The organism is Pseudomonas sp. W2Aug9 (assembly GCF_023127755.1).
GTDB lineage: Bacteria > Pseudomonadota > Gammaproteobacteria > Pseudomonadales > Pseudomonadaceae > Aquipseudomonas > Aquipseudomonas synxantha_A.
In genome coordinates this window covers 57,672-170,949 of sequence record NZ_SPKL01000037.1, presented here as the reverse complement: position 1 = coordinate 170,949, position 113,278 = coordinate 57,672, and the positions used below count along the sequence as shown (strand labels likewise).

Below are 113,278 nucleotides of genomic sequence, written 5' to 3'. Positions count from 1 at the left end.
ACGCTCACGTTCGCAGATGGCCTGGAAGCGTGCGAAGTCTTCAGGACCGACCGCCAACACGTAGCGTTCCTGGGATTCGTTGCTCCAGATTTCGTGCGGGGCCATGCCCGGCTCGTCGTTTGGAATGTTGCGCAGTTCGAAACGGCCACCGCGGTCGCCATCGTTGACCAGTTCCGGGAAGGCGTTGGACAAACCGCCGGCGCCGACGTCGTGGATGAAGCTGATCGGGTTCTTGTCGCCCAATTGCCAGCAACGGTCGATGACTTCCTGGCAGCGGCGTTCCATCTCAGGGTTTTCGCGCTGTACGGAAGCAAAATCCAGGTCTGCCGAGCTGGTGCCGGTGGCCATGGAGGAAGCCGCGCCGCCGCCCAGGCCGATCAACATCGCCGGGCCGCCGAGCACGATCAGCTTGGAGCCGACCAGGATCTCGCCTTTCTTGACGTGTTCTTCACGGATGTTGCCCATGCCGCCGGCCAACATGATCGGCTTGTGGTAACCGCGCACTTCATCGCCACGCGGGGTGGTGATGGATTGTTCGAAGGTACGGAAGTAACCGGTCAGCGCCGGACGCCCGAATTCGTTGTTGAACGCGGCGCCGCCCAGGGGGCCTTCGATCATGATGTCCAGCGCGGTGACGATGCGCTCAGGCTTGCCGTACGGCACTTCCCACGGCTGTTCGAAGCCCGGAATCTGCAGGTTGGACACGGTAAAACCGGTGAGGCCCGCCTTGGGCTTGGCGCCACGGCCGGTGGCGCCTTCGTCACGGATTTCGCCGCCGGAACCGGTGGCTGCGCCCGGGAACGGGGCAATCGCGGTCGGGTGGTTGTGGGTTTCAACCTTCATCAGGATGTGCACCGGCTCCTGCACCGCGCCGTACTGGCGGGTTTCCGGGTCCGGGAAGAAGCGACCGGCGACGGAGCCGACGATGACCGAGGCGTTGTCCTTGTAAGCCGACAGAACGCCTTCGCTGTGCATCACGTAGGTGTTCTTGATCATGCCGAAGAGGCTTTTTTCCTGGCTTTGGCCGTCGATATCCCAACTGGCGTTGAAGATCTTGTGACGGCAGTGCTCGGAGTTGGCCTGGGCGAACATCATCAGTTCGATGTCGTGGGGGTTGCGCTTCAAGCCGGTGAAGGCGTTGACCAGGTAGTCGATCTCGTCTTCGGCCAGGGCCAGGCCCAGCTCGGTGTTGGCCTTCTCGAGGGCGGCGCGGCCGCCGCCGAGCACGTCAATCGCGGTCAGCGGCTTGGGCTCAGCGTGGCTGAACAGGCCGGCAGCCTGCTCCAGCTGGCTGACGATGATCTGGGTCATGCGGTCATGCAGGCTGCTGGCGATCAGCTCGGCTTCGGCATCGCTGAACTGGCCAGCGACGTAAAAGGCGATCCCACGCTCCAGGCGCTGGATTTTATCCAGGCCGCAGTTGCGGGCGATGTCACTGGCCTTGCTCGACCAGGGCGAGATGGTGCCGAACCGCGGCAGAACCAGGAACAAGCGGCCAGTCGGCTCTTGAACGGGAACGCTTGGGCCGTACTTCAGAAGGCGTGCCAGCACTTGCTGTTCGTCGGCGGTCAAGACGCCGGTAACGTCGGCGAAGTGAGCAAATTCAGCGTACAGGCCTGTAACAGCTGGAACCTTCTGGCTCAGTTGCTCAAGGAGTTTGCTGTGGCGAAAGGCAGAAAGGGCAGGAGCGCCGCGCAGGATCAACATCTTCGGGACAGCCTCGGGAAGGGGTGTGCTTTGAGGCCGTGCATTCTAGCGTAAACCTTCGCCAACGGCACCCGAAACGGCACCGGTGGCCGCTGCCGAACGTCAGTTGGCAGGGTTTGCACGGCATCGGCAGGAAATCCGCGGTGTCGAGGGCAGTTATTTTAACCGTCACAATGGCGCTCCAGGCCGCGTTTCTGCGGGCTGCAGCACAGTTTTAACCGCGCTAGCAGACAAGTGCAGCGCTGTCGAGATATGGCGCCACGGGCCGTTTGCGTATACTGCGCAGATGTTCTCCCCAACTGTTTTGCGCCCGCGATGGGTCAAATGGCTCATCGCCACCCTGCTCTTCCTGACGCTCAGTGCCTGTGTTGATAAGCCCAGCACGCTTGAGCGAATCAAGGAGGATGGCGTATTGCGGGTGGTCACCCGGAACAGTCCGGCCACGTATTTCCAGGACCGTAACGGTGAGACCGGGTTCGAATATGAACTGGTCAAGCGTTTTGCCGACGAGTTGGGCGTGAAGCTGGAAATCGAGACCGCCGACAACCTCGATGACCTGTTCGGTCAGCTGGGCAAACCCAACGGCCCGGTTCTGGCCGCCGCCGGCCTGGTCAGCAGCGAACAGCGCCAGCAGCAGGTGCGTTTTTCCCACCCGTACCTGGAAGTGACCCCGCAGATCATCTATCGCAACGGCCAATCACGCCCCACCAATGCAGCCGATCTGGCGGGCAAGAAGATCATGGTGCTCAAGGGCAGCACCCACGCCGAACAGCTTGCGGCGCTGAAGAAACAGAATCCTGCAATCGAATACGAAGAGTCCGACGCCGTTGAAGTAGTCGACCTGCTGCGCATGGTCGACGAGGGGCAGATCGACCTGACCCTGGTGGACTCCAACGAAGTCGCCATGAACCAGGTGTACTTTCCCAATGTGCGCGTGGCGTTCGACCTCGGCAATGCCAGCAACCAAAGCTGGGCCGTGGCGGCAGGCGACGACAACAGCCTGCTCAACGAAATCAACAGCTACCTGGACAAGGTCGAGAAGAACGGCACGTTGCAGCGTCTGAAAGACCGCTATTACGGACATGTCGACGTACTCGGCTATGTGGGCGCCTATACCTTTGCCCAGCATCTGCAACAACGCCTGCCCAAGTACGAGAAGCACTTTCGTGCCTATGCCAAGGCAGAGAAAGTCGATTGGCGGCTGCTGGCAGCCATCGGCTACCAGGAATCGCTGTGGCAACCGACGGTCACCTCCAAGACCGGCGTGCGCGGCCTGATGATGCTGACCCAGAACACCGCCCAAGCCATGGGCGTGTCCAACCGCCTGGACCCCAAGCAGAGCATCATGGGCGGCGCCAAGTACCTGGCCAGGATCAAGGATGAGCTGGACGACAAGATCGCCGAGCCCGACCGCACCTGGTTTGCCCTCGCCGCCTATAACGTCGGCACCGGTCATCTGGACGATGCACGTATCCTGGCCAAGAAAGAAGGCCTGAACCCGAACAAGTGGCTGGACGTGAAGAAGATGCTGCCGCGCTTGTCGCAGAAGCAGTGGTACAGCAAGACCCGCTATGGTTATGCGCGTGGCGGGGAGCCGGTGCATTTTGTGGCGAACATCCGGCGTTACTACGACATTCTTACCTGGGTGACCCAGCCGCAGCTGGAAGGCAACCAGGTGGTGGAAGGCAACCTGCATGTGCCGGGTGTGGACAAGACCAAGCCGTCGCAGGACAGCCCTCAACTCTGATCACGACAGCCCGCACACTGCAAATCCCTGTGGGAGCCGGGCTTGCCCGCGATGGCGGCCTGACAGTCAAGGTATTCGGCGCCTGACACACTGCTATCGCGGGCAAGCCCGGCTCCCACATTTGATCATCGTAGCCTTTATAGGCCGGTGAGCAGATGGACCACGCCGCCCGCCAGTACCATCACTGCGGGTACACCGGCAGCCTTCAACGCCGACTCATCCAACCCACCCACCTCCTTCAATTGCACCCTCACACGCGTCAGCGCCACGCGCTTCTGTGAAGTAACGTTCCCCTCCCCGCCCAATGCACTCAGCACCTCGGCCGACAACAGGCTCGGTGTCGGTGCGGCAACCGTCTCCGCCACCAAATCAGGCGTCAGGGCTTTCCAGAACGCCCGCTGCAATTTCTCGAACATGCTCAGTGCTCCACGACAGATGAGGTTTCAACGGTAGCCGCGTGGTACAGCCGCAGGGCCTCACGCACTTGATTGGCTTCTTCCAGGCCCAGCACCTGGCGGGCGATGATCTGGCAGTCGTGCAGGTCCAGCTCACGCACGGTGGCCTTGATGGTCGGGATCAGCGGCACGCTCACCGACAGCTCATCCACACCGAGCCCGATCAATACCGGCACTGCCACTGTTTCGGAGGCCAGCGCACCACATACCCCCACCCACTTGCCGTGGGCATGGGCCGCTTTGACCGTGATGTCGATCAGGCGCAGTACCGCCGGGTGGAAACTGTCGGCCTGGCTGGCCAGACGCGGGTGGTCGCGGTCCATGGCGAGGGTGTATTGGGTCAGGTCGTTGGTGCCGATGGAGAAGAAATCCACATGGGGCGCAAACACATCCGCCATCAGCGCTGCGCTGGGGACTTCGATCATGATGCCCAGCTTCGGTAACTCGGTCAGCCCAAGCGCCAATGCCTCTTCTTCGAGCATCTTGCGCGCCAGGTGCAGCTCCGACAGCAGGCTGACCATCGGCAACATGATATGCAGTCGCGCCAAGCCTGCACTGGCAAGGATCGAGCGCAGCTGTTCACGCAGCAGTTCGGGGCGCTCCAGGCACAGGCGAATACCGCGCAGGCCAAGGAACGGGTTGGTCTCGCTCTCCATCGGCACATAGGCCAAGGGTTTGTCGCCGCCCACATCCAGGGTGCGCACCACCAGATTGCGCTCGGTGCCCAGGGCGCGAGCGATGGCGCTGTAAGTGCCAGCCTGTTCTTCGGCGCTCGGGGCGCGGTTACGGTCCAGGTAGAGGAACTCCGAACGCAGCAGGCCCACGCCTTCCCCGCCCAGGGTCAGGGACTGCTCCACTTCCTGCAACGAGGCGACATTGGCGGTGACTTCAACGTGATGCCCATCGCGGGTGACCGCCGCCCGTGAGGCCTGTGCCACCTCACGTTGCAGTCGCAGCTTTTGCTGTTGGCGAACCGCCTGCAATTGTTCGATTTCAGCCAGGTCCGGCTCCAGATGCAGCTCGCCTTTGTCGGCATTGAGCAGTACCCGTTTGCCGTTGGCCAGGGCCAATACCTGGCTCGGCACCCCGCAAACAGAGGGCAGGCCCAGCGCGCGGGCAAGGATTGCCACATGACTGGTAGCGCCACCGGCGACCGTGACGAAGCCCAGGACTTTACCGGTATCCAGGCCGGCGGTTTGTGAGGGTGTCAGTTGCTCGGCGACCAGGATGGCGCACTCCGGCAGCTCCATGGATCGCTCGGGCACGCCCAGGATCAACTTGAGCACGCGCCGACCAACGTCGGCCAAGTCCGCTGCACGTTCAGCGAGCAGTGCCTTACCCAAGCCCTCGAAGAGTCGGGCGGTCGCCACTGTGGCGCGGTTCCAGGCAAAGGCGGCACTCTTGCCCTCGGCCAGCAGGCTATAGGCTTGTTCAAGCAGGGTTGGATCTTCGAGCAATTCCTGATGAGCGCGGAAAATTTCGGCTTGGGCACTGCCGGCCGCCTTGGCTTGCAAGTCTTGCAGCGCCTCGCTTGCCGCCCGTAGGCCACGCGCCAATGCGGCCCGCTCAAAGGTTTCTCCGGCGCCAGCTTCGGGAATATCGAGCGCCGTCTCAGCCACTTGGACGACCTGGCCGAACGCCGAGCCCGGCGATGCGCAGACACCTCGCAACACGGTGGCCGAAGATGCCGGCGCGGCGGGCGTGTTGATTTTCTCGACCGCTACCGGCAAGGTCTCGCCACAGCCGTCGAGCAATAACGCCACCAGGGCCTGGATCGCCGCCTCGGCATCTCCGCCCGCCGCGCTCACCTGCACGCTGTCGCCCTGGCAGGTCTGCAACGCCATGATCGCCACCAGGGACTTGGCATTCGCACTCTGGGTTTGCTTGTGCAGGTAAATGCTCGAGTTGAACCCTTTCGCCGCCTGGGCAAGCACCGCCGCAGGCCGGGCGTGCAAGCCATGAGCGTTGGGCACAGTCAGTGGCTTGGAGAACAGCGCGTTACCCTCCTCCTCATCCAACTCGGCAGATACCTGCCCGGGCGATACTCGCAACAGTGGCTGGCCGGCCTCGACCAACGCCCGGTCTGCCACCAACAGCTCAAACGGCTCGCCGCTCACCACCAGCATCAAGGTCAGCAGACTGCGTGCATGGAGCGCCACATAGTCGGCATCGAACTCTATCAGCGGCTGCCCAGCCTCCACCCGCTGGCCTTCCTCGACCAGACGGGTGAAACCCTGGCCAGCCAGGTTCACGGTGTCCAGACCGATATGCAGCAACACCTGCACGCCGTTGTCGTCGGTGACACTGACCGCATGACCGCTGTCCTGAATGTTGCTGATCACCCCGGCCAACGGCGCGCAGAGCGTCTGCGAGGTCGGGTCGATGCACAGCCCGTCGCCGATCACGCGACCGGAAAATACCGGGTCGGGTACCTGATCCAGCGCCAGCAGGACCCCGGACAGGGGCGCCAGCAGTGTCAGGGGTTTAGATGGGGTCATGACTTCACCTGTTGTTGTGTTTTTTAAAGATCATTGGGAGCTACCGAATTACTTCCACCAGTACTCGACTTGTACACCCATGTTCGAGCCATGCCGCGCAGTGCCATAGGCACCGGTATCAGATAATGCCGAACCCGCCGCCAGCTCATTGGCCGCACGCTTGGCCGCCTGGTTCCAGGACGCATAGGTGTAATACAACCGCACTTCCGGCCGAGCCCAGAATTCAGGACCTTTGGGCGACCAGGTCGGAGCGAACGTGAATTTGCTCAACTTGCGCGTGCCCCCCGTGGCGTCAACCTGATCGTGACCCAGCTCAGCGACCAGTTTGAATTGCTCGCTGATGGCATATGCCGGTCGCACGCCGAGGGAGATCCAATTCTGGTCCTGGCGCCCTGGGCGCACGTCTTTCTGGTACACCGCTTCAACTTGCCCGCCGAAACGCGGGGTCACCTGCCAGTCGAAGAACTCCACTACCCGGTAGCTTTTGCTGCTCCTGTCCAACGCGGTATTGCCGGTATAGCCCAGGCCGGTACCTGGGCCTTCGCCGTACTGGAGGGCAAACTTGTTCTTGCCCCCCAGGAATGCAGCTTGTACATGCTGCGCGGTCAGCGCCCATCCGCTGTTGGCGTCACGCCCGCCAGCCTTGGCGATGTAGCTCAAGCCAAGCTCCAGCTCGCCGCCAGGGTTGGTATTGAAACCTGCGACGTTGAAGTCGTGACGGGTGGCGTATTCCTTCTGGTACAGGTTGTCCTTGCGTGACAGCGCGTAGCTGTATTTCAAGCCGCCGATCAGCACGTCCTCGATTCCGCCTCCGGTGGCGCTCTGGTTCCAGTAGTAGAAGTCGGAAATATGGATGTCGTTACGCTTGTAGTAACGCCGCCCGGCCCACAGCGAACCGCCATTGAGGCTGGGCAGGTTGGACCATTGCGCGTACATCTGCGGCATACGCGCCGAACCGTTGTTTTCGCCCTGGAATTTCAGGGCACGGTCGTACTGGTTGTAGAGGGAAGCCATGGCATCGACGCTGAACACCGACCCGTCATCGAGGGTCAGCAGGTCCTGGCGTAATTCCAGCTCAGCGTATTGCTCGCATTCGTTGCCCAAGCGGTACTTGGTTTGCGCCCCCGGTAGTTGGAAGCATTGCTGCTTGCCACTGCCCGTCGATGTGCCTGCGCCGCTGCGCAAGTAACCGGCGAATTCCAGAGCCTGGGCGCCAAACGGCGCAGCGAGGCAAGAGGCGATAAGACCCAGCTTTATTTTTGTTTTCATGAAGCGCTCCTTTTATTTTTATTGTTATTTCTTACTGTCTTGCGTGACGCGATCGCCCGTAGGGCGGCTTAGCCCTTGAGGTGCAGCACAAACGATTCGTAAGGGCGCAACACCACCGTGCTCGTGCGCACCGGGCAGTCGGGGTAGTTGCTGATCAGCAAACGTTGTTCGCACGCCGCGTTGATCACCTGATCGGGCAATTGGATTTCGCACGGCGTGCCGTAGAAGTTGTTGAGCACCAGCAGGCGCTCGCCCTGGCCTTCACGCAGGTAGGCCCAAACCTTGGAATGGTCTTGCAGCAGCGGGCGATAAACGCCTTGCTGGATCAGAGGTTCGCGGCGCCGCAGGGCGATCAATGCTCGGTAGTGATGCAGCACCGAGTCCGGGTCATCCAGCTGACTTTCGACATTGATGCGCGCGGCGTTGTCCGGGATGCCAATCCAGGGCTCGCCACGACTGAAACCGGCATTGGCCTGGCTGTTCCACTGCATCGGCGTACGCCCGTTGTCGCGGGACTTCTGCATGATCGCCGCCATGCTCGATGCTTCGGACTCTCCCGCATCGCGCTTGAGTCGGAAGATATTCAGGGTTTCTACATCGCGGTATTGTTCGATCCTGTCAAAGCCCGGGTTGGTCATCCCCAGTTCTTCGCCCTGGTACACATAGGGTGTGCCCTGGAGGAAGTGCAGCGCGGTGGCAAGCATCTTGGCCGAGACCACGCGATATTCGCCGTTATCACCAAATCGCGAAACCACCCGTGGCTGGTCGTGGTTACACCAGAACAGCGCGTTCCAACCGCCACCGGCCTGCATGCCTGTCTGCCAATCAGAGAGAATCTGCTTGAGTTGCAGGAAATCGAAATCGGCCTTTACCCACTTTTGCAGGTTGGGGTAATCGACTTTCAGGTGATGGAAGTTGAAGGTCATCGACAGCTCTTTCGAGGCCGGATTCGAGTAGCGAATGCAGTGTTCCAGGCGGGTGGACGACATCTCGCCCACGTTGATCAGGTCATGGCCGTCGAAGACTTCACGGTGCATTTGCTGCAGGTACTCGTGCACATGCGGGCCGTCGGTGTAGAAGCGGCGGCCGTCGCTGGTGTCTTCGGGGAAATCGGCGGGCTTGGAGATCAGGTTGATCACGTCCAGGCGGAACCCACCCACGCCTTTGTCACGCCAGAAGCGCATCATCTTGAACACTTCGGCGCGCACCTTGGGGTTGTCCCAATTGAGGTCGGCCTGGGTGTGGTCGAACAGATGCAGGTAGTACTGGCCAGTCTGCGCTTCGTATTCCCAGGCCGAGCCGCCGAACTTGGACTCCCAGTTGTTCGGCTGGTCGCGCCAGATGTAGAAGTCGCGGTAAGGGTTGTCGAGGCTGCTGCGTGCCTGCTGGAACCACTCGTGCTCGACGGAGGTGTGGTTGACCACGATGTCGAGCATCAGCCTGATGCCGCGCTTGGCCGCTTCGCTGATCAGCAAGTCGCAGTCGGCCATGGTCCCGTAGCTGGGGTCGATGGCGTAGTAATCGCTGATGTCGTAGCCGTTGTCGCGCTGGGGTGAGCGCAAAAACGGGGTGACCCACAGGCAATCCACGCCCAGCCAGTGCAAGTAGTCGAGCTTGTCGACGATGCCCAGCAGGTCACCGGTAGCGTTACCCGCGTGGCTGTGGAAGCTTTTGGGGTAGATCTGGTAGATCACCGAGTGTTGCCAGGTTTGCATGGTGGGTTCCTTCAGTAGAGTTGGGTGCTGGCCCTTCTGGCCTCATCGCAGGCAAGCCAGCTCCCACAGTTGAAATGCGTTCAACCTGTGGGAGCTGGCTTGCCCCCGGTGGCGATTGATCAGGCGACCCGGTAGCCAGGCCGAATGATCTTCATGCTCAACAGGCAAGTCAGCGCAAACGGCACGACCATCGCCACGATCATGCCGATCACAAACATCGGAATCGCACTCGGCACAATCGAGATAAACCCGGGCAAGCCACCGACGCCGATGGCCGAAGCCGTTACCTTGTTCAGCGACAGGAAAATGCTGCCCAGCGCCGAGCCCAGCAGAGCGGCGTAGAACGGGAACTTGAAGCGCAGATTCACCCCGAACATCGCCGGCTCGGTGATGCCGAAATAAGCCGAAATTGCCGAGGTGGACGCCATGCTTTTGTCCCGCGCATTGCGGGTCATGTAGAACACGCCCAATGCGGCGCTGCCCTGGGCCAGGTTGGACATGACGATCATTGGCCAGATAAAGGTGCCGCCCTGGGTCGAAATAAGCTGCAGGTCGACGGCCAGGAACATGTGGTGCATACCGGTGATCACCAATGGCGCATACAGCAGGCCGAAAATCGCCCCGCCAATCATGGGTGCAATCTCAAACAGGGTGACCAGGCCTTCGGTAATCAGGATGCCGAGGTGGCGGGTGACCGGGCCGATGATCGCCAGGGCCAGCACGCCGGTAACAACGATGGTGGTGATCGGCACGACCAGCAATTGAATCGCATTCGGTACCCGCGCCCTTAGCCACTTCTCGATCACGCTCATGACGAAGGCGGCCATCAGGATCGGCAGGATCTGCCCCTGGTAACCCACCTTCTCGATCTGGAACCAGCCGAAGATATCGAAGTACGGCAGGCTCTGGCCGTCGAGGCCGGCGACCGCCTTGCCGTAGTTCCAGGCGTTGAGCAGGTCGGGGTGCACCAGCATCAGGCCCAGCACAATGCCGAGGATTTCACTGCCGCCAAAACGCTTGGCTGCCGACCAGCCCACCAACGCCGGCAGGAACACGAACGAGGTGTTTGCCATCAGGTTGATCAGGCTCCACAGGCCATCCAGGTTCGGGTAGGCCTCCAGCAGGGTCTTGCCTTCGATGAACATGCCCTTGGCGCCCATCAGGTTGTTCACGCCCATCAACAGGCCGGCGATGATCAGCGCGGGCAGGATCGGCATGAACACATCGGAAAACACCCGCACCAGACGCTGCATGGGGTTGGTCTTGTCGCCGCCGGCTTTCTTCACGTCGGCAATGGTTGAGGCGGCCAGGCCGGTCAGTTCGCGCAGGGCGGCATAGACCTTCTCCACTTCGCCGGGGCCGATCACCACCTGGAACAGGCCGCCGGTAAAGAACGAGCCCTTGACCAGATCGACCTGGTTCAACGCATTGCCGTTGACCAGGCTTGGGTCCTTGAGCGCCAGGCGCAGGCGGGTCACGCAATGGGCAGCTTGCTCAAGGTTATCGCGGCCCCCGAGGTGCTCGAGAATCTCGCGGGCAGTAGACGAATAGTCGTGGCTCATGCTCGTTTTCCACTGTGATTGTTTTTATGGGTGGCAGTCATTGGCAGCACGCCGAGGAGGGAAAAGTACTCGTCTGTACGAGTTAAATCAACAACTCGTCTGTACGAGTTACACTTTTGTTTATATGTGGGAGCTTACTGTCAGATTTTTCCCTCACCTGCACGGCTATCCAATGGACAAACCCCACCTCTGCCACTAAGGTTCCTGCCTTGAATGCAAGCCAGGCACAGAGCCATCTCATGAGCAAATACAACCAGATCTATACGGATCTGCTTGCCAGCATCACCACCGAACGCCTGCAACGCGGTACGCGCCTTCCCTCCGAAACCGAACTGATGGACGCCTACCAGGCCAGCCGTGGCACCGTGCGACGCGCCATCGAGCAGTTGCAGGAGCGTGGCTTTGCGCAAAAAATCCATGGCAAGGGCACCTTTGTGTTGTCGCCCAACCCGATCGAGTTCCAGTTGGGCGGCATCGTCAGCTTTCACGAGACCCACGCCGACCTGGGCGATGACGTACGCACTGACGTCGTCGAGTTCACCCAAATCCCGCTGGAAGGTTCTTTGCTGCAACACATCGAAGCCGAGCCCGGCACGCTGATCACCCGCGTCAAACGCGTACGACGTATCGGTGGCAAGCGCGTGATCCTGGACATCAACCACTTCGTTGCCGACCTGATCCCCGGCCTGGACCACTCGATTGCCGAGCAGTCGATCTACGCGTTTATCGAGCAAACGCTGGGGCTGCAGATCAGCTATGCACAGCGCACCATCGAAGCCCTGCCGCGCAGCAAGGACGACCAGGCGCATCTGGATCTCGATGGGCAAAGCCATGTGATCGTGGTGAGTAACCAGACGTTTTTGCAGGACGGGAGGCAGTTCGAGTACACCGAGTCGCGGCATACGCTGGATAAGTTTTACTTTTCGGATATTGCGCGGCGCTGAGCGTAATCCGGGAAGATCATCTTCTCCCCTACCGCCTCGAACTCTGGGTGAGTGCCTCGGTATTCGGAAAGCTCCGACATCGCGCGAGTCATGCCTCGCGTGCATCCTGGCCAACCATAGGCTGCTTGATCAGGCACTGACATCCCCAAAAACACAAAACCCCGGCACCAGGCCGGGGTTCTGTTATTCAGCACTCACCTGCTATTGCAGGATCATTCCCACTCTATTATCAATCGACCGTATTAACCCATTAAAATATGGGTATAAATGCCATTCCTCCTGCTCAATACCATGATAAGTGCCATGCTTCGATTTCCATCGACTTGCCGGTAAGTGGAGCAAGAGAAAGTGCTAGCCACCTGCCCGCGACTGACTGCGCAAAGACTCGACTGCAGCCTCAAGTAGCTTTTCGTCGGGCATAAGCGTACCCCACTCCCTCCAGAAGTCTCGCGTCGCGCTATCAGGCTTCACTTGAGGTTGATCCAGTTTGATCCGCGTCGGGAGAAGTACAGCATCACCCAGCAGGAGGGCTTCGCCCGTGTCGAGCAGGGGAAGCATAGCCGTTAAGCCGACTAAAGAATCAGGCATAAGCCTCTTGATGACATTCTGATCGCTGTCGTTCGTCAACCTGAGAGCTAGAAAATTATTGCACTGAGACAGAATCGTGCGGCTGACATCAGATGGTCTCTGGCTCACTACAAGTAAAGAGAAGCCATACTTCCGACCTTCCTTAGCGATGCGTTCAAATGACCACAGAGCCTGTCGTTGAACGGCGTCAGCGTCATCCTTAACTGGCAGATAGAGGTGCGCCTCATCACAAAGCAACGTGATCGGTGTGCGGGCATCCGCGCTCATCCAAAACTGGACGTCATAAAGCAGACGGGCCAGTGTTCCGGTAACGACCGGAAGCACATCAGCCGGTACCTCGGAGAAATCAATGATCTTAATGCCGTTATTTGAGTCGGCGCGAAGCAGTTTCACGATCTGCTTGGCGAGCCATCCGTAATCCAACGACTCCGGTGGTGGCGAGAACATAAAACCGTATCGGCGATCGTCAAGCTTTGCCTCGAGCCGGGAGATGAAACGCGTCAGTTTATCTTCCCATTCGCCTTTTACAGCGGCGCCTTTAGCCCCAACCCCTTTCGTCGTATTGTCGACTTTCAAACGAGCGACTAAGTCCGCTACGGCATAAGGGATCGGCGAATCGACTGTAAAGGTCTCTTTAACCTTGGCCTTACCCGAATCATCGAGGGTGATTCCCTTTAGTTCACGCACGTGGCGGGTAAAGCGAGAGGCTTGGTTGGGTGCGTTCTGATCACTTCGGTCCAAGACCATCGACAGCATTTCGTCGCGGTTTAGCAACCAGTATGGGAGGAACAACGCATCATCCTTTGGCGCGGCTAAATCGCTAGGTCCGGCGATGCGAAACCGCTGTGCAAATCCGCCTTTGCTTTTATCCGCAAGTGGTTGATATTCGCCATGCATGTCGAAAACCACTATGTTGGGAAACTTGAGTTTGGCTGCCCTTTCAAGAATAAGCGCAACCGCCCAGCTCTTTCCTGACCCGGTACTGCCGAGGATCGCAGCATGCCGTTGAAAAAATTTGTCGCCGCTTGCTATAGCTTCCGCGCTCCGGTCGGCGACGAACGTGCCGAGCTTTAAGCGCTCATTCTCCGAAAGGCCTGCACCCAGGATGCCCATAAACCGTTGCAGATTGGCTGCTTCGATGACGAAGCACTCCCGATCAATTTGAGGGAAGCTATCTGCCCCTCGCTTAAAAGTGTCGGGTTTGTCGCCATCAACCGTTCGATATGTGCCAATGACAAAAGCTTGCATATGATCAGAAGGCGAAACTGTCAGCGTTCCGAACTCACCATCTGCGGGGTCAGGAAGCTCCTCACGGAGTGAGCGGGTAACCCGATCAGCCATCGCAATCAGGAACTCAGCCTGCGTTACACCCCTAATCGCAATGAGCTGCCCGATACCAACGCGGGTCAGCATTTCGGAGTTAGTGACGTCAATGGCTACGCGGCTGGTGTCGACACCGGCGACGCGTCCAATTTGGTCATTATCTGTAAAGTCGAGCGCTGCACCAGTCATACGGATAGAACTCCTTTCACAAACCCGTCTAGATCCCAAAAATTGATATTGGGATAAAATTTTTCCGTTCCATCGATGATGAAGCGGGTACCGACAGTGTCACCCTCTTGGTGCAGCTCTGCCGCAATCACATTCTTGTTCTCAAAGGCCAATACCCGCGCCTTAGGAGATAGCCAAAACGTTAAAATCACCGTCTTCACACCTGACTTGATACGAGGGGTCAGATGAGTTTCTAAGTGATCATCATTGAAGCCATAACCAATAATGAGAAAATAGCGAGCCTTGTCGATAGCATCGTTTGCTTTTTCACGATGCTTATCGAATGGACTTTCGTAACCGCTTCTGAATTTGTTTAAACCGGGCGTAATGATGAGTCGAGGAAGTGGTAGTGATCCAGCGTAGCGTACCGGATTGCCTTCGCGGTGATACCAGTCAAGGCTACCGTGCGGTTTGAAGACGTTTGCCTTCGAAGCGAAGTTATACCGCACATGCTTGCCCACTAGCTTGACGCTACGGCAGAAGCTCCAGTAGCTTTCCTGAGGGTCAAGCCGCGCAGCAAAATGGCCAGAGAACATCGTATCGACCCCTAGCTTGGCCTCCTCGCATGCAAGTTCGACAAGACGGTCATAATTTGTCGTAACGATTGGAATGCCCGTATCCGGCTTCAACAAATGGGGGATAAGGCTGGTCAGGCGAAGCGTCCTCGTGTTGCTGAACACCTCGGAAATAATGCCCGCTTCGGCAGAAGCAATAAAATCGCCTGTGCTCTGAACAATAGCGGCCTCTAGGGATGGCGTCGGAGCATGCTTTAGCAAGGCTGCCTCCAACCCATCAGTTTCAATGAGAGGATAGATATCCTCCCACAGTTTGTTGTCGTCTGGAGAAAGGCTCGCTGGAATATGCGTGACGAGATGCCGCCCAAGTGGGCCCATCCCAGGCACGCCTTCCGCGCAAGACAATCCGGAGCCAATGACCAACACTAGGCCGTCGCCAAGGTGTTTCTGCAGCCGTTTCTTTAACGCACTCAGTTCCATGTGCCCCTACCAATGTCATCGCGCCGATTCCCAGCAAAAGGTAGCACGGGCCGCGCCCATCCGACAGATCATCACTCTGACCTAGCGCGAGCTAGATCACACGTATGCCCTCAAAGCATTGTGGTAAGAAAGGTGTGATCACTCAGGCAAAGACGGTAACATCCCACTTTGCAAACACGCATTAAACTATCAAGGATGAACACCATGATCATCACGATTGCTTTCAGCGTAAAAAATTATGTTGAGGTTATGGAAAGTTGGCCAATACAGATTGATGACGTCATATTTACTCTAGAGCGAAAAGACAATATCGTTCAAAAAGTATGTATTTCTTTCCCCAACGTAGCCATCGAGAATGCACCCCAGATTGTACGGCCTGCAAAAAAATCAGGCATACCTCAAATAAATATGAGAGGCAATGAATTCGTAAAAATCGCTTTGAAAAAGGTATTAAACTGGCAAGCCGTCGTCATCAGCCAACAGCTATTTGATTTAGACTTCGACAGCTACGAGATGCGATTCATTGCGGAAAACCCGTTAGAGCAAAGCCAAATTCATATCAAATCATTTCGCAGCATTGAAAACGACGCAATGAATAGATGTTGTGATTTCGAACAGATAGGAAGATCATTTTGCGCTGGAGACATTGATGAGTTTCGCATCGAATCGACTTCTCACTTTCGTGAGGGACGTATCGCCTATGAGGCAGGTCGATACATAGACTCATACAATCAAATGTTTCTTTTTTTAGAAACTCGCTATTGTGACGGCAAAACCAAAACCACCCAACAAGTGGACTTACTATCCAAAAATATGATCTTTTGCAGCAACTTTGAACAATCAATCCTAGAAATAAAAGACAAACAGATCACCGAATCGGAACACCTAAAAAATTTATTCACCAAAAGTACAACACCCAGAGAAAAGATAACTCTTATTATCCTCTTACGGGGCAAGCTTAGACACCACTCTCTAAAAAGCTCACAGCGCTGGAACCCAAATCAGCAAGACGAGTACGAAGCACCCGCTAGATTCCTAAGCGCGGTTGTAGGCGGCATCGTACTAACAGAGTCCTTAAATGATATCTATGCACCTGAAACCCTGGAAAAATTTCGAAAGATATCTACTGATACTGGCTATGCATCGAATATTAAAGTGGTGACAAATCGTCTAGAAAGGGCACCAGCGTTGTCTCTTGAGATGAGTTACCCTGTTACAGTGATTTCAAGCAACCTCTGTAAAGCTACCGTCGTAAACGCCTTAAGTGCCTGCGAAAGCGAAGGTCAGCTAGCAGACACTGTAAGGCTTGAGGCAGAAGACATAAAAACGGGCCTTGAACTTTTCACGCTTGAGCTCGGAGTTTGGGCACATACCAAATCAAGAGCTATAGAGCACTTCGCGGAAAACACACTAATTCGCTGTCAATTTGAACACTTACAATCGAAAACATGTGTCAAACACGATTTCTCAATGCCGCTAAGTAATAAAAAAATTGACATTCTTGCCGCCTGGCACTTACTAAAATCATGCCTTGACTGGATAGAAGAAAAAGACCCTACAACTAGAATTCTAAGCTTGAAACTTTTCCTCGAAGGCCAATCTACTGCTTTTTTAAGATATAAAGTAGGAGCACAAGTCAAAAACTAGATCCGTACTTCGCAAAGAGCGGTTCGGGCCAGCCAAGACCTACCAGAAGAAAATGCAAAACGCCCGTAATAAAGCAAGCTTCAGAGAATTTACTGTTAGATTGTTCGGTCAATACTAGACGCCGATTACTGTTATGCAAACACCTCCAATCCTTGTTCCTTACTTCCCCGGTGCGCTAAGGGTGACCCACGCCCCTCAAGGTCAGCGGCGAAGCAGTTCTTAGCCCAGTATTCCCTTAATGGCGATGCCTTGAGGTATCCGAAGATCATCAAACTTGGCTGAAGTAATGCGGCGATCTCCAGTGGTGCATCGGAAAAGCTCCAAGAAGAACCGATATGAAGTCAGGTTGCACGAGTCGCTCAATATGCGGCTACTTGTCCCAGCAATCTTCGTTGCGGATGCGCAGCGCATTCCTGACTTCGTATAGTTGAAAACGAACGAAGCCGAAGTGATATCCAGCATCTTGTCGCACTGACCAAGAAGTTCTTTATGACCAATCACTGGCATTGCAATACCTTCATCAATCCTCTTCGATTGAATCAGAACCCCCTTTGAGTAGGTGAGCTGCGGTGTCTGGATTGAGACGTGGAACAGCATGTCTGCACCAGCCTTCTTCTCTTGTGCAGCTACCCCCTTACGGTGCCTAAGAATGGAGGAAGACCATGTGATACCACCAATTTTTTCGTCAAAAGCAGAGTCCAACCGGCCGATCAGCGCCCCCGTGATGTCGTCTTCATCCGTAACTAATCCGTCCGCATACTTCAGCATCGCAGCATTGACTGCACGGTCTGCTGCGTGTGCCGCTTCTCGAAAAGCTTCTTCAAGTTTACTTTTCATTTTTTTCCCACTCCAACCCAAGAAAAAATCCGAATACGACATACGCGTACTTACAAAATCTTAAGCAAGTGGTCGCGCTCAGTTTTATTCCGCACATTGCTGGCCGGGCCGACCGCATCCGACAACCTTGGGTGAAGACCAATATGCTGACCAAAAAAAACCGCTGAACACGTCAGCGGCTTTCCTCACACCTCGCCGAGGCTCACTCCCACTCAATCGTCGCCGGCGGCTTGCTCGACACGTCATACGTCACGCGCGAAATGCCTTCGATTTCATTGATGATACGGCCGCTGACCGTCTCCAGCAGTTCGTAAGGCAGGTGTGCCCAACGCGCTGTCATGAAGTCGATCGTCTCTACGGCACGCAGCGCAACAACCCAGGCGTAACGACGACCATCGCCTACAACGCCAACCGATTTCACCGGCTGGAACACCACGAACGCCTGGCTGACCTTGTGGTACCAGTCGGCCTTGCGCAGTTCCTCAATGAAGATGTGGTCGGCGCGACGCAGCAGGTCGGCGTATTCCTTTTTCACTTCACCGAGGATACGCACGCCCAGGCCCGGGCCTGGGAATGGGTGGCGGTAGACCATGTCGTACGGCAGGCCCAGTTCCAGGCCCAGACGGCGGACTTCGTCCTTGAACAGCTCGCGCAGCGGTTCTACCAGCTTGAGGTTCATTTCCTCAGGCAGGCCACCCACGTTGTGGTGGGACTTGATCACGTGGGCCTTGCCGCTCTTGGCGCCGGCCGACTCGATCACGTCTGGGTAGATGGTGCCTTGGGCGAGGTACTTGATGTTGTCCAGTTTGTTGGACTGGGCATCAAAGACGTCGATGAAGGTACGGCCGATGATCTTGCGCTTCTTCTCCGGGTCGGACTCGCCGGCCAGGTTGTTGAGGAACTGCTCCTCAGCGTTGGCGCGGATCACCTTGACGCCCATGTTCTCGGCGAACATGGCCATCACTTGCTCGCCTTCGTGCAGGCGCAGCAGGCCGTTGTCGACGAATACGCAGGTCAGCTGGTCGCCGATGGCCTTGTGCAGCAAGGCAGCAACTACCGAGGAGTCCACGCCGCCGGACAGGCCGAGCAACACGTTGTCGGTACCGACCTGAGCGCGCACCTGGGCGATGGCGTCTTCAGCGATTTTCGAAGGGGTCCACAGGGCTTCACACTCGCAGATGTCGAGGATGAAGCGCGACAGGATGCGCCCGCCTTGCTTGGTGTGGGTCACTTCCGGGTGGAACTGCACGCCGTAGTAACGACGCTCGTCGCTGAACATGCCGGCGATCGGGCAGCTTGGGGTGCTGGCCAGAATGTGGAAGTCTTCCGGCATCTTGGTGACCTTGTCACCGTGGCTCATCCAGACGTCGAGGCCGAACAGGCCGTCGGCGTCGATGTGGTCTTCGATGCCGTCCAGCAGGCGGCTCTTGCCGACCACGTCCACACGGGCATAACCGAATTCACGCAGCTCGGAGCCTTCCACCTTGCCGCCCAGTTGTTCGGCCATGGTTTGCATGCCGTAGCAGATACCGAACACCGGTACGCCCAGGTCGAATACCGCTTGCGGGCAACGCGGGCTGTTGGCTTCGTGCACGGACTCGGGGCCACCGGCGAGGATGACGCCTTTAGGGGCGAATTCGCGGATCGCTGCGTCGTCCATGTCGAACGGGTGCAGTTCGCAGTACACGCCGATTTCACGCACGCGGCGGGCGATCAGCTGGGTGTACTGGGAACCGAAATCGAGGATCAGGATGCGATGGGCGTGAATGTCGAGGGCCATGAAGTCAGTCTCGTCTAATGAATCAGAAACAACTCGGGGCTGCAAGAACAGCCCCGGTTACTTAACATTTTGCTGGAAGGCTCAACCTACACGGTAGTTTGGCGCTTCCTTGGTGATCTGCACGTCGTGGACATGGGATTCAGCCATGCCTGCGCCGGTGATCCGTACGAACTCTGGCTTGGTGCGCATTTCTTCGATGTCGGCGCTGCCGGTGTAGCCCATCGAGGAACGCAGGCCGCCCATCAGTTGATGGATGATCGCGCTCAGGGTGCCTTTGTACGGCACACGGCCTTCGATACCTTCCGGTACGAGCTTCTCGGCGCCTGCCGAGGAGTCCTGGAAGTAACGATCGGAAGAACCTTGCGCCTGGGACATGGCGCCCAGCGAACCCATGCCACGGTAAGCCTTGTACGAACGGCCCTGGAACAGTTCGATCTCGCCAGGCGCTTCTTCGGTACCGGCGAACATCGAGCCCATCATCACGCAGGAAGCACCGGCCACGATGGCCTTGGACAGGTCACCGGAGAAACGGATGCCGCCGTCGGCGATCAACGGTACGCCAGTGCCTTCAAGGGCAGCGGCGACGTTGGCGATAGCGCTGATCTGCGGCACGCCCACACCGGCGACGATACGCGTGGTGCAGATCGAGCCAGGGCCGATACCGACCTTGACAGCGTCAGCGCCAGCTTCGGCCAGAGCCTTGGCGGCAGCGCCGGTGGCGATGTTGCCGCCGATCACTTGCACGTCAGGGAAGTTCTGCTTGACCCAGCGCACGCGGTCGATCACGCCTTTGGAGTGACCGTGGGCGGTGTCGACCACCACCACGTCAACACCGGCAGCAACCAGCGCCGAAACGCGGTCGCCCGTGTCTTTACCGGTGCCGACTGCCGCGCCAACACGCAGACGACCCTGGTCATCCTTGCTGGCCAGCGGGTAAGCCTTGGCTTTTTCGATGTCGTTGACGGTCATCATGCCCTTGAGGGCGAATTTGTCATCGACGATCAGCACGCGCTCGATGCGGTGCTTGTGCAGCAGTTCGCGCACATCGTTCTTGTCGGCGCCTTCCTTGACAGTAACGAGGCGCTCTTTAGGCGTCATCACTTCACGGACGGTGACTTCAAGGCGGTTCTCGAAACGCACGTCACGGGAAGTGACGATGCCGACCAGGTCGCCATCGTGCAGCACCGGGACGCCGGAGATGTTGTGCATGCGAGTGAGTTCGAACAGGTCACGCACGGTGGCGTCGGCTTCGATGGTGATTGGATCTTTCACCACACCGGCTTCGTAACGCTTGACCTTGCGCACTTCGGCAGCTTGCTGCTCGATAGTCATGTTCTTGTGGATGATGCCGATGCCGCCTTCCTGAGCCATGGCAATGGCCAGACGGGCTTCGGTGACGGTGTCCATGGCAGCGGAAACCAGGGGAATATTCAGCTCGATGCCACGGGTTAGGCGGGTCTTGAGACTGACTTCGTTAGGAAGTACCTCGGAATAACCGGGCACTAGGAGAATGTCGTCGAATGTCAGAGCTTCTTGGCTGATACGCAGCATCGCGGGGGCTCCCGAGCGGGAAAATGGAAGCGCGCCATTATATACATGCACCCTGCCCGGCTCAATGTAAAACTCTGACAAACTTGGTAATACTGATAGAAGGATTAAAGCTCGACTTTGACCCAGCTCATTTTCTGGTCCAACCAATCGGCAAATTCGTCGATAAAGCTCTGCTTGAACCCCGCCTCCGCCCAGTTGTTGAAGATGAACCCCAGGTTGGAAAACCCGCATTCCTGCAGGAACAGAAAGCCGTTGATGTCATCTTCATGCCCACACAGCGGGCAGGTGAAGTTGTCGGTGTGACCAGGCATCCAGTCTTCCAGGCTTTCGAACAGCGCCTCGCCAACTTCCTTCAGGCATTCCGGGCAGCCGGCTTCTTCAAGGAACCCCTTGGCCGGCGTGTAGATGCAACGCTTGTAGATGATCTCCAGGCCATTGACCGGCTCGTTGAACGGCAGCGCTTCAGGGTGCAGCACCACGGCGCGGGCACCATCGGCCAGGGCGTAGCCCATGCGGTTGCCGGTACGCCCGCAAGTGGTGAGCTCTTCCTTGATGATGTTCTTGCGCACCAGCCAGCGCACAATCGCCCGGGCGCGGGGTTCGTGGACGGGCAAGGTGGAGATTTTCGGGACAAGGATGCTTTGGGAGTTCATGGGAGTCCTGCGGTGTGGCTATTGGCGCCATCGCGGGCAAGCCCGGCTCCCACAGTTGATCGCATTCCAATGTGGGAGCCGGGCTTGCCCGCGATGACGCCCGGGAGGACGGCAGCTTAATCCCTGAAAAAATCAGGTCAAGTACTCACATACCGCCCGATCAGCGCAATACCACTGGCCAATACCAACCATGTCACCAACCGAACGAACGCCTCACGGGACAGCCGCATCGTCAGCCTGCGTCCACACCACAGCCCCAGGGCCATCGCCGGCAACAGGCAAACCGCCAACATCAATAACGGCAAATCTGCATACACGCCGGCAATCAGGAACAGACTCAAACGCACGACCGTGCTGCAACTGATCAGCGCGCTTTGCGTGGCCCGCGCCGCGTCCTTGGGCAAACGGCTGTTCAGGTAAATCGCATATAAAAAGCCGCCACTGCCGAATAGCGCACCAAACAGCCCCCCAACAGTGCCCATGGGAATCGACCAGCCCGCTGCCAGCTCAGTCGGCCGCGCCTTCACCGCCAGGCTGTAAATCGCGTAGGCGCTGATAAACAGGCCCATCAACAGCAGCAACAGGTCCGAATGCAGGTTGAGCAAAAACAACACGCCCAGGCTGCAGCCGACGGCCATGCAGGGCAGCAACCGCAACAGTTCTGGTTTGTTCACATCGCGCCGCGTTTGCAGCAAGCCGCCAAACGCCGCGACAAAGTCGAGAAGCACCAGCAACGGGATGATCTTCGACAGCGGCATAAACACAATCAGGATCGGCCCGGCGACCAAGGCCGTCCCGAACCCGGCAATGCCAAACACCACATAGGCCAGCACCACACCCAGGCCGATCACCAGCCAATCCACAGCCCCGAACGACCACTGACTCATCAACTCAACCAGGCTCATGGGTTATTCCTTGTTGGACATGGCCTTCACTTTAGCCATTGGCGACTGTTGCGACTAATATCTTCAAAGCTAGCCACTCATCTCAAAAAGGCATGACTCGTGATCTCCACGCGGCAACTGCGTTACTTCGTCGAAATCGCCGAGAGCGGCAGCTTCAGTGCCGCGGCCGAACGCCTGTTTGTGGCGCAGTCGGCCTTGAGCCGGCAGATTAAGGAACTGGAAAATCAACTGCAAACCCCATTGTTCGAACGCACCGCACGCCAACCGCGGCTCACAGCGGCCGGTGAAGCGTTCTACCCACGGGCGCGCAATTTGCTGAGTGAGTTGCTCAAGGCCAGCGAAGTGGCGACCCTAGTAGGCAATGGCCAGCTTGGCACGCTGCGCCTGAGTCACTCGAGCACAGTGCCGATGAGCGGCGCGTTATTGCACGGCATCAGCACCTGGCTAGAGCGCTGCCCTGGAGTATCGGTGGATATCGCCAAGCTCTCCTCCGAAGCCCAGTTGGAGGACATCGCCGAGGGTCGCCTGGACGTCGGCCTGCTGCGCTTGCCCGTACTGCGCCAGCGCGACGGCGTGCGTGTGCTGCCGTTGTACACGGAGCCGTTGGTGCTGGCGGTGCCGCCGAATCATCCGTTGGCACGCAGCGACGCGCCGGTGGAGTTGGCGCAGCTAAAGGACCAAGCGTTTATCTCGGTCCCCCATCCCCAACGCGGCGGGCTGAGTTATCTGTCGGCCGAACTGTGCATGCGTGCAGGATTTTTCCCCAGGGCCGCACGGGTGATGTCGCGCAAGACCACGCAGTTGCAATTGATCCAGGCCGGTTTCGGCATTGCCTTGTTACCAAAATCCATGCAGGACATCGCCCCCGCCAACCTGCACTTTTTACCCCTGGCCGACCCGGACTGCCATAGCACCGTGGCCCTCGCCTGCGCGCAGGCGCCGAACGCGCTGGTAGAGCAGTTCTGTCAAACCCTGCACGAATGCCTATAAACTGCCGCCCATGATTAAAGATCCTTTTGCCCGTCTGGGCCTGGACCGCGAAGTCCTGACTGTCAGCCAGCTCAACGGCCGCGCGCGGGTGTTGCTGGAAGACGTGTTCACCAATATCTGGGTCGAAGGCGAAATCTCCAACCTCGCCCGCCCGGCTTCCGGCCATGTGTATTTCACCCTCAAGGACAGCGGGGCCCAGGTGCGTTGCGCGCTGTTTCGCAACAACGCTGCACGCGTGCGCCAGGCGTTGAAGGACGGCCTGGCGGTCAAAGTGCGTGGCAAGGTCTCGTTGTTCGAGGGGCGTGGCGACTATCAACTGATCCTCGACACCGTGGAACCTGCCGGCGATGGCGCGCTGCGCCTGGCCTTCGATGCCTTGAAGGAAAAGCTCAGCGCCGAAGGCCTGTTCAGCGCCGAGCGCAAGGTGCCGCTGCCCGCGCACCCGCGGCGTATCGGCATCATCAGTTCGCCGACCGGCGCGGTGATTCGCGACATCATCAGTGTGTTCCGCCGCCGGGCGCCGAACATTGAACTGACACTGATCCCGACCGCTGTGCAGGGCCGCGAGGCGATCCCGCAGATCGTGCGGGCGCTCAAACTCGCCGATGCCCGCGGCTTCGACGCGCTGATCCTGGCCCGTGGCGGCGGCTCACTGGAAGATCTCTGGTGCTTCAACGAAGAAGCCGTGGCCCGAGCGGTGGACGCCTGCGTCACGCCCATCGTCAGCGCCGTCGGGCATGAAACCGATGTGTCGATCAGCGACTTCGTGGCGGACGTGCGCGCTCCGACGCCCTCCGCCGCCGCCGAGCTGCTGGCACCGGACGCCAGCCATCTGGTGCGCCAGGTAGACAACCTGCATCGGCGCCTGGTGATGCTGATGCGCAACCGCCTGAGCCACAGCCGCCTGCGCCTGGAAGGCATGGCCCGGCGCCTGCGTCACCCGGGCGAGCGCTTGCGCCAGCAGGCACAACGTCTGGATGACCTGGACATGCGTATGCGCCGCGCCTTCGAGCGCGGCCTCAATACCCGTCGCGAGCGCTTGATTCGCCTGGAGACCCGCCTCGCCGGCCAGCATCCGGGCCGCCAATTGGCGCTGTTGCGCCAGCGCCTGGACAGCCTCGCCGAACGCCTGCCCCGAGCCATGCACGAAGGTCTCAAGGCCCGACGCCTGCAACTGCAAAGCCAGGTGCAGACGTTGCAGGTGGTCAGCCCGCTGGCGACCCTGGGCCGTGGCTACAGCATCCTGCTGGATGAACGCGGCCAGGCGATTCGCAATGCCGCACAAACCCACACCGGCCAGCGCCTGACCGCGCGCCTGGGTGAAGGTCAACTGCAAGTGCGGGTGGAAGACAATCACCTGACCCCCGTCACCCTTTCGCTACTGGATTGATTGATGCCACGTCTACTGAGTTTGTTGCTGCTGTGCCTGTCCATGAATACCTACGCGGACAGCTATATCACCCGCACCTTGAACAAACCGGTACCCGGTGGTGTGGCCGTGGTCGAACTGGGACCGGCCGCCACGGCGCCCAAAGCCACATACCAAGGCAAACCGGTACTGGTGGTCAAAGAACAGGACAACTGGCTAGCCATCGTCGGTATCCCGTTGACGGTCAAGCCTGGTAACGAGCGCATCAGCAGCGGCGGGCGCAACTTGCCGTTTATCGTCGGTTACAAGAAGTACCCGGAACAGCGCATCACGCTGAAGAATAAAAGCCAGGTCAACCCTGACCCGGCCCAGCTCAAGCGCATCGAAGGCGAGTTGGCGGTACAGCTCAAGGCTTACCGCAGTTTCAGCCCCACCCTGCCGAGCAACCTGGTGCTGGACAAACCGGTGAACGGCCCGTTGTCGAGCAAGTTCGGGGTGCGGCGCTTCTTCAACGGCGAAGAGCGCAACCCACATTCGGGCCTCGACTTCGCCGTACCGGCCGGTACGCCGATCAAGACGCCCGCGAACGGCAAGGTGATTCTGGTTGGCAATTACTTCTTCAATGGCAACACGGTATTCGTCGACCATGGCCAGGGCTTTATCAGCATGTTCTGCCATATGTCGAAGATCGACGTGAAGGTGGGCCAGCAACTGGTGCGCGGTGCGGTCGTGGGCAAGGTGGGTTCGACCGGACGGGCGACGGGGCCGCACATGCACTGGAACGTCAGCCTGAACGATGCACGGGTTGACCCGGCTATCTTTATCGGCGCATTCCAACCCTGAAACACGCGATTGCGCGCCCCATCACCGGCGCGCAATTAAAACCAGATATCAACTTCAAAACCAGCATAAAATCTCGTTTATTCTGCGCAGAGCAGAACTTATCTCAATTTTTATCGACTGCTTGCCATCTTTCACCCCTGCGGTTAGGGTTGAGCTTATGAAAACCTCTCACACCCTCATTCAGCTTCGCCAGCACCGCAGCCTGTGCCTCGTCAGCGCACGACTGCCAGGCTGAATCGATCTGCCTCGTCCCAAGCTTTCTCCCCAAAAACAGTTTCACGGCAGGCCGCCTTTTCTCGGCCCCTACAACAAAGGATTTCCCGATGAGCATGCTCAAAGACCCGTCGTCGAAGTACCGCGCGTTCCCGACCATTGATATTCAGGACCGCACCTGGCCATCGAAGACCATCACCACCGCGCCGATCTGGTGCAGCTCTGACCTGCGTGATGGCAACCAGTCGCTGATCGAGCCGATGGACGCCGCGAAAAAGCTGCGTTTCTGGAAGACCCTGGTATCTGTAGGCGTGAAGGAAATCGAAGCCTCGTTCCCGGCCGCCTCGCAAACCGACTTCGACTTCGTGCGCACCCTGATCGAAGACAACCACATCCCCGAGGACACCACTATCCAGGTGCTGACCCAGGGCCGTGAAGACTTGATCGCACGCACCTTCGAATCCCTGCGCGGCGCCAAGAAGGCCATCGTGCACTTGTACAACGCCACGTCGCCGTCGTTCCGCCGCATCGTGTTCAACCAGGACAAGGATGGCATCAAGGCTATCGCCGTCAACGCGGCCAAACTGTTCGTCAAATACGCCGCCCAACAGCCTGAAACCCAGTGGACCTTCGAATACTCCCCGGAAACGTTCAGCGCCACTGAGTTGGAGTTCGCCAAGGAAGTCTGCGACGCAGTGATCGAGGTGTGGAACCCGACGCCCGAGCACAAGATGATCCTCAACCTGCCGGCCACCGTTGAATGCGCCACACCGAACATCTATGCCGACCAGATAGAGTGGTTCGGTCGCCATATCAACCGTCGTGACAGTGTGATCATCAGCCTGCACACCCATAACGATCGCGGCACCGGCGTCGCCGCCACCGAACTGGGCCTGATGGCCGGCGCCGACCGCGTCGAAGGCTGCCTGTTCGGCAACGGCGAGCGTACCGGCAACGTCGACCTGGTGACCGTGGCCCTGAACATGTACACCCAGGGCCTGGACCCGCAACTGGACTTCTCCGATATCGACGGTGTGCGCAAAGTCGTTGAAGAGTGCAACCAGATCCAGGTGCACCCGCGTCATCCTTATGTGGGCGACCTGGTACACACCGCGTTTTCCGGCTCCCACCAGGACGCGATCCGCAAAGGCTTCTCCCAGCAGAAAGACGATGCGCTGTGGGAAGTGCCGTACTTGCCGATCGACCCGGCGGACATTGGCCGCAGCTACGAAGCGGTGATTCGTGTAAACAGCCAGTCGGGCAAAGGTGGCATCGCCTACCTGCTGGAACAGGAATACGACATCAGCTTGCCGCGTCGTATGCAGATCGAGTTCAGCCAGGTTGTGCAGGCCGAAACCGACCGCGTGGGCCTTGAGATGACTGCGCCGCAGATCTACGCCTTGCTGCAGCGTGAATACCTGCAAGCCAACACCCCGTACGCGCTGGTCAGCCATCGCCTGCAGGAAGAGAACGGCAACAGCTTTGTCGAGGTGGAAGTTTCCGGCAAGGGCCAGGGCGAAACCAACCTGCACTGGAAAGGCAAAGGCAACGGCGCGCTGGAAGCCTTGGTGGCCGGCCTGCCGATTGGCGTGGAGATCATGGACTACAACGAACATGCCATCGGTGCGGGCACCAATGCCAAGGCGGCCGCCTACATTGAACTGCGCGTGAACGGCGAACGTCCGGTGCATGGTGTGGGCATTGATGAAAACATCACCACCGCCAGCTTCAAGGCGCTGTTCAGTGCGCTGAACCGCTCGCTGAGCCAGTTGGAAGCCAAAGCGGCGTAATCGGCTGCTGAAATGTGAAAGGCCCCTGGGTGTGAATCCAGGGGCCTTTTTGCTTTGGGGTTATGGTGGCGCTGATGGCCCTATCGGGAGCAAGCCCCCTCCCACATTTGAATGTATTCGCAAATCAAAGTGGGAGGGGGCTTGCTCCCGATAGCGGTTTATCAGACAAACTGAAAGCTATCGGCATCCAGGTTCGCTGGAAACCTGGTGCGATAAGCAGCCAGCTCCGCTGCATCCAGAATCACCTGGAACACCCCGTCCGCCTCCCCTGCACTCAGCAAGGTTTCACCCTGGAAATCCAGCACCTGGCTGTCGCCTGTATAGGCAAATCCTTTGCCATCCGTGCCTACCCGATTCACGGCAGCCACATAGCACAGGTTTTCAATCGCCCGCGCCGGCAACAAGCGGTTCCAATGCTGACGACGTGCACCGGGCCAATTAGCGGTGTACAGCAGCAAGTCGGTGTCCTGGGCATCGCGACTCCATACCGGGAAGCGCAGGTCGTAGCAAATCAGTGGGCGAATGCGCCAGCCCTTTAACTCAAACTGCACCTGGCGTTCGCCGGGGGTGTAGTGATCGTGCTCACCGGCCATGCGAAACAGGTGACGCTTGTCGTAATGCAGCACCTCACCATCCGGCCTTGCCCACAACAGGCGGTTGCGGTGGCTACCGTCGGCGGCCTGGATAATCACGCTGCCAGTGATCACCGCGTTGTATTTGGTTGCCTGCGCCTGGAGCCAGTGATGGGTCGGCCCCTTTTCCGGCTCGGCGAGGGTGGCTGACTCCATGGAGAAACCGGTGGTGAACATCTCCGGCAGTATGATCAGGTCCGCACCATTGGCCTGCTCCAGCAGCAGCTCAAAATGCTCAAGGTTAGCCTGACGGTCATGCCACACCAGGCTGGTCTGGATCAGGGCGATGTTCAGATTGGGCAGTGCACTCAGATCACGCATAGCTTTTCGGCTGCTTGTTGCAGCGTCTCCTCGCGTTTGGCAAAGCACAGACGCACCAGGCGCTGGCCTTGGGGTGGGTGCTGGTAGAACACCGAGACCGGTATCGTCGCCACGCCATGTTCGCGGGTCATCCACAGGGACATGGCGACGTCATCCAGGTCTGGGCGAATCTGCGAGTAATCCACCAGTTGGAAATAGGTGCCGCTCACCCGGGTAAAACTGAAGCGGGACGGCCCCAGCAGGTCGCAAAACATGTCGCGCTTGGCCTGGTAAAAGGCCGGCAGTTCTTCGACATGCTCCGGGTGATCAGCCATGAAGTCAGCCAAAGCGTACTGCAAAGGGGTCACGCCGCAAAAGTTGACATATTGATGCACCTTGCGCAGTTCGGCAGTCAGAGCCGGCGGCGCGACCACGTAACCGGTTTTCCAGCCGGTCACGTGATAGGTCTTGCCGAAGGAGCTGACCACGAAGGCGCGCTGATACAGCTCCTGATGGGCCAATATGCTGACGTGAGGCACACCGTCGAACACCAGGTGTTCGTAGACCTCATCGCTGACCAGGTAGATATCGCGGTCGCGGATCAGTTCGGCCAACTGGTCCAGCTCGGCGCGGCTGATCAGCGCACCAGTGGGGTTATGTGGCGAGTTGATGATGATCATGCGGGTGCGCGGCGACAGCGCCGCCTTGATCTGCTCGAAGTCGAGGGCAAAACCGTCCAGACTCAGTTGCACATGAACGCAACGACCACCGGCCAGCTCCACCGAGGGCTCATAGCTGTCGTAGCTGGGGTCGAACACGATGACTTCATCGCCACTGCGAATCACCGCCTGGATCGCGCAGAAGATCGCCTCGGTGGCGCCAGGAGTGATGGTCACCTCGCTGTCGGCATCGACTGCGGCGCCATAACTGCGAGCAATCTTGGCGGCCACCTGCTGACGCAACACGGGCAAGCCGGTCATGGGCGCGTACTGGTTGTGACCCAGAGCGATATGCTTGCCCACTGCATCGAGTAAACCTTGCGGGCCATTGAAATCCGGGAAACCCTGGGACAGGTTGAGCGCGCCGGTTTCAGCGGCGAGTTGCGACATAGTGGTGAAAATGGTCGTGCCGACATTCGGCAGCTTGCTGGTGATCATCGGAGGCCCCTGCAGGTGAGCCCCAAGTTTTAAGCTGCCAATTGCATCGGGTCAAGGCACAAACGGTCGCGCACAAAAAAGGGCTCCAAAGGAGCCCTCTCTTGCAGCGTGTCGCTTACAACGCAAAGCTGCCGTTATTTCTTGTCACGGCGCTTCTTGTCGGCCTTCTTGTGGTGAGTCATCAAACGACGCTTCTTGTTCACCTGACGGTCGGTCAGTGTGTTCTTGTTGCCTTCGTATGGGTTCTCGCCACCCTTGAACTCGATACGGATCGGCGTACCGACCAGTTTCAAGACTCGGCGGTAAGTGTTTTCCAAGTAACGCACGTAGGACTTGGGCACCTTCTCGATCTGGTTACCGTGGATCACGATAATCGGCGGGTTGGCACCACCCAAGTGGGCGTAACGCAGTTTGATCCGACGGTTGTTGACCATCGGCGGTGCGTGCTCGCCCACGGCGTCTTCGAGGATCTGGGTCAGACGGTTGGTCGGCCAGCGGGTGACCGCGGACTTGAACGAGTTCTGTACCGAGGCGTAGAGGTTACCCACGCCAGTACCGTGCAGTGCCGAGATAAAGTGGATATCGGCGAACTCGACGAAGAACAACCGACGCTGCAGTTCGATCTTGACGAAATCGCGCTCGCTCGGCGTCATGCCGTCCCACTTGTTGATCGCGATCACCAGGGCCCGACCGGCTTCCAGGGCAAAGCCCAGCAAGTTGAGGTCGTGGTCCACCACGCCTTCGCGGGCGTCCATCACGAAGATCACCACGTTGGCGTCTTTGATCGCTTGCAGGGTTTTGACCACGGAGAACTTTTCAACTTCTTCGTGGATCTTGCCGCGCTTGCGCACACCGGCGGTGTCGATCAGCGTGTACTTCTCGTCGTTACGCTCGAACGGGATGTAGATACTGTCGCGAGTGGTGCCGGGCTGGTCGTAGACGATAACGCGGTCTTCACCGAGCATACGGTTGACCAGGGTCGACTTGCCGACGTTCGGGCGGCCGATGATAGCGATCTTGATACCGTCTTTTTCGCTCGGGCCAGGAATGCGCTTGGCTTCCTCGCCTTCAGCGACGATCTCTTCCTCGCCCTCTTCTTCCTCGACATCATCCTTGGGGAAGTCGCGCAGGGCGATTTCCAGCATCTGGGTGATGCCACGGCCGTGGGCACCCGCGACCGGGATCGCATCACCGAGGCCCATCGGGCTGAATTCGGCACGGGCCGCCTCAGGATCGATGTTGTCGATCTTGTTGGCGACCAGATAAGAACGCTTGTTGCGCTTGCGCAGGTGCTCGCCAATCATCTGGTCAGCGGCGGTATAGCCCGCGCGGGCGTCCACCAGGAACAACACGACATCGGCTTCTTCAATGGCCAGCAGCGACTGCTCGGCCATTTTTTCGTCCATGCCATGCTCGTCACCGGAGATACCACCGGTGTCGACAATAATGTAGGAGCGCCCTTGCCACTTTGCCTCACCGTATTGGCGATCACGGGTCAGACCGGACAAGTCGCCGACAATGGCGTCGCGAGTCCTGGTCAGGCGGTTGAACAAGGTGGACTTGCCGACGTTAGGTCGGCCCACCAGGGCGATTACGGGAACCATGCGGCTCTCCACTTCGTTATTTCAGAAAATACAAAAGCCGCTGCAGGGCAGCGGCTGGTGCTCGGGGCAGCATCGTCAGATGCCGCATGCCCCGCAAAAGCAGGGCCGCCTGGGTGTTACCCCAAGCATGGTTCTTACTTGATGGTCAGGGCTTCCAGCTTGCCGCCGTTGCCATACACATAAAGCATGTTACCTACCACCAGCGGACGCGCACGCAGGCCGTCGCTGTCGATACGTTGGCGACCGACAAAGCGACCATCCACCTGGCTCAGCAGGTGCAGGTAACCTTCAAAGTCACCGACTGCTACGTAGCTGGAGAAGACTTCCGGTGCCGACAGTTGGCGGCGAGCCAGCGAGTCGTTGCTCCACAGTGCAGTGGTGGAACGCTCATCGACACTTTCAACGGTGCCGGAGGCCAGGCTCACGTAGACGCTGCCAAACCCTTGGGCGACACCCGCATAGCTGGAAGCATCACGCTGCCAGTTGATGCGGCCGCTTTGCAGGTCCAGCGCGGCAACACGGCCCTGATAGGTGGCCACGTAGAGGGTTTCACCCGACAGCAGCAGGCCACCGTCGATGTCCACGACGCGGTCCAGCTCGGAACGGCCTTGCGGGATAGCCACACGGGTTTCCCACGCCGGCACGCCGTTCTGGGTATCCAGGGCGACTACTTTACCGGTCGACAGGCCAGCCACAGCGAGATTGTTGGTCACAATCGGACCACTGGTACCACGCAGGGTCAACACCGCCGGGGTGCTGTCGTACAACCAGCGTTGGTCGCCAGTGGAGGCATCCAGACCGATTACGCGGTCATCCTGGGTCTGCACCACGACGATATCGCCGTTGGTCGCTGGCGCCGAGAGCACTTCACTGGTCACGCGAGCGCGCCACTTCTCTTCGCCGGTGCTGGAGTCGAGTGCGACCACATCACCTTTGAGCGTACCGATCAGCACCATGCCGTAGCCGACACCCACACCACCGGAAACCGGCAGCTCGAGGTCTTTCTTCCACTTGACGTCGCCGTTCATGCGATCCATGGCAACCACGACGCCAGTGGAATCAGTGGCCACGATGTTGTCGCCGTCGATCGCCGGCTGCAACAGGTTGTAGAGGTCGCCCTGCCCGTCACCAATGGATTGGCTCCATTGTTTTTGCAGGACCACTTCTTCCTTGAAGCTGGTCAGCTCGGCAGGCGGCAGTTCTTTTTTGCTGTTGCTGCTGCAACCCGCGGCCAAAACGGCCAGAGCCAGCAATGCTGCATGTTTCCAACGGATCACGTCACGCATCCCCTTTGGCCAAGTCGTCGAGCTTGATTTGTAAGCCACCGACCGCCGCTTCATCAGACAGCGCCGCCTTGGCTTTTTGGTACGCAGCATGGGCTTCGTCGGTACGACCCAATTGGACCAACAGGTCGCCCTTGAGCTCTTCGCGAGTGGCCACGAATGCCTTGTCAGCATCGCCGTCGAGCAGTTTGAGTGCTTCGTCAGCCTTGTTCTGTGCCGCCAATACCTGTGCCAGGCGCTGACGTGCGATTTCACCCAGGGTCGGGTTGGTCGGCTTGTCGGCAATGGCCTTCAGCTCGGTGGCTGCGTCATCCAGCTTGCCGGTATCGACCGCGACCTTCGCGACGAACAGGCTGCCGTACTGGGCGTAGGTGCTACCGCCGAATTCGTTTTTCAGCTTGCCAGCCAGGTCTGCCACCTGTGCAGGGTCAGGCTTGCCGTCCGGCGTCAGGGTAGTTTCCAGCAATTGCTGGTAAACGATCGAGGCGCCCTGGGATTGGTTGGCCTGATACTTGGTCCAGGCTTGCCAGCCGAACACCACCACTAAAGCCAGCAGGCCGCCAGTGACCAGGGGCTTGCCGTTACGCTGCCACCAGTCCTTGAACTCGGCCAGTTGCTCATCATCAGTACTCGACACCCCAATACTCCTTAATCGCTAAATTCGGCTGTTCGACAGCTTCAACCCTGCACGACGCAGGTGGCCAAGTGCGCAGCGAGCGCATCAAAGGCAACGTTCTGTTGTTCACCCTGGCCACGCAGGGGTTTGAAACCTATCACTTGCTGGGCCAATTCGTCATCGCCAAGGATCAGTGCGTACAGCGCACCGCTCTTGTCGGCCTTCTTGAACTGGCTCTTGAAGCTGCCGGCGCCGGCATTGATCTGCAGGCGCAGGTTCGGCAGTTGGTCGCGCACCTTCTCGCTCAAGGCCAGGGCGGCGAGTTCGGCAGCCTCGCCAAAAGCGCACAGGTACACGTCCACCTGACGGGAAATTTCTTCGGGAACCTGTTCAAGGGTTTCCAGCAACAGGATCAGTCGCTCGATACCCATGGCAAAGCCCACGCCCGTAGTCGGCTTGCCGCCCATTTGCTCGACCAGGCCGTCGTAGCGACCACCGGCACACACAGTGCCCTGGGCGCCGAGCTTGTCGGTGACCCACTCGAATACGGTCTTGCTGTAATAGTCGAGGCCACGCACCAGCTTGGGGTTGATCACGTAGGGAATCCCCGCGGCATCCAGGCGAGCCTTGAGGCCCTCGAAGTGCACGCGGGATTCGTCGTCCAGGTAATCGGCCATTTTCGGTGCATTGACCAATACGGCCTGGGTGTCGGCGTTCTTGGTATCCAGAACGCGCAACGGGTTGGTTTTCAGACGGCGCTGGCTGTCTTCGTCCAATTTATCCAGGTGAGCCGACAGGTATTCGACCAGGGCTTCGCGATAGCGGCCCCGGGACTCGCTGGTACCCAGGCTGTTGAGTTCGAGCTTGACCGCATCGCGGATGCCCAGTTGGCCCCACAGACGCCAGGTCAGCACGATCAGCTCGGCGTCGATGTCCGGGCCGTCAAGGTTGAAGACTTCGCAACCGATCTGGTGGAACTGGCGATAGCGGCCTTTCTGCGGGCGCTCGTGGCGGAACATCGGGCCGATGTACCAGAGCTTCTGGGTTTGGCCACCACCGGTGATGCCATGTTCCAGTACGGCGCGCACGCACGCGGCAGTGCCTTCCGGACGCAGGGTCAGGGAGTCGCCGTTGCGGTCTTCGAAGGTGTACATCTCTTTTTCGACGATGTCGGTCACTTCACCGATGGAGCGTTTGAACAGCTCGGTGAACTCGACGATCGGCATGCGGATCTGCTTGTAACCGTAGTTATCCAGCAGGCGCGCGACAGTGCTTTCGAAGTAGCGCCACAGTGGCGTCTGCTCCGGCAGGATGTCGTTCATGCCACGAATGGCTTGCAGAGACTTGCTCACATCAAATCCTTAAATTCGTTCAATCAGCCGCGAGCGATCAGCGCTGCGTCAGCGGCGACCTTCTCGGCCGCTTTCTCGCGGATCAGCTTTTCCAGCTCATCCACCAGATTGTCATTCGTTAGCTTCTGCGACGGCTTGCCGTCGATGTAAATCAAATTCGGCGTACCACCGGTCAGGCCCACATGAGCCTCTTTGGCCTCACCCGGCCCGTTGACCACACAACCGATGACTGCGACATCCAGCGGCACCAGCAGGTCTTCGAGGCGCAGCTCCAGGTCGTTCATGGTTTTCACCACGTCGAAGTTCTGCCGCGAGCAGCTCGGGCAGGCAATGAAGTTGATACCACGGGAACGCAAACGCAGGGATTTGAGAATGTCGTAGCCGACCTTCACTTCCTCTACGGGGTCTGCCGCCAGGGAGATGCGGATAGTATCGCCAATCCCTTCGGCGAGCAGCATACCGAGACCCACCGCAGATTTCACTGTGCCTGAGCGCAAACCGCCAGCTTCAGTGATACCCAAGTGCAGTGGTTGCACGATTTCCTTGGCCAGCAGGCGGTAGGCTTCTACCGCCATGAACACATCGGAGGCCTTTACGCTGACCTTGAAGTCCTGGAAATTCAGGCGCTCCAGGTGCTCAACGTGGCGCAGTGCCGACTCGACCAGCGCCGCCGGGGTAGGCTCGCCGTATTTTTTTTGCAGGTCTTTTTCCAGGGAGCCGGCGTTCACGCCAATGCGGATCGGAATCCCACGATCACGGGCAGCGTCCACCACGGCGCGCACGCGGTCTTCGCGACCGATGTTGCCCGGGTTGATACGCAGGCAGTCCACACCCAGCTCGGCCACGCGCAGTGCAATCTTGTAGTCGAAGTGAATGTCGGCAACCAGCGGCACCTTGACCAACTGCTTGATGCGGCCGAAAGCCTCGGCGGCATCCATGTCCGGTACGGAAACCCGCACGATGTCTACGCCGGCCGCTTCCAGGCGATTGATCTGGGCGACGGTGGCGGCCACATCGTTAGTGTCGCTGTTGGTCATGCTTTGCACTGCAATGGGGGCATCGCCCCCCACGGGCACCGAGCCGACCCAGATCTTGCGCGATACGCGACGTTTGATTGGAGATTCGCCGTGCATGACTATTGTCCCAACTTGAGGCGAGCGGTCTCGCCACTGGTGAACGGCGCCACGTCTACAGGCTGGCCGTTGTAGGCCACTTGCGCGCCACGGGCAAAGCCCAGACGCAGCGTCAAAGGAGGCTTGCCGCCCTGGTCAAGCGTATCTCCCTTACGCTTCAAACCGCTGAACAGCACTTTGCCGTTGCCATCGGTGACCTGCGTCCAGCAGTCAGCGATGAAGGTGATCTGTACGCGCCCGTCACCGGCGATCAACGCAGGGGTGGTCGGAGGCGACATTGCTGGCGCTACCGGTGCGGCTGGCGCAGGCGTCGCGGGTGCGGGTGCGGGTGCCGCAGGAGCTTGAACCACGGGTGCTGCCGGGGTCACCGGCGCCTGTACCGCCGCAGTGTCAGCAGGCGTGGTGCCCACTTGCGGCGCCGGCTGCTCAGCCGTAGCCGGCACTTGCGGTGCGGCCTGCCCTTCGGCAACTGCCTGGTCTTCCGGCTCGTCCAGCGGATGAATCTGGGTGGTGCCATCGGCGCTTTCGACTTCGACGTGCTCCATGGCGTTGCTGGTCAGGTCTTTGTTGCGCTGGGAGGCCTGGTCTTGCCACCAGACGAAACCGCCGCCGACCACGGCAACCAGCAGCAACAGGCTGACAATCCGCAAAATCGTGTGGGAAACTCGCGTTGGCTCTTCGATGCGCCCAAGGCCATGGACATTGCTGCCCTGGGCATCGGTACCGGTGAACTGGTCGAATTCCTGCACCAACACGGCCTGGTCAATACCCAGCAATTTGGCGTAGGCGCGAATATAGCCACGGGCAAAGGTGTGCCCAGGCAGCTTGTCGAACGCGCCGGCTTCCAGATTGGCCAGGGACGTGCTGGTCAAATTGAGCTTGAGGGCCACTTCCGCCAGCGACCAACCATTGCTTTCGCGGGCCTGACGCAAGGTTTCGCCTGGGTTTACGCGATTAGCTGCTACATCTTCCGGGTGCGCGGCTTTCATCATTGCTCCGACAGGTATTGCTGATATTCCGGCGTACCGGGATAGAGTCGTTCGAGTTGCTGGCCAAAACGTGCGGCCGTGTCGTGTTCTTCATGAACCGTCGCCAGGCGCACACCGAGCAATAGACTACGTGCATTTTGCCCGCTGAGCAGGCTAAAACGCTCGTAATAGTCTCGTGCCGGCACATAATGCCTGTCTTCGTAAGACAACTCAGCCATTTCGAGCAAAGCCCGTGGCTGGCGACTGTTCAGATGCAGGGCTTTTTCCAGCTGCTGACGCGCGCTGTCGCGCTGACCCAGGCGCATCGAGGTCACCCCGAGGTTCTCGAACACCCGCGAACGCTCAGGATAAAGAGTATCGGCGCTGGCTTGCTGGAAATAAGCGGCGGCTTGGTCATACCGTTTCTGCTCGAACAGGAAACTGCCATAGTTGTTCAGCAACCTGGGATCGGCAGGACGGGAAGCCAGGGCCTTGCTGAAATAGCGGTCGGCCAGCTCAGGCTCTGCCTGGGCCTGAAACACCAGAGCCAGTGCGGCGTTGGCATCGGCATCCGCGCTGTCCAGTTCAAGGGCCTTTTTCAGCGGCACCTTGGCTTGCTCGCTCATACCTTGACGCAAATACCCCAAGCCCAATTGCACATAGGCAACCCGCGCCTCATCACGGCCTTTAGTGGTGTACAAAGGGCTGTCATGGCCCGATGAAACACAACCGGCAACGAGGCCGGTAAGCAGTAAAAGCAGCGCAAGGCGCAAGGGCATAGAGATCCTCTCTCAGATTCGATTCACAGCAATTTGCGGCAAATCTTCGGCGGCGTTAAGTTCGCGCACGGCGATATAACGTTCGCTGCGGCGGGTGCGGTCCATCACCTGCCCTACCAATTGGCCACAGGCGGCGTCGATGTCTTCACCACGGGTGGTGCGTACGGTGACGTTGTAGCCGGCCTGGTGCAGTTGATCCTGGAAACGGCGGATGGCGTTGTTGCTCGGCCGCTCGTAGCCAGAATGTGGAAACGGGTTGAACGGGATCAGGTTGATCTTGCACGGCGTGTTCTTGAGCAACTCGATCATCTCGACCGCGTGCTCGACCTTGTCGTTGATGTCCTTGAGCATGGTGTACTCAATGGTCAGCACACGCTTCTCACCCAAGGTCGCCATGTAACGCTGGCAAGATTCGAGCAGCATCTTAAGCGGATACTTCTTGTTGATCGGCACCAATTGGTTACGCAATGCGTCATTCGGTGCGTGCAACGACAACGCCAGGGAGACGTCGATATGCTTGGCCAGCTCATCGATCATCGGCACCACGCCGGAGGTCGACAGGGTCACACGGCGCTTGGAGATGCCGTAGCCCAGGTCGTCCATCATCAGGTGCATGGCCGCAATCACGTTGTCGAAGTTCAGCAGCGGCTCACCCATGCCCATCATCACCACGTTGGTGATGGCACGGTCGACGGTCGCCGGGACGCTGCCAAAGGATTTGTTGGCAATCCACACCTGGCCGATGACTTCGGCGGCGGTGAGGTTGCTATTGAAGCCTTGCTTGCCGGTGGAGCAGAAACTGCAATCCAGGGCACAGCCTGCCTGGGACGAAACGCACAAGGTGCCGCGTTTGCCCTGGGGAATGTACACGGTCTCGACGCAGCTGCCGGACGCCACGCGCACCACCCATTTACGGGTGCCGTCGCTGGAGATGTCCTCGCTGACAACCTCGGGACCACGCACCTCGGCAATGGCCTTGAGCTTGTCGCGCAGGGCCTTGCTGACGTTCGTCATGGCGTCGAAATCGTCGACGCCAAAGTGGTGAATCCACTTCATTACCTGACCGGCACGGAAACGCTTCTCCCCGATTGAGTCGAAGAATTTCTCCATTTCCGGCTGAGTCAGACCCAGCAGGTTGGTTTTAACAGTCGATGTAGTCATGGATTCACCCTCACTCTTTAAGCCGATGCTTAGCGAGCGGTTACTTCAGTAGCAGCGAAAAAGTACGAGATTTCGCGAGCAGCAGCGGCTTCGGAGTCCGAACCGTGAACAGCGTTGGCATCGATGGACTCAGCGAAGTCAGCACGAATGGTGCCGGCAGCCGCTTCTTTAGGGTTGGTAGCGCCCATCAGCTCACGGTTCAGAGCGATAGCGTTTTCGCCTTCCAGAACCTGAACAACAACAGGACCGGAGATCATGAAGGCAACCAGGTCGCCGAAGAAGCCACGAGCGCTGTGCTCAGCGTAGAAGCCTTCAGCTTCAGCCTTGGACAGTTGCTTGAGTTTCGAAGCTACAACCTTCAGGCCGGCTTTTTCGAAACGAGTGGTGATCTCGCCGATGACGTTTTTTGCAACAGCGTCAGGCTTGATGATGGAGAAAGTACGTTGAACAGCCATGGTGTAACTCCAGAAACGGTAATTTACGAAAAATTAAACCCGCGAATTATACGCGGGTTATTGGGTATTGCCTAACTGCGTAAAAAGGCGGCTCAGTCTGCTTCTTCGATCCACAGGCCTTGAATCGCCTCCAGGACCTTTTCGCCACCCCGGTCAGGGATGTCGTCAAAATCCGGCAGCGCCATTACGAGGTTGCGCAGCTTGACGAAGTTCACGGTAAGAGGATTGACCTCAGGGTGAGCTTCGGCAAGTTGTATAGCGATTTCTTGTACATCAACCCATTTCAGGCTCATGACATGTCCTTGAATCAATGCGGCGCTTCGGCCGCATGGTTGAGCGAATATTTCGGAATTTCAACGGTGAGGTCTTCAGTCCCCACTTTCGCCTGGCAACTCAGACGCGACGTCGGCTCCAGCCCCCACGCCCTATCAAGATAGTCTTCTTCCAGGTCGTCAGCCTCATTGAGGCTGTCGAAACCTTTACGAATGATGCAGTGGCAAGTGGTGCAGGCATTGACGCCACCACACGCACTTTCAATCTCGATATGGTTGTCGTGCGCGACGTCAAGCAGGGACTTGCCGGTCTCTGCCTCCACGACCATGCCATCCGGGCAGTGTTCGGCGTGCGGTAGAAAAGTGACCTGCGGCATCAGTTATTCCTCGATTTCATTCAGGTTGCGGCCCGCCAGTGCGGCTTTCACCGTCTGATCCATACGACGGGCGGCAAAGGCATCAGTCACTTGCGACAGGCGCTTGGTCTGTTGCTCGATGGCGTAACCATCGTTGCCTTTCATCAGTTCGGCCAATTCCTGCATCTGCAGGTCGATGACCATGCGCTCTTCGGCATCCAGCAGGCGCTCACCGTCAGCCTCAAGAGCACCCTGCACCGCTTCGAGCAGGCGCTGGGCATCCACTTGCTGCTCACGCAGTACGCGGGCAACCTTGTCGTCACCGGCATACTGGAACGAGTCCTTGAGCATCTTGGCGATTTCGCCGTCGGTCAGGCCGTAGGACGGTTTGACCTGGATGCTGGCCTCAACGCCCGAGGCCAGTTCACGCGCAGCCACGCTGAGCAGGCCATCGGCGTCGACCTGATAGGTGACGCGAATCTTCGCTGCACCAGCCACCATCGCCGGGATGCCGCGCAGTTCAAAGCGCGCCAGGGAGCGGCAGTCGCTGATCAGCTCGCGCTCGCCTTGCAGCACATGAATCATCATGGCCGTCTGGCCGTCTTTGTAGGTGGTGAAATCCTGGGCGCGCGCGACGGGGATGGTGGTGTTGCGTGGAATCACCTTCTCCATCAGGCCGCCCATGGTTTCCAGGCCCAGGGACAAAGGAATCACGTCGAGCAGCAGCAGTTCGCCACCATCGCGCTTGTTACCAGCCAGGGTATCGGCCTGGATTGCGGCGCCAATGGCCACCACTTGATCCGGATCGATTTCAGTCAACGGCTGGCGACCAAAGGCTTCGGCAACCGCCTCACGCACACGGGGCACGCGAGTGGAGCCACCGACCATGACCACAGCGCCGACATCTTCCAGTTCAATACCGGAGTCACGCACAGCACGACGGCAAGCCTTGAGGCTGCGGGCGACCATCGGCTCGATCAGCGCGTCAAACGCTTCGCGGGTCAGCTGTGCCGACCAATCACCATACTGGACTTCAACAGATGCAGCATCAGTCAGCGCTTCCTTGGCCGCACAGGCAGTTTGCAGCAAGTTACGCTGCGCGCCCGGGTCCAGGTCGGCAGACAAACCGGCGCTGGTGATGATCCAGCCAGCGATGGCGTGGTCGAAGTCATCGCCGCCCAGGGCGCTGTCGCCACCGGTGGCCAGCACTTCGAAAACGCCGCCGGTCAGGCGCAGGATCGAAATATCGAAGGTGCCACCGCCCAGATCATAAATGGCGACCAGGCCTTCAGCGTGCTGATCGAGGCCGTAGGCCACAGCCGCAGCGGTCGGCTCGTTGAGCAGGCGCAGTACATTCAGGCCCGCCAGTTTCGCCGCGTCCTTGGTGGCTTGGCGCTGGGCGTCATCGAAATACGCCGGAACGGTGATCACCGCCCCGACCAGCTCGCCGCCCAAGGTTTTTTCCGCACGCTGGCGCAGCACCTTGAGGATATCAGCCGACACTTCGACCGGGCTTTTCGGGCCCTGGACGGTGTCGATAAACGGCATATGGGACTCACCGCCGACAAAGCGGTACGGCAACTGGTCGCCCAACTGCTTGACGTCGGACAGCCCACGACCCATCAAGCGCTTGACCGACAGCACAGTGTTCAGGGGGTCCGAGGACGCGGCCAACTTGGCCGACTCACCCACTTCGGTACGATCAGGGTGGTAACGCACGGCGGACGGCAGGATCACCTGCCCATCGGCATCGGGCAGAGGCTCGGACAGGCCACTGCGCAAGGCAGCAACCAGGGAATTGGTGGTGCCCAGGTCAATCCCGACCGCCAGGCGACGCTGGTGCGGTTGAGGGCTTTGGCCGGGTTCGGCGATTTGCAGTAGGGCCATGGTAATCAGGTCTTATCTGTCTATCAGGCGTGCATCACGGGCAGCACTGGGTTAATCGTCGAGGCGCTCTTCTAGCTGGCGCACTTCGTAGGTGAGCTTGTCGAGGAACTGCATACGCCGCATCAGGCGCTCGGCCTGTTCACGTTGCGCAGCATCATCCCAACAGGCCGCAAAGCTTTCGTTGAGCTCGTCCTGGGCAGTTTTCAGACGACGTTTGAAGACCGCGACACCCGCCACATCGGCTTCGTCCTGCAGATCTTCGAGCTCTTCACGCCATTGCATCTGCTGCATCAGGAAGTCCGGGTCATGCACGGTGACTTCCATCGGCAACTCACCGCCCTTCATCGCCAGCAAATAGCGCGCGCGTTTGGGGGGGCTTTTGAGCGTCTGATAGGCTTCGTTGAGGCTGGCCGATTGCTCCAGGGCCAGGCGTTGCTCACGCTCGGAAGCGTCGGCAAAGCGGTCCGGATGCACCCCACGCGCCAGTTCTCGATAGCGCGTGGCAAGCTGCTCGAGGTCCAGCCGAAAGCTCGGCTGCAGCTCGAATAAAGCGAAATGACAAGGAGTACCCACGAGTAGCCTCAGATGTTGAAGCTTTCGCCGCAGCCACATTCACCGCGCACGTTGGGGTTGTTGAACTTGAAGCCTTCGTTCAACCCTTCCTTGACGAAATCGAGCTCGGTGCCGTCCAGGTAGGTCAGGCTCTTGGGGTCGATGATCACTTTCTCGCCGTGACTTTCGAACACCTGGTCCTCTTCAACCACCTCGTCGACAAACTCCAGCACGTAGGCAAGGCCGGAACAGCCCGTGGTGCGTACACCCAGACGAATCCCCTCACCTTTACCGCGCCCATTCAGGGAGCGGCGAATGTGCTGCGCAGCCGCTTCTGTCATGCTGATAGCCATCGTTGACTCCTTACTCGTCGCCAAATGCTTAGATCAAGCCTTTCTTCTGCTTGTAGTCGCGAACCGCCGCCTTGATGGCGTCTTCAGCGAGTACGGAGCAGTGGATTTTCACTGGCGGCAGGGCCAGTTCTTCGGCCAGCTGGGTGTTGCTGATGGTGACAGCCTCATCCAGGGACTTGCCTTTCATCCACTCGGTCGCAAGGGAACTGGAGGCGATGGCCGAACCGCAGCCATAGGTCTTGAACTTGGCATCTTCGATAATGCCCTGTTCGTTGACCTTGATCTGCAGGCGCATCACATCGCCGCACGCCGGAGCGCCGACCATGCCGGTGCCGACATCAGGATCTTCCGCGTTCATCTTGCCGACGTTGCGCGGGTTTTCGTAGTGGTCGATGACCTTTTCGCTGTAAGCCATGGTACTGAATCCTCACTCATCAGGGCCGCTCTGGAACCCTGTAGAAACGCCTGCGTTTACCGCCACGTTCCTACAGAGCTTGGGTGGCGGCTTCTATATTTAGTGTGCCGCCCACTCGATCTTGGAAATATCGACACCGTCTTTGTACATGTCCCACAGCGGCGACAGAACGCGCAGCTTGTTGACGGCTTCGCAGACCTTCTGCGCGGCATAGTCGACTTGCTCTTCAGTGGTGAAGCGGCCGAACGTAAAGCGGATCGAGCTGTGTGCCAGTTCGTCGTTGCGGCCCAGGGCGCGCAATACATACGAAGGCTCAAGGGATGCCGAGGTACAGGCCGAACCGGACGAGACCGCCAGGTCCTTGAGCGCCATGATCAGCGACTCGCCTTCGACATAGTTGAAGCTCAAATTCAGGTTGTGCGGTACACGGGCAGTCATGCTGCCGTTGATGTACAGCTCTTCAAGGTTCTCGACCTGCTTGTAGAAGCGATCACTCAGGGCCTTGATACGTACGTTTTCGGCAGCCATGTCTTCCTTGGCTACGCGGAAGGCTTCACCCATGCCGACGATCTGGTGGGTCGCCAGGGTGCCCGAACGCATGCCGCGTTCGTGGCCGCCACCGTGCATGGTCGCTTCGATGCGCACGCGTGGCTTGCGGCTGACGTAGAGAGCGCCGATGCCTTTAGGGCCGTAAGTCTTGTGGGCCGAGAACGACATCAGGTCGACTTTCAGCTTGGACAGGTCGATATCGACCTTGCCGGTAGACTGAGCAGCGTCGACGTGTAGCAACACACCCTTGGAGCGCGTCAGCTCGCCGATGGCGGCGATGTCGTTGATGGTACCGATTTCGTTGTTCACGTGGATCACGGAAACCAGGATGGTGTCTTCACGCATCGCGGCTTCGATCATCGCAGGGGTGACGATACCGTCGGTGGTGGGCTCAAGGTAAGTCACCTCGAAACCTTCACGCTCCAGTTGGCGCATGGTGTCGAGGACAGCCTTGTGCTCAATCTTGGTGGTGATCAGGTGCTTGCCCTTGGTTGCGTAGAAATGCGCCGCACCCTTGATAGCCAGGTTGTCGGACTCGGTAGCACCGGACGTCCAGACGATTTCACGCGGGTCGGCGTTGACCAGATCGGCGACCTGGCGACGCGCGTTCTCGACCGCTTCCTCGGCCTTCCAGCCGAATACGTGGGAACGGGAGGCCGGGTTGCCGAAGTTTCCGTCAACCAGCAGGCATTCGCTCATTTTTTGCGCAACACGCGGATCAACCGGGGTGGTCGCTGAGTAATCAAGGTAAATCGGCAATTTCATGGACTTTCTCCTAAATCAGGCTGGCTGGCACGCCGTTAGCTCTTCGGCTGTCACTCGACGGCGGACGCTTCGATCTTGTCCAGACGCGGCGCCTTGGTATTGCAACGGCGCTGGTCCTGACGCTGGGCTACTTCTTGCACCTCACGGCGAGTCACAAGATCAGCCAAGCTGATACCACTCAAAAACTCATGGATCTGCAGGCTCAAGTCACACCACAAGTGGTGTGTCAGGCAGGTGTCGCCGGCGTGGCAATCACCCAAACCCTGGCATTTGGTGGCATCGACGGATTCGTTGACCGCGTCGATCACCTGGGCCACCTGAATGCCCTGCATGTCGCGGGACAATTGATAGCCACCACCTGGACCACGAACGCTGGAAACCAGATTGCTGCGGCGCAATTTGGCGAACAGCTGCTCGAGGTAGGACAGGGAAATGCCTTGGCGCTCGGAGATATCGGCCAGGGACACCGGCCCAGTTTGCGCGTGCAGGGCCAGGTCAAGCATGGCGGTCACCGCGTATCGGCCTTTTGTAGTCAGTCTCATGGACAAGTACCAAGGTGTTTCAGAATGGGAGCAAGTATGCGATTCCCGAGTATTTAAGTCAACTATAAGACCTAGTACTTTAGTCAGGAATACCCGTAAAAAGGGCGCGCGAATCATAGCAGGATGGGGTGGGATGGACCAGCGGGAACAGGGCCTGGCAGAGATCTCGAGACCAATGGAGATCAAAATGTGGGAGGGGGGCTTGCTCCCGATGACTGAATGTCAGTCACTTATCAGTTAGCTGACCCACCGTTATCGGGAGCAAGCCCCCTCCCACAGGGATCTCTGGCGGCCTTGGGACTTCAGCTTGCCTTGGTGGCGGCCTCGTCCTTGATCTCGGCGAAGTCCTCTTCGCGCAACTCAGGCAGATCCTTCGCACAGTATGGGCTGCCCAGATCCTTCAGCGCACCACACATACCGTCCAGCTTGCCGTCCACTGCTTGCAGATGATCAAGCAGCTGACCAATGGCGCGAGCCACCGGATCGGGCATGTCTTCGCTGACGCCATAGGCGTCAAAACCGATCTTCTCGGCCATGGCCTTGCGCTTGGCCTCCTGCTCGTCGCCGACCTCTGGTTTGACGATGATGCGACCCGGAATACCCACCACGGTGGCGCCAGCAGGTACAGCCTTGGTCACCACGGCGTTGGAACCTACCTTGGCACCGGCACCCACGGTAAAGGGCCCCAGCACCTTGGCGCCCGCCCCCACCACCACACCATTTTCCAGGGTCGGGTGACGCTTGCCTTTATTCCATGTAGTACCGCCCAGGGTCACACCTTGGTAAAGCGTCACGTCATCACCGATCTCGGCGGTCTCGCCTATGACAATACCCATGCCATGGTCGATAAAGAAGCGACGGCCCACCTTGGCGCCCGGATGAATCTCGATGCCGGTCAACCAGCGACCGAAGTTCGACACCAGCCGGGCCAGCCATTTCCAGCCCATGCCCCACAAGGCGCCGGACAGACGGTGAATCCAGATCGCGTGCAGGCCCGGATAGCAGGTCAGCACTTCAAAGGCGTTGCGCGCCGCCGGGTCACGATGGAAAACACTCTGGATATCTTCTCGCAAACGCTCGAACATTTTTAATCCTTCCGCTTAAGAAGCTCACCACGGGCCGCTTTCTGGGTTTCCGTGAGGATGCCACGCAATATATTCATCTCCGCCCGGCTCACCGAGCTGCGACCGTACAAACGACGCAGGCGCGCCATCAAGTGCCGTGGCTTTTCAGGATCGAGGAATTCGATGGCCACCAGGGTTTGCTCCAGGTGCTCATAGAACCGCTCCAGCTCGTCCATGGTGGCCAGCTCACCACTTTTGGTCGACGCCACTTCGTCCTTTTCCACTTTGCTCGGCTGGCCGGCAGCAGCCAGCCAGGCCATGCGCACTTCGTACGTCAACACTTGCACCGCCGCCCCGAGGTTCAGCGAGCTGAACTCAGGGTCTGAGGGGATATGCACGTGATAATGACATCGCTGCAGCTCTTCGTTGGTGAGGCCGGAATCTTCACGGCCAAATACCAAGGCAATTTCGGCACCGCCGATGGCCTCTTCCACCACTTTGGTGCCGCACTCACGCGGATCCAGCAGCGGCCAGGGGATACGCCGATCGCGAGCGCTGGTGCCGAGCACCAGGTTGCAGCCGACCAGAGCCTCTTCCAGGGTGGCGACGATCTGGGCGTTTGCCAGCAGGTCATTGGCGCCGGATGCACGGGCATCGGCCTCGTGGTGCGGGAACACCCGCGGTTCGACCAGCACCAGGCGCGTCAGCCCCATGTTTTTCATGGCTCGCGCCACCCCGCCGATATTGCCGGGATGACTGGTATTGACCAAGACGACACGAATGTTTTGCAGCAAGGGAGGCGCTCTCGGACACGGGAAAGGGGAGCAAATCTTACAGAACAGCCTAAGGTTATGCCATGAAAGCTAACGTCGTCCTTCACCTGAGGAAAGTTTCTGCTAGAATGCCCGGCTTTCTTTAACAACCTTAGGTGACACATCCATGCAGCCCATGCTGAATATCGCGCTGCGCGCCGCCCGCAGCGCCAGTGAATTGATCTTCCGCTCCATCGAGCGCCTGGATACCATCAAGGTCGACGAAAAAGACGCCAAGGATTATGTATCCGAGGTGGATCGCGCCGCCGAACAGAAGATCATCGACGCCCTGCGCAAGGCCTACCCTACCCACGGCATCCTCGGCGAAGAAACCGGCCTGCACAAAGGTAGCGGCGAAGGCGAAGACTACCTGTGGATCATCGACCCACTGGATGGCACCACCAACTTCCTGCGCGGCATCCCGCACTTTGCCGTGAGCATCGCCTGCAAATACCGTGGCCGCCTGGAACACGCTGTTGTGCTGGATCCGGTGCGCCAGGAAGAGTTCACCGCCAGCCGTGGCCGTGGCGCCCAGCTCAATGGTCGTCGCTTGCGCGTCAGCGGTCGCACCAGCCTGGAAGGCGCCCTGCTGGGCACCGGCTTCCCGTTCCGTGACGACCAGATGGACAACCTGGAAAACTACCTGGGCATGTTCCGTGCCCTGGTTGGCCAGACCGCCGGTATCCGCCGCGCCGGTGCAGCCAGCCTGGACCTGGCCTATGTCGCCGCCGGTCGTTTCGATGCATTCTGGGAATCGGGCCTGTCCGAGTGGGACATGGCAGCAGGCGCTCTGCTGATCCAGGAAGCAGGCGGCCTGGTGAGCGATTTCACCGGCGGTCACGACTTCCTGGAGAAAGGCCACGTGGTTGCCGGCAACACCAAATGCTTCAAGGCCGTACTGACGGCGATCCAGCCGCACCTGCCGGCTTCGCTGAAGCGTTAAGCGAGCGTGCACAAAAAAGCACCCCTAGGGGTGCTTTTTTTATGCGTGGGATTTAGCAAAAAACCAATTCCAACTGCTCAATACAATCCAATGTGGGAGCTGGCTTGCCTGCGATGACGGGCTGCCAACCAACTGATTAGTTGCTGACCCACCGCTATCGCAGGCAAGCCAGCTCCCACATTTGGATCGAAGCCAGGCCTGGGGATTACTGCTGGTTCTGACCCAGGATCAGACGACCTTCTTTGTCGACTGGAATCTGGCCGCCTGGATCACGCTCCATACGCACAGTCCCTTCCTTGCCATCCAGGTTGTAACGCACGTCATAACCGACAACCTTGTCGCTGATGTCGTTAACAGTGTTACAGCGGGTTTGCGTGGTGGTGTAGGTATCACGGTTCTGCATGCCTTCCTGAACCTTGTTACCGGCGTAACCGCCACCAACCGCACCGGCCACGGTGGCCAGCTTCTTACCATTACCGCCACCGATCTGGTTGCCCAACAGGCCACCTGCAAGGGCGCCGACCACGGTACCGGCGATTTGATGTTGATCCTGCACCGGACGTTGCCGGGTCACAGTGACGTCCTTGCAGACCTCACGCGGGGTTTTGATCTGGGTTTTAACCGGCTGTACCGCCAGTACTTGCGCATACTCAGGGCCGCTTTTTACCAGGCTGTAGGTGGCAACAGCACCCCCGGCAGTCACACCGACAGCACCCAATACCGCACCAACCAGCAACGACTTGTTCACGTTGAACCTCCTGACCATCACAAACGGATCGAAAGATCCGCGCTATACCCAGCCTTGGAGCAAAAAAAAAGGCGCGAGTTCAATACTCGCGCCCTTCTTGTAACAGCCGATCAACTAACGCCCATCAAGGGCGGTCGTCGACCTCCTTGCCAGTAGCAGCAGGAGGGATCAAGTCTTCGCTGTTGAGGTTGAGCCAGATCAGCACCACGTTGGCAATGTAGATCGACGAGTAGGTACCCGCCAGAACACCGATGAACAGCGCCAGCGAGAAGCCCCACAGGTTGTCGCCCCCGAAGATCATCAGCGCGGCGATCGCCAGCAAGGTGGAGATCGACGTCGCCATGGTCCGCAGCAGCGTCTGGGTGGTGGAGATGTTGATGTTCTCGATCAACGTCGCCTTGCGCAGCACCCGGAAGTTCTCACGAACCCGGTCGAATACCACGATGGTGTCGTTGAGCGAGTAACCAATGATCGCCAGCACGGCCGCCAATACGGTCAGGTCGAAGGTGATCTGGAAGTAGGCCAGGATCCCCACGGTCACGATCACGTCGTGGATCAGCGACACAATGGCGCCGACACCGAACTTCCACTGAAAGCGGAAGGCCAGGTAGATCATGATGCCGACCAGCGCCATCAGCATGCCGAGGCCGCCCTGGTCTCGCAGCTCTTCACCGACCTGCGGGCCGACGAACTCGACGCGCTTGACCGATGCCGGGTTGTCGCCGCCGACCTTCTGCAAGGCCTCGGCTACCTGGTGACCCAGTTGCGGGTCTTCGCCAGGCATACGCACCAGCAGGTCAGTAGTGGCGCCGAAGCTCTGCACCACCGCCTCGTGATAGCCGGCCTTGACCAGCTCATTGCGCACCAGGGTGACATCGGCCGGCTTCTCGTAGGTCAGCTCGATAAGCGTACCGCCGGTGAAGTCCAGCCCGTAGTTCAGGCCCTTATGGAACCAGCTGAACAACGCCAGAACGGTAAGGAGCACGGTGACGCCGAACGCAACGTTGCGAACGCCCATGAAGTTGATTGTACGTAACATGGCAGCCCCTTAAATCCACAACTTCTTGAAGTCACGCCCGCCAAAGATCAGGTTGACCATTGCGCGGGTCACCATGATGGCCGTGAACATCGAGGTAAAGATACCCAGGGACATGGTCACCGCAAAACCTTTGACAGGGCCGGTGCCCATGGCAAAGAGAATCCCGCCGACCAGCAAAGTGGTCAAGTTGGAGTCGAGAATCGCGGTAAATGCCCGGCCGAAGCCTTCGTTGATAGCACGCTGTACGGTCATGCCGGCGGCGATCTCTTCACGGATACGCGAGAAGATCAGCACGTTGGCGTCAACCGCCATACCCATGGTAAGCACGATACCGGCGATACCCGGCAAGGTCAGCGTCGCGCCCAGCAGCGACATCAGCGCCAGCAGCATCACCATGTTGCCCGCCAGTGCGACGGTGGCGATAACGCCGAAGAAGCGGTAGATGGCGATGATGAACAGCGACACGAACAACATGCCCCACAGCGCCGCATCCACACCCTTGGTGATGTTGTCGGCACCCAGGCTCGGGCCGATGGTACGTTCTTCAGCGAAGTACATCGGCGCCGCCAGGCCACCAGCACGCAGCAGCAGCGCCAGCTCGGAGGACTCACCCTGGCCGTTCAGGCCAGTGATGCGGAACTGCGCACCCAGCGGCGACTGGATGGTCGCCAGGCTGATGATCTTTTTCTCTTCCTTGAAGGTCTGCACCGGCACGTCTTTCTCGACGCCGTTGACCATCTGCTTGGTATAGGTGGTAACGGGGCGCTGCTCGATGAAGATCACCGCCATGCTGCGACCGACGTTGCTGCGCGTGGCGCGGCTCATCAGCTCGCCACCGTGACCATCCAGGCGGATGTTCACTTCAGGGGTGCCGTGCTCGCCGAAACCAGCCTTGGCGTCGGTCACCTGGTCACCAGTGATGATCAAGCCACGCTCGATCAACGCAGGAGGACGATTGCCCTCGCGGAACTCGAACTCTTCGGAGGTCGCACGAGTGGCACCCGGCTCAGCTGCAAGGCGGAATTCCAGGTTGGCGGTTTTACCAAGGATACGCTTGGCTTCAGCAGTGTCCTGTACACCCGGCAACTCAACCACGATACGGTTGGCGCCCTGGCGCTGCACGATCGGCTCGGCCACACCCAGCTCGTTGACGCGGTTACGTACTGTGGTCAAGTTCTGCTTGATGGAGTACTCGCGGATCTCGGCGATCTTGGCCGGGCTCATCGCCAGGCGCAACACAGCCTGACCATTCAAGTCGGCCGGCACGATGTCGAAGTCATTGAAATTCTTGCGGATCAGCGCACGGGCCTGCTCGCGGGAAGCTTCGTCAGCAAAACCCAGCTGGATGGCACCGTTGAGCTGCGGCAAGCTGCGATAACGCAGTTTCTCTTTGCGCAGCAGGCTCTTCACGTCGCCTTCATAGACTTTCAGACGCGCGTCGAGGGCCTTGTCCATGTCGACTTCCAGCAGGAAGTGCACGCCACCGGACAAGTCCAGGCCCAGCTTCATCGGGTGCGCGCCAATGCTGCGCAGCCATTGAGGCGTGGTCTGTGCCAGGTTCAATGCAACGACGTAGTCGTCACCCATGACCTTGCGTACAACGTCCTTGGCCGGCAATTGGTCTTCTTGCTTGGTCAGGCGCAACAAGCCGCCTTTGGAACCAGCTGCCAAGGTTGCCGCTTTAACCTGGATGCCCGCGTCAGTCAGCGCTTTGCTAGCGCGTTCCAGATCAGCCTGATTGACCTGCAGCGAAGTGCTGGCGCCAGAGATCTGGATCGCCGGGTCATCAGGATAGAGATTGGGAGCGGAATAAATAAAACCGATCGCCAGCACCGCCAGGATCAGTACGTATTTCCACAGAGGGTATTTGTTCAGCATCACGCCGCCCGCTTATAACGCGGGGCGCCTTGCGCGCCCCGTCGATTGGTAAAGGTTGTTACTTAGATCGCTTTGAGCGTGCCCTTAGGCAGCGTGGCGGCGATGGCGCCCTTCTGGAACTTCATTTCTACGGTGTCGGAGACTTCCAGTACCACGAAAGCATCGGAAACCTTGGTGATCTTGCCGGCGATGCCGCCAGTGGTCACGACTTCGTCGCCTTTTTGCAGGCTGCCCAGCAGGTTTTTCTGCTCTTTGGCGCGCTTGGCCTGTGGACGCCAGATCATCAGGTAGAAGATGACCAGGAAGCCGACCAGGAAAATCCACTCGAAACCACCGCCCATAGGGCCGGCAGCAGCAGGCGCAGCGGCGTCAGCCATGGCGTTAGAGATAAAAAAGCTCATTTAGCACTCCAGTTGCAAATAGTGAATCTTAGGGTCGGAAAACTCAGTCCAAGGGCGGCACAGGGAGCCCGCGCTTGGCATAGAAGGCATCGACGAAGGCGGCCAATGTACCCTGTTGAATAGCCTCGCGCAAACCAGCCATCAGGACTTGGTAGTGACGCAAATTGTGGATGGTATTCAACATGCTACCCAGCATTTCCCCGCACTTGTCCAGATGATGCAGATAGGCACGGGAGAAGTTCTGGCAGGTGTAGCAGTCACAGGTGGGATCCAGCGGCGAATCATCATGGCGATGGAACGCGTTACGGATCTTGAGCACGCCTGTATCGATGAACAGATGCCCATTGCGGGCATTACGGGTTGGCATCACGCAATCGAACATGTCCACACCGCGGCGCACACCCTCTACGAGATCTTCCGGTTTGCCAACGCCCATAAGGTAACGAGGTTTGTCAGCGGGCATCAGGCCCGGCAGGTAGTCGAGCACCTTGATCATTTCGTGCTTGGGCTCGCCCACCGACAAACCGCCGATGGCCAGGCCGTCGAAGCCGATCTTGTCGAGGCCTTCCAGCGAGCGTTTACGCAGGCTTTCGTGCATCCCGCCCTGGACAATCCCGAACAGCGCCGCGGTGTTGTCACCATGGGCGTTCTTCGAGCGCTGGGCCCAACGCAGGGACAGCTCCATGGAGATGCGCGCTACGTCTTCGTCAGCCGGGTACGGCGTGCATTCGTCGAAAATCATCACGATGTCGGAACCCAGGTCGCGCTGGACCTGCATCGACTCTTCCGGCCCCATGAACACCTTGGCACCGTCCACCGGCGAGGCGAAGGTCACGCCCTCTTCCTTGATCTTGCGCATGGCGCCCAGGCTGAATACCTGGAAACCACCGGAGTCGGTGAGGATCGGGCCTTGCCATTTCATGAAGTCATGCAGATCGCCGTGCTTTTTGATCACTTCCGTGCCCGGGCGCAGCCACAGGTGGAAGGTGTTGCCGAGGATAATCTCGGCACCGGTAGCGACAATGTCGCGCGGCAACATGCCCTTGACGGTGCCGTAGGTGCCGACCGGCATGAACGCCGGGGTCTCCACGGTGCCGCGCGGGAAGGTCAGGCGACCGCGACGGGCTTTGCCGTCGGTGGCCAACAATTCAAACGACATACGACTCATAGTTGTTCCTCTGGGCCGCGTGGCGCCGGGTTACGGGTGATAAACATCGCATCACCGTAGCTGAAAAAACGGTACTCGTTGGCAATGGCGGCCTGGTAAGCAGCCATGGTTTGCGGGTAACCGGCAAATGCCGACACCAGCATCAAGAGCGTGGATTCGGGCAAATGGAAATTGGTGACCAGGCAATCAACCACATGGAATGGCCGGCCCGGGAAAATAAAGATATCGGTGTCACCACTGAACGGCTTGAGCACACCATCACGCGCCGCACTTTCAAGTGATCGTACGCTGGTGGTGCCCACGGCCACCACTCGCCCGCCGCGCGCCTTGCACGCATTGACCGCGTCCACGACGTCCTGGCTGACCTCCAGCCATTCGCTGTGCATGTGGTGGTCTTCGATGTTCTCCACACGCACCGGCTGAAACGTACCGGCCCCCACGTGCAGCGTCACATAGGCCGTCTCGACGCCCTTGGCGGCAATCGCATCCAGCAGCGGCTGGTCGAAATGCAGCCCGGCAGTCGGCGCCGCTACAGCGCCGAGGCGCTGTGAGTACACCGTCTGATAGCGCTCGCGGTCCGCATCTTCGTCAGGGCGGTCTATATAAGGAGGCAACGGCATATGGCCGACGCGATCCAGCAACGGCAGCACTTCTTCGGCAAACTTGAGCTCGAACAACGCATCGTGGCGCGCCACCATCTCGGCTTCGCCACCGCCATCAATGAGGATGCTCGAACCCGGTTTGGGCGACTTGCTGGAGCGCACATGGGCCAGCACACGATGGCTGTCCAGCACCCGCTCCACCAGAATTTCCAGCTTGCCGCCGGAAGCTTTCTGGCCGAACAGCCGCGCCGGAATCACCCGGGTGTTGTTGAAAACCATCAAATCGCCCGGGCGCAAATGCTCAAGCAAATCAGTGAATTGACGGTGTGCGAGGGCACCGCTGACCCCGTCCAGGGTCAGCAGTCGACTGGCGCGACGCTCGGCCAAAGGGTGGCGAGCGATCAGCGAATCAGGGAGCTCAAAAGTAAAGTCAGCAACGCGCATGATGGGGTTCGTCTAGCAGGGCCGGGAAGTCTAGCGGAAATAGTGAAAATAGACCACGAAACGTGATTGACCAACGGTAATCTCATCTCTATACTTCGCCGCCATTGAGCCCTGATGGCGGAATTGGTAGACGCGGCGGATTCAAAATCCGTTTTCGAAAGGAGTGGGAGTTCGAGTCTCCCTCGGGGCACCATCTTAAAGAAAGACCTTGAAATTCAAGGTCTTTTTTTTCGCCTGTGAAAAAGTGCCGGGCGTGGCAGTGGGGGGTTAGTGAGACCATGGAATTGATGCTTGAAGCGGTTGCACTGTTCGCCCTGAAGCTGGCGCATGAAACCGAGGACGGCAGCCCGCTGCTGCGCGATGATCCTGCAATGGATGGCTATGAACGTGAAGTGTTTGGGTTGTTGGTGCGCCAGGGAAACCTGGCTGAGATCCAGTTGAAGCTCGATGAGTGCATCACCCAGGCGTTGATTGCATTGGGTGGAGCGGACAGCGTGCTCGGGCGTGAATTGCTAAAGCTATCCACCCCTGTGCAAAACATCTCTCACCTTGATGAGTTGATATGCCCGCTGACCGTTCTAAAGGGCTATCTGAAAGATGTGCAATGAATCGGTGATCAGCATAACGGCCAGGTACACCATCAATACCGCCACCCCTGCATCCAGCCAACGCCAGACCGCTGGCTTGCGAAACAATACTGTCAACCGCTGACAGCACAGCGCCAACACCACAAACCACACGAGTGATGCCGTCATGGCGCCTGTCGCGAACAGTGCCTGTTGGCCCGCAGGTTTCGTGGCCCCGATAGAACCAATCAGCACCACGGTATCCAGCCATGCATAAGGGTTGGCAAAGCCGAGTATGACCGCCGAGCGCAACAGCCCTCTTTGCGAATTGCCGCCTTGAGCATCCGGCATGGACTGATCCCGGATACAAGCCAACAGACGCTGGCCACCAAACCAAAGCAGATAGGCCGCTCCGGACAATAGCAATAGCGCCATCACCTCAGGCCGACTTCCCAATAACGACCCTAAACCCGTGACCCCGAAAGCAATCAGGAAAATATCGGCCAATACGCAAATGGCGACAACGCCCCAGATCGGCCCGCGACCGACACCTTGGCGGATCACCAGGGTGTCTTTCGGGCCTGGGGCGGCGAACAGTCCGATGCCCAAGAGCAAACCTTCGATGTAAAGGGCATTGAAGTGAAGAAACATGGACTGTTCGAGCCCTCCAGGACTATTTAGCGCAGTTGAATCGGCTGATTGCCGAAACCGGTATGACGAGCATTCACCGTGCTGCCCAGGTCTAGAGCTTTCTGGCGGTAAAAGGTCGTCAGCAACTGATCCGGATTGGGGTTTGCAAAGTAAATCAATGAGCTTCTGGCGACCGGTTTGCTGGGTGCAAGTACAGCATGGTAGGCGGCAGGCACGGCATGATCGGAGAGCTCTGTCAGCAAGGAGCCCGCCAGCACCGCGACCTCGTTCTCCAGAAGGCGTACAGGTTCCAACGATCGTCCCTTCATCAAGACCAGCCCTTCGCGGGTAGGCTTGATAAACGAAAGCATATGCCCGTCTTCATGAGGATCTTGAGCAAATTTACGAGAATGGTCTTTGGCCTGTGGACCGTAGACACACAACTGGATATACGATGCCGCGCGAAAGGGGGCCAAGGGTGCCACGCCAAATTCCTCGCAAATGCCATCCATCACCCCCTGGGCCAACTCGCTCATCTGTCGTTCAAAACTGCCGACTGCGGCAACGAAAGTACTTCGGGTGAATTCGAAAGCGGTTCTTTTTGAAGCGTGCGCGGGCCAGTAACAAAACCGCTCGCACAGGTCAGGGTGATCCTCGACAAGGGAGTACTCGGCGCCAAAAGGGAAAAACCCATCCGTGTCCTGGGCAAAGGAAAATTCATCCTTGATGGCCTGGGGAATGGCCGAATACCCATCGATGATCTTTTTGTAGTCCTGCAACATCGCATCAGGAATTTGCAGAATGCCAAAGCCTGATCGGGCTATGGATTCGCAGCATGCTTTTAATCGAGACATAGCTATACCCAAAGATAGTTGTAAAGGAATGCAACACACACTAGGTTCGCAAGCATGCGAGAAACCGCGACACTGGATATAGCCAAACAGAAAGGGACCGATCCATGTCCTTCACAACGGCGCTAGCAGGTTGCGAGTGTGCAGGGCTCACTACACGCAACGGCGAGCAAGTTGTCCTTTTTGGCGAACAAGATGATGATTTTTCAAGGACGGGGATCAACGTACGGATATGAGCATCAAAACCCGCGACACACTCCGAGCACTGGTCGTAAGACGCAGCCGGGAACTGGGCAAATCCATGACAACCCTGGCCAAGGAAGCCGGTATTTCGCGTACCTATCTTTACGGATTAGCGGGTGGCATTTCACAGGATCCCTCGGTACGCACCCTGATCAAACTGGCCAAGGCGCTGCAGGTGTCCCCGTTATTGCTGTTCCGCTACTTCGCCGATTTGGCAGGCGCACCGGTCGATACCCATTCAATGGCAACCACCAACCGAGCCATCGGCCTGCATGATCTTGGCGACATTGTGGTGTTTAACGCCGACGTCACCACGCCCGACCAAACCGTCGTGCTGCCTGGCGAAACGTTTCAGAAAACCTGGGAGATCCAGAACGTCGGTACCCGCCCCTGGCGCGGCCGACGATTGGTTCGAGTGGACGGTGAATACGTCATCGCCCGTCGCACGGCTACAGGCGAGCCCCTGGAAGTGGTGATGGACAGCCACCTGCGCAGCCTTAACAACGAGGTACCGATTGCCGAAACCCTGCCCGGCCAACCGGTGCATATCACCGTAGAGTTTGGAGCGCCGAAAGAGACCTGCACGGTCACTTCGATATGGCGTATCGAAGATGAACACGGGCGCCCCTGCTATGGACCTGCATTCATCCTGCATGTGATTGTCAACGTCATGGCACGCTGAAAGCAGCCTTACCTGCGCCCTTCCACCGCCATCCGTACCGCCAACCCCATCAGCACCGACCCCATCACCCAACGCTGCACCACTTGCCACCCCGGCCGAGTCACGAAGAACACCGCGATGGAGCCGGCCATACAAGCAATCACCGCATTGACGCTGACGCTGATGAAAATCTGCAGAGAGCCCAACACCAACGATTGCAACAGCACGCTGCCATGGCCGTTCGGTTCAATGAACTGGGGCAGCAGCGACAGATACATCACCGCCACCTTGGGATTGAGCAGGTTGGTCACCACGCCCATGGTGAACAACTTGCGCGGGCTGTCCTTGGGCAAGTCCCGCACCTGAAACGGTGAACGCCCGCCCGGCTTGACCGCCTGCCACGCCAAGTACACCAGATACAGCGCACCGCCGAATCGCAGCACGTCGTAGGCAAGCGGCACCGCCATCACCAGCGCGGTGATACCCAGCGCCGCGCACACCATATAGATCAAAAAGCCCAGCGCCACCCCGCCAAGTGAGATCAGCCCTGCGGTACGCCCCTGGCAGATCGAGCGGGAAATCAGGTAAATCATATTCGGCCCGGGCGTGAGCACCATGCCGAGTGAAATCAGGCCATAGGCAAGCAAGCTGGACATATCGGGCATTGTTTAGCTCCTGGATTTTTATGCTGCCGGCGTAAAATCCTTCGCCAGCACTGTAGTGTTACGCGCCATGCTAGAGCCTTGCAGGCTCGGCCGTTAGATACAGATCCGCGAGCAAAACGCCATACACCAGCGGCACCCTTCAACCAGGACGGGCACATGATCGACTTCAACAACAAAGGCTTCTTCAAGCTCAAACAAAACAACGAATACGCCGAACGCGTTTCGGCCCTGCTGATGGACGGCGAAGAAGTGGTCGACGCGTACAAGGCCATGCGCGACGGCGTGGTCTTCACCACCAAGCGCATCATCGCAGTGAACGTGCAGGGGATTACCGGCAGCAAGAAGGACTTCACTTCGCTGCCGTACAAAAACATCGTGGCGTATTCAGTGGAAACGTCAGGGACGTTTGATCTGGATTCGGAGCTGGAGATTTACTTTTCGTCGCTGGGGAAGGTGAAGTTCGAGTTCACTGGGAAAACCTCGATTGTGGAGATTTCGCGGCTGATATCAAAGCATCTGCTGACCTGAACCTTGGGCAAAAAAAAGACCTTGGCGCACCAAGGCCTTTTTTTGCCTACACGATTCAACAGATGTACCAGATCATAATGTGGGAGGGGGCTTGCTCCCGATTGCGCCCTCCCATGAATACATGATCCGCCGAACACTTGAAAACTCACACCCCACGCCTGCGCAAATATCTGCGATACCAACCCACTCCCAGCAACACCGTAGCCAGCATCACAACCCCATTACCCACCAACCAAAATCCAAAATTTCGATTCTGTTGCGCATCCCCCTCATAAAACGGCCCGAAATAAGCCGACACTGCCACAACCAATCCGTTAAACACCGTCAGCGCCACCACAACCACCCCGATCACAAAGAGCACGCCCTTAACCACCTTCATATGACTTTCCAAAACCATATCTCCCTGGACTCGTGATAGTCCGAGAACGTCCCCTCAATCGAAAACCCCAACTGAATACGCGGATAACTCAGCCAATTCGTCAACCGCCGCCCATTCCAAAGGTCAATGTGGTCACCACTGCGATTGCCAGACGTCTCATTCCCTCGGCGCCAAAAGTCTTTGAAAAAGATAATGCCTTGCTGCCCCGCCAACACCTCTTCGAAATCCTCAGGTCGGCGCCTGACCTGCGCAGTGCTACGCCCAGGTTAATGGCGCATTGGTCACTGAAATTTTTGGCGCCGTTGGTTCTACAAGAGGCGGCGTCTCCGAAGATTTCCGGATGGTTTTTCCATAGGGAGTTGAACGTCAGCATTAAGCGCTTCCATCGCGTATTTTTCACACGAACGTAGCAAACGCTTTGCCGCTAATACTGAGGTCAGGCGCAAATCAGAACGGTCCTACTTGCGTGTAGGCTTTGGATGCAGGCCAAGGCTCATAATGTTAATGAAAGGCCTAAAATCACGTGCTGTGAAACATGAGGACGGGTGCATTTGTCCTGGTTATATTCAAGGCGCCTGTAAATCAGCAAATGGTGCACAAGTGACCCGATCATCCATCATCAAAATAGACCTGAGCCGCATCCAAAACCCCAAAGAACTTCACGCCACACTGTGCACTTCACTCAACTTCCCCAACTGGTATGGCCGAAACTGGGATGCCTTTTGGGACGCCATCAGCGGCTTGGTAGAAATGCCGGAGACGCTTGAGTTTTCTGGTTGGGATATTTTTTCAGAGCACCTACCCCACGATGCCAAGATGCTGCGGCAGTGCTTGGCTGAGCTTGCGACCCATTACCCGGAGCTTGCGTCGCGGGTTCGCTATTGATGCTTGAGCCTAATGACAACCGACGGCGATACCTTAAGCCGAACCCAGTTCAATGTGGGAGCCTGCGCTTAACTGACTGGCATGACGGCAAGCCCCGCTACCTTCTGATCGCGTTGTGCCCGGTGGTAGCCGTCAGCCTGGGCAGCTCACTTGGGCTGGAATGTATCTAAGTACGCCAGGATATTTTCAATCTTCTGCGGATCACTGATTCCCCAGAAAATCATCCGCGTCCCACTTACCACCGATTTCGGGTCTTCGATGTAGGCCGCCAGTTTGTCCCGCGTCCAGACCACTCCCGAATTCTTCATCGCATCCGAATACTGATAGTCCGGGGTCGTACCGGCAGGCCGGCCAATAATGCCGTTCAGTTGCGGCCCAAAACCGCCCCGCGCACCTTCACCAATGCTGTGGCAGCCGCCGCAGGTCTTGGTGAAGAGTTTGCCGCCCGCTTCGGCGTCGCCAGCTGCAAACGCGGGTGCGCCGACAATGGTGAGGGCGAGGGTCAATAACACGTACTTCATCAGGGTCTCCCTATGGGTTATTGCCGTCAATTATGCCTGCTTGAACGGCCGCTCCCCCAGCCGTTCCACCAGGCGCACCAGATAACCGTCCGGGTCTTGCACGATGAACTGGCGCTGCCCGGCCTCTACGTCGCCCGCGCGGTACCAGGCATCCTCGACGTTACGGAACAACGGGCGGCCGATCTCCGACAGGCGCCGCAAGATAGGCGCTACGGCAGGCACGTCGATTTGCAAGTTGATGCCACGCCCGAAAGGCTGCTGCAAGGGCGCGGTCAACCACTGCCCGGCGTGCGGCTCGTATTGTTCCAGCATGATTTGCGCACCGTGCAGGTCGAGGTAGGCAAAGCCTTCTTCAGCGCGCTGATAGGCGATGCCGAAACCCAACTGGTCAACCCAGAATGCCAGGCTGGCACCGAGGTGGGTAACGATGAGTTCTGGCACGAGGGGATTACGCTTAAACATGGCATTCCTTGGACGTCGCAGTGGCGCTTACCTTAACGGATTATCGTGCTGACGGCGTGGGGCAAGACCACATGCTGGAACCAGCCGAATGACCACCCATCGTTTAAAAAACATCCAATCGAACCTATATACCCAACCCCCACTCCACCTTACTGAACCCCTGATGGTGGAGTAAGGATCATGGTTCAGCCATCGATTTTAGTATTGGAAGACGACGAGATCATTCGGGCGTTAATGGTGGATGTGCTGGAGGATTTCGGTGCGGTGGTGACTTCATTCCCTTCGGCGGATGAAGGGATGATTTATCTGGAGCGGGGCGACGATCCTGTGGACTTGATTGTCAGTGATATTCAAATGCCCGGCCTGCTCAATGGCTACGACTTGAGCCGCGTAGTGGCTCATCGCTGGCCTGAGGTGCAGGTGGTGCTGACTTCCGGCAATACGAAGATCGCCACTCAATTGGGCAGCTCGGTGCGGTTTCTGCCTAAACCATGGAGCACCGATCACTTGCTTGAGTGCGTGCAAACGGCATTGACCCAGCAGGGAACGCCCATGCATTGATAGCGTCGCGATATCATCCGGACCGAACTCGTGGCGTGCCGTGGGGTCATTTGGAATACAGGGAGCGACTTTTCTGATCCACTGGTCAGCCTTTTCGCTTCTTGCGCTCAGCTGACGACAACGAGTTGTGTAGAATTGTCGCCCATTTTCATGCGTCATTCCTGGCCGACAGGCCCACAGTTCGAGCTCATTGAATGCACTCACAGGCCCATGACGTTGGTGCGCCATCCTTGCTGGAAACGTTGCGCACGGGTACCGGCCTGTTGCATGTCGCGTTGGAAAAGCGTTTGCCGTTTTTTTCCGAACGCCTGGATGCCCAGTGGTATCGGCGATTGCTGCAGGCGTACTACGGTTTTTATCAACCCATGGAGGCGGCGCTGTACGACGGTGGCCTGATTCCAGATGGAATTGACATTGCATCACGTGTGAAAACGCCGACGCTGGTCAACGATCTGCGCGCCCTGGGCCTGGATAGTCCCACCCTCGATGCCCTTCCCCGCTGCACCCAACTCCCCGCGCTGGACACTCCTGCCGCTTGCCTCGGCGCCCTGTATGTACTGGAAGGTGCAACGCTCGGCGGCCAGGTATTACGCCGGGAGATGGCGTCACGCCTGGCGATCGAAGCCGACAACGGCGGTGCGTTTCTCGATGTCTACGGTGCCGAGACCGGCCGGCGCTGGAAAGACTTTCTCGACTACCTGGCTCATCAGCCACTGGATGCGAGCGCTCGAGCGCGCGCAGTGATGGCTGCCCGGTCCACTTTCAGCGGCTTTGAGCAATGGCTCGAACGCCAGGAGGTACTGCTATGAAACCCGAAGATTTTGAAGAGCTGCTTGCCAACTGTGCCGACGAGCCCATCCGCTTCCCCGGGGCAATCCAGCCTCATGGCGTGTTGCTGACGCTGTCGGAGCCTGAGCTGAACATCATTCAGGTCAGTGCCAACGTCGGCACCTTGTTCGGCCACACGCCCGAGGCCTTGTTGAATCAACCGTTGCACACGTTGATTGGCAGTGAACACGCTCAGGTGGTGCAGTCGATGGCCGAGCACAATACCTTTATCGACGCCCCACCCCTGCATGTCACGCTCAACGGTGCTCAGTTCGAAGGTTTGCTGCATCGTCATCAGAACGTGCTGGTGTTGGAATTCGAACCCTTGCTCGCGGATTTCAAACCCCAGGTACGCAATGGTCTCACCAGCAACCTGAGCAAAATGCTGCAACGCCTGCAATCGGCCAAGACACTGCAAGCGCTGTACGCCATCAGCGTGGATGAAATCCAGGCCATGACCGGTTATGACCGAGTGCTGATCTATCGCTTCGAAGACGAAGGCCATGGTCAGGTAATCGCTGAAGCCTCGGCGCCGGCCATGGAATTATTCAACGGCCTGTTCTTCCCCGCGTCCGACATCCCCGAACAAGCCCGTGAGCTGTATCGCACCAACTGGCTTCGGATCATCCCGAATGCGTCCTACGAACCCGTACCGCTATTGCCAAAATTGCGCCCGGACACCGGCCAACCGCTGGACCTGAGCTTCGCTACCCTGCGCAGCGTGTCGCCGATTCACTGCCAATACATGCAGAACATGGGCGTGTTGTCGTCCATGAGTATTTCGCTGATGAAGGGCGACAAACTCTGGGGCCTGATCAGCTGCGGCAACCGCGAGCCGCTGCTGGTGCCGAACGATCTGCGTATGACCTGCCAGACCATCGGTCAGGTGCTGTCGTTGCAGATCAGTGCCATGGAAGCCTTGGAGTTAAGCCGCCAGCGAGAGGAGAAAGTCGAAACCCTGGCGTTACTTGATCGGGCGATGAAAGCCAGCGACGACAATGTGTTCGACAGCCTGGCCCACCACGGTAAAAAACTGATGGACCTGACCTTGTCGGGCGGTGTGGCGATCATCGAAGACAAGCAGTTGCACCGTTACGGCAACTGCCCGGAACCAGCGCAAATCCGGGCGCTGCACAAGTGGCTGCAAACGCTGGGCCAGCCGGTATTTTCCAACCACAACCTGGCTTCGGTGTACCCACCGGCCGCCGAGTATCAGGCGGTGGCCAGTGGTGTGCTCGCCATGAGCCTGCCCAAGCCTGTGGATAACGGTGTGTTGTGGTTTCGCCCGGAAGTCAAAGAGAACATCAATTGGAGCGGTGACCCGAGCAAGCCGCTAAATCTGGAAACTTCTGACACTGGCCTACGCCTTCGCCCACGCACGTCGTTTGAAATCTGGAAAGTGGAAATGGCCGGCATTTCCACCAAGTGGAGCCACGGCGACCTGTTTGCCGCCAATGACCTGCGCCGCTCGGCCCTGGAAAATGACTTGGCCCGCCAGGTGCTGCGCGAACAACAAGCGGTGCGTGCCCGTGACGAGCTGGTCGCAGTGGTTTCCCACGACCTGCGCAACCCGATGACAGTTATTTCCATGCTCTGCGGCATGATGCAGAAAGCCTTCAGCTCCGACGGCCCACACACCTCACGGCGGATTTCTTCGGCCATCGACACCATGCAACAGGCCGCCGGGCGCATGAATGTGCTGCTGGAGGACTTGCTCGACACCTCGAAAATCGAAGCCGGACGCTATGTGGTCAAGCCGGTTGCGCTGGACGTCAGCCAGATATTTGAAGAGGCATACTCGCTGCTGTCGCCACTGGCCTCGGAAAAAGGTATCGACCTGTCGTTCAACGCTGAACCTGGCCTGCAGATCAGCGCCGACCCGGAGCGCTTGTTCCAAGTGCTGTCGAACCTGATCGGCAACGCCATCAAATTCACCCCCCGCCAGGGCAACATCGGTATCAGCGCCATGAGCAACGGCGAAGAGATCGTGTTTTCGGTACGCGATTCCGGTGAAGGCATTGCGCCGGATCATTTGCCCCATGTGTTCGACCGCTATTGGACCCAGTCCGAGAACAATCCCACCGGCAGCGGGCTGGGGCTGTATATCACCCAGGGGATTGTCCAGGCCCATGGTGGTCGGATCGAAGCCGACAGTGAATTGGGGCGCGGCAGTGAATTCAGGTTTACGGTGCCTAAGCCTGCTTGAGACACACCAAATTCCTACTAGCCAAACATATGGTTACCTATGGCCGGGAACGAAAAACCCGGCCAGCCTCACTCAATCAGTGCGCACTCAAAGGGAGTATTGATGCGACAACAGTCCTCCAATTGAGTAAGGGGTTTTACCATGTTCATCGGCAATTCGTTTCACAGCTTCAGCTATAACATCCAGCAAGGCTTAAAAGATAACCAGCCTCCAGCCAATCCCGCACCAACTTCTTCGCCGCTTGACGGCCCCCCACAGGGGCAGGACACGCAACCAAAACCCAAAGGTTCGGGTATGACCTCTCTCGGAGGAGGCAAACTGACTTAACCGTTACGGGTCACCGGCAACAAGTGCAGTGCAGCGCACCGCGCTGCACTTGCGTTAACAAAACACTGACATCCTCTGCGTTATCCTCTCCAGTCCCACTTGGTATGAGCTGCATTTTTCATGCATCAACCCGACATCCTGCCTGCCGTCATCGCAGGTCCCCTGCTAAGGCGCCTTGAACCGCAGCGCCTGGTTATCTGGTTGGTGGGCAGTCGCGCCCTGCCACTGTGCTTGAGGCTGCAATTACCCCAGGGCGAGACGCTGAATATCCCGCTCGATGCAACGCACTGCCAAGTCGTGCCCGTCGGGCGCCATGCCGTTATCCACTTGATCGACGTAGCGCTGAGCGACGCTCTGCCCCAGGACGAGGTCATCGGTTACGACCTGATCGTCGACGGCATTGGCATTGCACAATGGGCGCCGCACTTGCTGTATGCCGACGCCACAACGCCGAGCTTCGTGCTGCATAGCCGCATCAACCACTTGGTACATGGCTCCTGCCGTAAACCCCATCACCGTGCAGATGAAGGTTTGTTGTGCGTCGACCGCCTGTTGGCGCAGGCCCGCACCCCGCTCGAACGCCCCGCCTTGCTGATGATGAGCGGCGACCAGGTCTACGCCGACGATGTCGCCGGGCCCATGCTGCGGGCCATCCATGCGCTGATCGCGCACCTGGGCCTGTTCGACGAGTTCCTGGAGGGCGCCGTGGTGGACGACAGCGTCAGCCTCTATGGGCATCGCGCCAGCTATTACCACCGCGCCGACCTGCTTCCGGCGCTGGACAGTAACGAGACCCTGCGCGAACGCTTTTTCGGCGGCGTGAAGAAGCCGATCTTCACCAGCAGCACCGCTGACAATCACCTGGTGACGTTCGCCGAAGTCATCGCGATGTACCTGCTGGTCTGGTCGCCCACCCCGTGGACGCTGATCACACCACAACCGCCGCAACTGAGCGCGCCAGAACAACTGCGTTATGCCCGCGAACAAGTGCAGATCGATCAATTGCGCACCGGCTTGCCGGGGGTAGCCCGGGTGTTCGCCCACTTGTCGACGCTGATGATCTTCGATGATCACGACATCACCGACGATTGGAACCTCAGCGCTCAGTGGGAGCAAACCGCCTACGGCCATCCCTTCTCCAAACGCATCATCGGCAATGCCTTGCTGGCGTACCTGTTATGCCAGGGCTGGGGCAACCAACCCCAGGTGTTCGGCGAACTGCTGACCCAGACCCAGGCACTGACTGGCCAGGCGCAGGGCAATCATCTGGACGCTGCTGCCCAGGATGATCTGCTGGAGGCGCTGCTGAAATTCCAGCAATGGCATTACGTTTTGCCCACCACCCCTGCCCTGGTGGTACTCGATACCCGTACTCGGCGCTGGCGCAGCGAATTTACCCTCAAGCAACCTTCCGGCCTGCTGGACTGGGAAGCCTTGAGCGAACTGCAACAGGAGCTGCTCGACCATCCGTCGGCCATTATCGTCTCGCCTGCGCCGATCTTTGGCGTCAAGCTGATCGAAACGGTGCAAAAGGTCTTCAGTTGGTGCGGCTTCCCACTGCTGGTGGACGCCGAAAACTGGATGGCTCATCGCGGCGCCGCCCAAGTGATCCTGAACATCTTCCGCCACTCGCGCACGCCCGGTAACTACGTGATCCTCTCCGGCGATGTGCATTACTCGTTCGTCTACCAGGTGCTGATCCGTCACCGCAACGGCGGCCCGAGGATCTGGCAAATCACCAGCAGCGGCATCAAGAATGAGTTCCCGCCGCGCCTGCTGGAATGGTTCGACCGTCTCAACCGCTGGCTGTATTCCCCACGCTCGCCGCTCAACTGGTTTACCCGCCGCCGTACCATGCAGGTAGTCCCGTATATTCCGGACCATGCCGAGGCGGGTGAGCGGCTGTGGAATAGCGCGGGAATTGGCCAGGTGTTTTTCAATGAACAGGGCCAGCCGGATGAGATTTACCAACACAACGCGGATGGAAAGCCTCGAACAAAGATGCTGGCGCCCGAACCATAGCCAAACGCCACTATCCGAAAGCAGCACATCCGCCCTATTCAAACCGTGCAAGCAGCGAGGTAGAGTAGCGCCAGCCACGGAGTATCGGCGTCACCAATAATAACTGGCCCCTAGGGGGCGTTCTCAATTAGTTTCCCCGCCGCGTTGTCGCCTTAAAGCGGGCCAGGCAAGGCGCAGGCCGCAGGGAATGGTTGTTCCCTTTCCAAGGCCTGCAACGCAGGCTGGCCCGCTTTAAGGCACAACCCGAAGGGCCGGGCCTGCTGTTGTGCAGGGCTGCGTTGCTCGAAGCTTATTTGGAATGACCAAACCACGCTTCTCGCGCCTTGCCCTGCACAACAGCAGACCCGGCGCGACGGGGAAACCAATTGAGAACGCCCCCTAGAAGCCAGCCCTTGCAGGGAGCGCGCTGATGGACGATACACCCGGCAACGAGCCACTACGCAATGACTTTTCCGAACTCAACGCCGACCTGCTGCACGCCATCATGGAACTGGTCAGTGACGGGATCTGGGACTGGAACGCCACGACTGGCTACGTCTACCGCAACCCCGGCTGGTACGAAATGCTCGGTTACTCCCGAGACTCGCTGGAAAACAACGTGTTCACCTGGGAAAGCGTGATCCATAGCGAGGATTACCCGCGCGTGATGGCGTTGTTTGATGACTACATCAGTCAACGTTCGCCCCTTTACTGCGCCGAATACCGCTGCCGGAAAGAAGACGGCACTTACCTGTGGATCGAGGATCGTGGCTACATCATTGCACGCAACCCCGACGGCTCAGTGGCGCGCATGGTGGGCGCGCACCGCGACATTCATACGCGTAAATGCTCCATTGAACGCTTGCAAAAGCGCAACCAATCCCTTGAAGCACTGGTGGCAGAACGTACCCTTGAGCTATCGCGGGTCAATCAACAATTGCAGATACAGCTGGACGAAAACCGCTCCCTGGCCGAGCGCGACGCGCTGACACGCATCGCCAACCGTTATCGCCTGGAAAAATGCCTGCTGGAAGAATGCGACCGCGCCGAACGCTTTCGTGTGCCCCTGGCGCTGGTGGCGATGGACATCGATGACTTCAAGCCGGTCAATGACCGATACGGTCACGGCGTCGGTGATCAGACGCTGATAGGGGTGGCGGAACGTCTGGAAAGCTGCGTACGCACAACTGACCTGCTGGCTCGCTGGGGCGGCGATGAGTTCATGGTGGTGCTGCCTGCAAGCAACCTGGACACGGCGAAGGAATTGGCCGAAAGGATTCGCCGTGCAATCAAACAGTCGCCTATCGTCAACGACCTCAACGTCACCCTGAGCCTGGGGATTGTAGAGCGGCGCATGGGTGAGTCTCCCGCCGCGCTGGTGGCAAGGGCTGACCGAGCGCTATATCGGTCCAAGGCGGCTGGCAAAGATGGGGTGTCGGATTAATGCAGACAAGCGCTCCTTCCGATTTGGAATGACCCGGCGACTTTATTTCGTTTGCGGCAAGGCCCGGTGCGCGGCTTAGATAAACCACGCCCAGCCTTGTCGAGTACGCGATTCATGAGCCACGCCAGCATCAGCCAATCGATTTCCATCGTCCATCCCATCAGCCTCAGCCACGGTAAAAACGCTGAGGTGTGGGACACCGCGGGCAAACGCTACATCGATTTTGTCGGCGGTATCGGCGTGCTCAACCTGGGCCATTGCCATCCGGGCGTAGTGGCGGCGATTCGCGAGCAAGCAACCAGGCTTACCCACTACGCATTCAACGCCGCACCGCATACGCCCTACATCGAGTTGATGCAACGCCTGACGGCGTTTATCCCGGTGCACTACCCGGTCAGTGGCATGCTCACCAACAGTGGCGCGGAAGCGGCGGAAAATGCGTTGAAGATCGTCCGCGGCGCCACCGGGCGAACGGCGGTGATCGCCTTTGATGGAGCCTTCCACGGCCGAACCCTGGCGACCCTCAACCTCAATGGCAAGGTGGCGCCCTACAAGCAGAAGGTCGGCGTACTGCCTGGCCCGGTGTATCACCTGCCGTACCCCAGTGTCGATAACGGCGTGACCTGCGCCGAAGCGCTGAAGGCGATGGACCGTCTCTTCAGCGTGGAAATCGACGTAAACGATGTAGCCTGTTTCATCATCGAGCCGGTGCAGGGCGAAGCTGGTTTCCTCGCCCTCGATATCGAGTTTGCCCAAGCCCTGCGGCGCTTTTGCGACGAGCACAACATTCTGCTGATTGTCGATGAGATCCAGTCCGGCTTTGGTCGCACGGGGCAGCGCTTTGCCTTTTCGCGCCTGGGCATCGAACCGGATCTGTTGCTGCTCGGCAAAAGCATCGCTGGCGGCGTGCCGTTGGGTGCTGTGGTGGGGCGCAAGGCGCTGATGGACAACCTGCCCAAGGGCGGCCTCGGCGGCACCTACTCCGGCAACCCCATCGCCTGCGCGGCGGCACTGGCTACCCTTGAGGCGATGACCGATGAACATCTGCAAGCTTGGGGGGCACAGCAGGAGGCGGCCATTGTCAGCCGCCATGAAAGCTGGCGCTCACAACAACTGTCGCCCTACCTGGGCCGCCTCACCGGCGTCGGCGCCATGCGTGGTATTGAACTGGTGAATGTCGATGGCACTCCGGCCTCCAGGCAACTCACTCAGTTGCTGGGCCTGGCGCGAGACGCCGGCTTGCTGTTGATGCCCAGCGGCAAGTCGCGGCACATTGTGCGCTTGCTGGCACCGTTGACCATCGAGCCTTGGGTGCTGGAGGAGGGCCTGGATATTCTCCAGGCGTGCTTCGCGCAACTGGACCAATAACGTCACCTGCCCGAACCTGTCTTGACCTGATCCCCCACCCCGCCGAAAATGCCCGACGTTTTTGTCTCCCCGTTTACTACGCAGTGAAATTTTAATGCCTGATTCCTACACCGCAGAATCCGCCGAAGAATCCGTAACCGCCTTGCATGCCAAAGCCGAATACGAAAACGCCATCAATCTTTCACAGCATGTGCCAGCGGCCAAGATCATCAGCGAGATGGTGCTGGACGCGTTTCATACCTCCAAGGAAAGCGACCAGATCCGCGAGCTGCGCATCGCCATCCGCCAGGCCCATGACGCCTTCGACGATGACAAAGCCTACGACCTGATGGGCCAGCTCAAACAATTGAAGGACGCCGAAGCCGCCGATAACGCCGCCCTCGAAGACCTGAGCAGCAAGTTCTCGATCAGCCGCATCCTGTCCAGCTTCAAGGACGATCCCCAGTTTCAGGAACTGGTCTATGGCCTGGCCCTCAAGGTGCTGAACCAGTCGCACCAGGCCATCAGCAACCCAAGTGCCGGCAAGGGCAAGGCAGCACGTGCCAAGAAAGAAGCCGAGGTGTTCGTGATCAGCAAGGATGGCATCAGCGTCACCCTGCCGCTGCGCACACCGCGCTCCAGGCTCAGCGTGGACCGCGAAGCATTCGAGTTCCTGGGGTTCAACTTCGTAGGTGAAGGCGACGAGGCCGAACTGGAAGTGGAAAGCTTTGTGGATAACGCCGGTAATGAACAGCCGTTGAGCCGCAAAAGTGTGATTACTGCGCTGCAGCAGCAGACAGCGTTTGCCGGCTACAGCATTGCCCAGCAGTAACGCGGCAACACCGCTGGACTAAACATCACTTTCAAGAGATAGCACACTGTGGCGAGGGAGCTTGCTCCCTCGCCACAGTCATGGCTGGCTGCAGGTAATGTTTCAGCCAACAGGCGCGATCTGCGCGGCAAACACCTCGCGAAAGCGTTCCATCTCCTGCTGGTTGCCCACTGTCACCCGCACCCATTGCGGCCAGTTCTGCCATACGCGCCCCACCAGCACATTCTGTGCGGCCAGCCGCTCAACCACCTGCTCGGCTGGTTGCTTTACATCGATCATGAAGCAATTGCTCTGGGAAGCCGTGCAGCTAAAGCCCCGGCCTTTGAGCCAGGCGACTGTCTCATCACGCAACCTGGCATTGAGCGCTTTGCGTTGGCCCACCAACGTGGTGTCCTCCAGGCTGGCACGTGCGCCCAATAGGCTGGCAGCGGCCGGGACGTTGTCACCGCCGAACACCGCCAGCCGCTCCAGCAGCGCCGGATGACCGATTGCCAGCCCCAGACGCGCTCCGGCCATGCCGTAGATTTTCGAGAACGTACGCAGCACCAACAGATCGTCGTGGTCGTTGACCCAACTCACACAGCTGGGTGCATCGCAGAAGTCGATATACGCCTCGTCCACCACCAGCACGCTACCTTGGGGTTTGTTCGCCAAGGCTTGGCGGATGGCCTCGGTAGGGGTCAGGGTGCCGGTGGGGTTGTTGGGGTTGCACAGGTACAACATGCCGGCCTGTGGGTCTGCCGCGAGCATGGCCGGTACATCATGGGCATGACCGGCGTCGAGGTTCACTTCATGCACCGGTGCCTTGATCGACTCGGCCGCCTGACGCACAAGTTCATAGGACGGTGTCGCCATGACCAGGCCGCGGGTTTGGCTGGTAAACGCCAGCACCGCAAAACGCAGGGCCGCCATCGAGCCGGCAAACACCGCGACGTTTTCTTCGGCAACCCCCTGCTGGTGGGCAAACTGCGCGGCCAAGGCGTACATGTCCGGGTAGGGATAGCGCCCAGACGCTGCAATCGCTCGCTGCATCGCCTCACGGGCGGCGTCTGAAGGGCCGTAGGGGCTTTCGTTGTAGTTGAGCCGTACCTTGTCGGATTGAGCCTGCACCGGGCTGGCAACCGCCCAATCCAGCTGGCCAAGTACAGGTAACGCCGCCCCAAGCGCGAGAAGGGACCTACGGCTGAAGCTGACCATGGTGACTACTCCTTGTCGAAGTGCGAGGGATTCGCACAGGTCGGATATAACGGTATGACGAGAAAGCAGTTGCCTGATTTAGCGGCGGGACGTATCCCTGCACTCAGTACTTTATTGTCAACGCGAGCCCATGCAACACTTGCGCTGCCGCGGGCCTGGAACTAGACGTTCTGCCGGGTATGGACTGATGACTAAATGGAAGTGGTGAGCACTTGATACACAGACGAGAAAAAACCGAGCACTTGAAGAGCAATATCAAGTACTTGATCAAAAGTCGTGGCGAAACCCAGCTTTCGTTAAGCAATGCCGCCGGCGTGACCAGGACGACCATCTACAACATCCTGGAAGGCAAGGTCGTCAAAGTGCAACAGTCGACCATTCGCAAGATCTCTGATTTCTTCGGCGTTTCGTACGAAGAAATCGAGACCGTCAACTTTGAAGCCAAGGAAGTCATCGAAAGCAATGTTTCCCCCCTGGGCAACAAGAACCCGGCGGCAGTGCCTGTACTCAAGGAAAGCCTGCTGATGCAGAACCTGGGCAAGCGCATCGGCGAACTGGCCACGCTTTACCCACTGACTTACTACTTCGGCAACTCCTGCAACTTGATCGGCGTTCGCCTGGAGCATGCGATTCCCGGCATCAATGAGCCGGGGGACTTGCTGATCGTGCAGAAAGGCGCATCGAGCGACGATAAAGAAAAGCTGGTGTACGACCGCGCCACCAAGAAGCTGTTCATCACCCTTGAACCCTGCGGCAACTCAGACCGCTTGTGCGTCATCGGCGATATTCTCGAGGAGCGCTTCAATGACAACCTTTGAAGGCGCCGTGGAAAACAGCAAATACAAGTTGCTGGGCTTTGAAAATGACAAGCGCCTGGCAGTGATCATGGTGATCGCCACGGGCAAGGTCGTCAAAATCAAGCTCAGCGAGGTGCTCAACAGCGAAATGATGGACAACTTCAACAAGCTGGAAATCAAGAACCTCTACAAGAAGTTCTATTCACAAGCAGGAGCACTCACCGCCTACGACATTAACGACCGCAATGAAAACTCGTGGATGATCTACATCATCCTGAACCTGTTGCTGTTCACGTTTTACATCTTCACCAGCATCGCCGCGACCAAACCGATCTACCTGGAATCCATGGGCATCATTGTGACGCCGGGCACTTTTTTGTACCCGCTGACCTTCTTGATTGTGGATCTGCTGAACGAGAACTTCGGCCTGCGCCTGGCCCGGCGAGCCATTATGTTTGCGTTTGCCAGCAATGCGATGATCATCATCCTGTTGTATGGCTCAACGTTCCTGCCGGGGCTGCCGGGCTGGAAACTCGATGGGCCGTATAACGACGTGATCCTGCAAGTGTCGTCGGTGCTGGTGGCCTCTTCGGTGTCGTTCCTGGTCTCGGAGAATATAAACTCCTACCTGCTGTGCAAGATCAAAGAACTGACCAACTCCAGGTACCTGTACCTGCGGATTTTCTTCAGCACCTTCTTTGCGGTGATCATCGACAGTTTTCTGTTCTGCTTTATTGCCTTCTACGGCGCCATGCAGACCAGCGATATCCTGAGCATGATCTATGTGCAGATTGCGATCAAAGTCGGTTTTGCGTTCTTCAACATCCTGCCTGCCTATGGGGCGCGCTCGTTGTTCAAGCGCTACCTGACCACTGCCAACACATGAAACCTATGTGGGAGGGGGCTTGCTCCCGATGGTGGTGGGTCAGCTAAGAATGTATTTGCCTCGACACCGCTATCGGGAGCAAGCCCCCTCCCACATTTGGACTTCATACATCAGGTAGAGCCTGGCGGGCCTTGGATGCGGTTACTTCAGTTGCAACTTGTGCTTCAGGCTCTGCATGACATCCGCCTTGTTTTGCAGGTAGTCATTCAAGCCCCGGGCACGCAGGTTGCACGCATCGCAGTTGCCGCAGCCGGAGCCAATGACGCCGTTGTAGCAGGTCAGCGTCTGCTCGCGCACCAGTTCCAGTTGGTTGTGGTAATCGGCCAGGGCCCAGGTTTCGGCCTTGTTCAGCCACATCAACGGGGTGTCGAGGCTCACGTCGTATTCCATGCCCAGCTTGAGGGCCTGGTTCAATGCCTTGACGAACTCGTCACGGCAATCGGGGTAGCCCGAGAAGTCGGTTTCGCACACACCGGTAATCACGGCCTCGGCCTTGACCTGGTAGGCGTAGATCGCAGCCAGGGTCAAGAACAGGATATTGCGGCCCGGCACGAAAGTGCTCGGCAGGCTTTCGCCTGAGCTGTTAACGGTCGGTACCGGAATGTTGTCACGGGTGAGGCTGCTGATCGCCAGCTCATTGAGCAGCGACACATCCATCACTTTGTGCACGGTGGCGCCCAATTGCTTGGCCAACTTGCGGGCCACTTCGATTTCCGCCACATGGCGCTGACCATAATCGAAGGTGATGCAGTGCACTTCGTCATACTGCTTCAATGCCTGGATCAGGCAGGTGGTCGAGTCCTGCCCGCCACTGAAGACCATCACGGCTTTTTTACTCATTGCATTGCTTCCTGCATTTGTAGAATTGGGGTGTAGGAGCGAGGCGGGCGGCTAGCCCTTGCTCACGAAAAACGTCAACGATAACGCAGCGTATCCGGTTTAGCGCAGCGCTCAATAAAAAACCCCGCGCGTCTTTCGAAGGCGGGGCTTTTTTACTGCAAGACCACTCAGTGCGCGTAGGTCAGCAACAGCTCTTTCGGTACCTGGAAATCCAGGGACATCATCACGCTGAGCGCGGTGATGGTGAAGATCGAGAACACGAAGAGCTTGCGCGCCCAGACGGTGTCGTCCACCGCCTTGTAACCGGTCCAGGCCATGTACAACCAGTACATGCCCATGGCGGCGGCTACGGCGAGGTAGCTCATGCCGGCGTAGCCACTGAAGGTCAACATCAAGGTCGCCACGAGGAACGCCAGGATGTAGAGCAGGATGTGTTTCTTGGCCACCTGAATGCCACGCTTGACCGGCAGAACCGGAATCGACGCAGCCAGGTAGTCATTGAAGCGGAAAATCGCGATGGCGTAGGAATGCGGCATCTGCCACAGGCTGAACATCACCAGCAGCACCAGCGCGGCCATGTCGAAGCTATTGGTTACAGCCACATAACCAATCACCGGCGGCATCGCCCCCGACAGGCTGCCCACCAGCGTGCCGTGAACCGACTTGCGCTTGAGGTACAGGCTGTAGAGGCCGACATAGATGACAAAACCGATCACGGCAAACAGCGCCGCCAACGGGTTGGCCACCTTGTACAACAACACTACGCCCGCAACACCCAGGATGGTCGCGAAGATCAGCGCCAGCTTCAGGGAAATAAGCCCCTGGACCAGCACTCGATTCTTGGTGCGTTCCATCTTGATGTCGATGTCACGGTCGATGCAGTTGTTGAACACGCATCCGGAAGCAACCACCAGGGACGTACCGATCATCGCAGCCAGGAAGATGGCCAGATCGACATGTCCCTTGGAGGCCAGGAAGAAACCGCCCGCCACAGAAAGCACGTTACCGAAAATGATCCCCGGTTTGGTGATTTGGATAAAGTGCTTAAGCGACATCGGGTCTTACCTCACTTCGCCATCATGTAGGTGTGGATGCTGAACATGATCCACAGCGACAGACCAACCAGCAGAACGATCACCAGGCCTGCGAACACAAACGCGATCACATTCTCGCGCTGCTCTTTGGAGCGATCCAGGTGCAGGAAGTACACCAGGTGCACCAGGACCTGAATCACCGCGAACGCCAGGACGATCATCAAGGTGATCGACTTCGGCAAGGTTGGGTACATCACCAGGCCGAACGGGATCAGGGTCAGGATGACCGACAGGATGAAGCCGATAGCGTAAGACTTTACGCTGCCGTGGCTCGAATCGTGGCTGTCATGGGAGTGTGCATTAGCCATTACAGAGTCCCCATCAAGTAAACGACGGTGAATACGCAGATCCAGACCACGTCCAGGAAGTGCCAGAACAGGCTCAGGCAGCTCAGGCGGGTCTTGTTGGTGTTGGTCAGGCCGTGTTTGTTGACCTGATAGATCATCACCGCCATCCACAGCAAACCTGCGGTTACGTGCAGACCGTGGGTGCCGACCAGCGTGAAGAACGCCGACAGGAAACCGGAACGGCTAGGACCGTAGCCTTCGGAGATCAGCAGGTGGAACTCGTTGATCTCCATGCCGATAAAGCCCAGGCCGAACAGGAAGGTCAGGCCCAGCCAGGTCAGCACGCCCTTCTTGTTGCCTTTGTAGAAGGCCAACATGGCGAAGCCGTAGGTGATCGAACTGAACAACAGCAAGGCGGTTTCGCCGAGCACGTAAGGCAGTTCGAAGATGTCGTGGCCCGACGGGCCACCCGCTACGTTGTTTACCAGTACCGCGTACACCGCGAAGATCGACGCAAACAAGATGCAGTCGGTCATCAGGTAGAGCCAGAAACCGTAGACGGTTATTGGCCCCGAGTCGTGGTGATGGTCATCGTGCCCATGGTCATCGACATGGGCGTGTCCAGCATTGGTCACTAAGTTCGACATGGTTTAAGCCTGTTCCAACGAGGTTTCTACACGGTTGGCCGGAATCTTCTTCTCGGCTACCAGGCGAGCGTGCTGCTCGGCTTCGATGCGTTCGATCGTTTCGACCGGCACCATGTAGCCTTGATCATCACGGGCAGCGTGAATGATGAAGTAACCGATAGTGCCCACCAGGCTCGCGATTGCCAGCCACCAGATGTGCCAGATCATCGCGAAACCGAACACGGTCAACAGCGCACCCATCACCACGCCAGTGGCGGTGTTGTTTGGCATGTGGATCGGCTCGTAGTGCTTGGGCTTCTGGTACGCAGTACCGTCTTCCTTGGCTTCGGTGAAGGCATCAATGGTGTTCGCAGTCGGGATCACAGCGAAGTTGTAGAACGGTGGTGGCGACGAGGTCGACCATTCCAGGGTGTGGCCGTTCCATGGGTCGCCGGACTCGCACATGTTCTTCTTGCGATCACGCACACTGACGTACAGCTGGATCAACTGGCAGGCGATGCCCACAGCGATCATCACCGCACCGAACATGGCAACGTACAGGTACGGTACCCACTCAGGGTTGGTGGTGGCGTTCAGACGACGGGTCATGCCCATGAAGCCCAGTGCATAGAGCGGCATGAACGCGACGAAGAAGCCCGAGATCCAGAACCAGAATGCAGCCTTGCCCCAGCCTTCGTGCAGCTTGAAGCCGAACGCTTTCGGGAAGTAGAAGCTGAAACCAGCGATGTAGCCGAATACCGCACCACCGATGATCACGTTGTGGAAGTGCGCGATCACGAACAGGCTGTTGTGCAACACGAAGTCAGCACCCGGGATGGCCAGCAGTACGCCGGTCATGCCGCCAATGGCGAAGGTCACCATGAAGCCCAGGGTCCACAGGACCTGGCTGGTCATGCGCAGACGACCGTGGTAGATGGTGAACAGCCAGTTGAATAGCTTCACCCCCGTCGGGATGGAAATCAGCATCGTCGCCAGGCCGAAGAAGGCGTTGACGCTGGCCCCCGAGCCCATGGTGAAGAAGTGGTGCAGCCACACCATGAAGCCCAGTACGGAGATCGCGCCCGATGCGTAGACCATCGAGTGGTGACCGAACAGGCGCTTGCCGGTAAAGGTCGAGATCACTTCGGAGAAGATACCGAACGCTGGCAGGATCAGGATGTACACCTCAGGGTGACCCCATGCCCAGAACAGGTTCACGTACATCATTGGATTGCCACCAAGTTCATTGGTGAAAATGTGGAAATCCAGGTAACGGTCAAGCGACAGCAGCGCCATGGTAGCGGCAAGGATCGGGAACGAAGCCACGATCAGCACGTTTGCCCAGGTGCAGGTCCAGGTGAAGATCGGCATGTCCATCAGTTTCATGCCAGGGGCGCGCATTTTCAGGACGGTGGCCAGGAAGTTGACCCCCGTCAATGTCGTCCCGAGTCCTGATAACTGTAGGGCCCAGATGTAGTAGTCCACACCCACGCCCGGACTGTATTGCAAGCCCGACAATGGCGGATACGCAACCCAACCGGTCTTGGCAAATTCGCCGACGCCCAGGGAAACGTTGATCAGCACCACGCCGGAAACCAGCAGCCAGAAGCTCAGGGAGTTCAGGAACGGGTAGGCAACGTCACGCGCACCAATCTGCAGCGGCAAGGCAAGGTTCATCAAGCCGGTGAAGAATGGCATCGCCATGAAGATGATCATGATCACACCGTGGGCGGTGAAGATCTGGTCATAGTGTTCAGGTGGCAGGTAGCCAGGCGAACCCTCGGTGGCCATGGCCAACTGGGTACGCATCATGATGGCGTCGGCAAAACCACGCAGCAGCATGACCATGGCAACGATGACGTACATGACGCCGATTTTCTTGTGGTCGACCGAGGTCAGCCACTCGGTCCACAGGTAGGACCACTTCTTGAAGTACGTAATACCCGCAACCAGTGCCAGACCACCCAGCGCGATCATGGCGATGGTCACCATCACGATCGGCTCGTGGAATGGGACCGCGTCCCAACTTAATTTACCAAACATCGTTTACTCCTCTGCCCCAGCAGTTGAATGCGCGCCTGTATCAGAACCTTCAACCGCGGCCACTTCTTTCTTCTCGTGCTTGACCGGCTTGCCTGGCTTCATACCTTCGTACTTGTCGACGATTTTCTGAAACAGGTCCGGCTCATACGCGGAGTACAAGGCGACAGGGTTGTTCTGGCTTGGTTTGGTCAGGGCGTCGTATTCAGCTTGATCAAGCTGTTTAGGTGCGGCCTTGACTGCAGCTACCCAGGCGTCGAAATCTTCCTGGCTTGTCGAGATCGCTTTGAATTTCATGCCGGTGAAGCCAGCGCCGCTGTAGTTGGCGGAGATGCCTTCCATTTCAGCTTTCTGGTTGGCGATCAGGTGCAGGCGGGTCTGCATGCCTGCCATCGCGTAGATCTGGCCACCCAGTGCAGGGATGAAGAACGAGTTCATCACGGCGTCGGAGGTGATCCGGAAGTTAAGCGGGGTGTGCTCCGGGAAGCGGATCTCGTTGACGGTGGCGATACCCAGGTCCGGGTAGATGAACAGCCACTTCCAATCCAGCGCGACCACTTGGATGTTCACAGGCTTCACGTCGGATTCCAGTGGACGGTACGGGTCCAGAGCGTGGGTCGACTTATAGGTGATGTAACCCAGGGCGATAATGATGAGGATCGGGACCAGCCACACCGCGATTTCGATCTTGGTGGAGTGCGACCACTTCGGCGCGTAGGTGGCGCTGGTGTTGGACGCGCGGTATTTCCAGGCGAAGGCGAAGGTCATCACGATCACAGGAACCACAACCAGCAACATCAGCAGGGTAGCGGTGATGATCAGGTTTCGTTCATCCAGACCGACCTGTCCTTTTGGGTCGAGCAAGGTCCACTTGCAGCCTCCCAGCATTAAAAACATGCCAAGCAGCGGCAAAAAGCCTAGTAATCGGGGGTACCTGTTTTTACTCATCTCACGACCTCTAAAGCAGCTTGCGCAATGCAGTTGGGTTTTGATCGCCAACACTTCACCCTGCCAAGGGTTGGCATTTCTCTTCGATTGAATAAGAGCCTGCCCGACACGTCATAACTGTACGTTTCACGGACCTGCAGTGAGTTCTTATTCGATTTCGTGGCTAAAGGCCTTGTTACAGACCAATTCCATTTGGTGCGGATAGTTGAAAGGCTGCCGGAACCTGGGGTCGCACAGAGCCTTCCATCTGCTCCTCGACCGCTCCAATGCTCAAATATTGAACAGCACCGGACATTCAGTGCGGGCGATTGTAGTTAGCTAGCGATGTATAAACCATGTCTTATAAAGAAATAATTTTTATCGATTCCAGCAACAATCCTTCACCAAAGTTGCAAAGATTCGCGATCTTATCGCGTTCGATTCTCAACAAAAACCACAAAAATTGCCGTGTTATTGGGCAGATTGCCACTTCCCTTACAGCCTGTAAGGGCATGACCAATGGATGCAAGTGCCCATAAACCAAGGGATTCGCAGATCCATCAAGCTCTCCAGACTCGCGCCCGTCACGGCACGGCCAGGCCCACGAACTGACAGCACAATTTGTGCGCCGGGTGCAAATTTAAGGGTCGATTCGGCGGGTCAGAAACGTCCTGCGACAGCGTCCGTGTGACAACATGTCGCACGCTGCGCGCACCTTAAGTTGCCCCTCGTCACAGCGCTTTCACAAATCCCTACAAACCAAAACGCTCCGGCCTACTCAAGAAGGCCGGAGCGTTTTGTCGCTGCGAGGGGTCAGGCTTTGGGATGACGGTTGCGGTAGATACACAGGGGTACCAGGACCACTGTCAGCACGAACGCCACCAGCGCCCATTGGGCCAGGGACAGGCCGAGGATCGGCGGGTAAGGGGTGCTGCAGAAACCATCGACCTGGAACCCCAGGGGAAACACTTTGGCCAGGGGCAGATCATCGACGATCGGTTGCAACACATCGATGCCGCAGCTGACCTGAGGAAAGAACTGGGTGTACACATGGTGGCCGGCGGCGGCCACGCCGCCCAAGGCGCTGAGCACCACCAACCCTTCAAAGAAGGTCACCGCGCCTTTGGTGCGCATGGCGGCACCGATAAACGCGAAGACCGCAATCAGCAGCAAGGCATAGCGTTGCAGGATACACAGCGGGCACGGCGCTTCGCCCAGCACCACTTGCATGTACAGCGCGCCGCCAATCAGCGCCAGGCAGATAATGCCCAGCAACACCAGAAAGCGCCGCTCCCTGCCCAAACGCATGTCGTCAATCATCCCCGTCTTTCCCTTTCTCTGATTATGGTTGTGCCTGATGGCAACAAGTTTACACACAGGCAGTGGTTAAAACAGAGAGGGGTTAACAGCGGATTAATCATGGTAAATGTAGTGATTATGCGGACGCCACCGCGGGCAAGCCCGGCTCCCACAGAGAACGCATTCCAATGTGGGAGCCGGGCTTGCCCGCGATGATGCCGATACGGTCAATGGGCTAAAATCTATTCAAGCGCCGCCGCCGGGCCGAAGAACTCATAGCGAGCCTGCTTATCCGGCACACCCAGGGCCTTGAGGTGACGCTTGATCGCCGCCATGAAGCCCTTGGGCCCCAGGAAGTACGCATCGATATCACGGTCTTCGGGCAACCAGGCCGCCAGTTGCTCCTGATTGAGCATCCCGATCTTGTCCGCCGCCGGGCTGATACCGTCATCCTCGGCGTAGCAGTAGAAGCGCTTGAGCTGCGGGTGCTTGGCCGCCAGGGTGTCCACCCAGTCACGGAACGCATGCACCCCGCCATTACGCGCACAGTGAATAAAGTGCACCGGCCGCTCGCTCGCCAGGGCTGCTTCGAGCATCGGCAGGGTTGGCGTAATGCCCACCCCGCCGCTGATCAGCACCAGCGGCTTATCGCTGGCAGCCAGGGTGAACTCGCCCGACGGTGGAAACAGGTCAACCGTCGCGCCAACGTGCATCTGGTCATGCAGGTAGTTGGACACTCGCCCGCCGGCTTCGCGCTTGACGCTGATGCGGTACATGCCGGTATCGGTGAGGGCCGACAGGGAATAGTTGCGACGCACCTCTTCGCCGTCGAGGACCAACTTCAGGCCGATGTACTGGCCGGGCTCGGCAGCCAGGATCGGGCCATTGTCCACTGGGGCAAAATAGAAGGAGATGATCTCGTCACTCTCCTCCACGCGCTTGACCAACAGGAATGGTCGCGCCCCCCGCCAGCCGCCGGGCGCCTGGGCTTTTTCGTCGTAGATGGCCGCTTCGGCACCGATCAAAATGTCCGCCAACTGGCCGTAGGCCGCGCCCCAGGCACTCATCACCTCAGGGGTGGCAATCTCGCTGCCCAGCACTTCGGAAATAGCCCGCAGCAAGCAGGCACCCACAATCGGGTAATGCTCCGGCAGGATCTGCAAGGCCACGTGCTTGTTGATGATCTTGGCCACCAGGTCACCCAACTGGTCCAACTGGTCGATATGCCGCGCATACATCAGCACGCCATTGGCCAAGGCCCGGGGCTGGTCGCCGCTGGCCTGGTGGGCCTGGTTGAACAGCGGGCGGACTTCGGGATACTCGGACAGCATCATGCGGTAGAAGTGGGTAATCAGTGCTTCGCCGCCGCTTTCCAGCAGGGGCACAGTGGATTTGACGATGGCACGGTCTTGGGCACTTAGCATGGCAGACTCCTGGGTCTTTTTACTCATTACCTTTAGGCAGTCAGTATTCGTGCCAACTAATAAATTCTTAATTTTCAACAGCTTAAATATTTTGTAGTCAATATGACTTCTTACGCTTTATAGTCATATCGACTACAAGGAGTCATTATGACTGCAAAATCGCTGCTCACCGCCCTGCTGCCGCTGGTCGCCGACCTGTCCCGCGAATTGCCCGAAGGCGAGCGCTACCGCCGCCTGCTGCAAGCCATGCGCGCCCTGCTGCCGTGTGATGCCGCCGCGCTGCTGCGCCTGGATGGCGAATGGCTGGTGCCGCTGGCGGTGGATGGCTTGAGCGCCGATACCCTGGGCCGCCGTTTCAAGATCAGCGAACACCCGCGCTTTGAAATATTGCTCAGCAGCCCCGGCCCTACCCGCTTCGACAGCGACAGCCAATTGCCCGACCCCTATGACGGCTTGGTCGCTGGCTTGCACGGCCACCTTGAAGTCCACGACTGCATGGGCTGCCCGCTGTTTATCGACGACCAGCCCTGGGGCCTGCTGACCCTTGACGCCCTCGACAACGAACGCTTTGAACGGGTCGAACTGGACGCGCTGCAAGCCTTCGCCAGCCTGGCCGCGGCCACGGTCAATGTGGCTGAACGCATTGAGCGCCTGGCGCTACGGGCCGAGGACGAGCACCAGCGCGCCGAAATCTATCGCCAGGCCAGCGGTCAGCAGCACAAGGAAATGATCGGCCAGAGCAAAGCGCACAAACGGCTGGTCGAGGAAATCAAGCTGGTGGGCGGCAGCGACCTGACCGTGCTGATCACCGGCGAAACCGGGGTCGGCAAGGAACTGGTGGCCCAGGCGATCCATGCCGCGTCATCGCGTGCCGACAAGCCGATGATCAGCCTCAATTGCGCCGCGCTACCGGAAACCCTGGTAGAGAGCGAGCTGTTCGGCCATGTGCGCGGTGCTTTCACCGGCGCGTTGAATGAGCGACGGGGCAAATTCGAACTGGCCAACGGCGGCACGTTGTTTCTGGACGAAGTGGGTGAACTGTCATTGAGCGTGCAGGCCAAGCTGCTGCGCGTACTGCAAAGCGGCCAGTTGCAGCGCCTGGGCTCGGACAAGGAACACCAGGTGGACGTGCGCCTGATTGCCGCCACCAACCGCGACCTTGCCGAAGAGGTGCGCAATAGCCGCTACCGCGCCGATTTCTACCATCGCCTGAGCGTGTACCCGCTGCAAGTGCCGGCGCTGCGTGAGCGCGGACGGGATGTGCTGCTATTGGCAGGCTTTTTCCTCGAACAGAACCGGTCGCGCATGGGCCTGGGTAGCTTGCGCCTGACCAGTGACGCCCAGGCGGCGCTGCTGGCTTACAACTGGCCGGGCAATGTGCGCGAACTGGAACACCTGATCGGACGTAGCGCGCTCAAAGCCTTGGGCAACTGTCGCGAACGCCCGAAGATTCTCAGCCTGAGCGCCCAGGACCTGGACTTGCCTGACATCAGTGCAGCGGTGATTGATGTACCAGTGCAAGCCGCGCCCATCGCCACTGGCGACCTGCGCCAGGCCACCGAGCACTATCAGCGCCAGATCATCAGCGCCTGTCTGGAACGTCATCAGCACAACTGGGCCGGCGCCGCCCGCGAACTGGGCCTGGACCGCGCCAACCTTGGGCGCATGGCCAAGCGCCTGGGCCTGAAATAGACCAGGCAACTCGGTTAAATGTGTTTCGCTTGGAAAACCGGGTTTACCGGTTTGGGTTTACGAAACACCAATACATTCCCCAACATCACCAGCACCAGCCCCACCAACGCCGGCGCCGTCCACTGGTAGCCCTCGGCGAATGCAGACACATTCAACGCCACCACCGGAAACAGCACGGTGCAATATGCCGCTTTTTCCGGCCCCATGCGGCCGACCAGGGTGAGGTAGGCGGTAAACCCAATCACCGAGCCCGGGATCACCAGGTACCACAGCGCACTGATATACCGTGCGCTCCAGTCCATCTCGAAGGGAATGCCACGCACTGCGCAATAGGTCGCCAACATGGCTGCCCCATAGGCCATGCCCCAGGCATTGGTGGTCAACGGTTTGAGCCCGGCCTTCTGTTGCAGGCTCGACAGCATATTGCCCGCCGAAAAACACAGCGTTCCCAGCAGCGCCAGGCCCAGCCCGAGTAAGGTCTGCGGGCTGGCGGTATGCCCGGCCAGTTCCGGCCAGAACAGAAAGCCCAGGCCCAGCAGCCCCAGCGCGCCGCCCGTCAATACGTTACGTGCAACCCGCTGGCCGAAAAACACCCGGGCATTCAGGGCATTCCACAAGGTCGCCGTGGAAAACACCACGGCGACCAGGCCACTGGGGATCCACTGGCTGGCGGTGAGAAAGCACATGAAGTTGACGCAGAAAAGGCACAGCCCTTGGGCCAGGCAAATCAGGTGCCCGCGGCGGTTCATCACCTGCAATTTGCGGCTGAGCAGCAACAGCGCGAACAGCACCAGCGCCGCCAGGCCGAAGCGATAGACAATCGACACGGGAATCGCCACCACGCCCAGTTGCCATTTGAGCGCGATCCAGGTGGTACCCCAAATCAGCACCGTGAGTAAGTACAAGAAGAGGTTCATAGCAGGCTCCGACGATTGAGCCACAGTGTTGCGGTTAATCGCCCTGAGGTTCTTGCACATTCTTGCGCTTTTGTCGGGTGACGGGCTCACAGCGCTCGCCGCCGGGAGTAGGATGCAAGGCGTCGGAGAACACACCATGCCAGAGCTGGAATCGCTGCACGTCTTTCAATCCCTCAACCGCTCGCCCCACGCACGCCTGGAAGCCTGCGCCGAGCTCGGTGACGGTTTGTCTGCGGCCGTGTGGAGCAACCACCACGATGCCCAGGACTATCAGGCGCCCAGCCATCACACCTTGTCCTGCTATATCGGCGGCGGCACGGGCACCTTTCGTCGCGACCGGCCGGGTACCAAGGGCGGCCCCGACAAATTGTGCATTCTGCCGGCCGAGCACCAGTCGGCGTGGGTGATCAATGGCGAGATTCGCCTGGCCCACGTGTATTTCAGCCCGGAGCAATTTGCCCTCGGCTGCGTCACCCTGCTGGACCGCGAGCCGCGGGAATTGCAGTTGCGTGAGACGACCTTCCTTGAAGACGCCCGCCAGGCCCGGCGCTTTCACCAGCTGATTAGCCTCAACTGGCTCGAACCCGCAGAGCGCTTGCTGACCAGCAGCCTGGCCCATGAGTTGCTCAGCCACACCCTGCTCAACCAGGTCGGCATACGCGAGGGCCTGCGCCTCAAAGGCGGGCTGGCGGCGCACCAACGGCGGCGTCTGGTGGAGTACATCGACCACCATGTCGAAGACCCCATCAGCCTCGGCCAGTTGGCATCGATGTGCGCGCTGTCGGAATACCATTTCGCCCGGATGTTCCGTCAGAGTTTCGGCGTGCCGCCCCATCAATACCTGCTGGCACGCCGTCTGGCGCGGGCGAAGACCCTGCTGCGCAGCAGCACGCTGCCCCTGGGTGAGGTGGCTTTGAGGTGCGGTTTTTCCAGCGCCAGCCATTTCAACCAGCGCTTTCGCCAAGCCTTGGGGGCCACCCCGGGCGAATACCGCCAGGCATTACGCGCCTAGGCCATCAAGCCCAGCGTCGTCGCCTTGGCCACCGCCTGTGGCGTGAAGATTGCGCATGAATGGGGTGGATAGGGCGTTATCAGAAGAGTCGATGAACGCCGCACAACTGTTGCGTAATTGGTAACAGTCCTTGTCCTGAACTGCTATTACTCATTTTGTTACAAGCGACTATTCTTACCTCGCTTTCAGGGCAAATGGCCCGCTCCCTGCTGGGGGAGAACAGCAGATTTACAACGGATTGATCCCGTATTCAGTCTGTTACCGGTGTTCACTGACGTTGATTTGTCGCTCCTTGATCCAACGTCTTACTTCGGCCGCTGCTTATGCAGCGGCCTTTTTTATGCCTGAAATAAAAAGGGGCGTCATCGACGCCCCGCGAGATTCAGTGATGTTCCGGCAATGATCAGAGGCTGAACTTCTGCAAGTTGGCCATCATCTCCTTCAATGCCTCAATGTTGTCCTTGGGATGTGCAGCCCCTTCGAAATCACAGATCTGCTGCCAATGCGCCGCCACGTCGTCCGGCGAGAAGCCCGCTTCGGGATCAAACCCCACCCCCAGGCTGCGCTCCCAACGGGTCTTGCCGATCCAGCCGCCACCCACTTCGAACAACCCTGAAGTTTCCTGGCAGGCTTCACTGCCCAAATACACCACCAACGGGCTGACCAGTTCCGGCTTGAGCCGCTCGAATACCTGGGGCGGGATCAGCCCTTCGGTCATGCGCGTACCGCCGGTAGGGGCGATGGCGTTGACCAGGATATTGTTCTTGCGCCCTTCCAGCGCCAGGGTGCGGGTCAACCCATACAGGCCCAACTTGGCCATGCCGTAATTGGACTGGCCGAAGTTGCCGTAGATGCCTGACGTGGAGGCGGTGAAGATCACCCGGCCATAACCTTGCTCGCGCAGATGGGGCCAGGCGGCACGCGTAACCTTGTAGGCGCCTTCGACATGCACCCGGTAAACCAGATCCCAGTCGCTGTCGTCCATCTTGTGGAAAGTCTTGTCGCGCAGGATCCCGGCGTTGTTGACTACCACGTCGATCCGGCCGAAGACATCCAGAGCGTTCTGTACGATCTTGTCACCGTCGGTGACCGAGTCATGGTTGGCCTCGGCAATGCCGCCTGCCGCGCGAATCTCTGCTACCACCCGGTCGGCCGCCGAGGCGTTGGCGCCCTCGCCCTGGGTGGAGCCACCCAGGTCATTGACCAGCACTTTGGCTCCGTGCCTGGCGAACAGCAGTGCATGAGCACGGCCCAGGCCACCGCCGGCACCGGTGACGATCACGACCTTATCCTGGAACTGCACTGATTCACTCATACCGAACTCCGCTGGCGACAATGGGAATAGGCAGAGTGTCACGCACAGCGCCTTTGGTCACAATAAAGACGGCCGAGGCTGAATGGTGCTCGATAAGGCAGCAGGATGATACCCGCTGGAGAAGCCAGGCTCAGGAATAGACCGCTTGCGGCGAAGGCTGGCCGATGCGATCACGAAAGGCCTGGTAATGCCTGAGCACCTGCACCGGCGCCTCGATCTGCGGGTAATGGCCGATATCGGCCAGCAATACCGTGTCGGCGTGGGGCACCAGTTGCTCAAAGCGCTCGACCATATGGCCGCCGGAAATCGGGTCCACCTCGCCGTCGATCACCCGCATCGGCACGCTGCCGTGCTGCATGGCGGCCACCCAGCGATCACGCAGGCGTCGACGCTGGGGAATGTAGGCGATCAGTTTGTGCAGGATACGCGGCCCGTCATTGCAACTGATCAAACTCCAGAAATCATCCAGAGCGCTTTCACTGGGCCGCGTTCGCGGGCCGAATATCTGGCTGAAACTGCTGGCCAGGGCATTGCGCCCGTAAGCCCGGCCGATCATCCAGCCCAACGGGCTGAGCAATAACTTTTGCACCAGGGTGGGACGGTGGGTTTCCGGGAACAGCCCGCCGTTGAGAAAGACGCAACTGGCCATCTGGAACCGGCCTTCGTAATGCCGGGCAAGTAACTCCTGGGCGACGCTGTCGCCGTAGTCATGGGCCAATACATGCACCGGCTGCTCCACTCCCAGGTGTTCAAGCAACGCCTGTTGCAAGTCGGCTTGCTCCAACAGGCAATAGTCGTGGTTCAGGGGCTTGGCCGAGTCACCAAAACCGAGCATGTCGCAGGCAATCACCAGATTGCGCTGGGCCAGGGGCTGCCACAGGTAATGCCAATCCCAACTGGCGGTGGGGAAGCCATGAATAAGCAGCAGAGGCGTGCCCTGCCCGGCCACCCAGTAACGCAGGGTACGGCCACGAAAGACGAAGTCCTGGCCGCGTTTGCGCCAGGCTCTGAGCGGTATCTCGGCGAGTGGCATCAGCTTTTATACCCGGGGTTCTGGTGGTCCAATTTGCGCAGCAGCGCCGGCCAGGCCAGCGCACCTCCCATACCTTGGGCGCTTTTTGTGACAGCTGCCACCATCGCCTTGGCGCCAGCCAGGATTTGCGGCTCGATGGCAATCAGCTGCGCTGCGCCGTTTTGCGCCAGCACCTGGATCTCGCAGGCGCGCTGGAAGGTGAACATCATCAGGAAGGTATCGGCGATGGTGCCAGCACAGGTCAGCAAGCCGTGGTTATGCAGCATGAGGAAATTGTTTTGCCCAAGGTCCGCCTGCAAACGGGCTTTTTCCTCATGGTTCAGTGCTACGCCTTCGTAGGCGTGATAGCCGAGGCTGGACAACACAAACAGCGACTGCTGACTGATGGGCAATACGCCTTGCTTTTGTGCGCAAACCGCCACACCGGCAGCGGTGTGGGTATGCAACACGCAGGTCACGTCATGACGCACTTCGTGGATGGCGCTGTGGATGGTATAGCCCGCGGGGTTGATCTCGTAGGGGCTGTCCATTTGCTTGTTGCCGGCCTGGTCAACCTTGACCAGGCTTGAGGCCGTGATTTCGTGGAACATCAGCCCATAAGGGTTGATCAGGAAATCTTCCGTGCCCGGCACCTTGGCCGAAATATGCGTGAAGATCAGATCATCCCAACCATGCATCGCCACCAGGCGATAACAGGCCGCCAGGTCAACGCGGGTTTGCCATTCGGCAGCACTGACCTGGGCTTTGATGTTTTCTGGCGATGATGCAGGGGCTAGGCTCACGGCAACGTCCTCCTTGGCGCACTTGTTATTGTGTCTAAGTGAGAGCCAGTCTAGTCAGACGCCGTTGCACAAGGAGTTGCCTTCGCAGCCAGCTTGATGACTGAGCGAGTCAGCCAAGAGAATAGTACAACGGCCGCCCCTTCGCTCAACCGCGCAGCGCGACGACCAGTTCAGCCAGCCAAGGCTCGGCGTCGGCTTCCGGGGTCACGCTTTCGCTGGCGTCCAGGCGCAGCATCGGCAGCACTTCACGCACGCCCAACTCGCCGAACAGTTCGCGCATTTGCTCGCCGCCACCGCAGAACGTATCGCCATAGCTGGCGTCACCCAGGCCGATGACCGCGCCCGGCAGCCCGCGCCAGGCGGCGGGGAGTTGGTCGCGAATGCTTGAGTACAGCAGTTGCAGATTATCGGGCAACTCGCCCATGCCGGTGGTCGAGGTCACCGCAAGGAACGCATCGGGAGCAAACGCCTGCACCTCGCCCAGGCTGGCGCGAGGGTTGTGCCAGGCTTCAAAACCGGCGTCCTTGAGGATTTTTTCCGCATGGCGAGCGACTTCTTCAGCCGTACCGTAGACCGAGCCGGAAAGGATGGCGACTTTCATCAATCTGATCCTGTAGTTGAGTCAAAGCCTGGGATATTAGCAGTCTGTGCCGATAATTCAGCGCGCAGCGTGCAAGAATCAAGACTTGCCTTAAACTTGCACCGTCAAACACAAGCCATGGACCGCTCAATGATTAACGCCAAGCTGCTGCAAATGGTCGTCAATGCCTCAAACGATGGGATCGTCGTTGCCGAGCGTGAGGGCAAGGACAAACCGCTGATCTACGTCAACCCTGCGTTCGAACGCCTGACCGGCTACACCCTGGACGAGATCCTTTATCAGGACTGCCGCTTCCTCCAGTCCGGTGACCGTGACCAGCCGGCACTGATGGCCATTCGTGAAGCCCTCGACAACGGCGGCGCATGTCGCGAGATCCTGCGTAACTACCGCAAGGACGGCACTCACTTCTGGAATGAGCTGTCACTTTCGACGGTGTACAACGAGGCGGACAGGCAAACGTATTTCGTCGGTGTGCAAAAAGACGTCACCACTCAAGTCAAGGCGCAGCAACGCGTCGCCCAGTTGGAAACGCAGTTGGCCGAGCTTAAAAACGAGCTCGCGGCGCTCAAGGCGACGAGTGGAATTAACAAACTGTAAAAAACCCAGTCTTTAGAGCGATAATGGCTTTTTAATGCCTCAGCCTTGAGCTAGATCAATGCACCGCGACACGCTTTTGACGCAGGACGAACTGGACTTTATCCAGGACATGCAGCACAACCCGCAGCTCAATCTGCGGGATGCGTGGTCGAGCCTGACGGTTAATGGCGGCGCGCAGATTCGTGATTTGCTCACGCGGCTGGCCGCTCACGACCAAGTCACCATCCAGGCCCAGTTCGACAACCAGCAGCTCACCTTCCCCCTGCGCTTGGTGGAAGATGAGTTTCATGCGGTGCATCTGCGCCTGGGCGTGCCGAGCATTTTCGAAGACGGGCCGATGATCCGCCCGTGGCGCCTGGCCCTTGAAGCGCCCGTGGCGTTGGAAAACGTCAAGGGCTACCCCAGTGCATTGTGGGTGCACGAAGTATCATTCAAGGGTGTACTGGTAGAAGTGCGCGGCCGGGCGAAACCGCCCAAGACCTTTTCCCTGTGGTTCAGCCCTTCCGGCTACGAACGTATCGCGCTTCGCGGCACGCTGGAGCGGGAAACTGCCCGAGGCCTGTTCGCTTACCGCCTGAGCCAGAGTGATGCAGATGAGACCGAGCGCCTGCGCCAGTTCATTCTGCACCAGCACCGCCTGGTTCATCCCCACGTGCACGCCTGAGTTCAGGTATCCAGGTGACCACTGAGAAACTGCTGCAAGCGGCGCTGCATCAAACGTCCGTCATTGCCCAGGCAACCTATCGATGAGCCTGCCAGGCTGTGCTCGGCGAGGTCCGAGGCATCGCCAGCCAACAGCAACGGGCAATTGAGCGTCAATGCCAGGCGACTGAGCCGCGAAGGCAGTTCTGCACCGGGAGAATGGTTGGAAAACAGCACCAGGGCTTGTGGCCGAGTTCTCTCGCAGACCAGCGTCAACTCATCGAGCGGTTGGCCAACACCCAGGACTTTTACCGCGAGCTTGTCGCTGGATATCAATAAACCCGCGACCAATAGTTCCAGCTCACGACACTCGCCGGCAATGGCGGCCAGCAACACCCTCGGTGCCGGTGAAGCACACGCCAATTGCAGCCGTTGAGCGGTGCGCGAACGCAGGAAGTTGTCGAAAAACAGCCATTCGCTGGCTTGGCCAAAACGCCCCTGGTGACGCAGCAGTTGCTGCCAGAGGGGCATCATGATGTCCTGAAATACGACGGTGGTTGAATAAGCGCTGAAGATTTGTCCGTACAACTGCCCCAGTTCACGATCATCAAAAGCGCTGATGGCCACCCGCAGTTGCGCCTGCCACTGCTGCCATTCCAGTTCGATATCGCTGCGTGACGCCGTGGCCAGCTCGCCGGGCCGTTGATCACGCGCCAGGATCTTGCCCACTTTGCTCACCGCTACGCCGCGTTCGATCCAGTCAAGAATGCGATGAACCGTGTCGATATCGGTGCTTGAGTACAGCCGATGCCCACTTTCGGTGCGAACGGGCTGAATCAAGCCATAGCGACGCTCCCAGGCACGTAAAGTCACCGGGTTAACGCCTGTAAGTCTTGCCACTTCACGAATTGGAAACAGCACTTCGGGGTCAGCGTGACTATCAGGTGATGCTTCAAGAGACGGAGCAATGATTTGGGGCATCAGCTGTCAGCAATATCCATATGGATTTGTATCTTATTTAACGCCCATTGATGCCCATGATTCAAGATCTACGGCGATCCATCCGAAGTTTCTGGCGTATTTCGGCAAAACAGGAATAATCCTTGCCTGTTTTTTACGTCGCTGCAGCACCCCGCAGCCTCGTTCGTGCGCCGCTTACCCGGCCCAGCGCACTCGATACCTGGAGATACACCATGTCTACCTCACCCGTCACGTTGATGGTTGCGCGCCGCGTCGCCAAAGGTCGCTACGAAGAATTGATGGCTTGGCTGCGCGAAGGCGAGCAATTGGCCACTGACTTCCCGGGTTACCTGGGTTCCGGCGTACTCGCCCCGCCACCCCATGATGATGAGTTCCAGATCATCTTCCGCTTCGCCGATGAGAAAACCCTGCACGCCTGGGAATTTTCCGCCTCGCGCAGCGCCTGGCTGAGTCGCGGAAGCGAGCTGTTTGCCAACCCTTGCGAGCGTCGTGTCAGCGGTATCGATGGCTGGTTTGGTGCCGTAGGGGCACGCCCGCCGCGCTGGAAACAGGCGGTCGCGATTTGGCTGGCGTTCTTCCCGGTGTCATTGTTGTTCAACTTCGGTCTCGGCCCGCTGCTTGGCGAGTTGGACCTGTTCAGCCGTGTACTGGTCAGCACCGCCGCCCTGACGCCGCTGATGGTTTACCTCTTTATTCCGCTCTCGACGCATCTGTTGGCGAACTGGCTGCACCCCTCGCCACCGCGCAAAGTCACCGAAGCCGCCGTATGAGCACAGGGGCCGGGTCGCTGGTATAGTTTGCGTCTGCCAGCGACTTGAGCCTCCCATGATTGCAACCCACGCACCGATCCTGATCACCGGTGCCGGCCAGCGCGTCGGCCTGCATTGTGCTGAGCGCCTGTTGGATGATGGCTACTCGGTGATTTTCAGTTACCGCAGCGAACGCCCAGGTGTGCAGGCGCTACGTGAACGAGGGGCCATCGGCGTATTTGCCGACTTTTCCAGCGAAGCCGGGATTCTTGCCTTCATCGCGCAGCTGCAAACCCATACCCAAAGCCTGCGTGCGATCATCCACAATGCTTCGGCCTGGGTCGCAGAAACACCGGGCGACGAAAGCCGCGCGTTTATCGATATGTTCAGCGTACACATGCTTGCGCCGTACCTGATCAACCTGCATTGTTCACCCTTGCTGCAACGCTCGACACCTGCCGATATCGTGCACATCAGCGATGACGTGGTGCGCAAGGGCAGCCGTCAGCACATCGCCTATTGCGCCACCAAGGCCGGCCTCGACAGCCTCACGCTATCGTTTGCCGCGCAGTTCGCGCCGCTGATCAAGGTCAACGGTATCGCGCCGGCCATGGTGATGTTCAACGAAGGCGACGACGCGGCCTATCGCGCCAAGGTCCTGGCCAAGTCGGCCCTGGGCATCGAGCCCGGGCCTGAGGTGATCTACCAGAGCGTGCGTTACCTGCTGGACAACCCCTATGTCACCGGTACCACCCTGACCGTCAACGGCGGGCGGCATATCAAGTAAGCCGTTTGCGAGGATGTTGTATGACCCTTTCCCTGCCCCACCACTACCGCGAAATCCTCAAGGGCCTGGGCGAAGACCCAGAGCGCGAGGGCCTGCTCGACACGCCCAAGCGTGCCGCCAAGGCCATGCAGTACCTGTGTCATGGCTACGCGCAGAACCTGGAAGAAATCGTCAACGGCGCGCTGTTCGCCTCCGACAATGACGAGATGGTGATCCTCAAGGACATCGAGTTGTACTCGTTGTGCGAGCATCACCTGCTGCCCTTTATCGGCAAGGCGCACGTGGCCTATATTCCGACCGGCAAGGTGCTGGGCCTGTCTAAACTGGCGCGCATCGTCGACATGTTTGCCCGGCGCCTGCAGATCCAGGAAAACCTTACGCGGCAAATCGCCGACGCCATCCAGGACGTGACCCAGGCCGCCGGCGTGGCGGTGGTGATCGAAGCCAAGCACATGTGCATGATGATGCGCGGCGTGGAGAAACAGAATTCAACCATGAACACCTCAGTGATGCTCGGCGCCTTCCGCGAATCGAACACCACGCGCATGGAGTTCCTGCAATTGATTGGACGGAGCAAGTAGCAATGCCACAACTTCAACCAGGCATGGCGCGCATCCGGGTCAAAGACCTGTGCCTGCGCACTTTTATTGGCATCAACGAGGACGAAATCCTCAACAAGCAGGATGTGCTGATCAACCTGACCATCCTGTATGCCGCCCAGGACGCCGTGCGCGACAACGATATCGACCACGCTTTGAACTACCGCACCATCACCAAGGCGATCATCGCCCATGTGGAAGGCAACCGCTTCGCCCTGCTGGAGCGCCTGACCCAGGAATTGCTGGACCTGGTGATGAGCAACGAATCGGTGTTGTACGCCGAGGTGGAAGTCGACAAGCCCCACGCGCTGCGCTTTGCCGAGTCGGTTTCGATCACTCTAGCCGCCAGCCGCTGATACTAAGTGAGCCCTATGAACGACCAACAACGCCTCGAACTTGAAGCCGCCGCCTTTCGCCGATTGGTGGCCCATCTGGATAGCCGCAAGGATGTGCAGAATATCGACCTGATGAACCTCGCCGGCTTTTGCCGCAACTGCCTGTCCAAGTGGTACAAGGCCGAGGCCGATGAGCGCCAGATCCAGGTCAGCCTCGATGACGCCCGTGAAGTGGTGTACGGCATGCCGTACGCCGAGTGGAAAGCCCAATACCAGCAAGAAGCCAACGCCGACCAACAGGCCGCGTTCGCCAAAGGAAAGCCCCATGACTGATCTGAACACTCTGCGCGCCAGCCTCAACAGTGGCGAACACGTCTTTGCCGACACCCTGGCCTTTATCGCCGACGGTTACGACTACCAGCCACAAGCGTTCACCAATGGCGATGTGGAAAACGCTGCTGGGCAGAACGAAGGTTCGTGCAAGACCCTGGGTTTGGCGTTGCTGGAAGGCTTGAGCGATCAGGAAGCGTTGCTGGCGTTTGGCGAGCATTACCGGTCGGTGGTGGCGACGCCTGAGGGCAGTGACCATGGCAATATTCGGGCGTTGATTGCCCATGGGTTGGATGGGGTAAAATTTGCCGCGCAGCCCCTGGCTCGCAAATCCTGAGTCAAATACATATCCAAATGTGGGAGGGGGCTTGCTCCCGATAGCAGGTTTCAGCCAAGTATTAGTTGGCTGACACACCGCTATCGGGAGCAAGCCCCCTCCCACATTTTTTTGCAGCGTTGTTTAGAACGAAGCGTCCTTCAAACCATCGAGGTAGCGCTCGGCATCCAGGGCCGCCATGCAACCGGCGCCGGCCGAGGTGATGGCCTGGCGGTAGACGTGGTCAGCCACGTCGCCGGCAGCGAAAATGCCTTCGATGTTGGTCGCGGTAGCATTGCCTTCGCGGCCGCCCTGCACCACCAGGTAGCCATCTTTGGCTTCCAGCACGCCTTCGAACAGCGAGGTGTTCGGGGTGTGGCCGATGGCGATGAATACACCGTCGACTTTCAATTCGTCGAAGCTGCCATCGTTGTTCTTCAGGCGCGCACCGGTCACGCCCATGTTGTCGCCCAGGACTTCATCCAGGGTGGCGTTGAGCTTGAGGATGATCTTGCCTTCTGCCACACGGGCATGCAGCTTGTCGATCAGGATCTTCTCGGCGCGGAAGGTCTCGCGACGGTGAACCAGGGTCACAGTGCTGGCGATGTTGGCCAGGTACAGCGCCTCCTCCACAGCGGTGTTACCACCACCGACCACAGCGACCGGCTTGTTGCGGTAGAAGAAACCGTCGCAGGTAGCGCAGGCCGAAACCCCCTTGCCCATGAACGCTTCTTCCGATGGCAGGCCCAGGTAACGAGCACTGGCACCGGTGGCGATGATCAGGGCGTCACAAGTGTAGACGCCACTGTCGCCGGTCAGGCTGTAAGGCTTCTTGGAGAAGTCGACCTTGTTGATGTGATCAAACACGATCTCGGTTTCAAAGCGCTCGGCGTGCTCTTTCATACGCTCCATCAGCACCGGGCCGGTCAGTCCGTGGACATCGCCCGGCCAGTTGTCGACTTCGGTGGTGGTGGTCAACTGACCGCCCGCCTGCATGCCGGTGATCAGCAGCGGCTTGAGGTTGGCCCGGGCAGCATAGACGGCAGCGCTGTAACCGGCAGGGCCGGAACCGAGAATAATCACTCGCGAATGGCGGGTATCAGACATGACTCGCTCCTATCGACCGCCCGGACTACAAGGCGGCTGGAATAAAAAAGGGACCACGAAGCACTTGGGGAAGGCTTGAACTCGCAGGCCCTGAAAATAATGGGTGCAGCGTATCGAGGGGGGCAAGATTAAGGAAATACGGAATAACAATCCAGCTCATAGGTGGTCTCTATGCAGTCGGCCCGATTAATCGACGCCATTGCTCCCCCTAATGTTACTGATGATGTCGCCGCTTTCGCCCACGATACAAAGCCGGTAAGGTCGGCGCGTTCGTCATCCTGCTCGGAGTTCACCATGCCCGCCCCCGCTCTTTCCGGTCCGCAATACCTGCGTGAAGGCCTCAAACTGGTGTTGAGCCCCTGCTTGCGCTTGTTTGTGCTGCTGCCGCTGGCGATCAACCTGGTGCTGTTCGTCGGCTTGATCTATTTCGCCGGCCATCAGTTCAGCCTGTGGGTCGACCATCTGATGCCGACGCTGCCCAGTTGGCTGAGTTTTCTGAATTACCTGTTGTGGCCATTGTTTGTGGTGTTGGTGGTGCTGATGGTGTTTTTCACCTTCACCATGCTCGCCAATATCATCGCAGCGCCGTTCAACGGCTTTCTCTCGGAGAAGGTTGAAGTGGTGGTGCGCGGCACCGATGACTTTCCGGCGTTCAGTTGGGGTGAGTTGATCGCCATGGTGCCGCGTACCCTGGCCCGGGAAATGCGCAAGCTGGGCTACTTCCTGCCACGAGCTATCGGACTGTTTATCCTGTCGTTCATTCCAGTGGTCAACCTGATCGCTGCGCCGCTGTGGTTGCTCTTTGGCGTATGGATGATGGCAATCCAGTACATCGACTACCCGGCCGACAACCACAAACTGGGCTGGAACGAGATGCTCGCCTGGCTGCGCCAGAAGCGCTGGCAGAGCATGAGCTTCGGCGGTGTTGTCTATCTGGTGCTGCTGGTGCCGGTGGTCAACCTGCTGATGATGCCGGCGGCAGTCGCCGGGGCGACGTTGTTCTGGGTGCGTGAGCAAGGTGCCGAGGCGATGACGCAGCAGGCCGTGACCCCGTCATAAATCCATCATCACTCAGACACAATGGCGACATGGCCCGCGGTGACACTGTGGGTCATGACGACAGCCTCGCTTCACATCACCCTCATTACCGAAACCTTCCCGCCGGAAATCAACGGCGTGGCCAATACCCTTGGCCGCCTGTGCGAGGGTTTGCGCTCGCGTGGTCATCAGGTCGAACTGGTGCGTCCACGCCAGGGCGCTGATCAGAGCCGACCGAGTGACGATCAACTGCTGCTGTGCCGCGGCTGGCCATTACCCGGTTACCCAGGGCTGCAATGGGGCCAATCGTCGATGCGCAAACTGCTCAGACGCTGGAGCCGCCAGCGCCCGGACGTGTTGTATATCGCCACCGAAGGGCCGTTGGGTTTATCCGCTCTGCGTGCGGCGCGGCGTTTGGGAATCAGTGTTGTCAGCGGCTTTCATACCAACTTCCAGCAGTATTCGAACCAGTACGGCTTGAGCCTGCTCAGTCGCATGGTCACCCATTACCTGCGCTGGTTTCACAACCGATCGAGCCTGACCCTGGTACCAAGCGCCAGTCAGCGCCTGGAACTGGAGCGTCGGCATTTTGAGCGCCTGGGGATGTTGGCCAGAGGCGTCGACAGCCAATTGTTCCACCCCGCCAAACGCGACAGCGCTCTGCGGGAAAGCTGGGCCTTGAATAATGAGCAAATCGCAGTGCTGCATGTAGGGCGGCTGGCCCAGGAAAAGAACCTGGGCCTGCTCAAGCGCTGTTTCGAGACCTTGCAGAACAGATACCCCTTGCGTCAGATGAAACTGATCATCGTCGGTGATGGACCACAACGAGCAATGCTGGAAAAGGACCTTCCCGAAGCAATTTTCTGCGGTGCCTTGCGCGGTGAAGAACTGGCTCGTCATTACGCGTCCGGCGATGTGTTCCTGTTCCCCAGCCTGACCGAAACCTTTGGCAATGTGGTACTGGAGGCCATGGCGTCAGGGTTGGGGGTGGTGGCCTACGACCAGGCTGCCGCCACACAGCATATTCGTCACGGCTACAACGGGGTGCTGGCGATGCCGGGTGACGAAAATGCGTTTTGCGACGCCGCCAATTGGCTGCTGGAGGACGCGGAAAGTTTACGCCGTATGCGCCTCAATGCGCGTCAACACGCGAGCCGCCAGGGCTGGCCAGCGATTGTCGAACAGTTCGAGCAGCAGTTACGAGGTGTGTGTGGGGAACATTTTATCGTCCCAACACAGCCGCACGCAGGCTGAAGACTCAGCAATGACTGTAAGTCACTTCACCTGCCTGACAGACGAGCCCCCGAGTAATGGCCCAGGCGTTAGGCTTTTTCGCGCCAGAGCGCCTGAATAAGCGCCCCCACACAGGATATTTCTGGAACGCTGCAGGATTTATCACCACCCACATGACACCTGTCTTACCAGGGGTGTCTTTTACAGATCGCACCCAAGAGGCAGGCATTCATGATGGAAACTTAAGAGATAACTATGTCGACACTGATAAACGAATCCATGGTTCCACGGTACCCGACTACCGATACCTTCAGCCAGAGGCCTACGGGGCCCGACAATGGCTGGTACCGCCCGCAGCAACCCCCACGTCCCGACTACGGCTGGCATCGCCCGCAGCAACCTACACGTCCCGACTACGGCTCGCATCGCCCGCAGCAACCTACACGTCCCGACTATGGCTGGCATCGTCCGCAGCAACCCTCACAACCCGATTACGGCTGGCATCGTCCGCAGCAACCCACACAACCCGACTATGGCTGGCATCGTCCGCAGCAACCCTCACAACCCGATTATGGCTGGCATCGTCCGCAGCACCCCACACAACCCGATTATGGCTGGCATCGTCCGCAGCAACCCTCACAACCCGATTACGGCTGGCATCGTCCACATCAGCCCACACGCCCCGACTACGGCTCGCATCGTCCACAGCAACCGACATACGACCAAACCCTGACGCAGCCAGTACGCCCCTATTGATCAGCCAACCCCAGGAGATACGGAACATGTCAATTTATGGAATGGGTGTACGCAATGGTGTCAACATGCCAACCGCGCAATGGACCCAGCAGCAACAATGGCTGGATCAAGCCCGTGCTGAACCGCCAATCTACGGCCAGCCTGGCCATAAAGACACGCTCAAGACTGATCACAGTAAAGAGTTGAATAAGCGACCAGAGTATTAATCGCTAAAGAGAAGAAACTCCCTGTGACGCTCACAGGGAGTCCAGCCGTTTACACCAGAGTGCTCAACGCGTCGCGACTGAAGGGCAAGATGTCCCCTTCGCGCCCTTCGCGCACCTTCACGGCCCAATCCGGGTCCACCAGCAGCGCACGCCCTACGGCCACCAGGTCGAACTCATCGTTATTCAGGCGCTCCAGCAGCTTTTCGAGGCTGGCAGGTTGCGCGACCTTGTCGGTGTTGACCATAAATTGCAGGAACTCGCCATCCAGGCCAACACTGCCCACGGTGATAGTCGGCTTACCCGTGAGCTGACGCGTCCAGCCAGCCAGGTTGAGGTCGGAGCCTTCAAACTCCGGCTCCCAGAAACGGCGAGTGGAGCAGTGGAAAATATCTACGCCGGCCTCAGCCAATGGCTTGAGGAACTCACCCAGCGCCTCAGGGGTTTGCACCAGGCGTGCGGTGTAGTCCTGCTGCTTCCACTGCGAGAAACGCAGGATGATCGGAAAGTTCGGCCCTACAGCAGCACGGGTGGCCTCGATCAGCTCAATGGCAAAGCGCGAACGGTTGGCCAGGCTGCCACCGTATTCGTCGGTGCGCTGGTTGCTGCCCTCCCAGAAGAATTGATCCACCAGGTAACCGTGGGCGCCATGGATTTCTACACCGTCCATGCCGATCGCCTGGGCGTCACTGGCAGCTTGGGCGAAGGCGTTGATCACGTCCCTGATGTCCTGTTGCGTCATACCGTGCACAACCACGTTGCCGTCCTTGAGCTTTTCCATCGGGCCATAAGCAGGCACGCTGGCATCAGGCTCGGTGCCGATACGGCGCACGCTACCCACATGCCACAACTGCGGGACAATCTTGCCGCCTTCGGCGTGTACTGCGTCGACCACTTTCTTCCAGCCGGCCAGCGCGGCCTCACCGTAGAAATGCGGGACGTTGGGGTAGCCGTTGGACGCCCGGTGATCGACCACGGTACCTTCAGTGATGATCAGGCCCACACCGGCCGCCGCACGACGACGGTAGTACTCGATGACCTTGGAGTTGGGTACACCACCCGGAGAGAACGAACGGGTCATGGGCGCCATGACCACGCGGGTCGACAGTTGCAGTCCACCGAGTTGGAAGGGTTTGAACAAGGCTTGGACAGGCATGGAGCACTCCACCAGGACGGGATTTATGACGCGGATAATATGGTGAGTGTGCAGCGCTTAGTAGCACTATTGATCTGGGTGATTAAAGGGGTAGAAGTAGCCGAATACCTGTAGGAGCGAGCTTGTTCGCGAAGAATCCGGGAACACGCGTTAAGTCAGGATCAACGCGTTATCGTTGGCGATCTTCGCGAGCAAGCTCGCTCCTACAGTGGGTGTGTTTCAGCTCAGGGCTTTTTCGATGGCCTGCATGATAGTCGGGTCGTCCGGGGACGTACGCGGTGAGAAGCGCGCGAGTACCCGGCCATCTTTACCCAACAGGAATTTCTCGAAGTTCCAGGTGATGTCCCCTGGAAACTCGGCGCCCTCACCTGCCAGCAAGCGGTACAGCTGATGACGATCCGGGCCGTTGACCTCGAGCTTGCTGCCCAGGGGAAAACTCACCCCGTAGTGCAGGCTGCAGAACTCGCGGATCTCTTGTTCGGTCCCCGGTTCCTGGCCTGCAAACTGATTGCACGGCAAGCCGAGCACCGTGAATCCCTGGTCCCTGTATTGCTGGTAGAGGTTTTCCAACGCCGCGTATTGCGGGGTCAAACCACATTTGGACGCCACATTGACCACCAGCACAACCTGGCCCTTGAAGGGCGCCAGCGGTAGCTCTTGTCCGTCCAGGGCTTTGAGTTTCAGATCGTGGAAAGCACTCATGACGAACTCCAGATATCCCATATTCTTTGCATTGCAGCTCTCGGAGCTTACAACCGGCGAGTCTTCAATCATAGACGCCGGTGACAAAACTCGCCTGCAGGTTACTGAGCGGTCGGCCAGGGCAGAATCGGAATCGCCGTCACCGCGTTCTGCGGGCTGCCTTCGATCAGGCGGTCGCTGTAGACCAGATACACCAGGGTATTGCGCTTCTTGTCGAGGAAACGCACCACCTGCATGGTCTTGAACACCAGGGAGGTGCGTTCCTTGAAGACTTCGTCCCCGTCCTTGAGTTCGCCCTTGAAATGGATCGGGCCAACCTGGCGGCAGGCAATCGAGGCCTCAGCGCGGTCTTCGGCCAGGCCCAGGCCGCCTTTGACGCCGCCGGTCTTGGCACGCGACAGGTAGCAGGTCACGCCGTCAACCTTGGGGTCGTCAAACGCCTCGACCACAATCCGGTCGTTAGGGCCGACAAACTTGAACACCGTCGAGACCTGGGCGATTTCTTCGGCCGAGGCCAGCAGTGGCATGAGCAATAACAGGCCGAGTAATCCCTTCATTACACGCATCGGGTATTCCTTTCGTTTAAACCAGGATGAGGTTATCGCGGTGCACCAGTTCCGGTTCCGCCATGTAACCCAAGAGTCCGACAATCGCGTCAGACGATTGTCCAATTATCTTCTGTGCTTCAAGGGCGCTGTAGTTGGCCAGGCCACGGGCAATCTCACGACCGTCCGGCGCGACGCACACCACCATTTCGCCACGGCGGAAGCTGCCCTGCACCAGCTTGACGCCCACCGGCAGCAAGCTCTTGTTGCCTTGGGACAACGCCGACACCGCGCCCTCGTCCAGCACCAGGGTGCCACGGGTTTGCAGATGCCCGGCCAACCACTGCTTGCGCGCTGCCAGCATGCCGCGTTCCGGTGATAGCAGCGTACCGATGCGCTCACCGGCCTTGAGGCGATCCAGCACACGCTCCAGGCGCCCACCAACGATGATGGTATGGGCACCGGAACGCGCAGCCAGGCGAGCGGCGCGCAGTTTGGTCTGCATACCGCCACGGCCCAGAGCACCGCCGACACTGCCGGCGACCGCATCCAGTGCCGGGTCATCGGCGCGGGCTTCGTAGATCAACTGGGCATCGGGGTTGTTGCGCGGGTCGGCGTCGAACATGCCGTCGCGGTCGGTGAGGATCACCAACAGATCGGCTTCCACCAGGTTGGCCACCAGCGCAGCCAGGGTGTCGTTGTCGCCGAAACGGATTTCGTCTGTGACCACGGTGTCGTTTTCATTGATGACCGGGATGACCTTGAGCTCCACCAAGGCGCGCAAGGTGCTGCGGGCATTGAGGTAGCGCTTGCGGTCGGACAGGTCGTCGTGGGTCAGCAGGATCTGCGCCGTGTGGCGGCCGTGCTCGGCAAAGCTGGACTCCCAGGCTTGCACCAGGCCCATCTGGCCGATGGCCGCGGCGGCTTGCAGTTCGTGCATCGCGCTGGGTCGCGCGGTCCAGCCGAGGCGGCTCATCCCGGCGGCAACAGCCCCGGACGACACCAGCACCAACTCGACACCGGCCTCATGCAAGGCCACCATCTGCTCGACCCAGACGCTCATGGCTGCGCGATCCAGCCCCTTGCCATCGGCCGTCAGCAACGCACTGCCGATCTTCACGACCCAGCGCTGCGCACCTGTCACTTTGCTCCGCATCATCTTCAACCTTAGAGTGAGGGCCGCGCGACCCAGCGCCGCCCATAACGTTATACCCGGATACCAAAACGCCGCTCCAGGGAGCGGCGTTCAAGTTTATCGCAACGAATCAATCGCGCACGTAAATGATTTCCGGACCGTCTTCATCATCCACGTCTTCTTCGTCCCAATCATCGTCGCCGATGTCATGGACCGACTTCACGCCGCTGCGGCGCAGGGCACGCTGGTCGTCCAGGGCCTGCAACTGGGCACGGGCTTCGTCTTCGATCTGCTGGTCAAGCTCGGCAAGCTCGGCCTTGAATACCGGGTCGGCCGCCAGGCGGTCGGCTCGGTCTTCCAGGTAACGCATGATGTCGCGGGTCAGGCGTTCGGTGCCTTCTTTGGCAATGGCCGAGATCACATAGACCGGGCCTTCCCATTCCAGGCGATCGACGATTTCCTTGACGCGCTCTTCGTGCTCTTCCTCAAGGATCTGGTCGCACTTGTTCAGGACCAGCCAGCGATCACGCTCGGCCAGGGCCGGGCTGAACTTGGTCAGCTCGCTGACGATCACTTCGGCGGCATCCGCAGCGCTGGTGTCATCCAGCGGCGCCATGTCGACGAGGTGCAGCAGCAAACGGGTGCGGGACAAGTGCTTGAGGAAGCGAATGCCCAGACCAGCACCGTCGGAAGCCCCTTCGATCAGGCCAGGAATGTCGGCAACCACGAAGCTCTTCCAGCGGTCGACGCTGACCACGCCCAGGTTTGGCACCAGGGTGGTGAACGGGTAGTCGGCGACCTTCGGCTTGGCGGCCGATACCGAGCGGATGAAGGTACTTTTGCCAGCGTTCGGCAGGCCCAACAGGCCCACGTCGGCGAGTACTTTCATTTCCAGCTTCAGGTCACGCTGTTCGCCCGGCTTGCCCGGCGTGGTCTGGCGCGGCGCACGGTTGGTACTGGACTTGAATCGGGTGTTACCCAGGCCGTGCCAGCCGCCCTGCACAACCATCAGTTTCTGGCCGGCCTTGGTCAGGTCGCCAATCACTTCCTGTGTCGCGGAATCGATGATCGTGGTGCCGACCGGTACGCGCAGTACCAGGTCTTCACCTTTTTTGCCGGTGCAGTCGGTGCTGCCGCCGTTGGAGCCACGCTCGGCATCGAAGTGCCGGGTGTAACGGTAGTCGACCAGGGTGTTGAGGTTTTCGTCGGCCATCATGTAGATGGAGCCACCGTCACCGCCGTCACCGCCGTTCGGACCACCGTTTTCGATGAATTTTTCGCGACGGAAACTCATGCAACCGTTACCGCCGTCGCCTGCTTTTACTCGGATGGAAACTTCATCAACGAACTTCATAACAAAACGCCTCTCGCCGCATGGACGAGCTTAAGAAACCAAGACATAAGACTCTTGCAAAAATGAGCGCAGCGACCTCAATCAGCGACCGCAAACTTGCGCCTGAGCTCATCACAAACAGCTTTGCAAGAGACTCACTCCACAAACGAAAAAGCCCCGTCGCAAGACAGGGCTTTTCCAGCGATCTCGCAATTAAGCTGCGACAACGCTCACGTAACGGCGGTTGAACGCGCCCTTTACTTCGAACTTGATCACGCCTTCGATTTTAGCGAAGAGGGTGTGATCTTTACCCATGCCAACACCGTAACCGGCGTGGAATTGGGTGCCGCGCTGACGCACGATGATGTTGCCCGGAATGATTTTCTGGCCGCCATACATCTTCACGCCAAGGCGTTTGGCTTCTGAGTCGCGACCGTTACGGGTACTACCACCAGCTTTTTTGTGTGCCATGAGTCAATTCTCCTAGTGAGGAATTAGGCTGAAATTAAGCCTGAATACCGGTGATTTTGATCTCGGTGTACCACTGGCGGTGGCCCATACGCTTCATGTGGTGCTTACGACGACGGAACTTGATGATGCGGACTTTATCGTGACGACCTTGGGAGATCACTTCAGCCACAACGGTAGCGCCAGCAACAACTGGAGCGCCGATGTTCACGTCATCGCCATTGGCGACCAACAGAACGCGATCAAAAGTAACGGATTCGCCAGTAGCGATTTCCAGTTTTTCGATCTTCAGGTATTCACCTGGGGCGACTTTGTATTGCTTGCCACCAGTAACAATTACTGCGTACGACATGGTATTTCTCCGATAATCCTGCTCACCCAGCGCTTTATAAGAAGAGGTATTGGCTGGCATGGCTGCATGGGATGGACGTCCCGAATGCAATTGCGTAAGGCAGGTGCTGCCCAGGAAGTTCAGGGTGCGCGATTGTACGCAAGCTATGGGAGGCTTGCAAGGGGCCGTCTATCGCGCCTTGACACTGCGGGGTCAGGGTCCTAGCATGCCGCGCAACCCTTCTGGAGCGACTGTCGCTGATGCAACCCCAAGCTTTCTACCGCGCGGTCGCGGACGATTTTAGCGCCGTCGACGGCATCATCAAGCAGCAGCTGACGTCTAAAGTGCCGCTGGTCTCCAAAATTGGCGACTATATTACGTCGGCGGGCGGTAAACGCCTGCGTCCTTTATTAGTACTGCTGTGTGGCAAGGCGCTGGGCCGCGAAGGCGATGACCTTCGCTTGCTGGCCGCGACCATCGAGTTCCTGCACACCGCCACCCTGCTGCATGACGACGTGGTCGACATGTCCGGTATGCGGCGTGGCCGCGAGACCGCCAATGCCATGTGGGGCAACGCACCCAGCGTGTTGGTGGGCGACTTCCTGTACTCGCGCTCGTTCGAAATGATGGTCGAACTGGGCTCGATGCCGGTGATGAAGATTCTTTCACAGGCCACACGCATCATCGCCGAAGGCGAAGTGTTGCAGCTGTCCAAGGTCCGCGACGCCAGCACCACCGAAGAAACCTATATGGAAGTGATTCGCGGCAAAACCGCGATGCTCTTCGAAGCGTCCACCCACAGCGCTGCCGCGCTGTGTGGCGCCACCGCCGAACAGGCCGAAGCCCTGCGTACCTTTGGCGATCACCTGGGCGTGGCGTTCCAACTGGTGGATGACCTGCTCGACTACAAGGGCGATGCCGAGACCCTGGGCAAGAACGTCGGTGACGACCTGGCCGAGGGCAAGCCAACCTTGCCGCTGATCTACACCATGCGCGAAGGCACGCCGGAACAGGCCGCCCTGGTGCGCAAGGCCATCCAGAAAGGCGGGATCGAAGACCTGGAGGCCATCCGTGCCGCCGTCGAAGCCTCCGGTTCCCTGGAGTACACCGCGCAACTGGCGCGTGACTACGTGGCGCGGGCGATCCAGTGCCTGGAAGCCTTGCCGGCCAGTGAATACCGGGATGCATTGGTGGAACTGAGTGAGTTCGCTGTGGCCCGTACTCACTGATTCCGCGTTGATTAATGTGGGAGCTGGCTTGCCTGCGATGACGGTAGTGAACTCACCATCGCTATCGCAGGCAAGCCAGCTCCCACATTTAGATCGCATTCACCACTGACCTCCCCGCTCTCGCCGCAAAACCCTATATAATGTGCGACTTTTAGTCATCCCTGAATCTCAAGGAGCTTTAGTGAGCACGTTGCCACCCTGCCCGAAATGCAATTCCGAATACACCTACGAAGACGGCACCCAACTGGTCTGCCCGGAATGCGCCCATGAGTGGTCCGCCAATGGCGAGGCCGAAGTGGCCGGCGATGAGACCGTGAAGAAAGACTCTGTGGGCAACGTCCTGCAGGACGGCGACACCATCACCGTGATCAAGGACCTCAAGGTCAAGGGCACCTCACTGGTGGTCAAGGTCGGCACCAAGGTCAAGAACATCCGCCTGTGCGACGGAGACCACGATATCGACTGCAAGATCGACGGTATCGGCCCGATGAAACTCAAGTCCGAGTTCGTGCGCAAGGTCTGAAGCTGCTGCATCCATCCCGCGCCCGCCGCGGGATGGCGTTTCGCCCTCCTGATTGATCGAAAACAATATCCACACAAAAAAACCCGGAAACCGCCAATAGATACTTGCTATTCTACGAATAAGAATTATTCTCATTGAAACTCATCAAGGAGAACGACCATGACTTATTTGATAGATGCCTGGCTGGATCGCCCCCACCCTTACCTGCGAATCCTGCATCGGGAAACCGGCGAAGTCTGTGCGGTGCTTGAGGAAGAAGCGCTGAACGAACTACAGGACCAGGGTGACCTGGACGTCAATGGCCTGAGTTCCAGTGAGCCTGGAGTACTGAAAGAAGTGGTGAGGAATTTGTTTCTGTTCTGCTATGCCCGAGCATTGCGCCCGGCGACCGACTTGAATGGCAAGTTCCATCCATGAAGAAACTGGCAAATGCCTGTTGGGGCGAACGCGTTCGTCCCAACAGGTAACCAGCAGGTCTTACAGAACGTCGAGCAGCTCGACGTCGAATACCAGAACGCTGTGCGGCGGGATGCTGCCAACGCCTTGAGCGCCGTAAGCCAGTTCGCTCGGCACGTACAGACGCCATTTGCTGCCGGCATTCATCAGTTGCAGGGCCTCGGTCCAGCCGGCGATCACGCCGCCAACCGGGAATTCTGCAGGCTGGCCGCGCTCGTAGGAGCTGTCGAACACAGTGCCGTCGATCAAGGTGCCGTGGTAGTGGGTACGCACTTGATCTTCACGGGTCGGCTTGGCGCCGGTGCCGGCAGTCAGCACTTCAAATTGCAGGCCGGAAGCCAGGGTGGTGATGCCATCACGCTTGGCGTTTTCAGCCAGGAAAGCCAGGCCGGCACCCGCGGCGGCTTCAGCCTTGGCAGCGGCTTCGGCTTGCATGATCTCGCGGATCACTTTGAAGCTGGCAGCCATTTGCTCCTGGTCAACACGGCTCGGCTGGCCTGCAAATGCGTCGGTCAGGCCGGCCAGGATTGCGTCCAGGCTCACGCCCGGCGGCGGGTTGTCGCGCAGTTGGTCGCCCAACTGACGGCCGATACCGTAGCTGACGCGGGTTTCGTCGGTGGACAGATTAACTTCGGACATGAAGAGGCTCCGCTGTAGGACAACAGGGTTTCCCGCGCTGCCCAGGACTAAAAGGGCCCGCAGACTAGCACACAAGAGCAGCCCATGATCAGCCCCCTCCCCGGCTACCAGAGCGCCAGGTCGTAGGTCAGGTACACCCGGTAGTTGTCCCGATCACTGGCATAAGTCGAGCGGTAAGTGGCCTTGCGCAACTCCACGCCCAGTCCTTTGAACGTGCTGTCCTGGACCACATAGCGCAGATTCGTGTCGGACTCCCACTCACGCGCCTCGCGCCCTTTGAACTCGCCGTTTTGCCCTTTGTAGTAGCGGGTCATGAAACTCAAGCCCGGCAGTACCGCCGTCAAGTCATAGTCGTAGCGCAGCATCCATGTCTGCTCACCAGCCTGGATGAACTTGCCAACACCGGCGTTACTGAAGGAATACACCGTCGACACGCTGGCATACGGCAACGCTGTGTCGCCGCTGACTTTCTGATAACCAACACCCAGCGCCTGCGGACCCAGGCGGTAAGTGAACAGACCGCTGAACATGTCACTGTCGACCTCGCCGTTACGCGCCTCACCCGCTTCGTTACTAATGAAGTAGCGCAAGTCGCTGGTCAGTGTGCCGCTGCCCAACGGCTGCTTATGCACCAGGCCAAAGAATTGCTGGCGATAGAATTGGCGCATTTCACCGTAGTACCAGGTGCCGCTGAGCTTCGGCGTAAACGCGTAGCTAGCGCCGGCAAAATCGAAATCACTACCCTTTTTTCCGCTGTAGCCCTGGGGATAAATATCCACACTGTCAGTGGAGTTACGCAACTTGAATTTGTCCAGGTGCCCAGCGTGCAGGTACAGGTCACGAATACCACTGTATTCCACTTGTGTGCCCTGGAAGGTCTGCGGTAACAAGCGGCCATCGTTGTGCACCAGCACCGGGATTTTCGGCAGCAACGTGCCGGTTTTCACCACTGCATCGCCCCAGCGCATCTTGGCCGTGACGCCCAGGCTGGAAAACTCACTGGCCGCATGACCATCGTCGTGCACAGGTAACAAGCCCGTCCCGGCGTGCGTCGGGCTAGAGTCGAGACGCAGGCCCGCCAGCCCCAGGGCATCCAGGCCAAAACCCACGGTGCCCTCGGTATAACCAGACTGAAGATTAAGCAGAAAACCCTGAGCCCATTCCTTGCGGTCTTCACCACCGTCGCGGTAACCGTCGTTGAAGTAGAAGTTGCGCAAGGTCAATCGGCCGTGGGAATCCTCCCAGAAACCCTGGGCCATCAATGTCGGTGACAGGCTCGCCAGCAGCCCCGCCGAGACCATTCCCCCTTTCGTGAAAAACTCACGCATAAACCATTCCTCAATGCCGTGTTGTGTTTTTTATGGGCAGTTGCACCGCGCGGCAGGCTGGACGGCATGTCGCGTTGGAGCGGACACTAACGGCTCGTCGACAGCCCCACAACGTTATGCGAGAAGCGCATCAGGCTATGCGTGAAGTACCGGCCGCCCTTCCCAACCGACAGGAAAAACACGGTGAACCTCAAGCAACTCGAAGCCTTCAAAGCGATCATGGCCACCGGCTCGACCATCGGCGCAGCAACGCGCATGGGCCTGTCGCAATCGGCGGTCAGCCGCCTGCTGAGCCAGTTGGAAGAGCACTTGGGTTTTGCCTTGTTCCTGCGCAAGAAGGGCCGCCTGATGGCGACGCCCGAAGCCGAGGAACTGCTCGCCGAAGTCGCCGGACTGGTGGATGGCATGCAACGAATCCAGCGCCTGGCCGACGAAATGCGCGTGGGCCGCTCACGCAAGAGCCTGCTCAAGGTCGGGGTGCCCACCAGCATGACCCAGGAGCTGTTGCCGCGCATCGTGGCGCAGTTTCTCAAGGAGCATGACGACATTGTCGTGGAACTGCTGACCGGTTCTTACGACACGATCGAGCGTGCGGTGCTGGACCGTTCCGCCGACCTGGGCTTTGTACGCCTGCCCACGGAAATACCTGACTTCGATGTCGAGCCGGTGCTGCAAACCGAAGGCGTCTGCGTGATGCCCGCCGACCATCCGCTGACCCGTCACGCCTGCATCGAAGTGCAGCATCTGCGCGATGTGCCGTTGGTGATGCTCGGCCGGCAACGGGCATTGCGGGCCGAGCTGAACCAGGTGTTTCGTGCCGCCAACCTCACGCCGCAGGTGCGGGTCGAGGTGCACTCGGTCGGGGCTGCGTGCAGCTTCGTTGCCGAGGGGCTGGGGGTGTCGATCGTCAATGGTCTGCTGGCCAGCCACTTCCGGCACTTGCCCATCGTCACCCGCCCGTTTCGCCCGGCGCTGCCCTACGCATTCGGCCTGGCGTTTCGCGCCAACGAGCCCAGGTCGCAGCTGGTGAACGCGTTTGCCAAGCATCTCAAGCAGCGTCTGTCCGCACAAAACGCATAGCCCAACCCAACCCACGCATAACGTTGTCGCCGCGAAAACTTTGCCCTAGTGTCCGCCCCACACGTGTCACCCCTATAACAATAACGGCGCAAGCCGGGGCCACTAGCATGAGCGAATCCCAGAGCATCCCCACCCAAGCAGCGGTGGGAAATACCACGCAACGCAAGCAGATCAATCCCGCCATCATCCTGCTGAGTATCGTCCTGCTCGCAGTGGCGTTTACCTACGCCGTGAACTCGGGCACGTTCCAGCGCCAGAATGGCCTGGTGATCCCGGGCTCTTACCAGGTGCTGGAAAAACACGACTCCCTGAGCCAACTGTTCGCACTGGAACCACGCAAAGCCGGCGACACCGTGGCTCGCCCGGTGTCCCTGGTGGAAGGCTTCATGGCGATTCCCCAGGGCATCGAGAAGCGTGCGGCACTGATTTTCATGGTGCTGTTCATCGGTGGCATGTTCGGCGTGCTGAACAAGGCCGGGGTGATCGACGCCGGGCTGGAGCGCATGCTGGGTCTGACACGGGGCAATATCTATGTGCTGGTGCCGTGCCTGATGCTGGTGTTTTCCGCCGGCAGTACCTTCATGGGGCTGGCCAAGGAATTTATTCTCATCGTGCCGTTGATGGTTGCCATGGCTAATCGGCTGGGGCTGTCGAACCTGATCGGGCTGGCCATCGTCACGATCTCAGTCAAGATCGGCTACCTGGCCTCGATATCCAATCCAGTGGCGCTGTCCGTGGCCCAGCCGATGGTCGGGCTGCCGATCTTCAGTGGCCTGAGCATGCGTGTGCTCGCCTACTGCAGCTTCCTGCTGGTGGGCATTGCCTTCGTGCTGTGGAGTATTCGCAAGCACGGTTACGATGCCACGGCGCAGATCACTTTCGAAAGTACGCCGTTGCCCCTGCGCCATCTGATCAACCTGATCGTATTGCTGACGGGCATCGCTTTCCTGGTCTACGCCTCCAACCGCTGGGGCTGGAAATACCATGAGCTGTCGGCGTTCTACCTGCTGCTGACGCTGGCCTTCAGCGTGATCGCCGGGCTCGGCGCCAGCGTTGCCGCCAGTGCCTTTGTCGATGGAATGAAGAAGGTGCTGATCGCCGGCGTGCTGATCGGTCTGGCTACCGCCGTGGAGATCATCCTCAGTACCGGCCAGGTCCTAGACACCATCGTCAACAGCCTGGCCAACCTGGTGGGCGACCATGGTCCGATCGTGTCGGCCTACGGCATGTTCTTCGCACAACTGGGGCTGGATGTGCTGATCCCATCCACCTCCGGCCAGGCGGCGGTAACCATGCCGATCTTCGGGCCCTTGGGTCAGTTGTCCGGCGTCAGCCCGCAGACCACGGTGTTCGCATTTCTGATGGGCAATGGCCTGACCAACATGATCACCCCCACGTCCAGCGGCCTGCTGGTGCTGTTGGCCACCGCCAATGTCGGTTGGGGCCAATGGGCGCGCTACATCCTGCCGCTGTTCCTGATCTACGCCGTGCTGGCGATGGTGTTGCTGGCCATTGCGGTAACGAGCGGGTACTGAATCGATGAGTGTTCTCCCCATGCATATTCTGCACAACCAAATGATCCGGATGCGTGACGGCATCCACCTGGCCACTGACATCTATGTGCCGGAGGACAGCAATGGGCCGTTTCCGGTGGTGATCGAGCGCACGCCCTACGACAAGAGCAAACCCTCCCGCTCGGAAAAACAGCTCGACGGCCAACACATCTCCCGTGAGCAAATGGCCGCACGGTTTACCGAGCAAGGCTTTGTCGCAATTTTCCAGGACTGCCGTGGACGCTACGCCTCCGAAGGCACATTCACCAAATACACCGCCGAGGGCGAAGACGGTTTCGACACCCTGGCCTGGATCATCCAACAGCCCTGGTGCAACGGCAAGATCGGCAGTATGGGCTTGTCTTATGCTGCCCACACACAACTGGCGATGGCTTGCCTGCACCCGCCGGGCCTGAGCAGCATGGTGCTCGACAGCGGCGGCTTCGCCAACGCCTACCATTGCGGGATTCGCCAGGGCGGCGCCTTCGAACTCAAGCAGGCCACCTGGGCCTTTCGCCAGGCCAAGGAAAGCCCTGCTGCCCTGGCCGACCCGTTGGTTCGTGAAGCGCTGGAACAGGAAGATATTTATCAGTGGTTCACGCGTATGCCATGGCAACCCGGGCAATCGCCCCTGCGCCATGTGCCGGAATACGAAGCCTATGTGTTGGAGCAATGGGCTCAGGGCACCTTCGGTGAGTATTGGCAAAAGTCTGGCCTCTATGCCGAAGGTCACTACGCACAACTGCCCGATATCCCGGTGCTGTTCATGTCCAGTTGGTACGACGCCTACGTCAGTTCGACCCTGGCCAATTACCGCGCCTTCACACTCCAAGGTACGGCCAGCCAACGACTGGTGATGGGCCCGTGGCTGCACGGCGACCGTAATATCAGCCACAGCGGCGATGTGGAATTCGGCCCGCAAGCCGCCTTTGACGGCCAGGTCGATCAGGATTGGCTCAGTTGCCGACTGGCCTGGTTCGAGCAATCCCTCAAGCCGTCGCCGCGAACCACAACGGCCAGCGTACAGGTGTTTCTGATGGGGGGCGGCAGCGGTAACCGCGACGAAAACGGACGCCTGCACCATGGCGGCCGCTGGCTGCACACCACGCAATGGCCGCTGCCCGGCAGCCAAACACTGACCCTCTATCTGAATGCACACAGGCAGTTGAGCCACACGGCACCTGTCGAGGCTGACGCCCACTTGAGTTACCGCGCCGACCCGGCCCACCCGGTCCCGACCATCGGCGGCGCGCTAACCTCCGGTGCCCCCGTGTTTGTCGGCGGAGCCTTCGATCAACGGGAGCGCCTCGATTTTTTCGGCACCCAAGGGGACAACCGTCCCCTGGCCCAGCGCGATGACGTGCTGGTGTTCCAGACCGAGCCGCTCGACGACGACCTGATCGTCGCCGGTGACGTGCAGATCGAGCTGTGGATCGACAGCGATGCACCCGACACCGACTTCACCGCCAAACTGGTGGACGTGTACCCGCCCAGCGCCGACTACCCCGAGGGCTTTGCGATGAACATCACCGACGGCATCCGTCGCTGCCGTTATCGCGACTCATGGGAACAACCGACGGCCCTGACGCCGGGTGAGCGAGTGAAAGTGCTGATCGAGCCTTTCGCCACCTGCAACCTGTTCAAGCGCGGCCATCGGTTGCGCCTGGACATCGCCAGCAGCAATTTCCCGCGCTTTGACGTCAACCCCAACAGCGGCGAGCCTTCAGGCCAGGCCAGCCACCCTCGGGTTGCCCACAATAATGTGCACCTGAGCCACGCCGCCGCCTCCTGCCTCAGGCTTACCGTGGTGCCCAACACGGCGGAGTCCTGAGCGCATCGGATCGCCATTGCTGCACGGTAATGGCGACCCTTCGTCACCCCGCAAGAAAAGTACTTCAGAATCATCCTTTGCCGCCGATACAGCCCTACACATCTTGGCTGGCTCAAACAACAACACACCGTCCAGCAGACAGACATCACTCTTCAAGGAGCTTTCGATGAACAGCTGGTTCGGTAACATCAGCGTCAATCTCAAACTCGGCCTGGGCTTTGGCCTGGTGCTGGTCCTCACCTCGATCCTGGCGCTCACCGGCTGGACCAGCCTGGGCGGCCTGATCGACCGCAGCAACTGGATGAGCGACATCACCCAGCTCAACGCCTCGCTGACCAAGCTGCGGATCGTACGCCTGCAATACATGCTGGCCAATGGCGACGAAGCCGTGGCGCAGAATGTGCAGACCAGCCTGGATGCCTTCGCAGCTCAACAACAGAAATTGCTGGACAGCTTCAAGAGCCCGGAAAACCTCAAACTGCTCAATGACCAGAAAGCCGTCATCACTGCTTACCGCCAGTCCTTGAACAAAATGCGCGAGGCCTACCGCAATGGCAACGCTGCGCGCGACGTCATGGGCGCCAAAGCCGATGTCGCCAACGCACAAATCAATGCACTGGAAACCAGTGTGCAGCAGGCGCCCGATAGCCCGGAGCGCTTCACGCAATTTCTGGCCGTGACCCAAGCCAAGAATGAGTTCCAGCAAGCTCGCTACGAAGTGCGCGGCTATACCAATAGCCCCAACGCAGAA

At 58.8% G+C, this 113,278-nt stretch carries 116 protein-coding genes and 1 tRNA gene (2 of these 117 only partly in view); 44 read left to right on the top strand and 73 right to left on the bottom strand.

The window, feature by feature from the left end; genetic code table 11:
• Positions 1–1,707, bottom strand: the 5' portion of a protein-coding gene (gene purL / locus E3O56_RS25385) for a phosphoribosylformylglycinamidine synthase (protein ID WP_032879622.1). It extends 2,190 nt beyond the left edge of the window; the window shows 1,707 of its 3,897 coding nt (coding positions 1–1,707); the start codon lies at positions 1,705–1,707; the stop codon falls past the left edge of the window.
• Between the two features lie 286 nt (positions 1,708–1,993).
• On the opposite strand from purL, the gene mltF reads away from it, so the two are divergent.
• A complete protein-coding gene (mltF, locus tag E3O56_RS25380) occupies positions 1,994–3,454 on the top strand; it encodes a membrane-bound lytic murein transglycosylase MltF (RefSeq protein ID WP_248129157.1) in 1,461 nt (486 codons plus the stop codon).
• A gap of 137 nt (positions 3,455–3,591) precedes the next feature.
• On the opposite strand, the gene E3O56_RS25375 is transcribed toward mltF, so the two are convergent.
• The 5 genes from E3O56_RS25375 to treP all read right to left on the bottom strand — a co-directional run bounded on the left by E3O56_RS25375 (position 3,592) and on the right by treP (position 10,953).
• A complete protein-coding gene (locus tag E3O56_RS25375) occupies positions 3,592–3,870 on the bottom strand; it encodes a PTS transporter subunit EIIB (RefSeq protein ID WP_103734897.1) in 279 nt (92 codons plus the stop codon).
• Between the two features lie 2 nt (positions 3,871–3,872).
• Positions 3,873–6,407, bottom strand: coding sequence for a phosphoenolpyruvate--protein phosphotransferase (gene ptsP, locus E3O56_RS25370; RefSeq protein ID WP_248129156.1), 2,535 nt, complete (start codon positions 6,405–6,407; stop codon positions 3,873–3,875).
• Between the two features lie 48 nt (positions 6,408–6,455).
• Positions 6,456–7,676, bottom strand: a complete 1,221-nt coding sequence (locus E3O56_RS25365) for a carbohydrate porin (protein ID WP_005791151.1) — start codon at positions 7,674–7,676, stop codon at positions 6,456–6,458.
• 68 nt (positions 7,677–7,744) lie between these two features.
• Positions 7,745–9,391 (bottom strand): alpha,alpha-phosphotrehalase, encoded by a 1,647-nt coding sequence (gene treC / locus E3O56_RS25360; protein WP_248129155.1) that lies wholly within the window; start codon positions 9,389–9,391, stop codon positions 7,745–7,747.
• 119 nt (positions 9,392–9,510) lie between these two features.
• Positions 9,511–10,953, bottom strand: a complete 1,443-nt coding sequence (gene treP / locus E3O56_RS25355) for a PTS system trehalose-specific EIIBC component (RefSeq protein WP_032879618.1) — start codon at positions 10,951–10,953, stop codon at positions 9,511–9,513.
• Positions 10,954–11,192: 239 nt separating this feature from the next.
• Between treP and treR the strand changes: the two genes are divergently transcribed.
• Complete coding sequence (gene treR / locus E3O56_RS25350) at positions 11,193–11,897, top strand: trehalose operon repressor (RefSeq protein ID WP_032879617.1); 705 nt, start codon at positions 11,193–11,195, stop codon at positions 11,895–11,897.
• Positions 11,898–12,248: 351 nt separating this feature from the next.
• Here the strand turns inward: treR and E3O56_RS25345 are convergent, their stop codons facing one another.
• A complete protein-coding gene (locus E3O56_RS25345; protein ID WP_248129154.1) occupies positions 12,249–13,997 on the bottom strand; it encodes an ATP-binding protein in 1,749 nt (582 codons plus the stop codon).
• Positions 13,994–15,031, bottom strand: a complete 1,038-nt coding sequence (locus tag E3O56_RS25340) for an SIR2 family protein (protein WP_248129153.1) — start codon at positions 15,029–15,031, stop codon at positions 13,994–13,996. Before E3O56_RS25340 ends, E3O56_RS25345 begins: the two co-directional genes overlap by 4 nt.
• A 204-nt stretch (positions 15,032–15,235) precedes the next feature.
• On the opposite strand from E3O56_RS25340, the gene E3O56_RS25335 reads away from it, so the two are divergent.
• Positions 15,236–16,678: a hypothetical protein gene (locus E3O56_RS25335; RefSeq protein WP_248129152.1), complete on the top strand. Its 1,443-nt coding sequence runs from the start codon at positions 15,236–15,238 to the stop codon at positions 16,676–16,678.
• Positions 16,679–16,897: 219 nt separating this feature from the next.
• On the opposite strand, the gene E3O56_RS25330 is transcribed toward E3O56_RS25335, so the two are convergent.
• The 5 genes from E3O56_RS25330 to E3O56_RS25310 form a co-directional block, all read right to left on the bottom strand.
• The gene (locus E3O56_RS25330) at positions 16,898–17,515 is read right to left on the bottom strand and encodes a hypothetical protein (RefSeq protein WP_248129151.1); all 618 of its coding nucleotides are present in this window, start codon (positions 17,513–17,515) and stop codon (positions 16,898–16,900) included.
• A 202-nt stretch (positions 17,516–17,717) separates the two neighbouring features.
• Entirely contained in the window at positions 17,718–19,295 is a 1,578-nt protein-coding gene (gene guaA, locus E3O56_RS25325) for a glutamine-hydrolyzing GMP synthase (protein WP_005791155.1), read from the bottom strand.
• Positions 19,296–19,376: 81 nt separating this feature from the next.
• Positions 19,377–20,846, bottom strand: a complete 1,470-nt coding sequence (guaB, locus tag E3O56_RS25320; protein WP_014719807.1) for an IMP dehydrogenase — start codon at positions 20,844–20,846, stop codon at positions 19,377–19,379.
• Positions 20,847–20,950: 104 nt separating this feature from the next.
• On the bottom strand, positions 20,951–21,499 hold the full coding sequence (locus E3O56_RS25315; protein ID WP_005791157.1) for a hypothetical protein: 549 nt from the start codon (positions 21,497–21,499) through the stop codon (positions 20,951–20,953).
• Positions 21,500–21,636: 137 nt separating this feature from the next.
• Positions 21,637–22,404: a sulfite exporter TauE/SafE family protein gene (locus tag E3O56_RS25310; RefSeq protein WP_103734899.1), complete on the bottom strand. Its 768-nt coding sequence runs from the start codon at positions 22,402–22,404 to the stop codon at positions 21,637–21,639.
• A 99-nt stretch (positions 22,405–22,503) separates the two neighbouring features.
• On the opposite strand from E3O56_RS25310, the gene E3O56_RS25305 reads away from it, so the two are divergent.
• From E3O56_RS25305 to leuA, 4 genes are all read left to right on the top strand, one after another.
• Complete coding sequence (locus E3O56_RS25305; RefSeq protein WP_032879614.1) at positions 22,504–23,394, top strand: LysR family transcriptional regulator; 891 nt, start codon at positions 22,504–22,506, stop codon at positions 23,392–23,394.
• Between the two features lie 10 nt (positions 23,395–23,404).
• Positions 23,405–24,784: an exodeoxyribonuclease VII large subunit gene (xseA, locus tag E3O56_RS25300; protein ID WP_248129150.1), complete on the top strand. Its 1,380-nt coding sequence runs from the start codon at positions 23,405–23,407 to the stop codon at positions 24,782–24,784.
• A gap of 3 nt (positions 24,785–24,787) precedes the next feature.
• Entirely contained in the window at positions 24,788–25,606 is an 819-nt protein-coding gene (locus E3O56_RS25295) for a M23 family metallopeptidase (protein ID WP_032879612.1), read from the top strand.
• Between the two features lie 323 nt (positions 25,607–25,929).
• Positions 25,930–27,609, top strand: a complete 1,680-nt coding sequence (gene leuA / locus E3O56_RS25290; RefSeq protein WP_103734900.1) for a 2-isopropylmalate synthase — start codon at positions 25,930–25,932, stop codon at positions 27,607–27,609.
• A gap of 161 nt (positions 27,610–27,770) precedes the next feature.
• Here leuA and E3O56_RS25285 read toward each other — a convergent pair whose 3' ends face one another.
• From E3O56_RS25285 to trmJ, 21 genes are all read right to left on the bottom strand, one after another.
• Positions 27,771–28,562 (bottom strand): amidohydrolase, encoded by a 792-nt coding sequence (locus E3O56_RS25285; RefSeq protein WP_032879610.1) that lies wholly within the window; start codon positions 28,560–28,562, stop codon positions 27,771–27,773.
• On the bottom strand, positions 28,550–29,698 hold the full coding sequence (locus E3O56_RS25280) for a pyridoxal phosphate-dependent aminotransferase (protein ID WP_248129149.1): 1,149 nt from the start codon (positions 29,696–29,698) through the stop codon (positions 28,550–28,552). The genes E3O56_RS25285 and E3O56_RS25280 overlap by 13 nt, the downstream gene beginning before the upstream one ends.
• A gap of 134 nt (positions 29,699–29,832) precedes the next feature.
• Positions 29,833–31,302 (bottom strand): ribosome biogenesis GTPase Der, encoded by a 1,470-nt coding sequence (gene der, locus E3O56_RS25275; RefSeq protein ID WP_005791167.1) that lies wholly within the window; start codon positions 31,300–31,302, stop codon positions 29,833–29,835.
• Positions 31,303–31,436: 134 nt separating this feature from the next.
• A complete protein-coding gene (gene bamB, locus E3O56_RS25270) occupies positions 31,437–32,588 on the bottom strand; it encodes an outer membrane protein assembly factor BamB (RefSeq protein WP_005791169.1) in 1,152 nt (383 codons plus the stop codon).
• A complete protein-coding gene (locus E3O56_RS25265; protein ID WP_003194010.1) occupies positions 32,581–33,222 on the bottom strand; it encodes a YfgM family protein in 642 nt (213 codons plus the stop codon). The genes bamB and E3O56_RS25265 overlap by 8 nt, the downstream gene beginning before the upstream one ends.
• 41 nt (positions 33,223–33,263) lie before the next feature.
• Positions 33,264–34,553 (bottom strand): histidine--tRNA ligase, encoded by a 1,290-nt coding sequence (gene hisS, locus E3O56_RS25260; RefSeq protein WP_032879608.1) that lies wholly within the window; start codon positions 34,551–34,553, stop codon positions 33,264–33,266.
• A gap of 23 nt (positions 34,554–34,576) precedes the next feature.
• Complete coding sequence (gene ispG, locus E3O56_RS25255; protein WP_003175952.1) at positions 34,577–35,686, bottom strand: flavodoxin-dependent (E)-4-hydroxy-3-methylbut-2-enyl-diphosphate synthase; 1,110 nt, start codon at positions 35,684–35,686, stop codon at positions 34,577–34,579.
• A 2-nt stretch (positions 35,687–35,688) separates the two neighbouring features.
• Complete coding sequence (locus tag E3O56_RS25250) at positions 35,689–36,675, bottom strand: RodZ family helix-turn-helix domain-containing protein (protein ID WP_228308942.1); 987 nt, start codon at positions 36,673–36,675, stop codon at positions 35,689–35,691.
• Positions 36,675–37,433: a type IV pilus biogenesis/stability protein PilW gene (pilW, locus tag E3O56_RS25245; protein WP_248129148.1), complete on the bottom strand. Its 759-nt coding sequence runs from the start codon at positions 37,431–37,433 to the stop codon at positions 36,675–36,677. Before pilW ends, E3O56_RS25250 begins: the two co-directional genes overlap by 1 nt.
• A gap of 12 nt (positions 37,434–37,445) precedes the next feature.
• A complete protein-coding gene (gene rlmN, locus E3O56_RS25240) occupies positions 37,446–38,594 on the bottom strand; it encodes a 23S rRNA (adenine(2503)-C(2))-methyltransferase RlmN (RefSeq protein WP_005791178.1) in 1,149 nt (382 codons plus the stop codon).
• A gap of 29 nt (positions 38,595–38,623) precedes the next feature.
• On the bottom strand, positions 38,624–39,049 hold the full coding sequence (gene ndk, locus E3O56_RS25235; RefSeq protein WP_003175956.1) for a nucleoside-diphosphate kinase: 426 nt from the start codon (positions 39,047–39,049) through the stop codon (positions 38,624–38,626).
• A 92-nt stretch (positions 39,050–39,141) separates the two neighbouring features.
• Positions 39,142–39,342 carry a Fe-S cluster assembly protein IscX gene (gene iscX / locus E3O56_RS25230; RefSeq protein WP_032879605.1) on the bottom strand — a complete coding sequence of 67 codons (201 nt, stop codon included), beginning with the start codon at positions 39,340–39,342 and terminating at the stop codon, positions 39,142–39,144.
• A 14-nt stretch (positions 39,343–39,356) separates the two neighbouring features.
• Positions 39,357–39,698 carry an ISC system 2Fe-2S type ferredoxin gene (fdx, locus tag E3O56_RS25225; protein ID WP_005791182.1) on the bottom strand — a complete coding sequence of 114 codons (342 nt, stop codon included), beginning with the start codon at positions 39,696–39,698 and terminating at the stop codon, positions 39,357–39,359.
• 3 nt (positions 39,699–39,701) lie between these two features.
• Positions 39,702–41,564 (bottom strand): Fe-S protein assembly chaperone HscA, encoded by a 1,863-nt coding sequence (gene hscA / locus E3O56_RS25220; protein WP_032879604.1) that lies wholly within the window; start codon positions 41,562–41,564, stop codon positions 39,702–39,704.
• 51 nt (positions 41,565–41,615) lie between these two features.
• Entirely contained in the window at positions 41,616–42,137 is a 522-nt protein-coding gene (hscB, locus tag E3O56_RS25215; protein WP_005791186.1) for a co-chaperone HscB, read from the bottom strand.
• A gap of 8 nt (positions 42,138–42,145) precedes the next feature.
• The gene (gene iscA, locus E3O56_RS25210; protein ID WP_003209680.1) at positions 42,146–42,469 is read right to left on the bottom strand and encodes an iron-sulfur cluster assembly protein IscA; all 324 of its coding nucleotides are present in this window, start codon (positions 42,467–42,469) and stop codon (positions 42,146–42,148) included.
• A gap of 28 nt (positions 42,470–42,497) precedes the next feature.
• Positions 42,498–42,884 carry a Fe-S cluster assembly scaffold IscU gene (gene iscU / locus E3O56_RS25205; RefSeq protein WP_032879603.1) on the bottom strand — a complete coding sequence of 129 codons (387 nt, stop codon included), beginning with the start codon at positions 42,882–42,884 and terminating at the stop codon, positions 42,498–42,500.
• Between the two features lie 99 nt (positions 42,885–42,983).
• Entirely contained in the window at positions 42,984–44,198 is a 1,215-nt protein-coding gene (locus E3O56_RS25200; protein ID WP_003194019.1) for an IscS subfamily cysteine desulfurase, read from the bottom strand.
• Between the two features lie 50 nt (positions 44,199–44,248).
• A complete protein-coding gene (iscR, locus tag E3O56_RS25195) occupies positions 44,249–44,740 on the bottom strand; it encodes a Fe-S cluster assembly transcriptional regulator IscR (protein ID WP_003194020.1) in 492 nt (163 codons plus the stop codon).
• Positions 44,741–45,042: 302 nt separating this feature from the next.
• On the bottom strand, positions 45,043–45,825 hold the full coding sequence (cysE, locus tag E3O56_RS25190) for a serine O-acetyltransferase (protein WP_032879602.1): 783 nt from the start codon (positions 45,823–45,825) through the stop codon (positions 45,043–45,045).
• Between the two features lie 2 nt (positions 45,826–45,827).
• Positions 45,828–46,598 carry a tRNA (cytosine(32)/uridine(32)-2'-O)-methyltransferase TrmJ gene (gene trmJ, locus E3O56_RS25185; RefSeq protein WP_032879601.1) on the bottom strand — a complete coding sequence of 257 codons (771 nt, stop codon included), beginning with the start codon at positions 46,596–46,598 and terminating at the stop codon, positions 45,828–45,830.
• A 145-nt stretch (positions 46,599–46,743) separates the two neighbouring features.
• Here trmJ and suhB point away from each other — a divergent pair, with 145 nt between their 5' ends.
• A complete protein-coding gene (gene suhB / locus E3O56_RS25180; protein ID WP_005791195.1) occupies positions 46,744–47,559 on the top strand; it encodes an inositol-phosphate phosphatase in 816 nt (271 codons plus the stop codon).
• 205 nt (positions 47,560–47,764) lie between these two features.
• On the opposite strand, the gene E3O56_RS25175 is transcribed toward suhB, so the two are convergent.
• The 6 genes from E3O56_RS25175 to queA form a co-directional block, all read right to left on the bottom strand.
• A complete protein-coding gene (locus tag E3O56_RS25175; RefSeq protein WP_005791197.1) occupies positions 47,765–48,307 on the bottom strand; it encodes a glycine zipper 2TM domain-containing protein in 543 nt (180 codons plus the stop codon).
• Positions 48,308–48,431: 124 nt separating this feature from the next.
• Entirely contained in the window at positions 48,432–49,346 is a 915-nt protein-coding gene (gene secF, locus E3O56_RS25170) for a protein translocase subunit SecF (RefSeq protein ID WP_032879600.1), read from the bottom strand.
• A gap of 9 nt (positions 49,347–49,355) precedes the next feature.
• Positions 49,356–51,224, bottom strand: coding sequence for a protein translocase subunit SecD (gene secD / locus E3O56_RS25165; protein WP_103734905.1), 1,869 nt, complete (start codon positions 51,222–51,224; stop codon positions 49,356–49,358).
• A 62-nt stretch (positions 51,225–51,286) separates the two neighbouring features.
• Positions 51,287–51,625: a preprotein translocase subunit YajC gene (gene yajC / locus E3O56_RS25160; RefSeq protein WP_003175975.1), complete on the bottom strand. Its 339-nt coding sequence runs from the start codon at positions 51,623–51,625 to the stop codon at positions 51,287–51,289.
• A 43-nt stretch (positions 51,626–51,668) separates the two neighbouring features.
• Positions 51,669–52,784 (bottom strand): tRNA guanosine(34) transglycosylase Tgt, encoded by a 1,116-nt coding sequence (tgt, locus tag E3O56_RS25155; RefSeq protein ID WP_032803964.1) that lies wholly within the window; start codon positions 52,782–52,784, stop codon positions 51,669–51,671.
• A gap of 5 nt (positions 52,785–52,789) precedes the next feature.
• On the bottom strand, positions 52,790–53,839 hold the full coding sequence (queA, locus tag E3O56_RS25150) for a tRNA preQ1(34) S-adenosylmethionine ribosyltransferase-isomerase QueA (RefSeq protein ID WP_032879598.1): 1,050 nt from the start codon (positions 53,837–53,839) through the stop codon (positions 52,790–52,792).
• A gap of 108 nt (positions 53,840–53,947) precedes the next feature.
• Here queA and E3O56_RS25145 point away from each other — a divergent pair.
• Together E3O56_RS25145 and E3O56_RS25140 are read left to right on the top strand one after the other, a co-directional pair.
• Positions 53,948–54,032: transfer RNA gene (locus E3O56_RS25145), tRNA-Leu, on the top strand.
• A gap of 85 nt (positions 54,033–54,117) precedes the next feature.
• On the top strand, positions 54,118–54,447 hold the full coding sequence (locus tag E3O56_RS25140) for a hypothetical protein (protein ID WP_032879596.1): 330 nt from the start codon (positions 54,118–54,120) through the stop codon (positions 54,445–54,447).
• Here E3O56_RS25140 and E3O56_RS25135 read toward each other — a convergent pair.
• Together E3O56_RS25135 and E3O56_RS25130 are read right to left on the bottom strand one after the other, a co-directional pair.
• Entirely contained in the window at positions 54,418–55,056 is a 639-nt protein-coding gene (locus E3O56_RS25135) for a LysE family transporter (protein ID WP_248129147.1), read from the bottom strand. The genes E3O56_RS25140 and E3O56_RS25135 overlap by 30 nt on opposite strands.
• Positions 55,057–55,082: 26 nt before the next feature.
• Positions 55,083–55,889: a 2OG-Fe(II) oxygenase family protein gene (locus E3O56_RS25130; protein WP_248129146.1), complete on the bottom strand. Its 807-nt coding sequence runs from the start codon at positions 55,887–55,889 to the stop codon at positions 55,083–55,085.
• Between the two features lie 229 nt (positions 55,890–56,118).
• Between E3O56_RS25130 and E3O56_RS25125 the strand changes: the two genes are divergently transcribed.
• Positions 56,119–56,811, top strand: coding sequence for an NBR1-Ig-like domain-containing protein (locus E3O56_RS25125; protein WP_005791214.1), 693 nt, complete (start codon positions 56,119–56,121; stop codon positions 56,809–56,811).
• 8 nt (positions 56,812–56,819) lie between these two features.
• On the opposite strand, the gene E3O56_RS25120 is transcribed toward E3O56_RS25125, so the two are convergent.
• Complete coding sequence (locus E3O56_RS25120; protein WP_122732575.1) at positions 56,820–57,455, bottom strand: LysE family translocator; 636 nt, start codon at positions 57,453–57,455, stop codon at positions 56,820–56,822.
• Between the two features lie 156 nt (positions 57,456–57,611).
• On the opposite strand from E3O56_RS25120, the gene E3O56_RS25115 reads away from it, so the two are divergent.
• Positions 57,612–57,983, top strand: a complete 372-nt coding sequence (locus E3O56_RS25115) for a PH domain-containing protein (protein WP_032879590.1) — start codon at positions 57,612–57,614, stop codon at positions 57,981–57,983.
• A 145-nt stretch (positions 57,984–58,128) separates the two neighbouring features.
• Here E3O56_RS25115 and E3O56_RS25110 read toward each other — a convergent pair whose 3' ends face one another.
• Genes E3O56_RS25110 through E3O56_RS26870 form a run of 3 tightly spaced genes read right to left on the bottom strand, consistent with a single transcriptional unit; the run spans position 58,129 to position 58,735 of the window.
• Positions 58,129–58,362 (bottom strand): hypothetical protein, encoded by a 234-nt coding sequence (locus tag E3O56_RS25110; RefSeq protein WP_248129145.1) that lies wholly within the window; start codon positions 58,360–58,362, stop codon positions 58,129–58,131.
• Complete coding sequence (locus E3O56_RS25105; protein WP_248129203.1) at positions 58,359–58,553, bottom strand: T6SS effector amidase Tae4 family protein; 195 nt, start codon at positions 58,551–58,553, stop codon at positions 58,359–58,361. Before E3O56_RS25105 ends, E3O56_RS25110 begins: the two co-directional genes overlap by 4 nt.
• A complete protein-coding gene (locus E3O56_RS26870) occupies positions 58,463–58,735 on the bottom strand; it encodes a type VI secretion system amidase effector protein Tae4 (protein WP_248129206.1) in 273 nt (90 codons plus the stop codon). The genes E3O56_RS25105 and E3O56_RS26870 overlap by 91 nt, the downstream gene beginning before the upstream one ends.
• Positions 58,736–58,962: 227 nt before the next feature.
• Here E3O56_RS26870 and E3O56_RS25095 point away from each other — a divergent pair, with 227 nt between their 5' ends.
• Positions 58,963–59,247, top strand: coding sequence for a barstar family protein (locus E3O56_RS25095; protein WP_078822264.1), 285 nt, complete (start codon positions 58,963–58,965; stop codon positions 59,245–59,247).
• Between the two features lie 146 nt (positions 59,248–59,393).
• On the opposite strand, the gene E3O56_RS25090 is transcribed toward E3O56_RS25095, so the two are convergent.
• Together E3O56_RS25090 and E3O56_RS25085 are read right to left on the bottom strand one after the other, a co-directional pair.
• Complete coding sequence (locus E3O56_RS25090) at positions 59,394–59,768, bottom strand: cytochrome c family protein (RefSeq protein ID WP_248129144.1); 375 nt, start codon at positions 59,766–59,768, stop codon at positions 59,394–59,396.
• Between the two features lie 30 nt (positions 59,769–59,798).
• The gene (locus E3O56_RS25085; RefSeq protein WP_078822266.1) at positions 59,799–60,230 is read right to left on the bottom strand and encodes a VOC family protein; all 432 of its coding nucleotides are present in this window, start codon (positions 60,228–60,230) and stop codon (positions 59,799–59,801) included.
• Between the two features lie 180 nt (positions 60,231–60,410).
• Between E3O56_RS25085 and E3O56_RS25080 the strand changes: the two genes are divergently transcribed.
• The 8 genes from E3O56_RS25080 to E3O56_RS25045 all read left to right on the top strand — a co-directional run bounded on the left by E3O56_RS25080 (position 60,411) and on the right by E3O56_RS25045 (position 69,776).
• Positions 60,411–60,791: a response regulator gene (locus tag E3O56_RS25080; protein ID WP_248129143.1), complete on the top strand. Its 381-nt coding sequence runs from the start codon at positions 60,411–60,413 to the stop codon at positions 60,789–60,791.
• A gap of 194 nt (positions 60,792–60,985) precedes the next feature.
• A complete protein-coding gene (locus E3O56_RS25075) occupies positions 60,986–61,600 on the top strand; it encodes a biliverdin-producing heme oxygenase (protein WP_032879575.1) in 615 nt (204 codons plus the stop codon).
• Positions 61,597–63,825, top strand: a complete 2,229-nt coding sequence (locus E3O56_RS25070) for an ATP-binding protein (protein ID WP_032879573.1) — start codon at positions 61,597–61,599, stop codon at positions 63,823–63,825. Before E3O56_RS25075 ends, E3O56_RS25070 begins: the two co-directional genes overlap by 4 nt.
• Positions 63,826–63,966: 141 nt before the next feature.
• Complete coding sequence (locus E3O56_RS25065; protein ID WP_146097887.1) at positions 63,967–64,152, top strand: hypothetical protein; 186 nt, start codon at positions 63,967–63,969, stop codon at positions 64,150–64,152.
• A gap of 120 nt (positions 64,153–64,272) precedes the next feature.
• Positions 64,273–66,174: an alkaline phosphatase D family protein gene (locus E3O56_RS25060; protein ID WP_248129142.1), complete on the top strand. Its 1,902-nt coding sequence runs from the start codon at positions 64,273–64,275 to the stop codon at positions 66,172–66,174.
• A 409-nt stretch (positions 66,175–66,583) separates the two neighbouring features.
• The gene (locus tag E3O56_RS25055; protein WP_103734912.1) at positions 66,584–67,597 is read left to right on the top strand and encodes a diguanylate cyclase; all 1,014 of its coding nucleotides are present in this window, start codon (positions 66,584–66,586) and stop codon (positions 67,595–67,597) included.
• Between the two features lie 114 nt (positions 67,598–67,711).
• A complete protein-coding gene (locus tag E3O56_RS25050) occupies positions 67,712–68,965 on the top strand; it encodes an aspartate aminotransferase family protein (RefSeq protein ID WP_248129141.1) in 1,254 nt (417 codons plus the stop codon).
• Between the two features lie 94 nt (positions 68,966–69,059).
• Positions 69,060–69,776, top strand: coding sequence for a hypothetical protein (locus E3O56_RS25045; protein ID WP_032879566.1), 717 nt, complete (start codon positions 69,060–69,062; stop codon positions 69,774–69,776).
• A 102-nt stretch (positions 69,777–69,878) separates the two neighbouring features.
• Here the strand turns inward: E3O56_RS25045 and E3O56_RS25040 are convergent, their stop codons facing one another.
• The gene (locus E3O56_RS25040) at positions 69,879–70,973 is read right to left on the bottom strand and encodes a pyridoxal phosphate-dependent aminotransferase (RefSeq protein ID WP_248129140.1); all 1,095 of its coding nucleotides are present in this window, start codon (positions 70,971–70,973) and stop codon (positions 69,879–69,881) included.
• Positions 70,974–71,185: 212 nt separating this feature from the next.
• Here E3O56_RS25040 and E3O56_RS25035 point away from each other — a divergent pair, with 212 nt between their 5' ends.
• Together E3O56_RS25035 and E3O56_RS25030 are read left to right on the top strand one after the other, a co-directional pair.
• Positions 71,186–71,791, top strand: coding sequence for a helix-turn-helix transcriptional regulator (locus E3O56_RS25035; RefSeq protein ID WP_005791243.1), 606 nt, complete (start codon positions 71,186–71,188; stop codon positions 71,789–71,791).
• Positions 71,778–72,656 (top strand): queuosine precursor transporter, encoded by an 879-nt coding sequence (locus tag E3O56_RS25030; protein WP_032879563.1) that lies wholly within the window; start codon positions 71,778–71,780, stop codon positions 72,654–72,656. Before E3O56_RS25035 ends, E3O56_RS25030 begins: the two co-directional genes overlap by 14 nt.
• Before the next feature lie 141 nt (positions 72,657–72,797).
• On the opposite strand, the gene queC is transcribed toward E3O56_RS25030, so the two are convergent.
• From queC to hmpA, 8 genes are all read right to left on the bottom strand, one after another.
• Positions 72,798–73,496 carry a 7-cyano-7-deazaguanine synthase QueC gene (gene queC, locus E3O56_RS25025; protein ID WP_032879562.1) on the bottom strand — a complete coding sequence of 233 codons (699 nt, stop codon included), beginning with the start codon at positions 73,494–73,496 and terminating at the stop codon, positions 72,798–72,800.
• A gap of 167 nt (positions 73,497–73,663) precedes the next feature.
• A complete protein-coding gene (gene cyoE / locus E3O56_RS25020) occupies positions 73,664–74,551 on the bottom strand; it encodes a heme o synthase (RefSeq protein ID WP_005791249.1) in 888 nt (295 codons plus the stop codon).
• An 11-nt stretch (positions 74,552–74,562) separates the two neighbouring features.
• Positions 74,563–74,898: a cytochrome o ubiquinol oxidase subunit IV gene (gene cyoD, locus E3O56_RS25015; protein ID WP_003194051.1), complete on the bottom strand. Its 336-nt coding sequence runs from the start codon at positions 74,896–74,898 to the stop codon at positions 74,563–74,565.
• Entirely contained in the window at positions 74,898–75,524 is a 627-nt protein-coding gene (locus E3O56_RS25010; protein WP_005791252.1) for a cytochrome o ubiquinol oxidase subunit III, read from the bottom strand. The genes cyoD and E3O56_RS25010 overlap by 1 nt, the downstream gene beginning before the upstream one ends.
• Positions 75,525–75,527: 3 nt before the next feature.
• Positions 75,528–77,546: a cytochrome o ubiquinol oxidase subunit I gene (cyoB, locus tag E3O56_RS25005; protein WP_005791254.1), complete on the bottom strand. Its 2,019-nt coding sequence runs from the start codon at positions 77,544–77,546 to the stop codon at positions 75,528–75,530.
• 3 nt (positions 77,547–77,549) lie between these two features.
• On the bottom strand, positions 77,550–78,491 hold the full coding sequence (cyoA, locus tag E3O56_RS25000) for a ubiquinol oxidase subunit II (protein ID WP_005791256.1): 942 nt from the start codon (positions 78,489–78,491) through the stop codon (positions 77,550–77,552).
• Positions 78,492–79,283: 792 nt separating this feature from the next.
• Positions 79,284–79,790 (bottom strand): disulfide bond formation protein B, encoded by a 507-nt coding sequence (locus E3O56_RS24995; protein ID WP_032879561.1) that lies wholly within the window; start codon positions 79,788–79,790, stop codon positions 79,284–79,286.
• Positions 79,791–80,011: 221 nt separating this feature from the next.
• Positions 80,012–81,193: an NO-inducible flavohemoprotein gene (gene hmpA / locus E3O56_RS24990; RefSeq protein ID WP_032879559.1), complete on the bottom strand. Its 1,182-nt coding sequence runs from the start codon at positions 81,191–81,193 to the stop codon at positions 80,012–80,014.
• Between the two features lie 147 nt (positions 81,194–81,340).
• On the opposite strand from hmpA, the gene norR reads away from it, so the two are divergent.
• Complete coding sequence (gene norR / locus E3O56_RS24985; RefSeq protein WP_078822271.1) at positions 81,341–82,885, top strand: nitric oxide reductase transcriptional regulator NorR; 1,545 nt, start codon at positions 81,341–81,343, stop codon at positions 82,883–82,885.
• A 14-nt stretch (positions 82,886–82,899) separates the two neighbouring features.
• On the opposite strand, the gene E3O56_RS24980 is transcribed toward norR, so the two are convergent.
• Positions 82,900–83,802: a DMT family transporter gene (locus E3O56_RS24980; RefSeq protein WP_248129139.1), complete on the bottom strand. Its 903-nt coding sequence runs from the start codon at positions 83,800–83,802 to the stop codon at positions 82,900–82,902.
• A gap of 136 nt (positions 83,803–83,938) precedes the next feature.
• Between E3O56_RS24980 and E3O56_RS24975 the strand changes: the two genes are divergently transcribed.
• Positions 83,939–84,814 (top strand): AraC family transcriptional regulator, encoded by an 876-nt coding sequence (locus E3O56_RS24975; protein ID WP_248129202.1) that lies wholly within the window; start codon positions 83,939–83,941, stop codon positions 84,812–84,814.
• A 403-nt stretch (positions 84,815–85,217) separates the two neighbouring features.
• Here E3O56_RS24975 and E3O56_RS24970 read toward each other — a convergent pair whose 3' ends face one another.
• The 4 genes from E3O56_RS24970 to E3O56_RS24955 all read right to left on the bottom strand — a co-directional run bounded on the left by E3O56_RS24970 (position 85,218) and on the right by E3O56_RS24955 (position 88,545).
• Complete coding sequence (locus tag E3O56_RS24970) at positions 85,218–86,129, bottom strand: SDR family oxidoreductase (protein ID WP_248129138.1); 912 nt, start codon at positions 86,127–86,129, stop codon at positions 85,218–85,220.
• 130 nt (positions 86,130–86,259) lie between these two features.
• Positions 86,260–87,162, bottom strand: a complete 903-nt coding sequence (locus tag E3O56_RS24965) for an alpha/beta hydrolase (RefSeq protein WP_032879552.1) — start codon at positions 87,160–87,162, stop codon at positions 86,260–86,262.
• Positions 87,162–87,944 carry a class II aldolase/adducin family protein gene (locus E3O56_RS24960; protein WP_005791271.1) on the bottom strand — a complete coding sequence of 261 codons (783 nt, stop codon included), beginning with the start codon at positions 87,942–87,944 and terminating at the stop codon, positions 87,162–87,164. Before E3O56_RS24960 ends, E3O56_RS24965 begins: the two co-directional genes overlap by 1 nt.
• 145 nt (positions 87,945–88,089) lie before the next feature.
• Positions 88,090–88,545: a flavodoxin gene (locus E3O56_RS24955; protein WP_032879551.1), complete on the bottom strand. Its 456-nt coding sequence runs from the start codon at positions 88,543–88,545 to the stop codon at positions 88,090–88,092.
• Positions 88,546–88,674: 129 nt separating this feature from the next.
• On the opposite strand from E3O56_RS24955, the gene E3O56_RS24950 reads away from it, so the two are divergent.
• Entirely contained in the window at positions 88,675–89,142 is a 468-nt protein-coding gene (locus E3O56_RS24950) for a PAS domain-containing protein (RefSeq protein ID WP_032879550.1), read from the top strand.
• Positions 89,143–89,200: 58 nt separating this feature from the next.
• Positions 89,201–89,806 (top strand): hypothetical protein, encoded by a 606-nt coding sequence (locus E3O56_RS24945; RefSeq protein WP_032879549.1) that lies wholly within the window; start codon positions 89,201–89,203, stop codon positions 89,804–89,806.
• Between the two features lie 2 nt (positions 89,807–89,808).
• On the opposite strand, the gene E3O56_RS24940 is transcribed toward E3O56_RS24945, so the two are convergent.
• Positions 89,809–90,765 carry a MerR family transcriptional regulator gene (locus E3O56_RS24940; protein WP_032879548.1) on the bottom strand — a complete coding sequence of 319 codons (957 nt, stop codon included), beginning with the start codon at positions 90,763–90,765 and terminating at the stop codon, positions 89,809–89,811.
• Between the two features lie 212 nt (positions 90,766–90,977).
• On the opposite strand from E3O56_RS24940, the gene E3O56_RS24935 reads away from it, so the two are divergent.
• From E3O56_RS24935 to E3O56_RS24910, 6 genes are read left to right on the top strand one after another with little or no spacing between them, the layout of a single operon-like run.
• Positions 90,978–91,535 (top strand): antibiotic biosynthesis monooxygenase, encoded by a 558-nt coding sequence (locus tag E3O56_RS24935; RefSeq protein ID WP_032879547.1) that lies wholly within the window; start codon positions 90,978–90,980, stop codon positions 91,533–91,535.
• A 58-nt stretch (positions 91,536–91,593) separates the two neighbouring features.
• Positions 91,594–92,301: a dihydromonapterin reductase gene (gene folM, locus E3O56_RS24930; protein ID WP_164699563.1), complete on the top strand. Its 708-nt coding sequence runs from the start codon at positions 91,594–91,596 to the stop codon at positions 92,299–92,301.
• 20 nt (positions 92,302–92,321) lie between these two features.
• Positions 92,322–92,882, top strand: a complete 561-nt coding sequence (gene folE / locus E3O56_RS24925) for a GTP cyclohydrolase I FolE (RefSeq protein WP_005791285.1) — start codon at positions 92,322–92,324, stop codon at positions 92,880–92,882.
• A 2-nt stretch (positions 92,883–92,884) separates the two neighbouring features.
• Complete coding sequence (gene folX / locus E3O56_RS24920) at positions 92,885–93,256, top strand: dihydroneopterin triphosphate 2'-epimerase (RefSeq protein ID WP_032857710.1); 372 nt, start codon at positions 92,885–92,887, stop codon at positions 93,254–93,256.
• 15 nt (positions 93,257–93,271) lie between these two features.
• The gene (locus E3O56_RS24915; RefSeq protein WP_148852674.1) at positions 93,272–93,568 is read left to right on the top strand and encodes a DUF1244 domain-containing protein; all 297 of its coding nucleotides are present in this window, start codon (positions 93,272–93,274) and stop codon (positions 93,566–93,568) included.
• On the top strand, positions 93,561–93,902 hold the full coding sequence (locus E3O56_RS24910; protein ID WP_148852675.1) for a HopJ type III effector protein: 342 nt from the start codon (positions 93,561–93,563) through the stop codon (positions 93,900–93,902). Before E3O56_RS24915 ends, E3O56_RS24910 begins: the two co-directional genes overlap by 8 nt.
• Before the next feature lie 123 nt (positions 93,903–94,025).
• On the opposite strand, the gene trxB is transcribed toward E3O56_RS24910, so the two are convergent.
• Positions 94,026–94,988: a thioredoxin-disulfide reductase gene (gene trxB, locus E3O56_RS24905; RefSeq protein WP_003194076.1), complete on the bottom strand. Its 963-nt coding sequence runs from the start codon at positions 94,986–94,988 to the stop codon at positions 94,026–94,028.
• A gap of 294 nt (positions 94,989–95,282) precedes the next feature.
• Between trxB and cysZ the strand changes: the two genes are divergently transcribed.
• The 4 genes from cysZ (at position 95,283) to E3O56_RS24885 (ending at position 98,221) form a co-directional block, all read left to right on the top strand.
• Positions 95,283–96,047, top strand: coding sequence for a sulfate transporter CysZ (gene cysZ, locus E3O56_RS24900; RefSeq protein WP_248129137.1), 765 nt, complete (start codon positions 95,283–95,285; stop codon positions 96,045–96,047).
• A 54-nt stretch (positions 96,048–96,101) separates the two neighbouring features.
• The gene (locus tag E3O56_RS24895; protein WP_032879541.1) at positions 96,102–97,280 is read left to right on the top strand and encodes a glycosyltransferase family 1 protein; all 1,179 of its coding nucleotides are present in this window, start codon (positions 96,102–96,104) and stop codon (positions 97,278–97,280) included.
• Between the two features lie 234 nt (positions 97,281–97,514).
• Positions 97,515–98,015 carry a hypothetical protein gene (locus E3O56_RS24890; protein ID WP_248129136.1) on the top strand — a complete coding sequence of 167 codons (501 nt, stop codon included), beginning with the start codon at positions 97,515–97,517 and terminating at the stop codon, positions 98,013–98,015.
• Between the two features lie 26 nt (positions 98,016–98,041).
• Positions 98,042–98,221: a hypothetical protein gene (locus tag E3O56_RS24885; protein WP_032879540.1), complete on the top strand. Its 180-nt coding sequence runs from the start codon at positions 98,042–98,044 to the stop codon at positions 98,219–98,221.
• Between the two features lie 49 nt (positions 98,222–98,270).
• Here E3O56_RS24885 and E3O56_RS24880 read toward each other — a convergent pair whose 3' ends face one another.
• The 7 genes from E3O56_RS24880 to rplU all read right to left on the bottom strand — a co-directional run bounded on the left by E3O56_RS24880 (position 98,271) and on the right by rplU (position 103,909).
• On the bottom strand, positions 98,271–99,374 hold the full coding sequence (locus E3O56_RS24880) for an NADH:flavin oxidoreductase (RefSeq protein ID WP_248129135.1): 1,104 nt from the start codon (positions 99,372–99,374) through the stop codon (positions 98,271–98,273).
• Positions 99,375–99,593: 219 nt separating this feature from the next.
• Positions 99,594–100,076 (bottom strand): glutathione peroxidase, encoded by a 483-nt coding sequence (locus tag E3O56_RS24875; RefSeq protein ID WP_248129134.1) that lies wholly within the window; start codon positions 100,074–100,076, stop codon positions 99,594–99,596.
• Positions 100,077–100,177: 101 nt separating this feature from the next.
• Positions 100,178–100,642 (bottom strand): CreA family protein, encoded by a 465-nt coding sequence (locus tag E3O56_RS24870; RefSeq protein WP_032879534.1) that lies wholly within the window; start codon positions 100,640–100,642, stop codon positions 100,178–100,180.
• 16 nt (positions 100,643–100,658) lie between these two features.
• Positions 100,659–101,777 carry a glutamate 5-kinase gene (gene proB / locus E3O56_RS24865; protein WP_005791305.1) on the bottom strand — a complete coding sequence of 373 codons (1,119 nt, stop codon included), beginning with the start codon at positions 101,775–101,777 and terminating at the stop codon, positions 100,659–100,661.
• A gap of 109 nt (positions 101,778–101,886) precedes the next feature.
• Positions 101,887–103,110, bottom strand: coding sequence for an Obg family GTPase CgtA (cgtA, locus tag E3O56_RS24860; RefSeq protein WP_005791308.1), 1,224 nt, complete (start codon positions 103,108–103,110; stop codon positions 101,887–101,889).
• A gap of 192 nt (positions 103,111–103,302) precedes the next feature.
• The gene (rpmA, locus tag E3O56_RS24855; protein ID WP_003176049.1) at positions 103,303–103,560 is read right to left on the bottom strand and encodes a 50S ribosomal protein L27; all 258 of its coding nucleotides are present in this window, start codon (positions 103,558–103,560) and stop codon (positions 103,303–103,305) included.
• A 34-nt stretch (positions 103,561–103,594) separates the two neighbouring features.
• A complete protein-coding gene (gene rplU, locus E3O56_RS24850; protein ID WP_003176051.1) occupies positions 103,595–103,909 on the bottom strand; it encodes a 50S ribosomal protein L21 in 315 nt (104 codons plus the stop codon).
• 239 nt (positions 103,910–104,148) lie between these two features.
• Here rplU and E3O56_RS24845 point away from each other — a divergent pair, with 239 nt between their 5' ends.
• From E3O56_RS24845 to E3O56_RS24835, 3 genes are all read left to right on the top strand, one after another.
• Positions 104,149–105,117 carry a polyprenyl synthetase family protein gene (locus E3O56_RS24845; protein WP_005791318.1) on the top strand — a complete coding sequence of 323 codons (969 nt, stop codon included), beginning with the start codon at positions 104,149–104,151 and terminating at the stop codon, positions 105,115–105,117.
• A 181-nt stretch (positions 105,118–105,298) separates the two neighbouring features.
• A complete protein-coding gene (locus E3O56_RS24840; protein WP_005791320.1) occupies positions 105,299–105,640 on the top strand; it encodes a zinc ribbon domain-containing protein YjdM in 342 nt (113 codons plus the stop codon).
• Positions 105,641–105,799: 159 nt separating this feature from the next.
• Positions 105,800–106,057 carry a hypothetical protein gene (locus tag E3O56_RS24835; protein ID WP_005791321.1) on the top strand — a complete coding sequence of 86 codons (258 nt, stop codon included), beginning with the start codon at positions 105,800–105,802 and terminating at the stop codon, positions 106,055–106,057.
• 60 nt (positions 106,058–106,117) lie between these two features.
• On the opposite strand, the gene E3O56_RS24830 is transcribed toward E3O56_RS24835, so the two are convergent.
• Positions 106,118–106,735, bottom strand: coding sequence for an FKBP-type peptidyl-prolyl cis-trans isomerase (locus E3O56_RS24830; RefSeq protein WP_014719893.1), 618 nt, complete (start codon positions 106,733–106,735; stop codon positions 106,118–106,120).
• Between the two features lie 104 nt (positions 106,736–106,839).
• Positions 106,840–108,036, bottom strand: coding sequence for an OprD family porin (locus tag E3O56_RS24825; RefSeq protein WP_148852693.1), 1,197 nt, complete (start codon positions 108,034–108,036; stop codon positions 106,840–106,842).
• Between the two features lie 210 nt (positions 108,037–108,246).
• Here E3O56_RS24825 and E3O56_RS24820 point away from each other — a divergent pair, with 210 nt between their 5' ends.
• The 4 genes from E3O56_RS24820 to E3O56_RS24805 all read left to right on the top strand — a co-directional run.
• Positions 108,247–109,143, top strand: coding sequence for a LysR family transcriptional regulator (locus tag E3O56_RS24820; protein ID WP_032879529.1), 897 nt, complete (start codon positions 108,247–108,249; stop codon positions 109,141–109,143).
• A 107-nt stretch (positions 109,144–109,250) separates the two neighbouring features.
• Positions 109,251–110,678: an AbgT family transporter gene (locus E3O56_RS24815; protein ID WP_032879527.1), complete on the top strand. Its 1,428-nt coding sequence runs from the start codon at positions 109,251–109,253 to the stop codon at positions 110,676–110,678.
• A gap of 19 nt (positions 110,679–110,697) precedes the next feature.
• Positions 110,698–112,527, top strand: a complete 1,830-nt coding sequence (locus E3O56_RS24810; protein ID WP_103734922.1) for a CocE/NonD family hydrolase — start codon at positions 110,698–110,700, stop codon at positions 112,525–112,527.
• Positions 112,528–112,693: 166 nt separating this feature from the next.
• On the top strand, positions 112,694–113,278 hold the start of the coding sequence (locus E3O56_RS24805; RefSeq protein WP_032879524.1) for a methyl-accepting chemotaxis protein. Its footprint extends 1,335 nt past the window's final position; the window shows 585 of its 1,920 coding nt (coding positions 1–585); it begins with the start codon at positions 112,694–112,696; the stop codon falls past the right edge of the window.

Bases quoted from the DNA above. Each gene is read 5' to 3' on its own strand.
- mltF (WP_248129157.1), top strand. From the start codon at position 1,994: ATGTTCTCCCCAACTGTTTTGCGCCCGCGATGGGTCAAATGGCTCATC.
- E3O56_RS25375 (WP_103734897.1), bottom strand. From the start codon at position 3,870: ATGTTCGAGAAATTGCAGCGGGCGTTCTGGAAAGCCCTGACGCCTGAT.
- ptsP (WP_248129156.1), bottom strand. From the start codon at position 6,407: ATGACCCCATCTAAACCCCTGACACTGCTGGCGCCCCTGTCCGGGGTC.
- E3O56_RS25365 (WP_005791151.1), bottom strand. From the start codon at position 7,676: ATGAAAACAAAAATAAAGCTGGGTCTTATCGCCTCTTGCCTCGCTGCG.
- treC (WP_248129155.1), bottom strand. From the start codon at position 9,391: ATGCAAACCTGGCAACACTCGGTGATCTACCAGATCTACCCCAAAAGC.
- treP (WP_032879618.1), bottom strand. From the start codon at position 10,953: ATGAGCCACGACTATTCGTCTACTGCCCGCGAGATTCTCGAGCACCTC.
- treR (WP_032879617.1), top strand. From the start codon at position 11,193: ATGAGCAAATACAACCAGATCTATACGGATCTGCTTGCCAGCATCACC.
- E3O56_RS25345 (WP_248129154.1), bottom strand. From the start codon at position 13,997: ATGACTGGTGCAGCGCTCGACTTTACAGATAATGACCAAATTGGACGC.
- E3O56_RS25340 (WP_248129153.1), bottom strand. From the start codon at position 15,031: ATGGAACTGAGTGCGTTAAAGAAACGGCTGCAGAAACACCTTGGCGAC.
- E3O56_RS25335 (WP_248129152.1), top strand. From the start codon at position 15,236: ATGATCATCACGATTGCTTTCAGCGTAAAAAATTATGTTGAGGTTATG.
- E3O56_RS25330 (WP_248129151.1), bottom strand. From the start codon at position 17,515: ATGAAAAGTAAACTTGAAGAAGCTTTTCGAGAAGCGGCACACGCAGCA.
- guaA (WP_005791155.1), bottom strand. From the start codon at position 19,295: ATGGCCCTCGACATTCACGCCCATCGCATCCTGATCCTCGATTTCGGT.
- guaB (WP_014719807.1), bottom strand. From the start codon at position 20,846: ATGCTGCGTATCAGCCAAGAAGCTCTGACATTCGACGACATTCTCCTA.
- E3O56_RS25315 (WP_005791157.1), bottom strand. From the start codon at position 21,499: ATGAACTCCCAAAGCATCCTTGTCCCGAAAATCTCCACCTTGCCCGTC.
- E3O56_RS25310 (WP_103734899.1), bottom strand. From the start codon at position 22,404: ATGAGCCTGGTTGAGTTGATGAGTCAGTGGTCGTTCGGGGCTGTGGAT.
- xseA (WP_248129150.1), top strand. From the start codon at position 23,405: ATGATTAAAGATCCTTTTGCCCGTCTGGGCCTGGACCGCGAAGTCCTG.
- E3O56_RS25295 (WP_032879612.1), top strand. From the start codon at position 24,788: ATGCCACGTCTACTGAGTTTGTTGCTGCTGTGCCTGTCCATGAATACC.
- leuA (WP_103734900.1), top strand. From the start codon at position 25,930: ATGAGCATGCTCAAAGACCCGTCGTCGAAGTACCGCGCGTTCCCGACC.
- E3O56_RS25285 (WP_032879610.1), bottom strand. From the start codon at position 28,562: ATGCGTGATCTGAGTGCACTGCCCAATCTGAACATCGCCCTGATCCAG.
- E3O56_RS25280 (WP_248129149.1), bottom strand. From the start codon at position 29,698: ATGATCACCAGCAAGCTGCCGAATGTCGGCACGACCATTTTCACCACT.
- der (WP_005791167.1), bottom strand. From the start codon at position 31,302: ATGGTTCCCGTAATCGCCCTGGTGGGCCGACCTAACGTCGGCAAGTCC.
- bamB (WP_005791169.1), bottom strand. From the start codon at position 32,588: ATGCGTGACGTGATCCGTTGGAAACATGCAGCATTGCTGGCTCTGGCC.
- ispG (WP_003175952.1), bottom strand. From the start codon at position 35,686: ATGCACGGCGAATCTCCAATCAAACGTCGCGTATCGCGCAAGATCTGG.
- E3O56_RS25250 (WP_228308942.1), bottom strand. From the start codon at position 36,675: ATGAAAGCCGCGCACCCGGAAGATGTAGCAGCTAATCGCGTAAACCCA.
- pilW (WP_248129148.1), bottom strand. From the start codon at position 37,433: ATGCCCTTGCGCCTTGCGCTGCTTTTACTGCTTACCGGCCTCGTTGCC.
- rlmN (WP_005791178.1), bottom strand. From the start codon at position 38,594: ATGACTACATCGACTGTTAAAACCAACCTGCTGGGTCTGACTCAGCCG.
- ndk (WP_003175956.1), bottom strand. From the start codon at position 39,049: ATGGCTGTTCAACGTACTTTCTCCATCATCAAGCCTGACGCTGTTGCA.
- iscX (WP_032879605.1), bottom strand. From the start codon at position 39,342: ATGAGCCTGAAATGGGTTGATGTACAAGAAATCGCTATACAACTTGCC.
- fdx (WP_005791182.1), bottom strand. From the start codon at position 39,698: ATGCCGCAGGTCACTTTTCTACCGCACGCCGAACACTGCCCGGATGGC.
- hscA (WP_032879604.1), bottom strand. From the start codon at position 41,564: ATGGCCCTACTGCAAATCGCCGAACCCGGCCAAAGCCCTCAACCGCAC.
- iscA (WP_003209680.1), bottom strand. From the start codon at position 42,469: ATGGCTATCAGCATGACAGAAGCGGCTGCGCAGCACATTCGCCGCTCC.
- iscU (WP_032879603.1), bottom strand. From the start codon at position 42,884: ATGGCTTACAGCGAAAAGGTCATCGACCACTACGAAAACCCGCGCAAC.
- E3O56_RS25200 (WP_003194019.1), bottom strand. From the start codon at position 44,198: ATGAAATTGCCGATTTACCTTGATTACTCAGCGACCACCCCGGTTGAT.
- iscR (WP_003194020.1), bottom strand. From the start codon at position 44,740: ATGAGACTGACTACAAAAGGCCGATACGCGGTGACCGCCATGCTTGAC.
- cysE (WP_032879602.1), bottom strand. From the start codon at position 45,825: ATGTTCGAGCGTTTGCGAGAAGATATCCAGAGTGTTTTCCATCGTGAC.
- suhB (WP_005791195.1), top strand. From the start codon at position 46,744: ATGCAGCCCATGCTGAATATCGCGCTGCGCGCCGCCCGCAGCGCCAGT.
- secF (WP_032879600.1), bottom strand. From the start codon at position 49,346: ATGTTACGTACAATCAACTTCATGGGCGTTCGCAACGTTGCGTTCGGC.
- secD (WP_103734905.1), bottom strand. From the start codon at position 51,224: ATGCTGAACAAATACCCTCTGTGGAAATACGTACTGATCCTGGCGGTG.
- yajC (WP_003175975.1), bottom strand. From the start codon at position 51,625: ATGAGCTTTTTTATCTCTAACGCCATGGCTGACGCCGCTGCGCCTGCT.
- tgt (WP_032803964.1), bottom strand. From the start codon at position 52,784: ATGTCGTTTGAATTGTTGGCCACCGACGGCAAAGCCCGTCGCGGTCGC.
- queA (WP_032879598.1), bottom strand. From the start codon at position 53,839: ATGCGCGTTGCTGACTTTACTTTTGAGCTCCCTGATTCGCTGATCGCT.
- E3O56_RS25140 (WP_032879596.1), top strand. From the start codon at position 54,118: ATGGAATTGATGCTTGAAGCGGTTGCACTGTTCGCCCTGAAGCTGGCG.
- E3O56_RS25135 (WP_248129147.1), bottom strand. From the start codon at position 55,056: ATGTTTCTTCACTTCAATGCCCTTTACATCGAAGGTTTGCTCTTGGGC.
- E3O56_RS25130 (WP_248129146.1), bottom strand. From the start codon at position 55,889: ATGTCTCGATTAAAAGCATGCTGCGAATCCATAGCCCGATCAGGCTTT.
- E3O56_RS25125 (WP_005791214.1), top strand. From the start codon at position 56,119: ATGAGCATCAAAACCCGCGACACACTCCGAGCACTGGTCGTAAGACGC.
- E3O56_RS25120 (WP_122732575.1), bottom strand. From the start codon at position 57,455: ATGCCCGATATGTCCAGCTTGCTTGCCTATGGCCTGATTTCACTCGGC.
- E3O56_RS25115 (WP_032879590.1), top strand. From the start codon at position 57,612: ATGATCGACTTCAACAACAAAGGCTTCTTCAAGCTCAAACAAAACAAC.
- E3O56_RS25110 (WP_248129145.1), bottom strand. From the start codon at position 58,362: ATGAAGGTGGTTAAGGGCGTGCTCTTTGTGATCGGGGTGGTTGTGGTG.
- E3O56_RS26870 (WP_248129206.1), bottom strand. From the start codon at position 58,735: ATGCTGACGTTCAACTCCCTATGGAAAAACCATCCGGAAATCTTCGGA.
- E3O56_RS25090 (WP_248129144.1), bottom strand. From the start codon at position 59,768: ATGAAGTACGTGTTATTGACCCTCGCCCTCACCATTGTCGGCGCACCC.
- E3O56_RS25085 (WP_078822266.1), bottom strand. From the start codon at position 60,230: ATGTTTAAGCGTAATCCCCTCGTGCCAGAACTCATCGTTACCCACCTC.
- E3O56_RS25080 (WP_248129143.1), top strand. From the start codon at position 60,411: ATGGTTCAGCCATCGATTTTAGTATTGGAAGACGACGAGATCATTCGG.
- E3O56_RS25075 (WP_032879575.1), top strand. From the start codon at position 60,986: ATGCACTCACAGGCCCATGACGTTGGTGCGCCATCCTTGCTGGAAACG.
- E3O56_RS25070 (WP_032879573.1), top strand. From the start codon at position 61,597: ATGAAACCCGAAGATTTTGAAGAGCTGCTTGCCAACTGTGCCGACGAG.
- E3O56_RS25065 (WP_146097887.1), top strand. From the start codon at position 63,967: ATGTTCATCGGCAATTCGTTTCACAGCTTCAGCTATAACATCCAGCAA.
- E3O56_RS25060 (WP_248129142.1), top strand. From the start codon at position 64,273: ATGCATCAACCCGACATCCTGCCTGCCGTCATCGCAGGTCCCCTGCTA.
- E3O56_RS25055 (WP_103734912.1), top strand. From the start codon at position 66,584: ATGGACGATACACCCGGCAACGAGCCACTACGCAATGACTTTTCCGAA.
- E3O56_RS25050 (WP_248129141.1), top strand. From the start codon at position 67,712: ATGAGCCACGCCAGCATCAGCCAATCGATTTCCATCGTCCATCCCATC.
- E3O56_RS25045 (WP_032879566.1), top strand. From the start codon at position 69,060: ATGCCTGATTCCTACACCGCAGAATCCGCCGAAGAATCCGTAACCGCC.
- E3O56_RS25040 (WP_248129140.1), bottom strand. From the start codon at position 70,973: ATGGTCAGCTTCAGCCGTAGGTCCCTTCTCGCGCTTGGGGCGGCGTTA.
- E3O56_RS25030 (WP_032879563.1), top strand. From the start codon at position 71,778: ATGACAACCTTTGAAGGCGCCGTGGAAAACAGCAAATACAAGTTGCTG.
- queC (WP_032879562.1), bottom strand. From the start codon at position 73,496: ATGAGTAAAAAAGCCGTGATGGTCTTCAGTGGCGGGCAGGACTCGACC.
- cyoE (WP_005791249.1), bottom strand. From the start codon at position 74,551: ATGTCGCTTAAGCACTTTATCCAAATCACCAAACCGGGGATCATTTTC.
- cyoD (WP_003194051.1), bottom strand. From the start codon at position 74,898: ATGGCTAATGCACACTCCCATGACAGCCACGATTCGAGCCACGGCAGC.
- E3O56_RS25010 (WP_005791252.1), bottom strand. From the start codon at position 75,524: ATGTCGAACTTAGTGACCAATGCTGGACACGCCCATGTCGATGACCAT.
- cyoB (WP_005791254.1), bottom strand. From the start codon at position 77,546: ATGTTTGGTAAATTAAGTTGGGACGCGGTCCCATTCCACGAGCCGATC.
- cyoA (WP_005791256.1), bottom strand. From the start codon at position 78,491: ATGAGTAAAAACAGGTACCCCCGATTACTAGGCTTTTTGCCGCTGCTT.
- E3O56_RS24995 (WP_032879561.1), bottom strand. From the start codon at position 79,790: ATGATTGACGACATGCGTTTGGGCAGGGAGCGGCGCTTTCTGGTGTTG.
- hmpA (WP_032879559.1), bottom strand. From the start codon at position 81,193: ATGCTAAGTGCCCAAGACCGTGCCATCGTCAAATCCACTGTGCCCCTG.
- norR (WP_078822271.1), top strand. From the start codon at position 81,341: ATGACTGCAAAATCGCTGCTCACCGCCCTGCTGCCGCTGGTCGCCGAC.
- E3O56_RS24980 (WP_248129139.1), bottom strand. From the start codon at position 83,802: ATGAACCTCTTCTTGTACTTACTCACGGTGCTGATTTGGGGTACCACC.
- E3O56_RS24975 (WP_248129202.1), top strand. From the start codon at position 83,939: ATGCCAGAGCTGGAATCGCTGCACGTCTTTCAATCCCTCAACCGCTCG.
- E3O56_RS24970 (WP_248129138.1), bottom strand. From the start codon at position 86,129: ATGAGTGAATCAGTGCAGTTCCAGGATAAGGTCGTGATCGTCACCGGT.
- E3O56_RS24965 (WP_032879552.1), bottom strand. From the start codon at position 87,162: ATGCCACTCGCCGAGATACCGCTCAGAGCCTGGCGCAAACGCGGCCAG.
- E3O56_RS24955 (WP_032879551.1), bottom strand. From the start codon at position 88,545: ATGAAAGTCGCCATCCTTTCCGGCTCGGTCTACGGTACGGCTGAAGAA.
- E3O56_RS24950 (WP_032879550.1), top strand. From the start codon at position 88,675: ATGATTAACGCCAAGCTGCTGCAAATGGTCGTCAATGCCTCAAACGAT.
- E3O56_RS24945 (WP_032879549.1), top strand. From the start codon at position 89,201: ATGCACCGCGACACGCTTTTGACGCAGGACGAACTGGACTTTATCCAG.
- E3O56_RS24940 (WP_032879548.1), bottom strand. From the start codon at position 90,765: ATGCCCCAAATCATTGCTCCGTCTCTTGAAGCATCACCTGATAGTCAC.
- E3O56_RS24935 (WP_032879547.1), top strand. From the start codon at position 90,978: ATGTCTACCTCACCCGTCACGTTGATGGTTGCGCGCCGCGTCGCCAAA.
- folE (WP_005791285.1), top strand. From the start codon at position 92,322: ATGACCCTTTCCCTGCCCCACCACTACCGCGAAATCCTCAAGGGCCTG.
- folX (WP_032857710.1), top strand. From the start codon at position 92,885: ATGCCACAACTTCAACCAGGCATGGCGCGCATCCGGGTCAAAGACCTG.
- E3O56_RS24915 (WP_148852674.1), top strand. From the start codon at position 93,272: ATGAACGACCAACAACGCCTCGAACTTGAAGCCGCCGCCTTTCGCCGA.
- E3O56_RS24910 (WP_148852675.1), top strand. From the start codon at position 93,561: ATGACTGATCTGAACACTCTGCGCGCCAGCCTCAACAGTGGCGAACAC.
- trxB (WP_003194076.1), bottom strand. From the start codon at position 94,988: ATGTCTGATACCCGCCATTCGCGAGTGATTATTCTCGGTTCCGGCCCT.
- cysZ (WP_248129137.1), top strand. From the start codon at position 95,283: ATGCCCGCCCCCGCTCTTTCCGGTCCGCAATACCTGCGTGAAGGCCTC.
- E3O56_RS24895 (WP_032879541.1), top strand. From the start codon at position 96,102: ATGACGACAGCCTCGCTTCACATCACCCTCATTACCGAAACCTTCCCG.
- E3O56_RS24890 (WP_248129136.1), top strand. From the start codon at position 97,515: ATGTCGACACTGATAAACGAATCCATGGTTCCACGGTACCCGACTACC.
- E3O56_RS24885 (WP_032879540.1), top strand. From the start codon at position 98,042: ATGTCAATTTATGGAATGGGTGTACGCAATGGTGTCAACATGCCAACC.
- E3O56_RS24880 (WP_248129135.1), bottom strand. From the start codon at position 99,374: ATGCCTGTCCAAGCCTTGTTCAAACCCTTCCAACTCGGTGGACTGCAA.
- E3O56_RS24875 (WP_248129134.1), bottom strand. From the start codon at position 100,076: ATGAGTGCTTTCCACGATCTGAAACTCAAAGCCCTGGACGGACAAGAG.
- E3O56_RS24870 (WP_032879534.1), bottom strand. From the start codon at position 100,642: ATGCGTGTAATGAAGGGATTACTCGGCCTGTTATTGCTCATGCCACTG.
- proB (WP_005791305.1), bottom strand. From the start codon at position 101,777: ATGCGGAGCAAAGTGACAGGTGCGCAGCGCTGGGTCGTGAAGATCGGC.
- cgtA (WP_005791308.1), bottom strand. From the start codon at position 103,110: ATGAAGTTCGTTGATGAAGTTTCCATCCGAGTAAAAGCAGGCGACGGC.
- rpmA (WP_003176049.1), bottom strand. From the start codon at position 103,560: ATGGCACACAAAAAAGCTGGTGGTAGTACCCGTAACGGTCGCGACTCA.
- rplU (WP_003176051.1), bottom strand. From the start codon at position 103,909: ATGTCGTACGCAGTAATTGTTACTGGTGGCAAGCAATACAAAGTCGCC.
- E3O56_RS24845 (WP_005791318.1), top strand. From the start codon at position 104,149: ATGCAACCCCAAGCTTTCTACCGCGCGGTCGCGGACGATTTTAGCGCC.
- E3O56_RS24835 (WP_005791321.1), top strand. From the start codon at position 105,800: ATGACTTATTTGATAGATGCCTGGCTGGATCGCCCCCACCCTTACCTG.
- E3O56_RS24830 (WP_014719893.1), bottom strand. From the start codon at position 106,735: ATGTCCGAAGTTAATCTGTCCACCGACGAAACCCGCGTCAGCTACGGT.
- E3O56_RS24825 (WP_148852693.1), bottom strand. From the start codon at position 108,036: ATGGTCTCGGCGGGGCTGCTGGCGAGCCTGTCACCGACATTGATGGCC.
- E3O56_RS24815 (WP_032879527.1), top strand. From the start codon at position 109,251: ATGAGCGAATCCCAGAGCATCCCCACCCAAGCAGCGGTGGGAAATACC.
- E3O56_RS24810 (WP_103734922.1), top strand. From the start codon at position 110,698: ATGCATATTCTGCACAACCAAATGATCCGGATGCGTGACGGCATCCAC.